Below are 110,476 nucleotides of genomic sequence, written 5' to 3' on the forward strand. Positions count from 1 at the left end.
GGCGACGGCGCCACCGCCGAGTCGGACTTCCACACCGCCCTGACCTTCGCCCACGTGTACCGCGCACCGGTGATCCTCAACGTGGTCAACAACCAGTGGGCGATCTCCACCTTCCAGGCCATCGCCGGCGGTGAAGCCACCACCTTCGCCGGACGCGGCGTGGGCTGCGGCATCGCTTCGCTGCGGGTCGACGGCAACGACTTCATCGCCGTCTACACCGCCTCGCGCTGGGCCGCCGAACGTGCCCGCCGCAACCTTGGCCCGACCCTGATCGAGTGGGTCACCTACCGCGCCGGCCCGCACTCCACCTCCGACGACCCGTCCAAGTACCGCCCGGCCGACGACTGGAGCCACTTCCCCCTGGGCGATCCGATTGCCCGCCTCAAGCAGCACCTGATCAAGATCGGCCAGTGGTCCGAAGAGGAACACGCCGCGGTCAGTGCCGAGCTGGAAGCCCAGGTCATCGCCGCCCAGAAGGAAGCCGAGCAGTACGGCACCCTCGCCGGCGGCCAGATCCCCAGCGCCGCGACCATGTTCGAGGATGTCTACAAGGACATGCCCGAGCACCTGAAACGCCAACGCCAGGAACTGGGGATCTGAGATGAACGATCACAACAACAATATCCAGCTGGACACCGCCATGACCACCACCACCATGACCATGATCCAGGCCCTGCGCTCGGCCATGGATGTGATGCTCGAGCGTGACGACAACGTCGTGGTGTTCGGCCAGGACGTGGGCTACTTCGGCGGCGTGTTCCGCTGCACCGAAGGCCTGCAGGCCAAGTACGGCACCTCGCGGGTGTTCGACGCGCCGATCTCGGAAAGCGGCATCGTCGGCGCGGCCATCGGCATGGGCGCCTACGGCCTGCGCCCGGTGGCGGAAATCCAGTTCGCCGACTACGTCTACCCGGCCTCGGACCAGATCATTTCCGAAGCCGCGCGCCTGCGCTATCGCTCCGCCGGCCAGTTCACCGCGCCCATGACCCTGCGCATGCCTTGCGGCGGCGGCATCTACGGCGGGCAGACCCACAGCCAGAGCATCGAGGCGATGTTTACCCAGGTCTGCGGCCTGCGCACCGTGATGCCGTCCAACCCCTACGACGCCAAGGGCCTGCTGATCGCCTCCATCGAGAACGATGACCCGGTGATCTTCCTCGAACCCAAGCGCCTGTATAACGGCCCGTTCGACGGCCACCACGATCGCCCGGTAACCCCCTGGTCGAAACACCCGGCGGCCCAGGTGCCGGACGGCTACTACAAGGTCCCCCTGGACGTGGCGGCCATCGCCCGCCCGGGCAAGGACGTGACCATCCTCACCTACGGCACCACCGTCTATGTGTCGCAAGTGGCGGCCGAGGAAACCGGCATCGACGCCGAGGTCATCGACCTGCGCAGCCTGTGGCCCCTGGACCTGGACACCATCGTCAAGTCGGTGAAGAAGACCGGCCGTTGCGTGGTGGTGCATGAAGCCACCCGTACCTGCGGTTTCGGCGCCGAACTGGTGTCGCTGGTGCAGGAACACTGCTTCCACCACCTGGAAGCCCCGATCGAGCGCGTCACCGGTTGGGATACGCCGTATCCCCACGCGCAGGAGTGGGCATATTTCCCAGGGCCGTCCCGAGTGGGCGCGGCGCTGCAACGGGTCATGGAGGTCTGAATGGGCACGCACGTTATCAAGATGCCGGACATCGGCGAAGGCATCGCGGAAGTTGAACTGGCGCAGTGGCACGTCAAGGTCGGCGATCAGGTAGTGGAAGATCAGGTTCTGGCAGACGTGATGACCGACAAGGCGATGGTCGACATCCCCTCCCCGGTGCACGGCAAGGTCATCTCCCTGGGCGGCGAGCCCGGTGAAGTGATGGCGGTGGGCAGCATCCTCATCAGCATCGAGGTCGAAGGCGCGGGCAACCTCAAGGAATCCGCCCAGGCAGCCGCACCGACGGCAAAAGAGCCGGCAGCTATTAATAAGCCCGTGGCCGCCGCGCCAGTGGCCCAAGCCCCCAAAGCGGAAAAACCCGTCGCCAGTCCAGCAGCAGCCTGCCGCCCAGCGCCCCAGGCACCGGTGGCCCGGGAAGCCGACGAGCGTCCGCTGGCCTCGCCGGCGGTGCGCAAGCATGCCCTGGACCTGGGCATCCAGCTGCGCCTGGTGCAAGGCAGCGGCCCGGCCGGGCGCATCCTGCACGAAGACCTGGACGCCTACCTGGCCCAGGACAGCCAGCCGCTCAAGGGTTACTCGGCGCCAGGGGCCGGCTATGCCGAGCGCCATGATGAAGAGCAGATCCAGGTCATTGGCATGCGCCGCAAGATCGCCCAGCGCATGCAGGAGTCCAAGCATCGCGCCGCGCACTTCAGCTATGTCGAGGAAGTGGACGTCACCGCCCTGGAAGAGCTGCGCATCCACCTCAATGAAAAGCACGGCGCCACCCGCGGCAAGCTGACCCTGCTGCCGTTCCTGGTGCGGGCCATGGTCGTCGCCCTGCGCGACTTCCCGCAGATCAACGCCCGCTATGACGACGAAGCCCAGGTCATCACCCGCCACGGCGCGGTGCATGTCGGGGTCGCCACCCAGAGCGACGTCGGCCTGATGGTACCGGTGGTGCGCCACGCCGAAGCCCGCAGCCTGTGGGGCAATGCCGAGGAAATTTCGCGCCTGGCCCAGGCCGCTCGCAGCGGCAAGGCCGCCCGGGATGAACTCTCCGGTTCCACCATCACCCTCACCAGCCTCGGCGCGCTGGGCGGGATCGTCAGCACGCCGGTGCTGAACCTGCCGGAAGTGGCGATTGTCGGGGTCAACCGCATCGTCGAGCGGCCCATGGTGATCAAGGGCCAGATCGTGATCCGCAAGATGATGAACCTCTCCAGCTCCTTCGATCATCGGGTGGTCGACGGCATGGACGCTGCGCAATTCATCCAGGCCATTCGCGGCCTGCTCGAACAACCCGCCACGCTGTTTGTGGAGTAAGACATGCAACAGACTCTCAATACCCAACTGCTGATCATCGGCGGCGGCCCTGGCGGTTACGTGGCGGCGATCCGTGCCGGCCAGCTGGGCATCTCCACCATTCTGGTGGAAGGCCAGTCCCTGGGCGGCACCTGCCTGAACATCGGCTGCATCCCGTCCAAGGCGCTGATCCATGTCGCCGAGCAGTTCCACCAGACCCGCCACCACAGCCAGGGCTCGGCCCTGGGCATCGAAGTGGCGGCGCCAACCCTGAACATCGGCAAGAGCGTGGAATGGAAGGACGGCATCGTCGACCGCCTGACCACCGGGGTCGCCGCGCTGCTGAAGAAAAACAAGGTCCAGGTGATCCAGGGCTGGGCCAGGGTCATCGACGGCAAGACCGTGGAAATCGAAGGCGCCGATACCCGCATCCAGTGCGAGCACCTGCTGCTGGCCACCGGTTCGAAAAGCGTCAACCTGCCGATGCTGCCCATCGGCGGGCCGATCATTTCCTCCACCGAGGCCCTGGCGCCCAAGACCCTGCCCAAGCGCCTGACCGTGGTCGGCGGCGGCTACATCGGCCTGGAACTGGGCATCGCCTACCGCAAGCTCGGGGTCGAGGTCAGCGTGGTGGAGGCCCAGGAACGCATCCTGCCCGCCTACGACGGCGAACTGACCCAGCCGGTGCTGGACTCGGTGAAGCAGTTGGGGATCAAGCTCTACCTCAAGCACAGCGTGCTGGGCTTCGATGCCGCCAGCAGCAGCCTGCAGGTACGCGAGCCCAATGGCGACACCCTGAACCTGGCCACCGACCAGGTACTGGTGGCGGTGGGCCGCAAGCCCAACACCCAGGGCTGGAACCTGGAAAGCCTGAACCTGGACATGAACGGCGCGGCCATCAAGATCGACCACCGGTGCCAGACCAGCATGCGCAACGTCTGGGCCATCGGCGACCTGAGCGGTGAGCCGATGCTCGCGCACCGGGCCATGGCCCAGGGCGAGATGGTCGCCGAGCTGATTGCCGGCAAGCACCGGGAATTCAACCCGGCAGCGATCCCCGCGGTGTGCTTCACCGACCCGGAACTGGTGGTGGTGGGCAAGACCCCGGACGAGGCCCGCGCTGCCGGCCTGGATTGCATCGTCAGCAGCTTCCCGTTCGCGGCCAATGGCCGGGCCATGACCCTGGAATCGAAAAGCGGTTTCGTGCGGGTGGTGGCCCGAAGTGACAATCACCTGATTGTCGGCTGGCAGGCAGTGGGAGTCGGAGTCTCCGAGTTGTCCACGGCGTTCGGCCAATCCCTGGAAATGGGCGCGCGCCTGGAAGACATCGGCGGCACCATCCACGCCCACCCGACCCTGGGTGAAGCGGTCCAGGAAGCGGCGCTGCGGGCACTGGGCCACGCCCTGCATCTGTAACCATTCAAGGGGCACACAGGACAGTGCCCAGGTAGGAGCGCGGCTGGCCCGCGAAAGGGCCAGCGTGGACAGCCAAGCGGCCTTCGCGAGCAAGCTCGCTCCTACAGGGGTATGGGGCTGTTAGGGGGGAAGCTTCATAAGCAGGCTAAGTTTTTTTGCGCCCCCTCCCATCGTCCGGGATGCGGCACGCCCCCGGAATGCAGTATTGTTGTGCCCATCCAAAAAAACGTCAGAAGCCTTGAGCCGTTCCGACGGTTGTTAAGCGATAGAGGGTGTCATGGGTAACGAAAGCATCAATTGGGACAAGCTGGGTTTTGACTACATCAAGACAGACAAGCGCTATCTGTCGCACTGGCGTAACGGCGAGTGGGACGCAGGCACCCTGACTGAAGACAATGTGCTGCACATCAGCGAGGGCTCCACCGCCCTGCACTATGGCCAGCAATGTTTCGAAGGCCTCAAGGCCTACCGCTGCAAGGACGGTTCGATCAACCTGTTCCGTCCGGACCAGAACGCCGCACGCATGCAGCGCAGCTGCGCCCGCCTGCTGATGCCGCAGGTCTCCACCGAACAGTTCATCGAAGCCTGCAAGGCCGTGGTCAAGGCCAACGAACGCTTCATCCCGCCCTACGGCACCGGCGGCGCGCTGTACCTGCGCCCGTTCGTGATCGGCGTCGGCGACAACATCGGCGTGCGCACCGCGCCGGAGTTCATCTTCTCGATCTTCGCCATCCCGGTCGGCGCCTACTTCAAGGGCGGCCTGACCCCGCACAACTTCCTGATCTCCAGCTACGACCGCGCGGCGCCTCAGGGCACCGGCGCGGCCAAGGTCGGTGGCAACTACGCCGCCAGCCTGATGCCCGGCGCCCAGGCCAAGAAGGCCAGCTTCGCCGACTGCATCTACCTCGACCCGCTGACCCACAGCAAGATCGAGGAAGTGGGTTCGGCCAACTTCTTCGGCATCACCCATGACGACAAATTCGTCACCCCCAACTCGCCATCGGTACTGCCGGGCATCACCCGCCTGTCGCTGATCGAGCTGGCCAAGACCCGCCTGGGCCTGGAAGTGGTCGAAGGCGACGTGTTCATCGACAAGCTGGCGGACTTCAAGGAAGCCGGTGCCTGCGGTACTGCCGCGGTGATCACGCCGATCGGCGGCATCGAGTACCAGAACAAGCTGCACGTGTTCTACAGCGAAAAAGAAGTCGGCCCGATCACCCAGAAGCTCTACAAAGAGCTGACCGGTGTGCAGACCGGCGACGTCGAAGCGCCAGCGGGCTGGATCGTCAAGGTCTGATTCCCCCCCCCCCTGCTTCAGCCGAGCCCGCCCCTGGTTGCCAGGGGCGGGCTTTTTCATGCCTGGAGCCTGCAGGATGCCAGCCGAAGGCGGGGCTCCCCCTCAGAGGCTGATACCGAACAACATCAGCACCTGTTGCGTTCCATCCACCACCAGCAGCGCGGCCTGGGATGCCATCAAGGTGTAGAAAAAGCTCGCGATCAACACGCAGAGCTCGAACCAGACGAACATCGGCCAGTTGCTGGCGCGCAGCGGCCGCTCCTGCATGAGCTGCCTCACGCCGTTGCGTGGCAGGTGATAGACGATCTCGAACACCTTGGTCTCGCGAAAATTCTTGAACACTGCATACATCACGGCAAAGCCGGTGACAGCCGCCATCCACCAGAAACCGACCAGTTCCACCCCGCTCTGCCCCTGGGACTGGAGGCTGGCGCTCTGTTGAAAAAAATGCATGCCCACCGCTGAAACCAAAGGCATCACGACCCCGAAGTAGACCACCAGCCCCAGGCTGGCCATGGCCACACCGCTGGCAAACACACTGATGCGGATCACCCAGGCGAGAAACCCGGGGGAAAACTTCGAATAGGCCCTCTGGGTCTCGATCACCAGCAAGGGGATCAGCATGGTCAGCACTCCAACCGCGATGTCCACGACCTTGAACCCGGTCTTGGGCAGCAGCAGCGCCGCCAGGAAGGTCACGCCGCGGCTGCCCACCCGCCACATCATCTTCGCGTCGTCAGTCACTCCCTTCGACCAGAATTCCTCGGTAATGCCCTTGCCGTCATCCACGCCGTCATCCATTGGCTGCCTGCCTCATTGTTCAAAGCCGCCCATTGTCAGGGAAGGCCCTGGGGCCTGCCCAGCGCTATCGCCGCGCGGCTGGCCGATCCGCTTGCCTGGCCGTGCTGCCACCTGGCTGGCCTGCCCGTCGCGCTGCTTGCCGTGGCGAGCCTGGTTGATCAGTGCCGGAATCAGCGGCCCCTCCGGCAGGTGCTTCCAGAAGCGCACCGGCAAATGCCCCTGCATCACCCGGGGGTTGAGCCGCGCCGGGTTGAAGATATGGCTGTAGTAGGCCAGCCACAGCTCGCCCCCGGGGTCTTCACCGGCCTGGGCCAGTTGCCGCCAGGCGCTGGGGCAGCGCCTGTGGTGGTGCAGTTGCGTACCGTCGAAATACACCCCGTCCCGGGGCGTGGCGATCATCCAGCGGTGGCGCCCCATGCGCCCGATGAAATGCCGGCTGGCCTGGGCCAGGATGTCGTGGGCCGGCTCGTGCCAGGCCACGTATTCAGGCTGCTCGGCCAGCTGTGAGCGGCCCGCGGGCAAGCTGACGAAGCGCACGAAGGCATGCAGGTGATGGGCCTCGCGGTCGACTTGCTTGATTCGCCGCTGCAACTCGCTGCCCAGTTGATCGCCGCTGAGCATGGCCGTGCGGTCGCCATGGCTGACCCGCCACAGCACCTCGTACAACAGGCTCCAGCGCTGCTCGCCGCGATAGCAGGCGGCCCGTTCCAGCAGCTCCAGCAGGGCCAGGGGAATCCGCGCACGAAACGGACCGGGCTGCTCAGGGCAAGCCTCATCGCTGGCGAACAGATCGGCCTCCTGCGTCCCGGACCAACTGACCCGGCTCGGGTCGATGGAATGGCTGAGCAGCCAGCGCGCCTGCTGGCGCCAGGTGTCGAACAGGTCGTCACAGTCCAGGCTGATCATCCCCAAAGCCCCATCTGCTGCGGTTGCGGGCGTTCCCGCAGTTGCTGGTAGAGCAGCGCGCTGCTGGTCTCCGCCTGCTGCGGGTGATAGTCGCTGGTGATAAAGAACGGCCTGGCCTTGCTCAGCACACAGCGCATGCGCGCCAGGTCCTCGTAGCGGATACGCCGCTCGCGGCGCAGTTCCACCAGGCGCTGGGTAGTGCGCAGGCCGATCCCCGGAATGCGCGAGATCAGCGCCGGTTCGGCACGGTTCAGGTCCAGGGGAAACACGCTGCGGTTGTCCAGGGCCCAGGCCAGCTTGGGGTCCATGTCCAGGGCCAGGTGCCCCGGCCCCTGGAACAGTTCGTTGGCGCTGAAGCCATAGCCGCGCAGCAGGAAGTCGGCCTGGTACAGGCGGTGCTCGCGCATCAGCGGTGGCGCGGCCAGGGGTACGCTTTTCGGGCTGTTGGGAATCGGGCTGAAGGCCGAGTAATAGACCCGGCGCAGGCGGAAGTTGCCGTACAGCGCCTCGGCGCTGTGGAGGATGGTGCTGTCGTCGGTGTCATCGGCGCCGACGATCATCTGGGTGCTCTGCCCGGCCGGGGCGAAGCGCGGCGCCCGGGGCTCGTTGAGCACCGTCTGCTCGCCGGTATAGATGGTGCCCATGGCCTGCTTGATCGAACCCAGGTGCTTTTCCGGGGCCAGGGCCTTGAGGCCCTGGTCGGTGGGCAGCTCGACGTTGACGCTGAGGCGGTCGGCGTAGCGCCCGGCCTGCTCGATCAGCAACGGGTCGGCGTCGGGGATGGTCTTGAGGTGGATGTAGCCACGGAACTCGTGCTCTTCGCGCAGCAGCCTGGCCACCTGCACCAGTTGCTCCATGGTGTAGTCCGCCGAGCGGATGATCCCCGAGCTGAGGAACAGCCCGCTGACGCAATTGCGCCGGTAGAAATCCAGGGTCAGGCGCACGACTTCCTCGGGGCTGAAGCGTGCCCGGGGTACGTCGCTGGAACGGCGATTGACGCAGTACTGGCAGTCGTAGAGGCAGAAATTGGTCAGCAGCACCTTGAGCAGCGAAACGCAGCGCCCGTCCGGCGTATAGCTGTGACAGATGCCCATGCCATTGCTCGAACCCAGCCCGCTCTTGCCTTCGGAACTGCGCTTGGGCGCGCCGCTGCTGGCGCAGGAAGCGTCGTACTTGGCGGCGTCGGCGAGGATGCTCAGCTTGTCGATCAGTTGCATGGCTAGGCCCATATACTGTTTTTATATACAGTACAGAGTAAAACCCCGGGACCACAAGAGAGCTGCCGGGGGGAAATTGAAAAAAAACGTCTCGCCACCCCGTCGGCAGCCTGGAGCTATTGGCGAAAATCCTTAAGATACCCTCCGCGCCCACGCCCCCTGGAAAGGACTCTGCCCCATGCATCGCCTCTACCGTTTCTGCCTGTTCGGCATGGCCTTGCTGTCGAGCATTGCCGCCAGCGCCGCGCCCACCGACCAGGAACTGATCGCTGCCCTGTACGCCAAAGTCCAGGCCCGGCAGGACTGGCAGGCCCAGGCCAGGCAATGCCCCGGCGACAACATGCCGGCCAGGGCCGCGATACGGGCCACGCAGGCCAACCGCTGCGAAATCCCGGAGCAGCTGGGGGCCTGCCTGCAGCGCTGCGAGGCCGGCGACGGCAACGATTGCTACTGGCTGGCAACCACCCTGCAACAGGCCAAAGGGCCGGCCGAAGGCTATGAACCGCTGTACCAGCGCGCTTGCAGCCTGGGCCTGGTCTCCGGCTGCACCAACCGCGCCGCCGGCATGCTCACGGCCGACGCCGACAGCCAGGGCACCCGGCACTGTGCAGTGCAGACCTTCAACAAGGCCTGTGAGCTGGATGACCCCTGGGCCTGCACCATGTACGGCTTCCACCTGAGCCGGGGCATAGGCGTGGCGCCCGACGCCGATCTGGCGCTGAAGGTGCTGGATAAATCCTGCAAGCACGGCCCCGCCGACCCTGCCTGCAGCGGTGCCCGCCAGTTGCAGGAAGACATTCGCAACGCCCTTGAGGCGGCGAAACGCTGAATCGTCCCGGGAACGGTCTCGCTGGCAGGAGCCGACTTGCCAGCGCCCGGGCGTTCAAGAACCGCGCGGCGCCACCGGGCTTTCGCGATTGCGCTTGAAACGCTGGCGCAGCCACTCGTAGCCGCTGACCATGACAATCCCCGCCAGCACCAGCAACGCGCCGAAAATGAAGTTCGGCTCCAGCGGCTCATGCAGCAGCCAGACCCCGAAACCTATGCCGAACAGCGGGGTCATGAACGACAGCACGCCCAACCGCGAGGCCGGGTAGCGGCGCAGCAGGGTGAACCAGATCAGGAAGCTGGCGAACGACACCACCAACACCTGAAAGCCCAGGCTGGCGACCACCAACGGAGTGAAATGGATGCTGGTCTGATCGGTCAGCAGCGCCGCCAGCCCGAGCCAGACAAAGGCCCCCAGCAGTTGATACTGCAGGGTCCGGGTGGTGGGGCTGGAGGCTAGCCGCGAACAACGCACCACCACGGTGGTCGCGCCCCAGGCGACCCCGCCCAGCACCCCGAGAAAATCCCCCAGCAGCACATGGCTGCCACCGCCGTGCCCGGCCGCGGCGGGGCCGCTAAAGGCCACGACTATGCCACCAAAGGCCACGCCGATACCCAGCCACTGCGCGGGTTTCAACCGCTCGGCCGGCATCAGCCAGTGCAGCCCCAGGGCGGCGAAGATCGGCGCGGTATAGAGAAAGATCGCCATGTGCGAGGCCGTGGTGTAGCGCAGCCCTTCACCCACCAGCAGAAACTCCAGGGCGAACAGCCCGCCCACCAGCAGGCCCGGGCGCCAATGGCCGTCGCCCAGCCCCAGGCGCTCGCCGCGCCAGCACATCAGCAGGCCCACCAGCAGCGCCGCGCCGCCGGAGCGCAGGGCAATCTGCAGCACCGGGGCGATGTCCGACGCAGTGGCCTTGAGCGCCACCTGCTGCAGGCCCCAGATCGCGCACAGGCCGACCATCAGGCTGCAGGCGGTGGCATCCAGGGGTTGGCGAGTGGCCATGGCAGATCCTTCATCGAGAAAAAGTGATGAAGGATTGTCCGCCTGACAGTTTTCCTAGATATAGTTTTAATCCGCCAGCCCATAGCACTTATCCGCCAACCGGTGCCCGCCGTGAACAAAGCCGCGCAACAGTTGCACCTGCCGCCTTTCAGCGAAGCCCTGCCGGCGCCGATCTTCTTTCGCGCGGCCAACCTGCCGGCCCACGCCACCTACCCGCGCCACCGCCATCCGTGGGGCGAGTTCGTCTATGCCTACAGCGGGGTGATGGAAATCGAGCTGGGCGACCACCATTACCTGGCGCCGCCGCAGTACGGCATCTGGCTGCCGCCGAATGTCGAGCACATGGGCTTCAACCGCCACGAAGCCTGCCACTGCTCGCTGTACCTGGCGCCCGAGCTGTGCGCCGCCCTGCCCGCCCGGCACTGCGCCCTGAGCCTCAGCCCGCTGGTCCTGGCGCTCCTGGACGACCTGCGCCAGGCGCCACCGGGCCTGCCCCAGAGCGACGAGCAACAGCGCCTGCTGCAGGTGCTGGTGGACAAGCTGGGGCATGCCTCCTGCGCCGGCAGCTACCTGCCCTCTTCCGACGACCCGCTGCTGGGCCCGGTGCTGCGCACCCTCAAGGCCAACCCAGGCGACCCGCGCTCGCTGCCGCAACTGGCCCATGCCGCCAACACCAGCGAACGCACGCTGATGCGGCGCAGCCAGCGCGAGCTGGGCATGTCACTGGTGGAATGGCGCCAGCGCCTGAAGGTGGTGCAGGCCCTGGCCCTGCTGGAACAGGGACGGACCGTGGAAAGCATCGGCCTGGACCTGGGCTACAGCAGCGCCTCGGCCTTTATCAGCATGTTCCGGCGGATGATGGGCACCACCCCGGATGAATACCGCCGCCAAGCCATGGGCCGCGACTGAGCCCGGCGCGCCTATTGATGCTGGACCTGCATCATGGAACTGACCTGCACCTGCGCGTGCATCTGCTCCGCCCCGCCACCGCGACGCATGCCGCGTACCGGGCAGGCGTCCAGATAATCCAGGCCCACCGCCAGTTTCAGGTGGCGCTCGGGGCGGTCCAGGCGGTTGGTCACGTCGAAGCTGTACCAGCCGTCATCCAGCCAGGCTTCGGCCCAGGCATGGCTGGCCAGGTGGCTCTGGTCCTCGGTGCACAGGTAGCCGGACACGTAGCGCGCCGGTATGCCCAGGCTGCGGGCGCAGGCCAGGAACGCATGGGTGTGGTCCTGGCAGACGCCGGCGCCGCCGGCAAAGGCTTGCGCGCCGGTGCTGCCGACCCCGGTGGCGCCAGGGCTGTAGGGCATGTGCTCGGCCAAGGCCTGCATCAGCTCGATCAGCGCGGCGCGATCGCGGCGCTCGCCACAATGCTGTCGGGCAAAGTCGCTCAGGGCCGGGTCGGCCTTGCTCAAGTGGCTGCTGCGCAGGAACGGCAGCGGCGACTGGCTGTCGCCCTCCACTTCGCGCAGCGGGTCGATCTGCACTTCGCCGAAGGCGCTGAGGACGATCGCGCCGTGGGGCTCGTCCAGGGTCATGACGTGGAGGATGTTGCCGTAGGGATCGCGCTGGGCACGCACCCGCCGCGGCAGCTCCAGGTGCCATTGGAGGATCTGCTGGCGCAGGCTGTTCTGGGGCGTCAGGCGCAGGAACTGGATGCTGGTGCAGACTTCATCGGTGTAGCTGTAGGTCGTGTCGTGACGAATGGACAGTTTCATACCACCTCCAGATAGGACTCGTGCACGGTTTGCCCCAGGTGGCGGATCTGAGCGATGCAGTCGGTCAGCCACTGGTGCAGCCCGGAGTCGAGAATCTCGTTGATCCCGGTGTAGCGCAGCCGCGCATTCAGCTCGGCGGCCAGGCGCTGTGCCGGGCGGCCGTTGTCCCCCGGCAGGGCGGCGAGGATCTGGTCCAGCTCCTCGACGCAGGCGTGCAGCGAGCGCGGCACATCGGCGCGCAGCAGCAGCATTTCGGACACCTGCTCGGCCCCCGGGGCGTTGCGGTAGATCTCGTTGAACGCCTCGAAGGAGGACAAGGCGCGAAGCAAGGCGCTCCACTGGTAGTAGCCGCGGGCCGAGTCGTCGCTGACCTCTTCGGACTCCTCGCCGAACATTTCATAGCGCGCATCCAGCAGGCGCAGGGTGTTGTCGGCGCGTTCGATAAAGGTCCCCAGGCGGATGAAGCGATAGGCATCGTTGCGCATGATGGTGCCGGCGGTAGCGCCGCGGAACAGGTGCGAACGCTCCTTGACCCACTCGCAGAACTGGCTGATGCCATAGCGCCCCAGGCCGTTGCGGGCGATGTTGCGCATCTCCAGCCAGGTGGCGTTGATGTTTTCCCACATGTCGGCGGTGATCCGCCCGCGCACCGCGTGGGCATTGCTGCGTGCCGCGCGCAGGCAGCAATAGATGCTGCCCGGGTTGCTCTCGTCGAGGGCGAAGAAATGCAGCATGCGCTCGCTGTTGAGTTCGCCGTGGCGCTGGTGGTAATCGTCCAGGGTGCCGGCGGCCAGCAGCGACATGGCCAGTTCGGCCTGGCCGTCGCCGCGCCCGGCCTGGGGCATCAGCGACAGCGAATAACTGACTTCGAGCATGCGTGCCAGGTTCTCGGCACGCTCCAGGTAGCGGGACATCCAGTACAGATCGGCTGCGGTTCTTGAAAGCATGGTTCAGTCCTCCACCACCCAGGTGTCTTTGGTGCCGCCGCCCTGGGACGAGTTGACCACCAGCGAGCCCTCGCGCAACGCAACCCGGGTCAGGCCGCCGGGCACCAGGCGGGTTTCCCGGCCCGAAAGTACGAACGGCCGCAGGTCGATATGCCGCGGCGCGATGCCGCTTTCGACAAAGGTCGGGCAGGTGGACAGCGACAGGGTCGGCTGGGCGATATAGGCCTCGGGCCGGGCCTTGATCCGCACGCGGAATTCCTCGATCTGCGCCGCCGTGGCCGCCGGCCCCACCAGCATGCCGTAGCCGCCGGAACCCTGGGTTTCCTTGACCACCAACTGCGCCAGGTTGGCCAGCACGTGGGACAGTTCGGCGGGCTTGCGGCACTGCCAGGTGGGCACGTTCTTGAGGATCGGTTCCTCGCTCAGATAGAAGCGGATCATCTCGTCCACATAGGGGTAGATCGACTTGTCGTCGGCCACCCCGGTGCCCACGGCATTGGCCAGCACCACGTTGCCGCAGCGGTAGGCGGCGATCAGCCCGGGCACCCCGAGCATGGAATCGGGGTTGAACGACAGCGGGTCCAGGTAGGCGTCATCCAGGCGTCGGTAGATCACGTCCACCGCCTGGGCACCGGCGGTGGTGCGCATGTACACCCGGTCGTCACGCACGAACAGGTCGGCGCCTTCCACCAGTTCCACGCCCATCTCCCGGGCCAGGAACGCATGTTCGAAATAGGCACTGTTGAAGCGCCCCGGGGTCAGCACCACCACGGTCGGGTTGTCCAGGGGGCTGGAGCTTTTCAGGGTGTCCAGCAGCAGGTTCGGGTAATGGTCGATGGGCGCGATGCGCTGGGCGGCGAACAGTTCGGGGAACAGGCGCATCATCATCTTGCGGTCTTCGAGCATGTAGCTGACACCGCTGGGGGTGCGCAGGTTGTCTTCGAGCACGTAGTAGCTGCCGTCGCCGTCGCGCACCAGGTCGACCCCGGCGATATGGGCATAGATGCCGCGGTGCAGGTCCAGGCCCTGCATCGCCACCTGGTAGCCCTCGTTGGCCAGCACCTGTTCGGCGGGGATGATGCCTTCCTTGAGAATCCGCTGGCCGTGATAGAGGTCGGCGAGGAACAGGTTCAGCGCCTGCACCCGCTGGATGCAGCCGCGCTCCACGGTGCGCCATTCGCTGGCCTTGATGCTGCGGGGAATGATGTCGAAGGGAATCAGGCGCTCGGTGCCCTGCTCGTCGCCGTACAGGGTGAAGGTGATACCGGCGCGGTGGAACAGCAGGTCGGCTTCGCGCCGGCGCTGGTCCAAAAGTTCCAGAGGAGTGTCCGCCAGCCAGCGGGCAAACCCCTGGTAGTGAGGCCGGCAGACGCCATCGGCAGCATACATTTCATCAAAGAAAGCGCGGGACATAGCCAACTCCTTGCCGTGACGTGAACGGCTTTTTATTTGAACCCTGTGTGTGCGTGACCCGGCTTCGAGCGTGAGGGGCCCAGCCCCCCTGAAAGAGTGATAGCAATCGCTATGCCGCAAATGCACGGTGCGTCGCCCCGGAGGTGGCCCGTGGCAAAAATGACCGCTTAGCGACAAATAGATTCAAAAAAGAGACACAAAGAAAGCTTGAGAACATCCAGCAGCAAAGCCCCAGCAACGTAGCCGGCGCCGCTCGCGGCCCTGCGCGAACAGAATCGGTGCACAAAGCCCCCGCGCTGCATGTTTTGCCCCGTTATCGGGAGTTTTCCGGCCAATGCCGCCCCACAGCGCGGCCTTGAGGCGCCATCGCGGGGCCCTGAGCACTGACCATCAGCGCACCATCAAGGTTCAAAGACTTGGCGCCGCTGCCCCCGGCAACCTCAGGCGCCCGGCAGGCACGCCAGAATCAGGGCCAGCGCCTGCTGCGGTGAGAGCTGCGCGGTGTCCAGGCGCAGCGGCGAGCTCGCCCAGGGCTGATAGTCATGCTCGAGCACCGATTGCCAGCTGGGCGGGCGCAGGCCCGGCACGTCCAACTGGCGGGTCTCGACCCGGCGCCGATGCTCCGCAAGATCGGAGCACACCACCTCGATCTCCAGCAGCCTCACCCCCTGTCTGCTGGCCAGGGCCTGCCAGGCCTGGCGGCTTTCCTGCACCGGATTGACACAGTCGGCCAGTACCCGGTTGCCCAGGGCCAGGTTGGCCTCGGCCAGTTGCAGGGCAATCTGGTAGCCGGCCTTGCCCACCTGCGCCAGGCCGGCGTCACGCAGGCCCTGTTCGATGCTGTCGATGCGCAGGTAGGTGGCCGCCAGGTGTGGCGCCAGGGTACGGGCGATGGTGGTCTTGCCGGTGCCCGGCAAGCCGCTGAAAACGATGAGCATGCAAGGCCCTGCCAACGTTGAAGGACGCACAGCTTTACCACTATTGCCGCACGCGTCCAGCCCCGGGCTTGAGGACGGGCTGCCACTAGCCCTGATCCAGGGACGCCCGACCACCGCCCGGCAGCGCACTTGCCCAAGCCTCGGCAACCCAGGAAAATGGGCCGCTTTTCTGCGCCCTCCCGTGATCTACACTAACGTCCAGCATTGACGGTAGGCCCTTGTATAGCGGGCCACACAGCCTGCCACTCCTTCTCGACTCACCCGTGTGCCGTAATTCGTTCAGGAGCCCCGATGCCTCGCTTCATCCTGCCCATGCTGATGTGGCTGACATGCCTCCCGGCGATGGCCGACCCCGCGCCCTCCTTGCAACTGCTCAACTATGAATCTCCCCACCACCAGCCACTGCCATTGAGCGGCGACGATTGGCAATGGCTGCGCCACAAGCGTGAGCTGGTTCTGGGCACCTCGCAGCAAAACCTGCCACCGCTGGAAATGGTCAACGAAGCCAAGGAATACGAAGGCATCACCGCCGACTATGCCGGCCTGCTGGGCGATGCCCTGGGCGTGAAGATCAGCGTTCGCGCCTATGACACCCGCGAGCAGGTGTTCAGCGCCCTGGCCAAGGGCGAGATCGACTTCATGGGCAGCGTCACCCAGGGCGAGGCCGAGCGACGTCAACTGTTGCGCAGCCAGATCTATCTGGCCAATCGCCCGACACTGGTCGCTCGCCTGGGGGATTCACCGTCGCTGAAAAACGGTTTGCAGGGGTACCGGCTGGCCATCTCCCTGGACAGTATCAGCCTGCCCGTGGCCCAGGCCATGTACCCCAAGGCCCGGATCGAAAGCTACGCCAGTGCCGATGCGGCCATGGCCGCGGTAGCCTTCGGTGATGCCGACATGCTGCTTGGCGACGCGGTGCTGGCGCAGTTTCTGATCTCGCGCAACTACAGCGACTACCTGCGGATCATCTACAGCGGCCCGGCCAGCAGCAGCGGCTTCACCTTTGCGGTGGCCCCGGACAACCAACGCTTGCAGCATCTGCTCGACAACGCGTTGCAAGCGGTCCACAAGGAACAGGGCACCAGCATCCGCAATCGCTGGGGCGACCGCCTGCTGCTGAGCATGGAGAAGACCAGCCTGACGGTCGAGGAACAGCGCTGGATCGAAAAAAACCCGGTGGTGCGCATTGGCATTCACCGCTACCTGCCGCCAATGTCCTACTTCGACGCCAACGGCAATTACCTGGGCATTACCGCCGACCTGCTGACCATGCTGGAGGCCAAGACCGGGCTGAGCTTCGACATCACGGCGCTGCCCAGCTTCAAGGACCTCAACGAGGCCGTGCGCAACGGCCAGGTGCAGATGGTTGCCGACCGGGTGCGCACCCCAGAGCGCGAAACCTACCTGCAATTCACCCGGCCCTATCTGGTCGGGCCCTACATGCTGGTCACCAGCGACGCCGCGGATGCGCCGAAAAGCCTCGAAGACATGGCCGGCAAGACCCTGCTGATCGGCAGCGGCCATGCCCTGGTATCGCAGCTGCACCAGCGCTATCCACAGATCCGCGTCAAAGAGGTGCAGACCAACTTCGAAGCCCTGTCGCTGCTGCGCGACCACAAGGCAGACGGCACGGTGCAGGCGGAAATCGCCGTCAGCTTCAACCTGCCGCGCATCAAGGAGGACCAGCTCAAGGTCAGGCCAGCCCTCGACCTGCCGTTGCTCAATGAATCCTTTGCCGTGCGCCGTGACCAGCTGGAGTTGTTCAGCATCATCGACAAGTCCCTGCGCAGCATCTCGCCCGACGCCATTACCGAGCTCAACAATCGCTGGCGCTCCAAGGCCGCCGTCGCCCCGCCCTCCTGGCGCGACTACCGCACCACCCTCTACCTGGCCGGGGCCGGTTCGATACTCCTGTTACTGATCTCCCTGGCCTGGGGCTACGCCATGCGACGCCAGGTTCGCCAGCGCGAAAAGGCCGAACACGCCCTCAACGATCAGTTGCGCTTCATGGACGCCCTGATCAACGGCACGCCCAACCCGATCTACGTGCGCGACCTGAAGCGGCGCCTGGTGATCTGCAACGACAGCTACCTGAAGAGCATGGGCACCGATCGCCAGAGCATGCTGGGGACCGATCTCGAACAATTGGCGGTGCCCGAAGCCGAGCAGTTCTCCAAGGACTTCCAAAGCATCTTCGACGGCGGCCCGCCCTTGCTGATCGACCGTACGGTGCATATCCGCGGCCAGGAGATGCGGATCTACCACTGGATGCTGCCCTATCGAAATGCCGAGGGCGAAATCCAGGGCATCATCGGCGGCTGGCTGGACATCAGCGAACGCCAGCAACTGCTGCAAGAGCTGACCCAGGCCAAGGATGAGGCAGACAAGGCCAACCGGGCCAAGACCACCTTCCTGGCCACCATGAGCCATGAGATCCGCACGCCCATGAGCGCGGTGCTGGGCATGCTCGAACTGGCGCTCAAGCGCGCCGATCAGGGCCAGTTCGACCGGCCCTCGATCGAGGTGGCCTACAGTTCGGCGCAAACCCTGCTGGAACTGATCGGCGATATCCTCGACATCGCCCGGATCGAGAGCGGCCACCTGAGCCTGAGCCCGGAGCGGGCCAACCTGCGGGGGCTGGTGGAGCCGGTGTTCCGGGTCTTCGACGGCCTGGCCCGGCAAAAGGGCCTGCGCCTGGAATTGGAGCTGGACAGCCACGCCGCTGACGACGTGCTGGTGGATCCACTGCGTTTCAAGCAGATCCTCTCCAACCTGATCAGCAATGCCATCAAGTTCACCCAGCAAGGCGGTGTACAGGTGCGCCTGGCAACCGGGCCCAGCGAACCGGAGTACCTAGCGTTGCTGCTGACGGTCAAGGACAGCGGTATCGGCATCGCCGCCGACGATCTGCAACAGCTGTTCAAGCCTTTCAGCCAGGTGCTCGGGCAGCATCAGGATGCCCGTTCCGGCACTGGCCTGGGGCTGGTGATCTGCCGCACCCTGTGCGAAATGATGGGCGGCACCCTGACCCTGCACAGCCAGCCCGGGCTGGGCACCGAGGTGCGGGTGCAACTGCGCCTGAGCCGCCTACCCGCCCTGCCGCAGGCCCCCACCGTGCTCCCGCCTGCCGCGCCAGCGGTCGCCGCGCGGCAGGCGCTGCATATCCTGGTGGTGGATGACAGCCAGGCCAACCGGCAGTTGCTCTGCGAGCAGTTGAAGTACCTCGGCTACTCGTTGAGCCAGGCGAGCAATGGCGCCGAGGCGTTCAAGATCTGGCGAGAGGAGCCCTTCGACCTGGTCATCACCGACTGCAACATGCCGGTCATGAGCGGCTATCAACTGGCCCGGCATATTCGTGCGAGCGAACGCGAACAGCAGAGCGCGCCCGTGCACATCCTCGGCTTTACCGCCAATGTCCAGCCCGAAGAGGAACAGCGCTGCCGCGATGCCGGAATGAACGGCTGCCTGTTCAAGCCCATCGCCCTGCCCGACCTCGATCTGCGCCTGCGCTCCCTGGCCGCCCTGCCCCGCGTGCAATCGCAGGCCCCCCGCGAGCGCTACGACATCCAGCAACTCGACTACCTCACCAATGGCAACCCCAAGGTCATCCAGCGAGTACTGCGCGGCTTGCACCAGAGCAACCAGAAAGACCTCATGGACATCCGCGAGCAGCTGGCCAGCGAGACCCACCAGGGGGTTGCCGACCTGGCCCACCGGATTCGCGGCGCGGCGCAAATCATCAAGGCACAGGTGCTGATCCAGCAATGCGAATACCTGGAGCGAGCCTGCCTGCAGGGGGCCGCCAGCACCGAGATCAAGGCCGCACTGGCTCGCCTGGAGCAGGCCATGCTGGAGCTCGATCGCGACCTGCTCGATGCCCTGCAGCCCGAATGATGCACGGCCCGGGCTCTCGAACTGGAGCTTGCAGGCTTCAGCCGCCGAGGCGTTGCAATTCAATGACGGCCGAGGACGACAGCGGCCGGGCCGGCTGGATCAGGGCCATGCCAAAACGCTTGCTGATGTAGCGTCCGCCGGTGCCGGTCAGACTCAGGGCGCGGCTGTCCAGGTCCCGGATCAGCCATTTGCGCTCCAGCAAGGCCTGCAACAGCGCCGCCCCCAGGGCGCCCCCCAGGTGCGGACGGCGCATGCTCCAATCCAGGCACGGGCAGGCAAAGCGTCGACGCAAGGCCTTGAGCCCGGCCACCTCGATCCCCAGGCTGCGGAAAAACTCTTCGCCGCTGTCGCTGACCCGGTAGGCCTCACCCTCCTCGGCCGCCAGCAGCCAGCCGGCCTCGAACATCCGGTCGTGCAACTGCACCCCCAGCGTGCCCGCCAGGTGGTCGTAGCAGGTACGAGCGAACTGCAGGCGGTCCGGGGTGCGCGGGGTGAAGCTGGGTGCGCGGCCCTGGCCGATCACCATCAGCGCCTCCAGGGCCTGGGCCACCAGCGGGTCGCCGAGGCAGTAGTAACGGTGCCGGCCCTGGACCTGCACCCGCAATAGCCCCGCCTCCTTGAGCTTGGCCAGATGGGCGCTGGCGGTAGAGGTGCTGACCTCGGCAATCGCCGCCAGCTCGGTGCTGGTGCGTGCGTGGCCGTCCATCAGCGCACAGAGCATGCGGGTGCGCGCCGGCTCGGCGATGGCCGCCGCCACTTGGGATACCCCTATGTCGTTCTGCACTACATTCATATTTCGCTCCCTGACGAATCGTGTCTTCGAAAGGGTCAGGATAGTAGCAGCCTGGATATCTGCAGAACAAAGAGATAAATCATGGACGCGATCAGCGCTGCTACTCACTCAGACCCGTACTTCTACTACACCCGCCTCCGCGCCCGGGGCGGCCTGACCTACGATTGCGCCCTCAGGCTATGGGTCGCCAGCAGCGCCGCGGCGGTGGCAGCGGTGCTCGACCACCCGGCCTGCCAGGTGCGCCCCAGTACCGAGCCGGTACCCCAGGCAATTGCCGGAAGGCCGGCCGGGCAGCTGTTCGGCCGCCTGATGCGAATGAACGATGGCCCGCGCCAGCGTTGCCCGCGTGCGGCCATCGAGCCGGCCTTGCAGGGTCTCTGTACCGCCGGGTTGGAGGCCCATCTGGCCAGGTGGCAACCGGCCCTCGTGGCTCCGGCCTGCGCCGCCGACCTGCAACACTGGCAGTTCGTACTGCCGGTGGCGTTGCTGGCCAGCCTGCTTGGCGTCCCCGCCGAACAGTGCGAAACACTCGCCCGGCGCACAGGGGAATTCGTCGCCTGCTTCTCGCCCCTGAGCGATCAGCCCCGATTGCAGGCCGCCGACCGGGCAGCACTGGAGCTGGACGCGCAGATGCAGGCCCTGGTGCAGGCCCCGCAACACAGCCCGCTGCTGCGGCAGATTCTCGACCGCAGTGGTGAGCTTGCTCCAGCGGACCTGCGGGCCAATCTGGCGGGCCTGCTGGCGCAGACCCATGACGCCTGCGCCGGCCTGGTCGGCAACAGCCTGGTCGCCCTGCTGGCTGCACCGGCCATGCAGCAGCGCCTGCGCCAGGAACCGGGCCTGCTGGGCGACTGGCTGCTGGAGCGCCAGCGCCTGGACCCGCCGGTGCAGAACACCCGGCGCTTCGTCACCGCGCCCTGCACCGTGCACGGCGTGGAACTGCAAGCCGGCGAAACCATTCTGGTGCTGCTGGCCGCGGCCAACCAGGACCCGGCGCTAGCCGCCATTACCGGCAGCAACCCGGCGCATCAGGGCTTCAGCTTCGGCGCCGGAGCCCACCGCTGCCCTGGCCGGGAGCTGGCCCTGGGCATAGTCCAATGCCTGTTGCGCGCCCTGTTGCAGGGCCCCGGCCTGGATGCACTGGCCCTGGACTGGCAGTACCTGGCCTCGGTCAACGGGCGTATTCCGCTGTTCAGCGACCGCGGGGAGGCCGAACAATGATCGCGGTGATCTTCGAAGTACTGCCAGCTTCGGGCCAGCGCGACGCCTACCTGGAGCTGGCGGCCGGGCTGAAAAACCAGCTGGGGGAGATCGACGGTTTCATCTCCATCGAACGTTTCCAGAGCCTGGCCCAGCCGGAAAAACTGCTGTCCCTGTCGTTCTGGCGTGACGAGCAGGCCGTGGCCCAGTGGCGCAACCTGGAATGCCACCGCCAGGCGCAGGCCCGGGGCCGCGGTGAGGTATTTGCCGACTACCGGCTGCGGGTGGCGACGGTGCTGCGCGACTATGGACTGCAAGAGCGTTGCCAGGCCCCTGCGGACAGCCGCCGGTTGCATGGCCGCTGAAACCGTCGGCCTTGGCCCGGCGCCCGGCTTGAGGTAAAACGTGCGCCCGCGGTGGCGGCACGCGCCACCACCTAGCCCGGAACAAGGAGCCTGCATGCTGTTTGTGGTGATGCTGGGGGGCAAGCACCCCAGAGCGAAAATCGAAGTCCATGATGTGCAGTTCGTGGTCGCCGACAGCCTTGAAGCGGCCTACCCGCAACTGCGCGAAGGCTGGTTCGGCAGCCAGGCGGGGCTGCACATCGACTCATGGATGCGGGTGGACGGTATCGACGACTACAGGCTCGAACTCAGCGCCCTGGCCCCGGCGGCGGATGCGCCGCGCCTGTACTTCATCAACCTGGGCGGCTATGAAGCAGCGACCTTCGGCGAAGCCCACCGTTACCTGCTGGTGGTGGCCCGGGACAAGGCGCAGGCCAAGGCCAAAGGCAAGCAGCAGATGCTTGCCCACTGGCACAAATCCCACACCGATGCCCTGCTGGACGTCGACGACTGCCTGCCCATCGACCTGGCGGACGGCCGCTACGTGCACCTGGTGAAGGGCCCTCACCAGGGCATCGTGCAGCACAACGACTACATCATCCTGTAGCCGCCGGCTGGCCGGCGAAGGCGGTCTTGCGGGCCCTTTCGCTGGCAAGCCAGCTCCTACAGGGGCGGTGTGATCCTGTGGCAACCGGCTGGCAGGCCAGTGAAGCGCGCGCAGGCCGGCTATGCTGGCGTTTTTCTTCAGGGAGCAGAGCCATGCCGCTATGTTTGCGCAACGCACAGCAAGCCGACACCCAGCGCCTGAGCCAGATCGCCCGCCAGACCTTTGCCCTCGCCTGCCCGCCGGACACCCCGGCAACGGAGATCGAGGCCTTTATCCAGGAAAACCTGCTGCCCGAACATTTCAGCGCACTGCTGGAAGCCCCCGGCAAACAGTTGCGGGTGCTGCTCGATGACAACCGGGTCATCGGCTACAGCCTGGTCAACCTGCACCCGCAGGACCTCGGGGTGGCCGGTGCCGACGGCATCGCCGAGCTGACCCGTTGCTACCTGGATGCCGCCCACCATGGCAGTGGCGCCGCCCAGTTCCTGCTGGCACAGACCCTGGCACAACAGCCCGGCCCCCTGCGCCTGACCGTCAACGAACACAATGCCCGGGCGATCCGTTTCTACCAGCGCAACGGCTTTGTGAGGGTCGGCGAAACCCTGTTCCCCTGCGGCGCCGACCTGCACCGCGACTGGGTCATGCTGCGCCGTTGAAGCGGCCCCGCCATCAGCCCGCGCCAGGCGTCAGGTCAGCCAGTTCAAGGTCATCGATGGATACCACTTGCTCCAGCAGAAAGGCGCGCAGGCCGTCGATCTGTTCCCGGCGCGGGCTGTCCAGCAGCCACACCAGGTAATAGCCGTCCCCCGAGGCCAGCGCACGGGGAAACGGCAGGCTGACCAGGCCCTGGCGGATGTCCTCGGCCACCAGGTACAGGTCGGCGATGGACAGCCCGTGGCCACGCATGGCCGCGCAGATCGCCTGGTCCAGGGTGTCGAAGACGTTGCCCCGGTCCAGCCGTACCTGCCCCAGCAGGCCCTGGGCCTGCAGCCAGCGCCGCCAGTCGCGGCGGTCCGCCGAAGGGTGGATCAGTGGCGCCTCCCTGAGCCGTTCCAGGGTCCAGGGCGGCGCATCCACAGCCTCCGGAGGGCCGATGGGAATCAGCCACTCATCGAACAGCTTGCAGGCCTCGACCCCGGCGCCGAACTGCCCGTTGCCCAGCAGAATCGCGCAGTCATAGGGCTCGGCATGAAAATCCACATGATCGAAATCCATCCACACGCTGGCCAGTTGCACCGCCAGCGACGGCTGCTGGTGCTTGAGCTGGTCCAGGGCCCGCAGCAGCCAACGCATGGTCAGTGTCGAAGGGGCCTTGAGGCGTAATTGGCCACTGCCGCTGCGCAGCGGCAGACAGGCGTCCTCGATGATCCGGAACCCGGCCTTGAGCTCCCGGGCCAGGCGCTGCCCGACGTCAGTGAGTACCAACCTGGGGCCGTGGCGCTCGAACAGGCGGCAGCCGAACTGGCTTTCCAGGGTGCGGATATGCCGGCTGATGGCGCTTTGGGTCAGGGACAGCTCCTCTGCGGCCCGGGTGAAGGAGCTGGAACGGGCCGCCACTTCAAAGGCGCGCAAGGCATAGAGCGGCGGCAGGGACTCGACCATCGGCAAGCACTCAGCATGATTAAAAATCATAGTAGGTCACAGCTTTTTGCGTTTTTCAACGCAGGCTCAAGCCTTCAGGCTAGGGCCTTTGCCAATGATCGAGGAGTTGCCGGGTGGATGTGAACATGTCGTTATTGCTGGCCTATACCCTGAGCGTGCTGATGCTGGTGGCGACCCCGGGGCCGGTGGTGGCGCTGATCGTCAGCACCAGCATGAACGCCGGACCGCGCCAGGCGCTGCTGACCGCCCTGGGCACCAACGCGGCGTCGTTGCTGCTGGCCCTGCTGGCGGTGCTGATGCTCTCCGGCGGGCTGGCCCTGGACCCACGGCTGATCCACTGGATCAGCGTGCTGGGCTGCTGCTTCATTGCCTGGCTGGCCGTGCAGGGGTTGCGCGAGGCGGCCGCCCAACCCGCTGCGCAAGCACCGGCCAAGCCCCTGGCCGGACGCGGCAGGGGCCTGGCCACCGGCTTTGTGGTGGGCATCGGCAACCCCAAGGACATCATCTTCTTTGTCTCGTTCTTCCCCCAGTTCATCCAGGTCGGCCGTACCTTCGAACACAGCGCCCTGCTGCTGACCCTGGTCTGGGTACTGATCGACCTGGCGGTGCTGGGGGCCTATATCCTGGTGGCACGCCAGGGCTTTTCGCTGAAGTACAAGCGCCTGGTGACGGGGGTGTCGAGCCTGGTGCTGCTGGCAGTGGCCGTGGTGGGGCTGGCCTATTCGCTGCTGGAACTGTACCGCCCGGGCGCCACCTGAGGCGCCCGGCTTCAGACGCTGCGCAATTCCAGGGTCAGGTGCGACAGCCCGGGCAGCGCGGCCAGGCGCGCACGCACGGTCTCGGCACTGAGCGAGGCCCGGGCCACCACACTGACAATCGCCGCCCGGGCCCCGGGGCCCACCTGCCACACGTGCAGGTCGACGATACTGGCATCCCCCGGCCCTTCCACCGATGCGCGGATTTGCCCGGCCACCTGCTCATCGCTGGCATCGAGCAGCACCGCGGCGCTGGACTTGATCAGGGCATAGGACCAGCGGGCAATCACCAGCGCGCCGACAATGCCCATCGCCGGGTCGAGCCAGACCCAACCCAGGTAGCGCCCGGCCAGCAGCGCGGCAATGGCCAGCACCGACGTCAGGGCATCGGCCAAAACATGCACATAGGCCGAACGCAGGTTGTTGTCGCCCCCGGCCCGGTGCGACTGGTGATGCTCGTGATGCTCGTGATGCTCGTGATGCTCGTGATGCTCGTGATGCTCGTGATGCTCGTGATCATGAGAGTGGCCGTGGGAACGGCCATGGCCATGATGGTCGTGCCCCCCGCCCAGCAGCCAGGCGCTGAGAATGTTCACCAGCAACCCCGCCACGGCGATCAGCGTGGCTTCGCCAAAGGCTACGCGAGTGGGCTGGAACAGCCGCACCAGGGATTCGCCGGCAATGCCCAGCGCCACCAGGCCGAGAATGATGGCCGAGGCAAAGCCCGCCAGGTCGCCGACCTTGCCGGTGCCGAAACTGAAACGCCGGTTGCCGGCATTGCGCCGGGCAAAACCGTAGGCCGCCGCCGCGATGCCCAGGGCCCCGGCGTGGGTGGCCATGTGCAGCCCATCAGCCAGCAGGGCCATGGAACCGGTGAGGTAACCGGCGACGATCTCCCCCGCCATCATCACCACCGTCAACAGCACCACCCACAGCGTGCGGCGGGCGTTGTCGTCGTGATCAGCACCGAGAAACTGATGATCGTGGGCCAGGTGTGCAGCCTGCTGAGACAGGTTCATGAGCGGCTCCTACTTGGAATAACGGCGGATGGCTTCAAGCAGTTCATCCACGCCCCGGGCCCGCTCGGCATCGCTGAGCTCGGGGTTGGCCACGTGCTCCAGGGCATGGGCTTCGATGATCTCGCCCATCAGGCCGCTGATGGCGCCCCGAGTGGCGGCCACCAGGTGCAGGGTCTTGCCGCAGTCGGCCCCGCTTTCCAGGGCTCGCTCCACAGCCTGGACCTGGCCGAGAATGCGCCGGACCCGCTTGAGCAACTCATCTTTCTGCGCGTGAGTGTGCGACATACCTATACCCCCTATACCTATATAGAGCGCATCTTGCTCCCCTGCCCTCGACAACGCAAGCCGGCCCGACGATGCCGAACGGTTCAAGCGCAGCCAGTATTTTGCGCGGATCGACACCTGGGACTGGGAGGTCGATACCCAGCGCCTGTACTGGTCGGAGGCGATCTACGGCATGCTCGGCTTCCAGGCGATGTACGAGGCCCGGCGCAGCGGCAACAACCACTACCGTCTCGGACAATAAACCGCTTGCCTAGGCCTCGGCGCCTTCGCCCAGCAGGCGTTGGCGCAGGAATCCCAGGGCGCCCTGGAACAGCGGGTGCCATTGCTCCGACGGCAGGCTGGCCAGGGGCTGCCAGAAAAACTCGAACCGATGGCCGCCGTCATCCGCGGCGAAATGGCTCCAGCTTTCCGGCAACGGCGCTGGCACCCGGCATTCATGGAAGGCCCACACCTGGCCGCAGAAACCCGAATGCCAGAGCCCCAGGAAACCGCTTTCCCCGGCCTGGACACCGGCCTCTTCCGCCAGCTCGCGAACGGCTGCAGTAGCCGTGGACTCCCCCGCCTCCACCGTGCCCTTGACCAGTTGCAGGCCGGCCAGCGGATGGCGGAAAGCCAGGATCTCCAGCTCGGTGGAATGGCGCAGCACCACCGGGCAGGCTTTATTGGCACGCATCGGCCCCTCGCTCCTCAAGCCTTCAATCGTCCCGGGTCAGCACTTCCAGCAACTCGATCTCGAAGATCAGGTTGGAATTGGGCGGGATGGCGCCCATGGAACGCTCGCCATAACCCAGGTGCGCCGGCACCAGCAGCTTGCGCTTGCCACCCACCTGCATGCCCATCAGGCCCTGGTCCCAGCCCTTGATCACCCGGCCGGTACCGATCACGCACTGGAACGGCTTGCCACGATCATAGGAGGAGTCGAAGCTGCTGCCGTCCTCCAGAAAGCCCCGGTACTGGGTGGTGATCAAGGCGCCCTTGACCACAGCCTTGCCGTCGCCCGGCTGGATATCGATGACCTGCAATTCGTCGCTCATGGTTCACTCCCGTTCAAGCATTGCCCCGTCACGGGACTGCGGCGCGCTTTTTCGCAGAATTGCCCCGGCTTGGCAATCACTGTGGCGCCACCTCGATCAGGGTATCGGTATCGAGAAAGATCGCCCCCAGCGCCATCGCGACCTCCTCGACGCTGGCGAGCCCCGGCTTCCAGCTGATCTCAAGGCTGGGCAAGCCCCGGCACCAGGCCTGGGAATCGCCAAAATGCAGGGTCAGGCGGCCCGGGGCCAGCAGCACCTGGCGGATGCCGCCATAGCCGGACACTGCCTGGCCGCCCAGTTCCACATGGTAAGTGTCCATGCCCAACTGCCGGTCCTGCTCGTCAAAGCATTCGGCGCGCTGCAACAGCAGGTAGTGCCCGGGCTGCTGCCCGTCGTCGGCAAAGCCCAGGATCTGCACCTCGTCTTCAGTGCAGGCACTGTAGCCAGTGGCATGAAATTTCAAACTCATCGCTCCTTGCTCCTTATTCGCGGTCACTGGCGCAACAGCCCGCTTTCATAATCCAGCCAATCCTGCTCAAAGCACTCCTGCAGGTACTCCAGCACGCTGTCCAGCGACACCGAGGCAGGCACATTGACAGCAAGGAACGCCTTGCTCATGCCCTCCCAGCTGCAGCCCAGGGCGTTGATCCGCGCCAGCACCTCGGGGGTCCGGGCCCTGCCGGCGTCAAAGAACACCAGGCGCAACGTGCTGTTGCCACTGCTGCGCCCGACCCGCCTGAACCACTTCAGGCCATCGGCCTCCACCTGGACTTCGACGTCGTCCTCGTAACAGGCATCCTGGGAGTAGAACGGAAGGTTGGCGATACGGTACAGGCCATCGGGCTGGCGTTCGGCCCAGACCCCTTCGCTGGCCACCGGCGGATAGTCGTCCACCACCGTCAACCTGAGCATGATCTTGTCCATCACCTGTCCCTGGTTCATTGAATAAAAGGCGGCGGAGCCCTTCGGTCCCCGCGCAAGCCGAGCGCTTTTTCGCAGAATTGCCGACCCTTGGCAATCATTGACGGGTCGCCGGCGAAGGTGTGTCACCGAACAGGAAGATTCCGTTACCATTGCCGCCCCCACGCCTCACTCGATAAGGACATCCCATGGCCACCGCCGATATCGTCGCCCTGGTGCTGCTCGCCGCTCTGGCGCTGTACCTGGTCAGCCTCTACAACCGCCTGACCACCCGGCGTACCCGTCTGCGCAATGCCTTCGCCCAGATCGAGGTGCAACTCAAGCGCCGCTACGACCTGATCCCCAACCTGCTGGAAACCGTCAAGGGCTACCTGCAGCACGAGCGCCAGACCCTGACCGCCCTGGCCGAGGCCCGCAACAGTGCCCGGGATAGCCTGCAAGCCGCCGCCGCGCAACCCGGCGACAGCGCACGCATCGCCCGCCTGGGCCAGGACCAGGGTGCCCTGGACCAGGTCCTCGACCGCCTGCACCTGAGCCTGGAGGCCTACCCGGAACTCAAGGCCTCGCAGAACATGGCGCAACTCAGCGAAGAACTGACCAGCACCGAGAACAAGGTCGCCTACGCACGCCAGGCCTTCAACGATGCAGTGACCGACTACAACCTGTGCAAGCAGCGGGTGCCGGCACTGTTTTTCGCCGGGCTGTTCGGCCACCGGGCCGATGCCGCCCTGCTGCAATTTGCCGACAGCGCGCGCATTCAAGACGCCAGCAAAGTCTCCTTCCAGTAACTGCACCTGCCCCCGGAAACCTGCATGAAGTTCTTTCAACACCAGGCCCGAGCCCGGCGCCACACCCTCAAGCTGGTGCTGTTGATGACCCTGGCGGTAGCCACCCTGGTCAGCCTCAGCAGCCTGGGGCTGGGCCTTGCATGGCGCGAGCTGAGCCAGGAATACAAGCAGCCCAAGGTCTTGAGCTGGACCGCAGTGGCCGTGGTGGCGCTGCTGATGCTGCTGGTGGTGCTGCTGGGCAGTTGGTACAAGAGCTGGCGCCTGCGGGCCGGCGGCAAGGTGATCGCCGAGCATCTGGGCGGGCGCCTGATCAACGACTCTCCACGAGGCAGCGAGGAACAGCGACTGCTCAATATCGTCGAGGAAATGGCCCTGGCCTCGGGCGCCACCATGCCTGCGGTGTATGTGCTGCCGGAAGACGGGATCAACGCCTTCGCCGCCGGACTGACACCGCAGCAGGCGGTGCTCGGCATCACCCGCGGAGCCCTCACCCATCTGGACCGCGACGAATTGCAGGGCATGGTGGCCCACGAGTTCAGCCACATTCACAACGGCGACATGCGCCTCAACACCCGCCTGCTGGCCGTGATCCACGGCCTGCTGGTGTTCAGCCTGGCGGGCATCGCGGTGCTGCGCCAGGCTGAAAAGCAGCACCTGGGCAGCGACCGCCACCGCTTTTTCTGGCAGATCATCTTCGCCGTGCTGGGCCTGGCCCTGCTGGTCTTCGGTTCCCTGGGCAGCCTGCTGGGCAACCTGATCAAGGCCGCCATCTGCCGTCAGCGCGAGTTTCTCGCCGATGCCTCGGCGGTGCAGTTCACCCGCAACCCCCAGGGCATTGCCGGCGCCCTGAAAAAGATCGGCGGCAGCAGCGCCGGTTCGCGCCTGCGCGCCTTCGCCGCCGCGCAGTACAGCCACCTGTATTTTCACCAGGGGGTGAAACTGCGCCTGGGCCGCCTGATGGCCACCCACCCACCGCTGGCTGCGCGCATCCAGCGCCTGGACCCGCAGTGGGATGGGCGCTTTGCCCCCCTGTAGGAATCCCACGTGCCTGACGATCCACGCCTGAATCCCGCCGCACAACCCGAGCACCTCCAGGCCGCCGCCAGTCTGCTGGGCCGGCGCCTGCAGGCACTGACCCACGCCCAGTATCTGTACAACGGGCAGGTGCTGACCGATGGCTGTGGCGCCCTGCAACTGGATGGCCAGGACGGCAGCCAGGTCAGCCTGTTCCTGCTCGCTGACGGGGAAAGCGTCGGCGCCGCACAAAGGCCCATGCGCCTGCCTGAGGGCTTTGAACTCGAGGCCGGCGTGCGCTGTGCGTGGGAGGCCCGCGACCTCTTTCCCAGGCTGGCGGCCAGCCACCTGCAGGGCGCATTGATCGTCCGGGTGCAGGGGCTGTTCGACAACTGGCCAGAACTGGGACGCACCTTTCTCTGCGGTTTCCGGATCGACTTCGACAGCGGCGACTTTGTGGTTTTCTACAACCAGGGCGATGACGCCACTGCCCTGCTCAACCAATTGCCATCTGACACCCAGGGGGCCCACAGCCTTTGGCGCGACCTGCTCTGAAGGACCGCAAACCCGGCCACGGCCTTTGTCCTGCATTCATTTTTTTGCGCCGATCATCGCGGCGATCAACCGCCGCTGAAAGCGTCACCGATGGCTGTCTATCATCAGCCATGGAACCTTCCGCGCAGCGTTTTACCTGGAGTCCTGCCCATGCCCCAAGAAGGCAACCTGCTACAAGCCGCCGTCGTGTTCCTCTGCGCCGCCGTGCTCATCGTGCCCCTGGCCAAGCGCCTGCAACTGGGGGCCGTGCTCGGCTACCTGCTGGCCGGGGTGCTGATCGGCCCCTCGGTGCTGGGCCTGGTGGGCAACCCCCAGAGCGTCAGCCATATCTCCGAACTGGGGGTGGTGCTGCTGTTGTTCATCATCGGCCTGGAGCTGTCGCCCAAGCGCCTGTGGGTGATGCGCAAGGCGGTGTTCGGCGTCGGCCTGGCCCAGGTGCTGCTGACCGGGATGCTGATCGGCGTGGTGGCGCTGTTTCTGTTCGGCCAGTCGCTCAACAGTGCCATTGTCCTGGGCCTGGGCCTGGCCCTGTCGTCCACCGCCCTGGGCCTGCAAAGCCTGGCCGAACGCAAGGAGCTGAACAGCCCTCATGGGCGCATGGCCTTCGCCATCCTGCTGTTCCAGGACATCGCCGCCATTCCACTGATCGCCATGGTCCCGGTGCTGGCCGGTGGCGATCACCACACCAGCAGCGCCGAGGACCTGCGCCACGGCCTGCAAGTGCTGGGCAGCATCGCCGTGGTGGTGGTGGGCGGGCGCTACCTGCTGCGCCCGGTGTTTCGCATCGTGGCCAAGACCCGCTTGCCGGAAGTCTCCACCGCCACTGCCCTGCTGGTGGTGATCGGCACCGCCTGGCTGATGGACCTGGTGGGCGTGTCCATGGCCCTGGGCGCCTTCCTCGCCGGCCTGCTGCTGGCAGACTCGGAATACCGCCACGAGCTGGAAGCACAGATCGAACCCTTCAAGGGCCTGCTGCTGGGGCTGTTCTTCATCAGCGTCGGCATGGGCGCCAATATCAGCCTGCTGCTCAGCGCGCCCATCGCGGTGCTGGGCCTGACCCTGCTGCTGATCGCCCTCAAGCTGCCGCTGCTGTTCGTGGTCGGGCGCCTGGCCGGTGGCCTGGGACGCGAGAGTGCGGTGCGCCTCGGGGTGGTGCTGGCGGCGGGCGGCGAGTTCGCTTTCGTGGTGTTCAAGATCGGCCGCGACCAGGGCCTGTTCGAGCCCCGCCTGTATGACCTGCTGGTGCTGACCATCACCCTGTCCATGGCCCTCACCCCACTGCTGTTGCTGGCCTGCACCCGCTGGCTGAAACCCAAGGCCAAGCCGGTGGAAATGCCCGCCGAGTACCGCCGGATCGATTCCGACGGGCCGCGGGTGGTGATTGCCGGCATGGGCCGCATGGGGCAGATCGTGGCGCGGATCCTGCGGGCACAGAAAGTGCCCTTCGTGGCCCTGGACACTTCGGTGGAAACCATCGAACTGATCCGCAGTTTCGGCGGCATGCCGGTGTTCTACGGCGACCCGTTGCGCCCGGAGATCCTCAGCGCGGCCAAGGTCGGCGAAGCGGAGTACTTCGTCATTGCCACCGACGACCCGGAAACCAATATCAAGACCGCCGAGCAGGTCAGCCGGCTCTACCCGCACCTGAAGATCATCGCCCGGGCGCGCAACCGCCAGCACGTGCACCGGCTGGTGGACCTGGGGGCCCAGGCGGTGCGGGAGACCTACTATTCCAGCCTGGAAATGAGCCGCCGCACCCTGGTGGGGCTGGGCTTGAGCCAGGCCCAGGCCGATTCGCGGATCCAGCGTTTCACCCAGCACGACGAACAACTGCTGGCGGCCCAGCATGCCGTCTACGACGACGCCGCCAAGGTCCTGCAAAGCGCCCAGGAAGCCCGCGCCGAACTGGCCCGGCTGTTCGAAGCCGACGAACAGGACGAACAGATCGAAAGCCCGCTGCCGCCGATGCGCTGAGGCGCCAGGCCCTGCGCCACCTCGCAGGAGTCGGCTTGCCGGTGAAGGCGGTCTCAAGGACGCCGGGGAATGATCTGAGGGCCGTGGTGTACCCTTCGCTGGCAAGCCAGCTCCTACAGGCCCGGCACGACACACCGTAGGAGCCGGCTTGCCGGCGAAGGCGGCCTCAGCAACACCGCAAAACGATCTGCATGACGCAACACGCCCTCCGGCGGCTACCGACAGATTCTGTCAGCAGAGGGCGTGTAGAGTGGACGCCGCCCCGGCTTTGAATGGATACGCCCCATGAGTTCTACCCAAGAGCAGGCCCCCGCCCTCAAGGAAATCTTCAACCAGCAGCGCCTGATGCATATCGCCGACGCCATGCACGCGGTGCATCCGGCCTTCGACCGCCAGGGGTTCCTGCAACGGGCCGGCCACGGCCTCGCCGAGCTGTCGCTGATGCAGCGCCTGGCCCGGGTCAGCGAGAGCCTGCACCAGGTACTGGGCCTGGACTACCCCAGCAGCCTGGAGCTGCTGCAAGCCCTGGCGCCGCGCCTAAACAGCCGCTTCGTGTGCATCTTCCTGCCCCACTACGTGGCCAGCTACGGCCTGCATGACTTCGAGCTGTCCATGGCGGCGCTGAAGTACTTCACCGGCTTCGGCTCATCAGAGTTCGCCGTGCGCCACTTCTTGCGCCAGGACTGCCAGCGCACGCTGGCCGTGATGCACGAGTGGGCCACGGACAGCGATGAACACGTACGCCGCCTGGCCAGCGAAGGCAGCCGCCCGCGCCTGCCCTGGTCGTTCCGCCTGGAGCAGTTGCAGGCCGACCCGCAACTGGCGGCGCCGATCCTCGAACACCTGCGCAATGACCCCAGCCTGTACGTGCGCAAGTCGGTGGCCAACCACCTCAACGACATCACCAAAGAGCACCCGCAGTGGGTCCTGGAACGTCTTGAAGGCTGGCCCCTGGAGCAGCCGCACAGTGCCTGGATCGCCCGTCATGCCTTGCGCAGCCTGATCAAGCAGGGCGACCGCCGGGCCCTGGCGCTGATCGGCGCCGGGGCCCGGGCCGAGGTCCAGGTTTGCCGCTTCCAGGTGGCCCCCGGGCAATTGCGCCTGGGGGACAGCCTCAACCTGTCCCTGACCCTGGTCTCCACCTGCTCGCACGAACAGCGCCTGGTGGTGGATTACGCCATCGACTACGTCAAGGCCTCCGGCGCCACCGCGAGCAAGGTGTTCAAGCTCAAGACCTTCACCCTGCAAGGCCTGGCCCAGGTGGAGCTTGGCCGCAGCCAGCAGATCCGCGAACTGACCACCCGCCGCCACTATCCGGGGCGCCACGGCGTGCGATTGCTGGTCAACGGCGAACCCCTGGCCACAGGCCATTTCGACTTGCTCGTCCCCTGATCCCCAAGGAAGCCCCATGGCAATCATCAGCAAATGGGCGAAATCCATCGCCCGGGTCCTGGAAAGCAGCTTCAGCGTCAGCAGCACCATCGCCAGCCACTCCGGCGTCCTCGGTGACGCCCGGGAGAGTTTCATCCGTGACGTCCTCAAGCGCTTTCTGCCGAGCAACATCAGCATCGGTGCCGGGCAGATCATCGACTCCGAAGGGAGCATCTCCAAGCAGATCGACCTGATCATCTACCGCAACGACTTCCCCACGCTGCGTACCTTCGGCTCGGCGGACGTGTACCTGATCGAAGGGGTGATCGCCACCGTGGAGGTCAAGTCCCAACTCAACGAGAAGAGCCTGTTCGAGGCGCTGGAGAACGGCAAGTCGGTGCGCAACCTCAAGCCCTCGGTGCTGCGCCACTCCCTGGACGAGTACAGCGCCCGCATCTATGGACGCGACTATCAGAACCTGACGGTGTCGCAGATGAATTCGGTCATGGGCCTGGTGCTGCCGCCAGCCTATGTGTACGGGTATCGAGGTTACCCCGGCAGCAGCCTGGAGCTTTTACGCAACAGCCTGAACGCCTGGCACAACATCCCCGACCGTGCCGGTGAACTGGACGTGACCCTGATGCCCGAGGTCATTGCCACCCAGGGCTGTGTGACCCTGAAGAACCTCAACAACCACCTGGCCCTGCCCCGGCCCGGCGCCGCCGACCTGGAGGCCTGTCGCCAGAGCTACAACACGGCCATGTCCAGCAGCATGAGCAAGCAGGAATTCTTCGGTTGCTTTCGCGAAAGCAACGCTGAGAGCTTCGACTACGGTATCGCCATCAAGGCCTACGAAACGCCGCTGCAATACCTGATTTCCAGCTTGCTGGAGGCGGTGACCTCACGCATCGGCTACCAGCAACTGGGGGGGACGGCGATCCAGTACAACCTGTTGAAATACCACCTGACTGAAGAGATGGAGGGCGGCTGGTCCGGCGCCGCGATCAACCTGACCCGGGTGCGTGATCCCAAGCTGGATCTGGCGGGCAAGTTCGGCTTGTGGAAGGCCGGGGCCTGAAGCGATCGACAGGGCCCGCAAACCGCGACTGGGCGCTCAGCCCGCCGTGGCCTTCGTGGGCAGCGCGATCAAGTGCTCGCTGCAGCCGAAGCCACCCACTGCGTCGTCGTACCAGAACACTTCCACCACCGCGATGCAGCCGTCATAGGACTGCCCTACCAGCGTGCCGTCGGCCTTGAACACCCGCAGGTAGCCGCCAACGCTGTAGCGCGAGCTGTCGCCATCGCCGGGCATGGTCATGGTGGGAATCCAGGTGCGCCAGCTGAACAAGCGGTACTTCTGGTAGTAGAAGGCCTGGTCGGCGCTGTAGTCGCGGCCCTGATACGGCGTGCCGTAGTAGAACGAGCCATAGGCCTGGTACGCCAGGTACAGCGCCAGCGCGGCGCCGAGAATGAGGTTGATCTTTTTCATTGCAGGGTCGTTCCTTTTACCCGTGGAAACATCAAGAAGGAGGCAGGCCCAGCATGCGCAGGCACGCCTGGACAATGGCCTCGGCCAGGGCCCGGCCATCGTCCTCGCCGGCGGCGATCACATCGTCGGTGGCGCCATGCACCCCGGCGTAGATCAGCGAAGCGATCACCCCTGGCTGGGCCAGGGACCAGCAGCCGGCGCGCTGGCCGCCTTCGAGAAGGCCCAGCAACTGCTCGAGGATCGCGTTCTTTTCCGGGTTGCCGCGGTCGTGATGATGGTGGTTGGGGTAGACGATGTCGTGCAGGCGGTAGGTGTCGAGGTAGGCCTGCACGCTGGTGCGGATCCAGCTGCTGAGCTGCGCCACCCAGTCGTCCTCGGGGCAGGCCGCCACCGCCTGCTCCAGGCGCTGCAGGTAGTGCTGGGTATAGCGTTGCCCCAGGGCCACCAGCATGTCGTTCTTGGATTGGAAGTAGTGATAGAAGGTGCCCTTGGCCACCTCGGCGCGCTCGACGATCTCGCTGATGGTGGTGGCTTCCACGCCCTGGCTGAGGAACAGGTCTTGGGCGGCGGCCATCAGCTCTTCCAGGCGTACTTCGGCCGGTTTGGTGCGCGGCCGCGGCTGGGCAGCGCGCTTGGCAACCGGGGAGGTTTTGACACTCATGAACGAATCCGGGCTGTTCGACAAAGGTCGCCATTCTAGGGGATTTGTGGGGGAAAAGAGAGTTGAGAATCTTTTTCATTCCCCATTGACCGACGGTCAGTCGAAATACTATGCTCGCCCTGCAAGCCCATTCCAGACCTTGCGGGAGATACATCATGCAGCGCTATCGTCGCCCGGCCCTGGTCGCCGCCGCCTACCTCGGGACCTTCCTGGCGTCCCTCGACATCAGCATCGTCAACGTCGCCCTGCCAACCTTGCAGCAGGCCCTGGCCACCGACCTGGGCGGCCTGCAATGGGTGGTCAATGCCTACGCCATCTGCCTCTCGGCGTTCATGCTCTCGGCAGGCCCCCTGGGGGATCGCTTTGGTCACAAACGCTGCTGGCTGATCGGTGTGCTGCTGTTCTGCCTCGGCTCGGCGCTGTGCGCGCTGGCCCAGGAGCTTTCGCTGCTGCTGGCCGGGCGCGCAGTGCAGGGGCTGGCCGGGGCCCTGCTGATTCCCGGGGCGATGCCGATCCTCAGCCACGCCTTTCCCGAGCCTCGGCAACGGGCCCACGTGATCGGCGGCTGGTCGGCCTTCAGCGCCCTGGCCCTGATCCTCGGCCCGCTGCTGGGTGGCCTGTTGCTGGAGCACCTGGGCTGGCAGAGCATTTTCCTGATCAACCTGCCCATCGGCCTGCTGGCCCTGGCCCTGGGCGGCTGGGGCATCAGCGAGCGCAAGTACCCCCAGCACGCCGCGCTCGCCCCCCTGGGCCAGATCCTCAGCGTGCTCTGCCTCGGGGCCCTGACCTACGGCCTGATCGTCGCGGGCGAGGACGGTTTCGGCAGCCGCGAGGCGCTCACCTCATTGCTGCTGGCGACGCTGGCGCTGCTGGCCCTGATCCAGGTCGAGCGTCGAGTGCAGCGGCCCCTGGTACCCGTCACCCTGTTTCGCCAGCGGCCCTTTGCGGTGGCCAACCTGGCCTCGTTCATCCTCGGGTTTTCCTGCTACAGCAGCCTGTTCTTCTTCTCGATCTTCCTGCAGCAGATCCAGGGCTGGTCCGCCGCCGACACCGGCCTGCGCATGCTTCCGCAGTTCGTGGTCACAGGCGTTGTATCGATGCTCTTTGGCCGCTTGCACCGGCGCATCCCCCTGCCCTGGCTGATGGTCGGCGGCTATGGCCTGGTAGGCCTGGCCATGAGCGCCATGGCCGGCTTCGATGCCCACACGCCCTACTGGCGGGTGGGTTCGCTGTTCGGTCTGCTGGGGCTGGGCATGGGCCTGGCGGTGCCGGCCACCGGGCTGGTGGTGATGGCCTGCGCACCGGCAGAGCGCGCCGGCATCGCCTCGGCCAGCATGAACGCCCTGCGCCAGACCGGCATGAGCGTCGGCATCGCCCTGCTCGGCAGCCTGATGAGCACCCGGGCAGTGCAAGTGCTCAGCGAATCCGGCGCCGCGGCCGGGTTCGACGGCGCCGCCGAACTGGCCCGGCAAGCGGTGACCGAACACCGCCTGCCGCTGCACGACCCGCTGTTCGCCGACCTCTATGGCGCCGCCATGACCAGCGGATTTGGCCTGGCCATGGCCCTGGCCGGTTGCGCCAGCCTGCTGGCCATGGGGCTGTTGCTGGGAACTCGCCAGCAAGCGGTCCGCGAGCCTGCCGGCAGCCCCGGCACCAGGCCGGCTCGTTGACAAGCGCCGTGGTGGCACCGTCCCTCCAGGCCCGGGACCGCTACATCCGGCCTGACGACTAAGGCGCCGTCCTCCCTGCCCGATGTCGCAAAGGCGTTGCTCAAGGTCGAATCCAGCCTGCCGCCCCGGCGCGCACTGTCCATACTCAAGGGCCTTGTCCCCTGGTAATGGAATACCCCCGTGAACCTGCCACCGGTCCTGCCTGACACCGCCCCTGCCCTGGTCAACCCGCTACGCCTGGACCAGGACGATCTACGGCATTTCAAGGAGCGTGGCTTCATCAAGCTGCGGGGGTTGTTGACGCCTGCGGCCATCCTGCAACTGCGCGAGCTGGCCAACAGCCAACTGCGCCCGACCTCCTCGGGCAACTCGGCCCATGGCGACGGTTTCAGTCGCCTGACCCACCGGGTGACCCAGGTCGGCATCCTCGAACGCCTCTACCGGCAACCGGCCTTCGCCCAGGTGCTGACCCGCCTCAGCGGCTGCCGCCTGATCATGAGCGAGGCCCAGAGTTTCGAGCTGGGGGTGGGACGCTCGGGCTTTGCCTGGCACTACGACTCGCTGAACTTTCGCTACATCCGCCCCCAGGACCCGGCCTTCAGCCTGTGGATGCCGCTGCAGCCGATCCGCCCCGAAGTGCAAGGTGGCGGCATGGCCTGGGTGCCCCTGTCGCAATTCTCGGCCCAGGAGAATTTTCAGTTCTCGCGCCTGCTGGCAGGCAAACTGGCACGGGGCGAGTCGGTGGCCGAATTTTCCGCGCACCTGCACCAGACCTACTGCACGCCCGGGATGCTCACCGACAGCTTCGAAGCACAGCGCATCGAAGACTCGTTCGAACCCGGCGACGCCCTGCTGTTCAGCAAGTACCTGTGGCACCGCTCCAGCCCCTTGCTGGCCGGCGACCTGGAACGCCGCCAGGCTGTGACCCTGCGCCTGCTGGACTGGCGCGCATGCCTTGATCCACTGATGCAGGAAGGCGAAACCCGCAGCGCCGGTGGCCTGGGCATGGGCCTGGACGGCGGCCCGCTGAACCCAGTGTCCTACGGCTCGCGCTTCGTCGATATCACGCCCGGGGCACCGATCCGCAGCTCGGTCCATTGCGGGCCGATCCTCTGATCCAGGCTAGATCTCAGGCCCTAGCAACACCTGCTGCTGCGCCGCACACTGCTCCACCAGGTAATCCCAGACCACCCGCAGCCGCACCGATTTGTGCAGTTCGCGGCGGGTGCTGATCCAGTAGGCGCGCTGGATGCTTTCCGCCGGCAGCAGCGGCACCAGTTGCGGGTCGGCGGCGGCCATGTAGCACGGCAGCACGGCGATCCCCAAGCCGGAACGGGCCGCTTCCTGCTGGGCAATGACACTGGTGCTGTGGAACACCACCTGGGGGTTGCGGCAGAAGCTGTTGAGGAACATCAGCTCCTGGCTGAACAAGAGATCATCGACGTAGCCGATCCAGGCATGCCGGCCCAGGTCCTCGCGGCTGCGCAAGGGCGGCGCGCGGTCCAGGTAGGCCTGGCTGGCGTACAGCGCCAGGCGGTAGTCGGTGAGCTTGCGGGTCACCAGCATGTCGGCGCTGGGGCGCTCCAGGTGGATGCTGATCTCCGCCTCACGGTTGAGAATGCTGACAAAGCGCGGCACCGCCACCAGTTCCACTTCCAGCCCTGGATACCGCTCGAACAGCCCAACCATGCGGCTGGCGAGAAACTTCACCCCCAGGCCCTCGGTGACCCCGACACGGATCTTGCCCAAAGGCGCGCTGGACTGGGTGATCTCTTCCTGCACCAGCAAGGCGACGTTTTCCATGGCCTCGGCGTGCTTGAGCAGCGCTTCGCCGGCCGGGGTCAGTTCGTAGCCCTGGGCGTGCTGGACGAACAGTGCGGTGCCCAGGGCCTTCTCCACCGCCTCGATGTGCCGGGCCACCGTGGCGTGGGTGGTGTTCAGCCGTCGCGCGGCGGTCAGCAGGCGGCCGCTGCGTTGCAGCTCAAGAAAGAAGCGCAGGTCATTCCAGTCGAACATGGGGTTTCCTTGCCGGAGTCGAAGGCCAACGCTGTTAGAAAACGCACAGCGGGTGGGTAAAAACTAACATTCTTTTAACGAAAGCTAACAACTAGGATGGCTCCCAATAAGAACGAAAAACGAGGTTAAGGATGCTCCCTGCCTTTGACGCCTACGACTACATCGTGGTCGGCGCCGGCCCCGCCGGCTGTCTTCTGGCCAATCGCCTGTCGGCCAATCCCCAGCACCGTGTGCTGCTGCTGGAAGCCGGTGGCCGCGACAACTATCCCTGGATCCACATCCCCGTGGGCTACCTGTTCTGCATCGGCAACCCGCGCACCGACTGGTGCTTCAAGACCGAGGCCGAGCCCGGCCTGCAGGGCCGCAGCCTGAGCTACCCGCGGGGCAAGGTGCTGGGAGGCTGCTCGTCGATCAACGGCATGATCTACATGCGTGGCCAGGCTGCCGACTACGACAGCTGGGCCGCTGAAGGCAACCCGGGCTGGGGCTGGGACCAGGTGCTGCCGCTGTTCAAGAAAAGCGAGAACCACTTTGCCGGTGGCAGCGAACTGCACGGCGCCGCCGGTGAATGGCGGGTCGAGCGCCAGCGCCTGTCGTGGCCGATCCTCGATGCCTTTCGCAGCGCTGCCGAGCAGAGCGGCATTCGCAACATCGACGACTTCAACGGCGGCGACAACGAAGGCTGCGGCTACTTCCAGGTCAACCAGAAGGCCGGGGTGCGCTGGAATGCCGCCAAGGCCTTTCTCAAACCCATCGCCCAGCGCCCGAACCTGGTGGTGCTGACCGGCATCGAAGTGCAGCGGCTGATCCTCGAGGACGGCCGCGCCACAGCGGTGCGGGCCAGCTGCCAGGGGCGCCTGGAGAACTTCAAGGCGCGCCGCGAGATCATCCTCTGCGCCGGCTCCGTCGGCTCGCCGAGCATCCTGCAGCGCTCGGGGATCGGCCCGGCGCCGCTCCTGCAACGCTTGGGGATCGGCGTCAGCCATGCCCTGCCCGGGGTGGGCGGCAACCTGCAGGACCACCTGCAACTGCGCCTGATCTACAAGCTGGAGAACGCCCGCACCCTGAACCAGATCGCGGGCAGCCTGTGGGGCAAGATGGGCATGGGCCTGCGCTACCTGTATGACCGCAGCGGCCCGCTGTCCATGGCCCCCAGCCAGCTTGGCGCCTTTGCCCGCTCGGGCCCGGAACAGACCCGGGCCAACCTGGAGTACCACGTGCAGCCGCTGTCCCTGGAGCGTTTCGGCGAACCGCTGCACGCCTTCCCGGCCTTTACCGCCTCGGTCTGCGACCTGCGCCCGCAGAGCCGTGGCCGGGTCGAGATCCGTTCCGTGGAGGCCGGCGATGCGCCGCTGATCCAGCCCAACTACCTGAGCCACCCCGAGGACCTGCGGGTCGCCGCCGACGCCATCCGCCTGACCCGACGCATCGTCAGCGCCCCGGCCCTGCAACCCTTCAAGCCCAGCGAATACCTGCCCGGCCCCGAGCTGCAAAGCACCGAGCAACTGCGCGAGGCCGCGGCCCGCATCGGCACCACCATCTTCCATCCGGTGGGCACCTGCCGCATGGGCAGCGATGCCCAGGCGGTGGTGGACGCACAACTGCGGGTGCACGGCATTGCGGGGCTGCGCATCGCCGATGCCTCGATCATGCCGCGCATCACCTCGGGCAATACCTGCTCACCGACCTTGATGATCGCTGAAAAGGCCGCTGAACTGATCCTTGCCAGCGTCCCCAGGAGCACCGTCCAACACAAGGAGCCCGCCACCCCGGCATGAGCGCAGGAGCCGGCTTGCCGGCGAAGGAACCCCCAAGGCCGGCGCCCGGCTCACGGGCCTCTTCGCTGGCAAGCCAGCTCCTACGGATGAGGGAAACGAGGGTTCATCGTGCGGTCGCGGTGAATCTGCAACAGCGGCGCTGGAAACGGCGTCGGCAGTGGAACAACAACAATAATCACTGTAAGGAAGCCCCCTATGTCAGAACACGCACAGCCCCTGAACGCGCCCCTGCAGGACTCCACTGCCAAGGGCAGCCAGAAGGTCATCTTCGCGTCGTCCCTCGGCACGGTGTTCGAGTGGTACGACTTTTTCCTCTACGGCGCCCTGGCGGCGGTGATCAGCAAGCAGTTCTTCGCCGGGGTCAACGACACCACGGCCTTCATCTTCGCCCTGATGGCCTTTGCCGCCGGCTTCGTGGTGCGCCCCTTCGGCGCCCTGGTGTTCGGCCGCCTGGGGGACATGATCGGGCGCAAGTACACCTTCCTTGCCACCATCATCCTCATGGGCGTTGCGACCTTCGCCGTGGGCCTGTTGCCCAACTACGCCAGCATCGGCATCGCCGCACCGATCATCCTGGTGGCCCTGCGCATGCTCCAGGGCCTGGCCCTGGGCGGCGAGTACGGCGGCGCCGCCACCTACGTGGCCGAGCACGCGCCCCAGGGCAAGCGCGGCCTGCACACCAGCTGGATCCAGTCCACCGCGACCCTGGGCCTGCTGCTGTCGCTGCTGGTGGTGCTGGCCTGCCGTTACTTCACCGGCGACCAGTTCGAGGTCTGGGGCTGGCGCCTGCCGTTCCTGCTGTCCATCGTGCTGCTGGGCATCTCCACCTGGATCCGCATGAGCCTGCACGAGTCGCCGGCCTTCCTGAAAATGAAAGAGGAAGGCCGCGCCAGCAAGGCGCCGATCCGCGAATCCTTCGGCAAGTGGGAAAACCTCAAGGTGGTGCTGATCGCCCTGTTCAGCATCAATGCCGGGCAGGCGGTGACCTTCTATGCCGCGCAGTTCTACGTTTTGTTCTTTCTCACCCAGTTCCTCAAGATGGACCCGGCCCTGGCCAACAGTCTGCTGATCATCAGCGTGGTGATCGGCGCGCCGATGTTCATCTTCTTTGGCTGGCTCTCGGACAAGATCGGCCGCAAGCCGGTGCTGATGCTCGGCCTGCTGCTGGCCACGCTGCTGTACTTCCCGATCTTCAAGGCCCTGGCCCACTACGCCAACCCGGCCATCGACCAGGCCAGCCGCCAGGCGCCCATCAGCGTCACCGCCGACCCGGCCACCTGCACCTTCCAGTTCGACCCGGTGGGCAAGGCGCGCTTCGACAGCCCCTGCGACAAGGTCAAGACCTTCCTGGTGAAGCAGGGCCTGCCCTACAGCAGCATCGCCGCCCCCGCCGGCAGCCCGGTGCAGGTCAGCGTCGGTGATGTGAAGATCAACGGCTTCGACGAGGCCGCCCTGCGCGGCGCAGTGACCCTGGCCGGTTATCCGCAGCAGGCCGACAGCCAGAACGTCAACAAGACCATGGTGGTGGTGCTGATCGTCGCGCTGATCCTGATTGCCGCCATGTGCTACGGCCCGCTGGCGGCGCTGATGGTGGAGCTGTTCCCGACCCGTATCCGCTACACCTCCATGTCCCTGCCCTACCACATCGGCAACGGCTGGTTCGGCGGTTTCCTGCCGACCGTGTCCTTTGCCCTGGTGGTCTACACCGGCGATATCTTCTATGGCCTGTGGTACCCGGTGCTGATTACCGGGGTCAGCCTGGTGGTGGGGTTGTTGTGCCTGCGGGAAACCCGGGACGTCGACATCAACCACAACTGAGCAGCGTGCTCGGGCTTGCCGACGGGGGCGGTCTTGCGGGCCTCTTCGCTGGCAAGCCAGCTCCTACGGTGGCCGGTGATAGTGCGGGGGCCGTAGGAGCCGGCTTGCCGGCGAAGGCGGCCTGGCGGGCCTCAGGTGTTGTTGCAGCCCTTGGCGATGGAGTCTTCGTTGGAGGTGTAGGGCCGTGAAGGCTCCAGGTTCCACTCCGGCTTGTTGCGCGCAATATTGAAGTGGCAGACCAGTTGCCGGCGCATGCTGCCCACGCTGCTGTCGCGGTTGTCCGGGTTGTTCTTCCACTGGGCGTCCAGGTAGTGGTCGCTGGCCAGTTCGTTGAAGAAGTTGTTGGTCTGGTTGTCCTTGACGTTGCGCCCGCAATCGGTGGGCGTGACTTCCAGGGTCATGACTTTCTTGCCGAAGCCCGGGTCATCACGTTCGATCCACACCGCACTCTGCACATAGCGATCGCAGCTGTTCTTCTCGGTGATCGGGTAGATCACCTGCTTCTTGTTGTCGTAGACGAAACTCGCGTCCTGCTGGGGCGTCTGCGGCAGCTTCATGTTGATCACCGGCAGGTACTGCTGCACGGCCTTGTACCACTGGATCTGGTTCAGCCGTGCACCTTCCAGGCCGCCATCCTCGGTGTAGAACAGGGCCAGGATCGAGGGCGATTGCGGCGGTTTTTCCTCCCACTTGGCCAGGCGCAGCTCATTCTGAGTGCCGAAGGATTCTGCGGCGATCTGCGCCATGGAACGGATGCTCTGGTAGAACGCCGGGCCGGCGGCGCTGTTGCGTTCGTCACGTACATCGAAGGAACACTGGCGCGAGTGGTCGCCACGGTTCTGTCGGTAGTTGGCGCCCCATTGCTCGGCGGTGGTCACACCGATCTCGTGGCAGTACTTCTCGACATTGCCCGGGGTGCGCCGCGAGTCGGTGCAGCCCTGCTGCCCGCGGTCGTCGGTGGCGGCGTCGATGGGGAAGGAACAGAGCACCGCATAGTCCTGGTGATCCTTGGGGTTGCCGAAGATGGTGTCGAAGATGAAGCCGCTCTGCAGTCCGTAGGCCAGCTTGCGGAACTTCGAATCCTTGCGCAGGTAGGACGCCGATACGCCGCCGCTGGCCTGGCTTTTCGGGCTGATGCTGTAGAACTGGTAGTCGGTGGACGGCCAGGTGGCGCGAAACAGCACCCCGGAACACAGGAATGCCGGTTTCGACGGGCCGCCGCAATCCTGGCGGGTGTCGTTGTACAACTGGTTGAGGCGGGCCACCGTGTCGCTGCCCTGGTCGGCCTGCACCGTGGGCAACAGGCACAGGCCGGCAAGGCCGATGGCAACGGCAATGGGGGTTCTGCGTGCTTTCATGGGGTGACTTCCGTGTGGTGTGTAAACCCTGGCCAGCCAAGTCGTGGTCTGGCAATAAGCAGAAGATAGAAGTGCTGGTTGGCCCTGACGGACTTTTCCCGGCCTGTGTCCCCGATCCCCACCACCAGCGGCAGGCGCACGGCGATGGCTTGAATAAAACGCCGCATTGCGCCACTGTCTCGGCACTTTTTCCGGCGGAGACCGAACATGCTGTTGATCTTGCCCGCAGTGGTGGCCCTGGCCCTGATCCTGGTGTTCTGGCGCCGTCAGAAAGCCCTCACGGCCTTGCGTCGGGAAGCCCACATCCGCAACTTCACCCTGCCGCCGCGCTTGTTCGAGCCCCTGCGCACCCAGCACCCGCACCTGAACCTCAAGGACTGCCAGCTGGTGGCCCAGGGCTTGCGCCAGTTCTTTCTCGCCTACCTCAAGAGCGGCCAGCGCTACGTGTCGATGCCGTCCCAGGTGGTGGACGACCTGTGGCACGAATTCATCTTGCATACCCGGGACTACCAGCAGTTCTGCAACCAGGCCTTCGGCCAGTTCCTCCACCACACCCCGGCGGCGGTGCTCGGCCAGAACGCCGCGCAACAAAGCGACAACGGCCTGCGCCGGGTCTGGCGCCAGGCCTGCCTGGAAGAAAACATCAACCCGGCCCAGCCCAGCCGCCTGCCACTGCTGTTCGCCCTGGACACCAAGCTGAAGATTGCCGGGGGCTTTCACTACGTCGCCGACTGCCAGTCCCTGCGCCGCCTGACCGACAACGGCGGCAGCGCCACCTTGGTGCACTGCGGCAGCGAGCTGCACAGCAGCTCCCTGGACAGCGACTCTTCCGGCAGCAGCAGCGACAGCGACAGCTCGCGTTTCGGCGGTGATGGCGACAGTGGCGGCAGCGATGGTGGCGGGGGCGACAGCAGTGGCTGCGGGGGCGGAGGTTGTGGCGGCGGGGGCGGTGACTGAAATTCGCCAAAGAGCGGCACCTTGAGGCGCCGCTCCCGTTACCCAGGGTCGATCAGGCGATGATGTCGGTGACCGCCGCCTGGCCCACGGTACCCACGGCGAAGTCCACCGCGCCATGACCGGTCAGGTCGATCATCAGGCTGGTCTGGTTGGTTTCGGCGTAGTAGGTGAGGATCGCGTCGCCGGCATGCCCGGTGAAGCCGCTGACGAAGTTCAGGGTGGCGCCACCGGAGGCGAATTGCGGGATCCCGGTGAGGTCGATCTTGTCCTCGCCGCTGACGAAATCCATGATCCAGTCCGGGGCGTCGAAGGTCGAATCCGCAGCCGCGCCGTAGACGAAGGTATCAGCCCCTGCCCCACCCCACAGGGTGTCGCCACCGCCACCGCCATAGATGATGTCGTTGCCGGCACCGCCTTCGAGGATGTTCGCCGCAGCGTTGCCGATCAGCAGGTCATTGCCCGAGCCGCCGATGGCGTTTTCCACAGTCACGCCATGGGCGATGGACACGTTGCCCACCAGGCCGCCGACATCGGAGAAGCCCCCTTCATTGAGATTGATCTTCTGGTTCTGGGTGAAACCCGAGAAATCCAGGGTATCGTTGCCGCCGCCGTCCCAGACCGCGAACACCAGCTTGTCCGAAGCGCTGTGGGCGCTGTAGAAGTCCCGACCGGTGTTGGAGTTGAAGCCGTAGACAGTGTCGTCGGCACGGGTTTCCAGGTTGGCGCCATAGAGCTTCTGCACCGCGACGATATCGTCCAGCAACGGCGCCGAGGCGTAGGCACCGCCGCCGTCCTTGCTGAAGTCCTGCCCGGTGTTGCTCTCACTCCAGTAGCTCATCAGGCTGTAGCCGCGGGTGTCCTGGGCGTAGGTCACGTCGTTGTAGGTCGGGCTGCCGCTGCCGGCGTTGTACACGCCCGGGTGGGACAGGCCCAGGCTGTGGCCGATTTCGTGGGTCAGGGTCTGACGGCCGTAGTTGCCGTTGCCCGGGGTTTCGTTGACCCGGTACTGGTCGTTGATCAGGTACCAGGACTGGCCGTCGTAGCTGCTGCCGGACGGCAGGTAGGCAAAGGCCGCGCCGCCGGTGCTGACGTTGTAGTTGCCGAAGCTCATGTGGCCGTCGCCACCCTTGGCCGCTTCAGTGAAGGTCACGTTGGCCACGTCCGCCCAGGATTGCAGAGCCAACAGCGCCTGGGCTTTTTGCAGTGCGCTGAACTCGCTGAAGCTGCCCAGGGCCGGGTTGTAGTTGGCCGGTTTTTCGGTGAGGAAGCTGTAGCTCAGGTCGATCTTGCCGTCGCCGTTCTGGTCGTGCCAGGACAGGCCTTTGCGCAGGATCGAATCCGCCGCCTGGTCCGCGGTGAAGGATGGCTTGCCGTTCACCAGCTCGCTGCCGCCACGGTCATACAGGTGGCTGAAGGCCAGAACTTGCTGGTAGGCATGGCTGGCCTGAGCGGCCGAATCGATGCCGTTGCCGACTGCTTCCGAGAGTGCTTTTGACATTGCTACGTCCTTGTTCCAGACAAAAAATCCGATAGGACAGCTGCGACCCCGCCTGCGAGATCGTCCTATCACTCGCCCATTGAGGCGCTGGAAACCTGACATATCCGTCAGCCGTGAGTCCACGGTTTTTTTTGTCCTACAAAGCTCCCGGAACGCTCTGGCACGGGGTAAATTTTCCACTCGCACGAGGGGGCGCCAAGGGATAGGCTAGACACCGCACCGGGGCCCCGCGGCCCTCTTTGGATAGGAGTCTGTGATGCGCAAAATCCTGTTTCTGGGCACCTTGATGATCCTTGCCGGCTCGGCCCACGCCGAAGGCATTCCACTGTTCAACGTCTCCTGCCCGGGCAATCTGGCAGTCAGCGCCGACCAGGGCGGCCCGGTTTACATCAACGGCAAAGCAGTCAAGAACAGTGCCGTGGATGACCGGCATTTCCAGGTCAAGACGGCAGAAATCAGCCTGTCCATCAGCGTCGAGGACGACGAATCGGTGACCGTCAAGTACACCGACAAGCATGGCGCCAGTGGTCTCTGCGAAGCCGTGGACGACTGAGCCCTCTCCCCTTTTGCCTCACAACCTCAAGAGCCGTGCATGCACATCAGCGCAATTCCCTTCGCCACCACCGACTGGTCGAACATCGAACCCACCGAGCATCGCGGCGAAACCGGCAGCGCCTTCTGGCGCACCCGGCAGTTCGGTGAAATTCGCGTGCGCATGGTGGAATACAGCCCCGGCTACCTGGCCGACCACTGGTGCTCCAAGGGCCACATCCTGTTGTGCCTGGAAGGCGAGCTGCACACCGAACTGGAGGACGGCCGGCGGTTCGTCCTGACCCCGGGCATGAGCTACCAGGTGGCGGACAACGCCGAGCCGCACCGCTCCTTCACCGCCGTGGGGGCCAAGCTGTTCGTGGTGGATTGAAGCGCTTCAGAACAGGCCCATCTGCCCACCCACCAGGGTGCTGAAATCGTCCTGCACGAACGGCAGGATGGCGTCCGCCACCGGTTGCAACTGGCGGGTCAGGTAGTGCTCGTAGTCGATGGCCGCGCGGCGGTTTTCCAGGGGCTCGGGGCCGGCCAGGGTGATGACGTAGCTGATCCAGCCGCCGTTCTGGTACTGCAGCGGGCGGCCCTGCTCGCGGTTGTATTCGTCCGCCAGGCGCGCTGCGCGGACATGGGGCGGCACGTTGCGCTCGTAGTCGTCCAGGGGCCGGCGCAGGCGCTTGCGGTAGATCAACAGGTCATCCAGTTGCCCGGCCAGGGTGCGTTGCACGTAGTCGCGCACATAGTCCTGGTAGGGCTGGCGGTGGAAGATGCGCTGGTACAGCTCCTGCTGGAATTCCCGGGCCAGGGGCGACCAGTCGGTGCGCACCGTCTCCAGGCCCTTGTAGACCATCTCCTGGCTGCCATCGGCGCGCTGCACCAGGCCGGCGTAGCGCTTCTTGCTGCCCTCCTCGGCGCCACGGATGGTGGGCATCAGAAAGCGTTTGTAGTGGGTTTCGAACTGCAACTCCAGGGCGCTTTCCAGGCCGTATTGCTGCTGCAGGTGATCACGCCACCACTGGTTGACGTGGGCCACCAGGGCACGGCCGATCAGGCCTGCCTGTTCCTCGTCATGCAGGCCGCCGAGCCAGACGAAGGTGGAATCGGTGTCGCCGTAGATCACCTGATGCCCCTGGGCCTCGATCAGTTGCCGGGTGCGGGCCATGATCTCGTGGCCACGCAGGGTGATGGAGGACGCCAGGCGCGGGTCGAAGAAGCGACAACCGCTGGAACCCAGCACGCCGTAGAAGGCGTTCATGATGATCTTCAACGCCTGGGACAGCGGCGCATTGTGCTCGCGCTTGGCCACTTCGCGGCCCTCGGCGACCCGGGTCACGATCGATGGCAGGCAATGCCGGGTGCGGGAGAAACGCGCGCCGCGAAAGCCCGCTACCGAATGCTGCTCGTCCGGTTGGCGCAGGCCTTCCACCAGCCCCACAGGGTCGATCAGGAAACTGCGGATGATCGACGGGTACAGGCTCTTGTAGTCCAGCACCAGCACCGACTCGTAGAGCCCGGGCCGCGAATCCATGACGAAACCGCCGGGGCTGGCCTGGGGCGGCAGCTCGCCCAGGTTGGGCGCGACAAAGCCCTGGCGATGCATCAGCGGCATGTACAGGTGGGTAAAGGCCGCCACCGAACCGCCGCTGCGGTCGGCGGGCAGGCCGGTGACCGTGGCCCGTTCCAGAAGAAAGGTCAGCAGCTCGGTCTTGGCGAAGATCCGCGTCACCAGCTCGCAGTCCTTGAGGTTGTAGCGGGCCAGGGCCGGCTTGTCCTCGGCGAACATGCGGTTGATCTCGTCCATGCGCTGGTAGGGGTTGTCGATCGACTTGCCCTCCCCCAGCAGGGTCTGGGCGACGTTTTCCAGGCTGAAGGAAGGGAAGCTCCAGGTCGCCGAACGCAATGCCTCGATGCCATCGATGATCAAGCGGCCGGCGGCCGAGGCGAAATAGTGGGTACGGCTGCCGTGCTCGCGCCACTGCATTTCCTCGCCACCACGCCCCAGGCGCAGCGGCACCGCCAGGCGCCGGGCGTGTTCGTGGAGTACGCGCAGGTCGAACTGCACCAGGTTCCAGCCGATGATCGCGTCGGGGTCATGCTCGGCCAGCCACTGGTTGAGCCTCTCCAGCAACTGCTCGCGGCTGCCGCAGAACTCCAGGTCGAAATCCACCGCACTGTCGTCGTCCCGGGCCTTGCCGAGCATGTACACCTGGCGCTGGCCGCAACCTTCCAGGGCAATGGAATACAACTCGCCGCGCTCGCTGGTCTCGATGTCCAGGGACACCAGCTTGAGGCTCGGCCGGTAGTTTGGCGCCGGCTTCATCTGCGCCTCCAGCAACAAGCCATCGGGGCCGGGCTGGCCGCCGAAGGACACCGGCGCGGTGATGAAGCGCTCCATCAGGTAGCGCTCGGGCGGTCGTACATCGGCTTCGAACACCTCGACCCCGGCGCGCCGCAGGGTCTTCTCCAGGCGCATCAGCTGATTGTGCTGCGGGCAGTACAGGCCCAGCACCGGGCGCTGGTGGAAGTCACGCAACTGCAATGGGCGCAGTTGCACATCCGGGTCGTCGGTCAGCAAGCGCTCGGCCTGGGCCCGCTGCGCCGCCGGGATAAAGGCCACGGAAGTCTGCAACGGCAGGCGGATCTGGCGCGGCCCCTGGTCGGTGGCCAGCCAGAAATCGACTTGCGTGCCCGCCGGCGTATCGCGCCAGTGCCGGGTCAGGACGAAGCCTTGTTGTACATCCACCGCTGCAACCTCAGAACATTTCAAGGCGCCGATTCTACCTGCCCAGCCTCGCGTTGGGGGGGCCGGATGATGGCTTTTCGGCTTTTGTCAGACAATATGTAGTGCCTGAAAATTTTCACTACAAAACCGTTGACGAGAGGATTTCGGCCTTGCATGATGCAGACGTCTCCCCGATCGGGGGACGAGGCAAAGGTGTTATGAGCAAGCTCGTCTGACCGCCGAGCTGTGACCCGGATGTGTACTGCCCACAAGGCAGATTGATGAAACTGACCTGGCATTGACCGTCCAGTACCACGACGGGAAGCCGGCGAAAACTCTTCAAGATGCTTGTGGCCGATGGTGGGAATGTCGGCAGCTTCATCCAGGTTTACGCTGCTTCTCTTCGTTGTGACGCTATTGCGTAGCAGTTAATCAAGGCAACTACACGCATCAGGCTCTGGGCCTTATCTGTATCCGACAGACACCCTCTGTCGCCCTGTTTCCGGTATCAGGGTTCAACTTACCGACGTAGCAAGATGAATTAGCGAATCAACTTAGATAGATCGATAAATGGTCAAGGGGGCTACAAATGAATCTTAATAACCAACCCACTATTGATGAATTGGCACGCATGTTCGCCGCACAGAAAGACAGCCACGACAGCCACATCCTGTGGATCGCCAAGTCGGGCCAAGTGCATATCGACTGCCTGTCGCCCCATAGCCATGAAGCAGAGTTCGACCAGAACAACCGGGACCTCGCGGCCCGCCTGAAGATGTACCGCCGCGGCCAGGGCTACGTCGGCAAGAAAGCCGCCGCCGACAAGGACTTCATCGGCCGGGTCCTGGAGACCCTGAAAGCCGAATGGCAATCGCTGCGGGATAAGTCGGAAGTTCGGGTTATTGATCGGTTTTGCTGAGACAAGTTAACACTGGGTATAAGCCAACAAGGGGCGCTGAACTTTCAGCGCCCCTTTTTATTGTCTGCAACGAACTTGAATTGCCTTTTCCGGATACCGAAACCACTTCAAGAGCACCATCTGCTAACGGTTGGACACAATAATGGCCAATTAGTATCATTCGTCCACTCAAGCCGACCTGGAGGTTGGAATACGGACTTTCAGGATCATGCTGAGACTCAGTACAACCATCAGGAGGTCTACTCGATAGCTAAGCCAAATCTGGGAAAAGGATTTTTTGTGACTGATCGCTGCGGTGTTTTGCGTTACATCATTGAACAGTATTACTCGGGAGACATAGAAACTGCCTGTTCCCATACCGGGTACAGCAGCAAGCAGATCGCGGACTGGTGTTCTGGCCAATGCCAGCCACAGCACCTCACAGTTGAGCACTTCATACACTGTGCTTTTACGCCTGAATTCCAGTCAGTGGTGGAGTTCGCCGAGTTCAAGCAGGACCAGCCGGTGATGGCTCAGTTGAAAACCCTGTTCAAGGGCCACGAAGAGCGGGCAGGCATCTATGCCTTTTATGACTCGATGGCCAACCTCATCTACCTAGGCAAAGCCACCAACCTGTTGAAAGAAACCTACTCGGCCATTCGCCGGGACGTAGACATCCAGTTCCCGGCAGGGATCAAGAAGAAGCCCGATAAACGCTACGAAATCGTTCGCTACATCTCAGCCTACGACGTCGGCAGCTCCGATTGGTTGGATTTCCCAAAACACGTTGAGTCACTGATCCTCAGAATTTCCAAGCCTATCTTGAACAAGAACATCGGCCATATCGAACAGGCGTATACGCCTCCTGGCATCGACTGACACGCATCCTACCCCTCCTGCAGCCGGGAGATTTTCCCAAATAGCAGGCGACAGGACGGTCTACCGCCCTGCCGCCTTTTACGGGTTTGCTTCAGAACGCAAAACACGAACACCCAAACGCTCCCCAGAACCCCTGGAAGTCACTCACCGGTACATTGGACATGCGCGCTTTCTGGTGCCCGTGGGCATGCACCGCGCACGGTCCGCTGCACTGGTGCACCTGGCTCTGCAACGGTGCATTGGGCTTCCAATGCCCAGGCACCTTGGCCACCGGCGACCAGTCCGGGGTCACCGGCAGGCTCGGTGGGGCGAGTTGGTCGAAGTCACCGGCGGCATGCACCACCTTGCCATCCACTACGGTGAGCAGGGACTCGATCCACTTGATCGCCTCTTCCTCGACGCTGAAGTAGTCCGCCGACAGGGCCACCAGGTCCGCCAGTTGCCCGACCTTGATCTGGCCCTTCTTGCCCTGTTCCGAGGAAAACCAGGCGCTGCCGTGGGTGTAGAGCTCCAGCGCGGTATCGCGGCTCAAGCCCTGGGGGTACAGCTCCAGCCCGCCGACAGTCCGGCCGCTGACCATCCAGTACAGCGAGGTCCAGGGGTTGTAGCTGGAGACTCGGGTGGCGTCGGTGCCGGCGCCCACCGGGACGCCTTCGGCGAGCATGCGCTGGATCGGCGGGGTCATCTCAGCGGCCTTGGCGCCGTAGCGCTCGACGAAGTACTCGCCCTGGAAGGCCATGCGGTCCTGGATCGCGATGCCGCCGCCCAGGGCCCTCACCCGTTCGATGTTCTTCGGGCTGATGGTTTCCGCATGATCGAAGAACCACGGCAGGCCGTTGAAGGGAATGTCGCGGTCGACCTTTTCGAACACATCGAGCATCCGCGAGATGGATTCATCGTAGGTGGCGTGCAGGCGGAACGGCCAGCGCTGCTCCACCAGGTGGCGCACCACCGGTTCCAGCTCCTGCTCCATGCTCTGCGGCAGGTCGGGACGCGGTTCGAGGAAGTCCTCGAAATCCGCAGCGGAAAACACCAGCATCTCCCCTGCCCCGTTGTGCCGCAGGAAGTCGTCGCCCTGGCCGTAGGTGACGCTGGAGGTCCAGTGCTTGAAGTCCGCCAGTTCCTCCTTGGGCTTCTGGGTGAACAGGTTGTAGGCGATGCGCACGGTCAGTTGCTGCTGGGCCGCCAACTGGTTGATCACCTGATAGTCGTCGGGGTAGTTCTGGAAGCCGCCGCCGGCATCGATGGCACTGGTGACCCCCAGGCGGTTGAGTTCGCGCATGAACTGGCGGGTCGAGTTGACCTGGTACTCCAACGGCAGCTTGGGCCCCTTGGCCAGGGTCGCGTACAGAATCATCGCGTTGGGCCGGGCGATCAGCATGCCCGTGGGGTTGCCGTTGCCATCGCGGACGATCTCGCCCCCCGGCGGGTTTGGCGTGTTGCGGTCGTAGCCCACCACCCGCAGCGCGGCGCGGTTGAGCAAGGCGCGGTCATACAGGTGCAGGACGAACACCGGGGTATCCGGCGCCGCCTGGTTCAGTTCTTCCAGGGTCGGCATGCGTTTCTCGGCAAACTGGAATTCGTTCCAGCCGCCCACCACCCGTACCCACTGCGGCGCCGGGGTGCGCAGGGCCTGTTCCTTGAGCAGGCGCAGGGCATCGGCCAGGGACGGCACGCCCTCCCAGCGCAGTTCCAGGTTGTAGTTCAGGCCGCCGCGGATCAGGTGCAGGTGCGAGTCATTGAGCCCGGGGATCACCGTGCGCCCCATGAGGTCGATGACCTGGGTGCCGGCGCCGCGCAGGGCCATGGCCTGGGCATCATTGCCCACGGCGATGAAGCGCCCGTCCTTGATCGCTACCGCGCTGGCCCGGGGTTTGGCCCGGTCCACGGTGTGCAGGCGGCCGTTGAACAGAATCAGGTCGGCAATTGCATCGGGTTTCATGGCATTGCTCCAAACGAAGGTCGGGAAGGAATCAGGCCGCACTGCGTGGCTGCAGCCAACGGCTGAACAGGCGCGTGACCCGGGGCATGAAGACGTAGACCACCAGCAGCACGATGCTCAGGGTGATCAGCACCGTGGCCGGCACATAGCCGCCAAGCCAGGGCAGTTGGGCGAACAGCGGCTTCCACAATTGCGGCACCAGGAAGCTCAGCGGCAGGATCACCAGGAAGGTCACACACGCCTGTTTCCAGCGCGGTGGCGGGGTCGGTGCGCCGCCGTCCTGGGGGGTAAACCAGAATTCGCGATCGGCGTTGATTTCGGTCTGGTCACCGTCGGCCAGCAGGTGCTGGGCCTGTTGCACCAGCTCGCGGCGGTCGGCGGAATCCAGCCAGTGCTGCAACTGTTCGGTGCTGGCAAAGCGCAGCACGCTGGTGAACAACCCGAGGCCGCCGCTGTGGCCACGCACCACGTCGATGCCCAGGTGCCCCGGATAGCTGCGAGCCTTGGCGATGATCTGCCGCAGCCAGGTTTCATAGGCCTGATCCTGGCCCTGCTTGATCCGGTGACGGACCAGCAGGGTCACGACACCGTCGGTGAGTTCGATGTTCATCAGAAGGCTCCAGGGTCTGCGAGGAGATGCATTTGCGCATCACAGTTAAGGCCCGTAAGCGCTGGCTTGCCAGCGAAGCGGTCGGTGCGATCGCATTCGCCGGCCAGGCGGCGCCTACAGCTGACGTTGCGGGGCCTTGTGCACCATGCTGTAGGCGTAGTCCACGCCCATGCCGTAGGCACCGCTGTGTTCCAGTACCAGGCCCATGACCGCGTCGTAGCTGTCCTTGTGCGCCCAGTCGCGCTGGTACTCCAGCAGCACCTGCTGCCAGGTCACCGGTACCGCGCCGGCCTGGATCATCCGCTGCACGGCCATGTCGTGGGCCTCCTGGCTGGTGCCGCCGGAGGCGTCGGTGACGATGTACACCTCGTAACCTTCGGCCATGGCCTCCAGCGCCGGGAAGGTCAGGCAGACCTCGGTCCACAGCGCCGCCATCACCAGTTTCTTGCGCCCGGTGGCCTTCACCGCGTCCACCAGCTTGCGGTCTTCCCAGGAGTTCATCGACGTGCGCTCGATGGGCTGCTGGCCGGGAAACACCGCCAGCAGTTCCGGCCAGATGTAGCCGCTGAAGCTTTCGGTCTCCACCGAGGTGAGGATGCTCGGCACGTTGAAGATCCTGGCCGCCTTGGCCAGGGCCACGGTGTTGTTCTTCAGGGTCTGGCGATCGATCGATTGCACGCCGAAGGCCATCTGCGGCTGGTGGTCGATGAGGATCAGGGCGGAGTTGGTCGGGTTGAGCAATTCACGAATGGACATGGCGCGTTCCTTTTGCAGTCAGAGAGTGAGGGTCGAACATGACCGGCTGATGGCGCTGCTTGCGCCCCGTGGCGTCCGGCTTGGTGGCTAATCTAGGGCCTGGCCGAAAAAGGAACAATTACCTAAAATCGAGAATCATTGATTCTAAAACAGGGACAATCATGGACCGTATCGAATGCATGCGCGCCTTCGTCGTCACCGTCGACGAAAACGGCTTTGCCGCAGCCGCCCGCGCCATGGACGTGCCCCGCTCCAAGGTCAGCAAACAGATCCAGGCACTGGAAGAAGCCATCGGCGTGCAACTGCTGCAACGCACCACCCGTAGCCTGCGCCTGACCGAAGCCGGCGCCGAGTACTACGAAAGCGTTCGGGAAGTACTGGCCACGGTGGACGAGGCCGAACAGCGCGCGCGCGATGGCATCGCCGAGTTGCGCGGAGTGCTGCGAGTCAATGCACCGATGTCCTTCGGTCTGCGTCGGCTCGGGCCGCTGGTGCCGCTGTTCCACGAACAGCATCCGCTGATCGAGTTGCAACTGGTGCTCAGCGACCAGCAGGTGGACCCGCTGCGCGGCGGCTTCGATGTCACCCTGCGCATTGCCAGCCTGCCGGACTCGTCCATGGTGGCCCGCCAGCTGGCACCGGCACCGCGGATCATGGTGGCCTCTCCCACCTACCTGGCCCGGGCCGGCGTCCCGCGCCAGCCCAAGGACCTGAGCAGCCACCAGTGCCTGAACTACGGCTACCTGCAAAGCGGCGTCAGCCTGCAATTGAGCAACGGCAGTGACGTGCAGCGGGTGCATGTCACCGGGCCGCTGCACGCCAACAACGGCGACCTGCTGGCCCAGGCCGCCGAGGCCGGCATGGGCATCGCCCTGCTGCCGGATTTCATCGTCGAGGACGCCCTGGCGGCCGGGCGCCTGGTGCCGGTGCTCTGCGAATGGCAGGCGCCGCCCATCAGCATCAACGTGGTCTACCCCTCGGCGCGGCGGGTGCCGCAGAAGACCCGGGCCTTCATCGACTTTCTGGCGGGGCACCTGACGGAAAAAATCTCAGCTTGATCATCCCCGTCAGGAACTGTTGATTTTTATCTTCACGTTCGGCCCATAGCGGCCGAAATCGATGGAAGCGATTTCTATCTCAACTAATTGGCTGCAAACACGTTTTTCACGATATCTGGTTCAACATCAAAGCAAGGAAGACGCGAATGGCAATTATCAACGGGACAAACGGTGCTGACACGCTGACAGGTACCGATGGGTATGACGAAATCAACGCTCTGGGCGGGAATGATGTCATCAAGGGGAGTCCCGGAGCAGACAAGATCGATGGTGGCGCCGGTTTCGACACGATTGATTACTCGGCTTCCTCTGCCGGGGTAAACGTGGAAGTACGCTTCGGTACAGGACCGGCTGGCAAGGGCGGAGATGCCGAGGGTACTACTCTGACCAGCATCGAAAACGTCATCGGTTCGGCATTCAATGACGTCCTGACCTCCGGCCCCGATCACACCGCAACCGCCATCCGCCTGGAAGGTGGTGCGGGCGATGATATCTACTACATCAGCACCGGCGTCACGCCGACCATCGTCGAACAGGCCGATGGTGGCAATGATGAAGTGCGAGTGTCCGTAATCAACCCAAGCGGCACAATCCTGGCTGCGAACGTCGAACGTCTGACCTACACCGGCAGCCAGAACTTCATCGGTTACGGCAACGACAGCGACAACATCATCACCGGTGGCTCAGGTAACGACACGCTTTACGGTGGCGCGGGAGCCGACCAATTCTTCGGCGGTGCGGGCCTAGACATCGCTGGATACACCGACAGCAAGGCCGGCGTGACGATCAATCTGAAAACCGGCGTGAACACCGGCATTGCCGCAGGCGATACCTACACCGACATCGAGACGATCAAGGGTTCGAACTACAACGACACGTTCGTCGGCAACGGCCAGGGCATGGCCTTCGACGGAGGAGCTGGCGTGGACACCGTCGACTACTCGACCTCGTCCGCCGGGGTGAAGGTTGAAGTGCGTTTCGGCACTGGCGCGGCCGGCAAGGGCGGAGATGCCGAGGGTACTACTCTGACCAGCATCGAAAACGTCATCGGTTCGGCATTCAATGACATCCTCACCTCCGGCCCAGATCACACCGCCACCGCCATTCGCCTGGAAGGCGGCGCGGGCGATGATATCTACTACATCAACACCGGTGTCACGCCGACCATCGTCGAACAGGCCGGTGGTGGCAATGATGAAGTGCGAGTGTCCGTAATCAACCCAAGCGGCACAATCCTGGCTGCGAACGTCGAACGTCTGACCTACACCGGCAGCCAGAACTTCATCGGTTACGGCAACGACAGCGACAACATCATCACCGGTGGCTCAGGTAACGACACGCTTTACGGTGGCGCGGGAGCCGACCAATTCTTCGGCGGTGCGGGCCTAGACATCGCTGGATACACCGACAGCAAGGCCGGCGTGACGATCAATCTGAAAACCGGCGTGAACACCGGCATTGCCGCAGGCGATACCTACACCGACATCGAGACGATCAAGGGTTCGAACTACAACGACACGTTCGTCGGCAACGGCCAGGGCATGGCCTTCGATGGTGGCGCTGGCGTGGATACCGTCGACTACTCGACCTCGTCCGCCGGGGTGAACGTTGAAGTGCGTTTCGGCACTGGCGCGGCCGGCAAGGGCGGAGATGCCGAGGGTACTACCCTGACCAGCATCGAAAACGTCATCGGCTCGGCATTCAATGACATCCTCACCTCCGGCCCAGATCACACCGCCACCGCCATTCGCCTGGAGGGCGGCGCGGGCGATGATATCTATTACATCAACACCGGTGTCACGCCGACCATCGTCGAACAGGCCGGTGGTGGCAATGATGAAGTGCGAGTGTCCGTAATCAACCCAAGCGGCACAATCCTGGCTGCGAACGTCGAACGTCTGACCTACACCGGCAGCCAGAACTTCATCGGTTACGGCAACGACAGCGACAACATCATCACCGGTGGCTCAGGTAACGACACGCTGTACGGTGGCGCGGGAGCCGACCAATTCTTCGGCGGTGCGGGCCTAGACATCGCTGGATACACCGACAGCAAGGCCGGCGTGACGGTCAATCTGAAAACCGGCGTGAACACCGGCATTGCCGCAGGCGATACCTACACCGACATCGAGACGATCAAAGGCTCGAGCTACAACGACACGTTTGTCGGCAACGGCCAGGGCATGGCCTTCGATGGTGGCGCTGGCGTGGACACCGTCGACTACTCGACCTCGTCCGCCGGAGTGAAGGTTGAAGTGCGTTTCGGTACCGGCGCGGCCGGCAAGGGCGGAGATGCCGAGGGCGCTACTCTGACCAGCATCGAAAACGTCATCGGTTCGGCATTCAATGACGTCCTGACCTCCGGCCCCGATCACACCGCAACCGCCATTCGCCTGGAAGGCGGCGCGGGCGATGATATCTACTACATCAACACCGGTGTCACGCCGACCATCGTCGAACAGGCCGGTGGTGGCAATGATGAGATACGCGTGACAGTGATCAATCCAAGTCATACCTACATGGCAGCCAATATTGAGCGTCTGACCTTTATCGGCAATGGCGCCTTCACCGGCTGGGGCAATGACCTCGACAACATCATCACCGGTGGCTCAGGTAACGACACGCTGTACGGTGGCGCGGGAGCCGACCAATTCTTCGGCGGCGCAGGTTACGACACGGTGGGGTACCTCGATAGCAAAGTGAGCATGACCCTCAACCTCAGGACTGGCGTGCATTCCGGCATCGCGGCAGGTGACACCTACACCGACATCGAAGCAATCAGGGGCTCCAACCTGAATGACATCTTCTATGGTGGAACTTCCGCCATGGGACTGGATGGTGCTGCCGGACAAGACCTGGTCAGCTACGAGCTGTCGGACAGTGCCGTGACTATCGATCTGTCTAGCGGAGTCAACACCGGAGACGCGCAGGGTGACACCTACACCAACATCGAAATCTTCCAGGGCAGCAACTTCAACGACACGCTTTCGGGCTCGCGCTTAAGTGACATTTTGATTGGCGGTAAGGGTGCGGATCTGATTGATGGTCGTGAGGGCCAGGACAGTGTCTGGTATGTCACCAGTACGACAGGCGTCACGATCAATCTGCAGACCAACGTGAACCAGGGTGGCGATGCCGAGGGTGATGTGCTGCGCAACATCGAACGTGTAGTGGGCAGTCACTTCAACGACAGCCTGACAGGTGATGCAAGCGTTAATTATCTGGAAGGCGGGCTGGGCGATGACGTCCTTTACGGTGGTGACGGCAACGATTATCTGTACGGCGGACTGATTTCGCAGATAGGGCCTTTCAGCCTCGATGGCCTGACCAGCGGGCCGCAGGCCGATACGCTGTATGGCGGTAATGGGAACGACACTATTGTCACTGCAAACAACGATCAGGGCAGTCGGGCCTACGGTGAGGCCGGGGGCGATGTCATCACCGTTGTACATGGCATGGCCGATGGTGGTGAAGGTAATGACCTGCTGACGGGCACCGGGCTGGGCTTTTCGCTACTTGGCGGGGCTGGTGATGACAAGCTGATCTTGCGGGCCAGTGGTTGGGCCAATGGCGGCGAGGGTGACGATACCTACATGATCGACACGCGGGCATTGGTCACCATTCAGGACGACGGTGTCAGCCGCGGCGACAAGTTGGTGCTGTCAAATATTAACAGCACCAACTTGCTGATGGACCGCATCGGCGATGACCTCTACCTGCACCAGTCGAGCTTTGCTACTGGCCAGACTCCACAGGAAGGTGTGTGTCTGAAGGGCTGGTTCGCCGGCTACGACACCATCGAGCAAATCCAGACATCTAATGGACAGTTCATCAATCTTCCGGCCAACAGTGATGCATTTGCCTTGTTCGGTTGAGCATCTGACCTCGTCACCCGTTGAGCTAGTCGGCTAAAAGGGATGAGTTCAGTAATGGACTCATCCCTTTTTCATGCCTGATGGAAAGTCCGACTCAGGGTAGTTATATCAACCGGCCCGCAAGTGACTCCTACACTCTGTAGATACTTTTGATATCAGGGTGGGCCCCCATGAATATATCTCCCCAACTGGCCGTTTCCAGCATCCTCGGTGCCCTCGCCTACCTGGGCCTGGCGATCTGGGGCATGGGCGGTTTCTCCGCCTTCTTCGGCCATCCACAGTTGACCCTGATCGCCATCGCCACCCTGCTGATGGTGGTCGCCGCGCTGTACAGCGAAGTCAACCTGAGCAGCGGCGAGCAGGAAGACCAGGGCAACCGCTGGGTGCTGCCGGTGTTCGGGGTGATCGGCCTGTTGAGCGGCTTCGTCCCGGCCTACAGCGACCGCATCGATTTCTGCACCTTCGGCGGCGAAGGCTTGCGCTGGCTCGGGGCCTTGCTGTTCATCCTCGGCGGCGGGCTGCGGCTGTGGCCGGTGTTCATCCTCGGCCGGCGCTTCAGCGGGCTGGTGGCGATCCAACCCAACCACCGCCTGGTGGTGGATGGCCTCTACCGCCACCTGCGCAACCCCAGCTACCTGGGCCTGCTGGTGAATGCCCTGGGTTGGGCCCTGGCGTTTCGCTCGGGGCTGGGGTTGTTGCTGGCAGCACTGACCCTGGTCCCGCTGATCGCGCGGATTCATGCCGAGGAGGCCTTGTTGCTCAAGCATTTCGGCAAGGAATACGAGGCCTATTGCGCCCGCAGCTGGCGCCTGCTGCCGGGCCTCTACTAAGGCTCTGTAAAAAAATCAGACACGCCTGGCAGCCGGGACGCGCCGCTCTAGCACGCGGCTTTCATCATGAAGGCATGCCTCTCGCCAAGGGGCTTGCGCCCTTTACCCCCCTTACATTGGCCTGCGCTTTCTTGCAGTATTGATCCGCCCTGGAGGCTCGCCACAGCAGTTCGCACCCTCCAGCGCCCGGTGTAAACCAAGAATAATCACCCCGAACTCGACAGCGAGATCACCCGGCAGATGCATCCCCAGAGCCCGTTCCACGGATTGGCCTGCACCCGCTCCACGGCCCCGCGCCTTGGCGGTGGTACGCTTGTCGACGCTCGTATCGCACTGCCCTGCCACTCCCCGCTGCACCCTGCCCAACGCCCTCGTGAGGTGCATGAGGTGCGCGCTGGCGTCATCGGTTTTCTCTTCCTGGACAGGCCCTGCCCATGAAGCTTCTGGTCAACCTGCCCATGGCCCTGTGCCGTTCCCGCCTGCGCCATTCCTCACGCCCTCCGGATCACTCGCCGCTGGCCTGATCGCGCTCCTGCGTGGTCCCTCCCAGACCTGATTTCTGCCCTTGCAACCGGCCCGTGCGCGGCGTCGTTGCAGGACCTGAAAACCTGCGCGCCCCACGGGCGCCAAGCGAGCACAAACATGAATTTTGCAGCCCTAGACGAAGCACGGAGTTTCCTCGCCGCCAACCCCGATATCGACATGATCGAGCTGTTCATTCTCGACGCCAACGGCGTGCCCCGGGGCAAGCTGTTGCACCGCGAAGAACTGCTGGCGGTGTACGAAAGCGGCCGGCCCCTGCCCAGCACCATCCTTGGCCTGACCCTCAACGGCGATGACGTGGAGAACTCCGGCCTGGTCTGGGATGTGGGCGATATCGACTGCCGTGCCTACCCCCTGGCCGGCAGCCTGGTACGCCTGCCCTGGCGGCAGATCCCTACCGCCGCGGTGCAGGTCAGCATGCACCCCCAGGAGGGCCTGCCCGCCAGCATCGCCGACCCGCGCCACCTGCTGATCAAGGTGATCGACGGGCTCAAGGCCGAGGGTTACCACCCGGTGATGGCCTGCGAGCTGGAGTTCTACCTGCTGGACGCCAAGCGCGACGGCAATGGCCGGCCGCAACCGGCGCTGGACGCCGATGGCGGTCGCCCGCGCAGCACCCAGGTCTACGGCCTGCGCGAGCTGGAGCAGATCGAACCGTTCCTCGCCGACCTCTACGCCGCCTGCAAGCTGCAAGGCATTCCGGCGCGCACGGCGATCTCCGAATACGCCCCCGGGCAAGTGGAGATCACCCTGGAACACGGCGACGCCCTGGAAGCCATGGACCAGGCCGTGCGCTACAAGCGCCTGGTCAAGGCCGTGGCCCACAAGCACGGGATGCAGGCCACCTTCATGGCCAAGCCTTTCGATCACCTGGCCGGCACCGGCATGCACATGCACGTGAGCATCGCCGACGCCGCGGGCCGCAACCTGTTCGCCAGCCAAGACCCGGCCGGCACCCCGCTGTTGCGCCAGGCGGTGGGTGGCATGCTCGCGTCCCTGCTGGAGTCGCTGCTGTTGTTCTGCCCCAACGCCAACTCCTACCGGCGTTTCCAGAGCCACAGCTACGCGCCCCTGGCCCCCACCTGGGGCGTCGACAACCGCACCGTGAGCCTGCGGGTGCCCGGCGGCCCGGCCAATAGCCGGCACATCGAGCACCGCATCTGCGGTGCCGACGCCAACCCCTACCTGGCAGCGGCGGCGATTCTCGCCGGCATCCATCGCGGCCTGCGGGAAAACCTCGACCCCGGCGAGCCGGTACAGGGCAATGGCTACGCCCAGGCCACCGAACTGCTGCCCACCGACTGGCTGACCTCGCTGGTGGCCCTGGAGCAATCGGCCTGGGCACGGGATGCCCTGGGCTCCGAATTCCTCGGTGTGTACCTGGCGGTCAAGCGTGCCGAGTACCGCCAGTTCATGGCCGAAGTCGGCGAGCAGGACTGGCGCTGGTACCTGACCCAGGCCTGAGGTCCGTTGCCGCTCTGCCGCGCAGGGCTCGGGCGCATCCATTGCGTGCCGAACCCGCCGGCCCATCGACCGATTTCAAAGCCCTGGCCGCTGCCTGCCCGCAGCGGCCCGGCTCACTTTTTTGCGAGGTTCTACCCATGACAGCCGCCTTCGATCCGCGGACCCCGGCAGCCGAGCGCTGCCCCAGCTACTACAGCGCCACCCTGAACCAGGAAACCCACTACCCGACCCTGCAAGGCACTCATCAAGTGGATGTGGTGATCATCGGCGGCGGCTTCACCGGCGTCGCCAGCGCGGTGGAACTGGCCGAGCGCGGCCTGAAAGTCGCCATCGTCGAAAGCCACAAGATCGGCTGGGGCGCCACCGGGCGCAATGGCGGCCAGGTCACCGGCAGCCTCTCCGGCGATGAAGCCATGCGCAAGCAGATGCGCCGCCACCTGGGCGAGGAAGTGGACGACTTCATCTGGCACCTGCGCTGGCGCGGGCACCAGATCATCCAGCAGCGAGTGGAAAAATACGCCATTGCCTGCGACCTCAAGCACGGCCACCTGCACGCGGCCTACAAGCCCAGCCACCTGCCGGGCCTGCGCGCCGACTACGAAGAAGCGGTGCGCCGCGGCATGGGCGACGAGGTCAGCCTGCTGGACCGGGCCCAGGTCCGCGGGCTGCTGGAAAGCGAGCTCTACCACGGCGCCATCAAGAACACCCGCAACCTGCACCTGCATCCGTTGAACCTGTGCATCGGCGAAGCCCGGGCCGCCGAAAGCCTGGGGGCGCTGATTTTCGAACACAGCGAAGTGCTGGAGATCATCCACGGTGAGCGCCCGGCGGTGGTCACTGCCCAGGGCCGCATCGATGCCCGGCAAGTGCTGCTGGCGGGCGATGTGTACCACAAGCTGGAACCGAAGAAACTCAAGGGCAAGATCTTCCCCGCCATGGGCGGCATCGTCACCACCGAGCCCTTGGGCGACCTGGCCAAGCGCCTCAACCCCGAGGACCTGGCGGTCTACGACTGCCGCTTCGTGCTCGATTACTACCGCATGACCGCCGACGGCCGCCTGCTGTTCGGCGGCGGCGCCAACTACAGCGGCAAGGACTCGCGGGACATCGCCGGCGAACTGCGCCCGTGCATCGAACGCACCTTCCCCGCGCTCAAGGGCGTAGGCATCGATTTCCAGTGGAGCTGCGCCATGGGCATCGTGATCAACCGCATCCCGCAACTGGGCAAGCTCTCGGACAACGTCTGGTACTGCCAGGGCTACTCCGGGCACGGCGTGGCCACCACCCACATCATGGGCGAGATCATGGCCCAGGCCCTGACTGGCCACCTCGGCCACTACGACACCTTCGCCGCCTGCCAGCACATCCGCGTTCCCTTCGGCGACCAGTTGGGCAACCCGATGCTGGCGGCGGGCATGTGGTACTACCAGATGCTGGAGAAACTGCGCTGAGGGCCGGGCAAGCATCCGCGGGCCGCTGAACCGGCTTGCTGAACCGCCCCCTGTTCAGTAGGCTGCCCGCCCCTCGAAGGCATGGACCGCCCCGAACCCGCGGGCGGTCCCTGTGCTTCGTCTTGTAAAGACCCGCCCAAGCCTGAGGCTTGGGCCCAGCGAGACCGCCGTTATCCGAGTCCTCGACCAGGAAAGAATCAACCGCATCAATCAAGACCTGACCCGCGCCTGGAAAGCTGATGTTGAAACCACCTGCGTCCTCTCGGGCATCCTGCTGCTCCCCTGCCTCATCCTCATCTGCCTGCTGGATGGCCCGCTGTTCGCCAAGGTCATCCTGTGCACCTTCCTCTGCCTGATGGTCGGTGGCTGGTGCATCGCCAAATGGCTCAACGCCCAGGCGCAACCCAGGACCGACATCACGGGCGTGAAAGTGGAGCAACTGGAAGGCTACTTCGACCGCCGCTGGGTTCGGAACGGCGGCAAGCCCTATATCGAATACAGCTTTGGCAAGCATTGGTTGCACATCCAGACCTCGGCCTGCAGCTTCTTCAGTGGCGACACCCAGTTGAAGCTCAACCGCCGCTATCGCGTCGACGCCCTGTACCTCACCGGCCATTCCAGCGCCTACACCGGCTATTACCTTCTGGAAGAAACCTTCAAGGAAATCTTCGATGACAGCGACCTCAGCGCTACGGAGAAAATCCAGATCGCCGAGCGTGAGAAGCGGATCAACCAGGACCTAGAGGAACAACACAAACGCCTCTACCGCCTCTATCGCAACCCCCAGGGCGAACTGGAAGCCGTGGCCATCGGCTTCAATTTTGCCGCCAGCTTTCTCACCGTACTCTGGTCGTACTGCGTCAGCCTGTACTGGGTGACCGGCCTCACCCTGGCTGCCCTGGGCCTGATCCTGCTGATCCCTGATACAGGCGCCGGCCACCACGGGTTCGCCCTGGGCTGGCTGCTCAGCGCCGGGGTATTCGGCGCGTGCGGCAACCTGTGGCGAGAAAGGCAGGTGCTGTCCAAGGGTTTTGTCCAGGTCGATGCCCTGCTGTCCTGCAACCCCGACCAGGCCAAGGTGCAGTACAAAAGAAAGGTCGAAGAGGCAGCGCCGGGGTTCGGTCAGTAGCGCCGCCGGGCAGGTCATTCCGGGTAACGCGCTACACAAAGCCCTAAGGTTCTCGTACCATCGCGCCGCTCACGAGCGGCGCCAGGGAAGGCCATGTACAGACACTCATGCCTCCCTGCCTGCGCCTTGTCCAAAGTCACTTTCAGGGTTCCCCATGTTCCGCGTAATCAAGGCTTCGTCCTTGCTGCTGGCCACCAGCATAGTTTCTGGCTGCATCAGCCAACCCGCCGCCATCGTCAGCGCCCCTCTGCAACCCGCAGCCAACGAACCCACGACCTATCTGGTGGGCGCTATTGGCCCGCAGTACCTGGGCGGCGGCGGTGCCGCCACCAACCTGCGCCTGCTGATTCGCAAGCGCGGCTCAATCAATGGCGCCGCGGCACTCTGGGAGGGCGACCCACGACCAACGCCTGAGGACATCCATGAACCCCGCGCCGCCGGCAGTGTATTTGTCATGCCGCTCAAACCGGGTGATTACGAGTTCTACAACTTCCAGTTCTGGTCCATGGTCTACACCCCGGGGCTCGGCTCACGCCTGCAATCCCAGGAAGCGCGCGAAGAGTTCGTACTGCCGCTGCGCTTGGAGGCGGGCAAGGCGTATTACATCGGCGAGTTTCGCTCAGTCTGCAGCCAAGTGACCCAGTGCTTCTTTGCCTGGAGCAATCAAATGCCCCGTGACGCCGTGATTGCCCAGCGCCAGGTGCCGGGGCTGCCGGACCTGCAATGGATGCCGCTGGATCGGACAAGGCCAAGCCCTTCATCCTTCCCGTCGACAAGCAAACCAGCCCAGCCAACGCCACTGCGGAGAATCATCCATGAAATCCTGCTTGACCCTTTGCGCCCTTCTGCTGCTCGCGGGCTGCACGGCAACCGACACCTTGCCGGACCGTCCGCTGCCGGATGGCCAAGCCTATTTGATGCCCCTGCATGTGATGGTCGATGACCCATTGCGCGCCGCTGAGTTACGTAACGCCTTGCGTGCCACCGGGGTGTTCGAAGATGTCCAGACCGGCGCCGGACAAGCTGGCGACTACAGCGCCCGCATTCAATTCAAGTCCGAGCGGGACATGCCGCCAATGCCGTTGATCTTCCTCAGTGCCGCCACTCTGTTCCTGATGCCGCTCTCCAATGGCATCGACACCCACACCGACATCAGCCTGCTGTACGAGGGCAAGCTCCTCAAGCGCTACAGCTATCGCAACCTGACGCATAAATACACCTGGCTGCTGGATCAGGGCGGTGAAATGCAAGAGCAGAATATCCAGCGCATCGCCCGCGCCTTTGCTGGCGATCTGCGTCAGGATCAACTGTTGCCAGCCGCGAGTCAGGCCCAATGAACACCATAGGTTTGACCACCCTGCTGTGCAGCGCACTGATCATCACCGGTTGTGGCACCCGAATGGCGCCGCTGGACTACCGCAGTCAACATCCCTATGTACCGCTGACCCTGGACCTGGGCCCGGTGAAAAGTCGCTTCGACGAACAGGAGCAACGGGAAACCATCGCCGCCCTGCGTCAAACCGGAGCCTTCTCCTTTCTCGATGGTGGCTACAGTCGCAGCGGCTACAGCCTCCTGATCAGCGAGCCTGGAGGCAAGAGTGCGGGACTGCTTGGCGCGTTGAATGCCATCACCCTGCTGACCTTCCCCATGCCCTACTCCTACCAGAGCAACTTGCGCGGCAGCCTGCTCAAGGACGGCCAACTGCTCAAGACCTACAACTACCGTCGTGAAGGCTATAGTGTGGCGGCCTGGTATGTACCGCCGGTGCAGATCGAAAGCCGCAGAGAGATGCTCGATGAACTGCTGCGCGATTTGGAAAAGGACCGTTTGATTCCTCAGGAGAACCCACGCTGATGACTGCCAGCCTGTACCAGGGCGGCTGCCTGTGCGGGCAGATTCGCTTCGAGGCCCAGGGGCCTGCCGCCAATCCCCATACCTGCTCGTGCAAACTGTGCCAGCGCCACAGCGGCGCGCTGACGCTGGCGTGGGTCGAATTCCCCCGAGAACGGGTGACCTGGACCGGCCCTGGCGGCGCTCCGGCGACCTTCAGGTCGTCGGACTCTTCGAGCCGGGCCTTTTGCCGGGCTTGCGGCAGCTCCCTGGGGGCCATCGATGATCAGCCGACCATTGCCTTGCTGCTGGGCTGCTTCGATGACAACCGCGAGCCGGCGCTGATGCCGCACAGCCATTCGTTCAGCGACCGCTGGCCCGAGGGCTGGCAGCCCGCACCGACAACGCAGGATAAAGGCGGACAGCATGAGTGAAGCACCGTCGCGCTGCAGCTCCCCCCTCGCCTCGAACGTCTGGACCTGGTACGGCCAGGACGAATACCGAAGGATCATCCTGTTGGGAGAACTGGGCCTGGCCCTGGAATTTCTCGCCCTGGACGCCAAGCGACAACGGGTGGAGGTCGGTTGCTGTGCCGAGTGCAATCTGTGGTCTGGCTATCTGGACTATCTCGCTGGTTTTGTGAAGCAGTTTCCGCTGCATCTGGCGCCGCACTTGCTGCCGCGCTTGCAAGCACTGTTAAGCGGCTGTGAAGCACTGTGCCGGGAGGCTTACGGCCTGACCCTGGAAGACAACGGCTTCGAACACCCGCAATGGCGACCGCTGCGAGAAGGCGCCCGCGAGACGCTGGAGATATTGGGTTGGTCGCAGGTACGGGAGCATATGCCGGAGCTGACCGAGGATTGCCGTGAGGCGTTGCGCAGATGGCCGGATTGAACGCTCAAAGGGTGGCGGTGCTGCTCCGGGCCCCTTCGCCAGCAAGCTGGCTCCTACGGTATTGGGTGCAGCGCTGCCTGTAGGAGCCGGCTTGCCGGCGAAGGCGATTCGGCGGACAACACAAGTCCGTTGCTACAGGCCAGCTATCGCCGGGGTGTGGGGCAAGGCGCGTTTGTGGGCAGTGCGCAGGTAGGCACGCTCGATCAACTGGCGCACCGCGTCGGTAACGGGCTCGCCCATCAGGTAAGCGTCAATTTCTGCGTAGCTGCAACCATAAGCTGTTTCATCCAGCTTGCCCGGCGCCAGTTCCTCCAGGTCCGCGGTGGGCGCCTTGTACACCAGATGCCCTGGCGCGCCGAGGGCCCCGGCCAGCAGCCGCACCTGGGTCTTGGTCAGCCCCGACAGCGGGGCCAGGTCGCAGGCGCCGTCGCCGTACTTGGTGAAGAAACCCATCAGGGCCTCGGCGCCGTGGTCGGTGCCCACCACCAGGCCGTTGCTGAAGTTGGCCACCGCGTACTGGGCCAGCATCCGCGCCCGGGCCTTGACGTTGCCCTTGACGAAGTCCGTGAGGGCCGGCGAAGGCTGCAGGCCGTCGATCCGCACCTGGTTCATCAGGCCCTCGACGCTGTCGGCAATGTTGCAAGTGCTCACCGCGTCGGGGCCTATGAAGTCCAGGCAAGCCTGGGCATCACTTTCATCCGCCTGTTGCCGATAAGGCAGGCGCATGGCGATGAAACGGGCCTCCTGCCCCGCGGCGCGCATCTGCTCCACCGCCAACTGGCACAGGCGGCCGGCGGTCAGGGAATCCACCCCGCCACTGATGCCCAGTACCAGGGTGCTGCAGCCGGACTCGCGCAGTACCTGCTGGATAAAGGCCACACGCCGGGCGATCTCGGCGGCCTCGCCACCGCGAACCAGTTGCCGGTCAATGCCCAGTTCCCGGGCGATGCGTGCTTGGGTTGAATTGCTCATGTCAGGCCTCCAGGGGCGAGTGGGCAAGATCGACGTTGAACACCTGGGCCGCGTACCGGAGGAACGACGGGTCTTCGCAGACGTTCTTGATCGGGTCGTCGGAGAACTTCACCACCGGTTCGCCATGCACCCGCACCAGCTTCATCACGATGCTCAGCGGCTCCACGCCCTCCACATCGCAGGCCAGGCTGGTGCCCATGCCGAAACCGAAGCGGGCCTGGCCACGCACGTGGCGCAGGATCGGCAGGCATTTCTCGAAGTTCAGGCCATCGGAAAACATCAGGTCCTTGGTCCGCGGGTCGATGCCCAGTTCCCGGTAGCGGGCCAGGACCTTGTCGGCCCAGAGGATCGGGTCCCCGGAATCCTGGCGCAGGCCGTCGTAGAGCTTGGCGAAGTACAGGTCGAAGTCCTTGAGGAAGAAATCGGTGCTGATGCAGTCGGTCAGGGCAATGCCCAGGCGCCCGCGGTACTCGTGCACCCAGTTCTCCAGGGCCGCGTTCTGGCTCTCGCGCAGCCGCCCCAGTTGCTGGTGCACCATCAGCCATTGGTGGGCCATGGTGCCGATCAGTGGCAGGTCGAACTCGTAAGCCAGGTGCGCATTGCTGGTGCCGACGAAGACCCCGGGGAAATCGCTGCGCATGATCTTCACCACTTCGCGCTGGGCCTTGAACGACAGGCGCCGGCGGGTAGAGAAATCCGAGACGCGGAACTCGGCAAGCTCGTCGCGGCTGGCGTTTTTCTCCAGCCATTCGAACTTCTGGTAGAGCCGGCGAGTGACATCCTCAAGCTCCACCTCGGGGTACTTATCGCGGTTGCGCAACTCGCTGACCATGGCCAGCACCGGCTGCTCGAACATGATGCAGTGCAGCATCGGGCCGCGGACGCGGATGCTCAGTTGGCCGTCGACCGCCGCCACGTGGATGTAGCGCAGGTTGAAGCGGAACAGGCCGAGGAACTGTTCGAAGTCAGGGGTCAGGTATTCACGAAAGCGCTTGTTGAACAAAAAGCGCTGTTCGCCTTCGCGCATCTGCAGGCCGGCAAGCTTTTCCAGTTCCTGGCGGATCTCGGGGATCAGGTGCACCAGGGACTCTCTGGAACGAACGATGAACTGGTATTCCACGTCCACATTGGGGTGCTGGTGCAACACCGCCTGCATCATGGTGAAGGTGTAGTAGTCGGTATCCAGCAGGCTCTGGATCACGCCGTTGTTGCGGTCAAATGCACTTTCCATGGTGACTCCTCAAACCTTGGCGAATCTGGCGGTTTCTTCGCGGGTCGCGGCAACCGTGATGCCCGCTTGTTGCATGTCGGCGATGGCCTGGGTAGCGCCCTCGGCGCTGATGGCCCGGCACGCCGGCAGGTGAATGAGCACCTTGAAACCGGCAGCGGCCAGTTGCAGGGCAGTGGTCTTGACGCAGAAATCCAACGCCAGGCCGCCGACTATGACTTGCTGTACGCCCTGGCCCTTGAGGTACTCGATGACCCCGGTCGACAGCTTGCCGTGCAGGTCGTGGTAGCAGGCGCCGTAGGGGTGCAGGTCCGGCTCCACGCCCTTCCACACGAAGTAGTCGTAGTCATAGGGCGCAGGCAGTTCGTCCAAAAGGGTGAAGCCTTCAGTGCCCGGAACGCAGTGGCTGACCCAGGTCAGATCGGCATGTTCAAGGCCCGTGGGCTGGAGCATCTGGTCGTGCCCGGTCACCACCCAGGGAGCCTGGGGGCTGTGGGCGTCCTTGCTGCCGATACGCAGGCTGGCGAGGGTCGCCATGAAATTCAGCTCGCCGCCGATGCGATCGCCTTCGGTCACGGGCAACTCGTCCGGGCACAGCGGGGTAAAGCTCTTTTGTGCATCGACATCGAAGGAAGCGGTCTTCATCGTTTGGCTGTTCATGCTGGGTCTCTCCTCTGCATGGAGCACAAAGTACATGTCATGTACTTTCATGGCAAGCCCTCCTTGGATTTTATTTTTCTCAATCGGACTTCAATCAAACCGAACAAATAAGCTGAAAAAGAATATTCTCCGCCGACAAAAGCGATGCTAAGGTACATGTCATGTACCTAAAAAGGAAAAGCAGATGTTTGAACTGGCCCTCTATGGCGGCGCCTTCAACCCGCCCCACGCCGGGCACGCCCAGGTGATGCTCGAAGCCGCCCGCCATGCCCGCCGGGTACTGGTAGTGCCCAGCTTCCGCCACCCGGACGGCAAGCGCATGGCCGACTTCGAGCAGCGCGCCAGCTGGTTGCAGGCAATCACCGCGCACCTGCAGCCAGAGTGCGACGCCGAGCTGGCGGTCAGCCGCCTGGAACGGCAACTGGCCCTGGCCGACCCGGGCCCGGTCTACAGCTTCACCCTGTTGCAACGCCTGGCCGACGACCTGGCCCTGGACGGCAAACGCATCGCCCTGGTGGTGGGCGAAGACGTGGCGCGCCAGTTGCCCAGGTTCCATCGCGGCGAGGAACTGCTGCGGCGCTTTTCCATCCTCTGCATCGAAGAGCAGCCCGGGGTGCGCAGCAGCGTGTTGCGCCAATGCCTGGCCCGTGGCGAAACGCCGCCCAGGCAATGGCTGGCCCCGGGAATGAATCCGCTAAACTACGGCCTCTACGCCGTCCACGGAAGTTGATATGCACGACCGCACCACCCTCCCCAGCGCCTACCTGCACACCATCGACCTGTGCCTGCTGCGCTATCACCGCGAACGCGGCGAGCTGCAGATCCTCCTCCATCAACGGGATGCCGAGCCCTTCGCCGGGCACTGGGCGCTGCCGGGCATCGTGGTCAACGGCGACGTCGAAGACCGCAGCCTGAATGACGCGGTGGAGCGCCTGCGCCGTTCGAACAAGGTCGACATGCCCCTTGCCTGGCTGGAACAGGTGGGCACCGTGGGCGACGCCTTTCGCGACCCGCGCTGCTGGTCGTCCTCGACCTTCTACCTGGGGATCCTCAGCGAGCCGGTGGAGCCCGCCGCGCAACAGGGCTTCTTCGCCCTCGGCGAGGTGGCCAGCGGTGCCTTCAAGCTGCCCTTCGACCACAACGCCCTGGTAGCCCAGGTGCACGAGCGGCTGTTTTCCAAATCCCTGTACAGCAGCCTGCCGCTGATGTTTCTCGGCAACGAGTTCAGCGCCCCCGAGGCGGTGAGCATCTTCTCCCTGGTGCTGCAGCGTCCGGTGCTCAAGACCAGCATCCGCCAGCGCCTGCTGAAGATGAGCGAGGCCGGCTACCTGCGCGACACCGGGCGCAAGAAGAGCGGCGACGGCGGCCGGCCCCAGGCCACCGTGGAGCAGCTCAAGCCCGCCGAGCTGTATTTGTTCGATCGTTGTTTCCTGGAGTGATAGCCCCCATGAGTTCCACCCCCGACACCCAGTGCCTGCTGGAAACCCCGTACTTCAAGGTGGTCCGTGAGAACGGCTACTTCATCATCAAGGAAGCCCAGGCGGTGAACGGCGTCGTGGCCGTGCCGACCCTGGCCGATGGCCGACTGATGCTGGTCAACCTGCGGCGCCGGGCCATCGGCGGCCAGTCCATCGAGTTTCCACGGGGCGCCATCGATGTCGGGGAAAGCGCCTGCGACGCGGCGGCCCGGGAACTGCTGGAGGAAACCGGCTGGCAAGCCTCAGAGGTACGCCAGCTGGGGCTGCTGCACAGCAACACGTCGCTGATCGCCAGCGCCGTGGCGGTGTGCCAGGTGCAGATCGCCGAGCAGCAGGCCGCCGCCACCGATGGCGAAGTGGACCATGTGCTGTGGGCCAGCCGCCAGGAGTTGCTGGCAATGATCGCCGCCGGCCAGATCACCGATGGTCACACGCTGTCGGCAGCGATGATGCTGCTGGCCAGCGAGTCGGCCTGACGCCCCCATTTCTCCAGGGCAAAGTCGACAAAGCTGCGCAGCTTGGGCAGGCGATAGCGGTCCTGGGCATAGAGCAGGTGCATCGTCCGAAAGGGCAACTGATAGTCCTGCAGCACCGGTACCAGCCGGCCCTGCTGCAGGTCTTCCTCCACCAGCGCATCGGGCATCATCACCAGCCCCAGGCCACCCCGCGCCGCACGATGCAGGCCGGACGAGGTGTTGGCCAGCAATGACCCCGACACCGGAATCTGCACATCGCCTTCAGGCCCGCGCAACGGCCACAGGGTGGCGGTGGCGCTCCACTCATCACCGGCCGGGTAGGCAAATGCCAGACAGTTGTGCCGCTGCAGGTCCTCGGGGACCTGGGGCGTGCCGCAGCGCTCCAGATACTCCGGCGCAGCGCAGATCGTCAGGGTGTAGTCCTGCAGGCGCCGGGCAATCAGCGAAGCGTTGTCCAGGTTGCCCAGGCGCACCGCCACATCGAAGGTGCCATCGGTCAGGTCGAAGCGCTGGTTGGCCAGGGTCAGCTCGACCTTGACCTGGGGGCAGCGCTGGCGGAACTCGTCCAGCGCTGGCGCCAGGCGTTCGGTGCCGAAGGTCAGGGGTGCGGTGATGCGCAAGGTGCCGGTGGGTTCGCCCTGGACCTGCTCCGCCAGGCGCTCGGAATCCGCCACCAGCCCCAGCACCGCCAGGCAGCGCTGGTAGTAATCACGGCCAAAATCGGTAAGCCGCTGGCGCCGTGTCGTGCGGTTGAGCAGACGCACCCCGAGGCGCTGCTCCAGGGCCCGCAGGTGATTGCCCACCATGGTGGTGGACATGCCGCACTCCCGGGCCGCGGCGGTCATGTTCCCCGCCTCCACCACCTTGACGTACACCGACATTGCCTGGAACAGATCCATTATCAACCCTGACTTCAAGATGATTAAAGAAATAGCGAGTTTATCTAGCCTGGGTGGCTAACGATACTGATAGCACACCCCCAAGATGGAGCTACCCGCCATGACCGCCGCCTGCCTGATGAGCACCTACCAACCCCTCGCGCTGAGCTTCTGCAAAGGCCTGGGCAGCCGTCTCTGGGACCAGGCCGGGCGAGAATACCTGGACGCCATCGCCGGGGTCGCGGTGACCGGCATCGGCCACAGCCACCCACGGCTGGTCGGCGCCATCAGCGAACAGGCCGGCCTGCTGCTGCACAGCTCCAACCTCTACGACATCCACTGGCAGCAGCAACTGGCCGCCAAGCTGACCCGATTGAGCGGCATGGACCGGGCGTTCTTCAACAATTCCGGGGCCGAGGCCAACGAGACCGCCCTCAAGCTGGCACGCCTGCACGCCTGGCACAAAGGCATCGAGCAGCCCCTGGTGGTGGTCATGGAAAACGCCTTTCATGGCCGGACCCTGGCCACCCTGGCCGCCAGCGACGGCCCGGCAGTGCGCCTGGGCTACGGCCAGTTGCCAGGCGGTTTTCTCAAGGTGCGCTTCGGCGATCTGGCCGCCCTGGAATCGGCCGTCGCCGAGCATGCTCCACGCATCTGTGCCGTATTGATGGAGCCGATCCAGGGGGAAAGCGGCATCCAGCTGGCCCCACCCGGCTACCTCAAGGCCGTGCGCGAGCTGTGCACCCGGCGCAACTGGCTGTTGATGCTCGACGAGATCCAGAGCGGCATCGGCCGCACCGGGCGCTGGTTTGCCTGCCAGCACGAAGACGTGGTGCCGGATGTGATGACCCTGGCCAAGGGCCTGGGCAACGGCATTCCCATCGGCGCCTGCCTGGCCCGGGGCAAGGCTGCCCAGCTGTTTACCCCGGGCAGCCACGGCAGCACTTTCGGCGGCAACCCCCTGGCCTGCCGCGCGGCCTGCACCGTACTGGACGTCATCGAGGACCAGCAGTTGCTGGCCAACGCCGAACAGCGCGGTGCCCAACTGCTGCGGCGGCTGCGCGAGGAACTGGCGGTGCATCCGGCGGTGCGGGAGATTCGCGGACTGGGGCTGATGGTGGGTATCGAACTGCGACAGCCGGCCCGAGAGCTGGTGCAGGTCGCCGCCCGTGACCACGGGCTGCTGATCAATGTCACCCGGGGCACCACCATCCGCCTGCTGCCACCCTTGGTGATCGATGGGCAGGAAGTGGAGATGATCGTCGATGGGCTGCGTCAGACCCTGGAGGCGCTCTAGACTGGGCGAGGCGGGGCAATGCAGTCGGCAGGCACCGGGGCGGTCAGCGCCTGCCCCGGCCTCCGCCCATGGGCTTCAGTCGTCCAGCGCCTTGGGCGCTGCGGCGGGCTTGGCCGCCTTGCCGGCCTTGGCATTGGCCGGCTTGGCCTCCGGCTCGGGGGCCGGAGCCGGCGCTGCGGCCTGTTTCTCCGCCGCCGGCAACTGGTCGACGGCACTGAAGACTTCCTTGAGCTCGATGGCCCCGGAGTGCTCCAGCTTCTTCTCGCCGTCCTTGCCCACCAGGATCACCTTGGTCTGCGCCCCGGCGCCCAGCTTGAGGCTGCGGATCAGGGCCATGGTGGATTGCGGGTCGATGTCCTTGCCATCGCGCTGGCCGATGGTGTTGATCACCGTGTACAGGACCATGTTGCGTTCGTTGAAGGCTTGACGGGTGGCCGGCTCTTCCAGGGACTTCTTCAGGCTCACCAGGGTCGGGTCCACGGTGCTGGGGGCAATCACGATCAGTGGCCGTGACTTGCCCAGGTCCTGGGTCAATGGGCCGTCGTTGTCGGCCGCCAGGACAGGGCCGGCAACAGCGAGCAGAGTAGCGAAGGTCAATGACCGAATGAACATGCGTCTCTCCTTATGTTTTCCACGCACTAATGATTGCGCATTGCGGGAAAAGGTCCAGGCCGGGACTCAAAATCTGACATTTTTTTGCCCACGGCGCCGCGCTGGTTATCGGCTTGCCACAGGCCGCGCACGACCGGGGCTGGCGCCCTTCGAGCGGTCGGCACAACCAGGTTCGCGGTAAGGTTTTGTTGCACATGCGGCAGGAGCGCAGCCGACAACTACGCTCCTGCCGCACTCGTTCCAACAGCCTTGCGCCCACTCTTTAATATTCGAATCAATACAACAGCGGCCCTGGGTTGTTTATAAGAACCGCTGCACGACACATTCAACCCACACAACTCCAGCGCTCTTAACAACCATTGAAACGAACCACTCGCAGAACCTACGGCAACAATCAACAAGAAGATTCCGAAAGTTTGAAACTTATGCCTCAAGTGTCATTTTTCAAACGTCAGAAAACAGGCGCGAATCCCCTACCCCGATAGAAAAATCTGTCTATATCAAGGCTTACAGAGGCCTCTCAGATTTTTTGCCACAGCCCACGCCACGGGCCGCCGCGGCCTTTTAACTGCTGCCCTGCAACAACTCTAAGTTACATGCCCAGGCCTGCTTGAATTGCAGCAGACAATGATCTGGAGCAAATAACCGAAGCCATCACTACTTGTTCTTTTATTGCCGAGGGAACTATAGTGCGGCGCGGCACGGACAGCCCGATACGGCACAACTATAAAGCGGCAACTCGCCCTATTACCGAACACTATCCCTTACGGGTTTTTTCGAATGAGCGTCCGATACCGATGATCCCCCTCCTCATCTGCGATGACTCGAGCATGGCCCGCAAGCAGGTGCTGCGGACCTTGCCCAGCGAGTGGCGGGTGTCCGTGACCCAGGCCTGCAACGGGCGCGAAGGCCTGGAAGCCCTGCGCCGCGGGCTGGGCAAGGTGGCGCTGCTGGACCTGACCATGCCCGTGATGGACGGCTACCAGGTCTTGAGTGCGGTGCAGGAAGAAGGCATCGAGGCGCAGATCATTGTCATCTCTGGCGACATTCAAGAAGAAGCCGTGCGCCGCACCCGCGAGCTGGGCGCCCGGGCCTTCCTCAAGAAGCCCTTCGACCCGCAGCAACTGCGCGCCCTGCTCAACGAACTGCAACTGCTGGACAGCACGGACACCAAGCCACTGGCAGCCCCTTCGCCAGCACCGGTGGTGACCTTTCGCGACGCCTTCCGGGAAACCGTCAACGTTTCCATGGGCTACGCCGCGGCACTGATCGCCAAGGTCCTGGATGTCTTCGTGCACCTGCCGATTCCCCACGTCAATGTGCTGGAAGCCGGCGAGTTGCAGATGCTGCTGGCCGATGCCAACCGCGCCCGGCAACTGACCGCCATCTGCCAGAGCTACATCGGCAGCGGCATCGCCGGCGAAGCCTTGCTGATGTTCTACGACTCCGAAGTGGCCGACATCGCCCAGTTGATAGAGCAAGGCACCGACCCCTACCAGGAAATGGAAGTGCTGATCGACCTCTCCAGCGTGCTGATCGGCGCCTGCCTGAGCAGCATCGCCGACCAGCTGGACGTGTTCTTTTCCGTGGGCCATCCCCAGGTACTGGGGGAACACACCACCATCGACGAGCTGATCGTGCTCAACCAGCAGCGCTGGAAAAAGACCCAGGCGGTGGAGATCAGCTACAGCCTGGAAGAACAGAACATCCACTTCGACCTGTTGCTGTTGTTCACCGAAGGCTCCATGGCCTTGCTGGAACAGAAGCTCGCCTACCTGATGAGTTGAGCCATGCCCAAGAGAATGGATTTCAGTGAATTGCACTGGTTGCTGGCGGTGGTCCAGAGCATCGACGTGGGTATCGTCGTGCTCGACCTGGAGTGCCGGGTCCAGGTGTGGAACAGCTTCATGGAGAACCGCTCCGGAGTGCCCTCCAAGCAGGCCATCGACCAGTCGTTCTTCGAGCTGTTCCCCGAGGTCGAGCGCCCCTGGTTCACCCGCAAGGTGGGGCGCGTGGTGGCCCTCGGCACGCCGGCCTTCACCATCTGGAAGCAGCGGCCGTACCTGGTGCATTTCAACAACTACCAGCCGATCACCGGCCAGGGCGAGTTCATGTACCAGAACACCACCCTGCTGCCGCTGCGTTCCTCCAACAGCGAGATCCACCACGTCTGCCTGGTGATCTACGACCTGACCGACGTGGCAATCAACAGCCTGGCCTTGCAGAAGGCCAACCAGCAGTTGCAGCACCTGTCGCGCACCGACCACCTGACCCAGCTCTACAACCGCGGCCACTGGGAACAGCGCCTGCAGTTCGAATACAGCCGCCACGGCAGCAGCATCGCCCTGCTGATGCTGGACATCGATCACTTCAAGTCGATCAACGACCGCCATGGGCACCAGGCCGGCGATGCAGTGATCAAGCGCGTCTCCGAGCTGATCCACCAGCATGTGCGCGACAGCGACGTGGCCGGGCGCTATGGCGGCGAGGAGTTCGCCATTCTCCTGCCCCACACCGACCTTGCCGGGGCCCGCACCCTGGCCGAGCGCTTGCGCCAGTCGGTAGAAGAGCAGGAGGTGATCCACAACGGCCAGGCCATCGCCTTCACCATCAGCCTGGGCATCGCCTGCCTCGACCGTCCGGCCCGGGATCATCGCTGCCTGATCGAGTGGGCCGACCAGGCGCTGTACGCCTCCAAGCGCGCCGGGCGCAACCGGGTCAGTACCTACGCGCCTTGAACGGCAGCCCTGGAAAAACCTGAAAAAACTCGCTCCCGAGGGATAAACTGCGCGCTTTTCCGGTCCATCCCCCGGTCTGCTACGCCTTTCCCAGCGCCACAAGGAGTCCTGCGCGCATGTCCCAGTCGAATTCGAACCACTCCCCGCAAGAGCAATGGCAGCAAGCCGTGCTGACCTATGCCCGCGACATCAATCGCTATGTCGAGACCGGCAACCGCGACGGCTGGAAGGGCTTGAAGGAACCGCACTTGCCCGATACCGAGCACCTGCTGCCAGACTGGCAGGCGGCCCTGGAAGCGAGCAACCAGGAGCCCTACGACGCAGCCCGGCGCCAGGCATTCCGCCAGGACTGGCCGCCGGCGCACTTCCCATTGTCGCCACGCCTGGAAAGCCAGGGACGGATGATTCCGACCCTGGCCCTGTTGCCGGACGGCAGCCTGCTGGCGCGCATCGGCGCACCTTACGAGGCTGGCGAGGTGGTGCATATCGACGACGCAAGGATCCAGACCCTGGAGCAGGTGGAAGGCTTCGGCATGTGCCCCCAGCGGCGCTATTTCGCTTGGGCCCGGGCTGACGGCATCCAGCTCACCGACGGCTGGAACGGGCCAGAGGTGGCAAGTTTTGCCTGGCCCGATCCCCACGCGAACCTGCCGGCGGGGGTGGCGCTTGAAGACACCGGGCGCCCTCGCCCCAGCAGCCTGATTCCCTTCCCCGACGGGCGCCGGGTACTGCTGGTGAGTTCCGACGGCATCTTCGTCCTGCAGGCCGAGGGCGCCACGCGCCTGCTGCCGAGCCTGGAAGACCTGCAGCAAGAACTGGCCGACGGCGTCGCCCCCGAGGACCTGGGCATCGGCCTGAGCATGGAGCATGGCGCGGTGTCGCCCGATGGCCAGTGGATCGCCGTGGGCGAGCAAAGCAGCTCGCACCTGGTGTTCGATGCAAGGTTGCAACGGGTAGCGCAGATCGGCCCCGCCAGCGAGTACCCGCATTTCGCCCATTTCAACCAGCGCGGCGATCGCCTGCTGCTCAACGCCTGCCACTTCTATGGCGGCGCCAGCGTGGGAGTGGCGGTGGCCGACCTGCCAGGGCTGAGCACCGACTTCTACAGTGACGATGCGCGCACCCCGGTGCTGCAGGAAGGCGCCCGGGTGTATGCCGCGGCATCACGGGGCGACGAATTCATCATCGGCGACGCCTACGGCTATCTGCGGGCCTTCAGCGAAAACGGCGAGGAACGCTGGCAGCACTATATCGGCTCGACCCTCACCGCCATGGACATCAGCCCCGATGGCAAGACCCTGGTGGCCGCCACCTATGCCGGGATCATCGTCAAGCTTGACCTGGACGCCGGACGCCCGGATTGGCAGATCGGCACCGGCGAGCACCTTGAAGTGCAGCGCTGGCTGTTCTGGAAAGACTTCGCCAAGCCGCTGCTGTGGTGACCGGGGGTTAAACCGGCGGGCGCGAGAAACTCACTTGCAGTTGCAGGTGATCCGGATCGTCGATCGCCCGCAGGTACTCCTCCACGCTGACCTCGCCGGCACTGGACCGGGCCCCCGGGGCCGGCACGTGGCCGGCGAGCAGCTTGTGCACCACCGCCACCGCCGCGCAGCTGGGAATCTCCGGCCCGTGGTCATGGGTTGCGGTGAGCTGCACGCTCATCGACAGTGGCTGGCCGTCCTGGCCCAGGCCGTACACGTCGATGTACAGGGCACTGAGCCCATCTCCGAAACCTTCGAACCAGGTGCCGCAGCGATGCAGGCGCGCCGCCCAGGGCGCCGGGTCGCGCACCAGGCCGAGCTTCACCGCCTGGGCCAGCAGCGCATTGGCCAGCCCGGCGATCTTCAGCCCGGCGCCGGCCTGGAAGCTCAGGGTATGGGCACCGTAGCGCTCGGCGAACAGATCCAGGTCCGGCACATCGACATTGGCCACCAGCCGCGTGCCCAGCCTGGGCAGCTTGCGCAGGGTCAGGCCCTGCCAGCCGATCACCGGGTGCGGCCGGCCGTCCTTGAGTTGCAGGATGGGTCTGCCGGCATAGGCCAGCACGCCCTGGATGGTGGACAGGCCGGGCATCTTCGCCGAGGAGGAAATGCCGTGCTCGATGCGCTCGATGCGGGAAAAACGCTCACGGTGTTCATCGATCATCGCCGCCGACAGGGTCGGCACCGAGCTGCAGCCGCTGAGCAGCGTCACCCCGGCGGCCCGGGCGGCCTCATCCAGCGTGCCAATGCCGCGCACGAACTGGCGACAGTCGGCCAGGTCGCAGTAGTTGACCCCGGCCTCGATGCAGCCCCGGGCCACCGCGTAGGACTGGCCCTGGAACGGCCCGCCGGTATGGATCACCCAGTGCACCTTAAGGGCCTTGAGCGCCGGCGCCCATTGCGGCCCCATGGCATCGCCGCACCAGCCTTCGCAGGGCTGCCCGCCTTCAGCCTGCAAGGCCTGAACCTTGGCCGCGAGCTTGTGCGGGTCGCGCCCCGAAATCAGCAGATGCACCCCAGGGGTATGGATCAGATAGCGGCAGACGATGCTGCCGAAATTGCCATAACCACCCACCACCAACACCCTGAGCGCCATTGCCTGCATCCTTGAACTAAGCCGTTGCGCAGCATGAACGCTGCCATTCGAGGCGCGGCAGCTTGGTGGATTTGCCAGCGCTCGACAAGCCCCCGCCAACCTTCGACATGCCCCCGAAACGCCCCTGGCAAGTGCTTGTAATATTCAGTTAGAAAAAAAATGCCAATGCCGGTCCGGCATAATGCTATGCAAAATCCTCATCATCTACGGCCCTGGAGCGTGATAGCCTCGTCCTGCTATGTCGGCCTCGCATAATAAACCCGTCGGTTCGCGCAACCGAACGGGATAAAGACGCCTTGCTACCCACCTTGTTTCATCTTCATCTGCCCAACTAACGTTTCGCTGTGAGCCGCTCTTTCCCCGGCTCGCCAAGGGAACTGATTGCAAAATTTGACTCGACCTCAAGGTCGATCTCTCGATCCTATCTCGGAGCTGTTATGTCCAGGCTTTCCCATCAAGATTTGCGCCGCGGTTTCCGTGAACTGATCGCTTCCAACTCCTGCTACCACACCGCTTCCGTATTCGACCCGATGTCTGCCCGTATCGCCGCCGACCTGGGTTTCGAAGTGGGCATCCTCGGCGGCTCCGTGGCTTCGCTGCAAGTGCTGGCGGCCCCCGACTTCGCCCTGATCACCCTCAGTGAATTCGCCGAACAGGCCACCCGCATCGGCCGCGTGGCGCAGTTGCCGGTCATCGCCGACGCCGACCACGGCTATGGCAACGCGCTGAACGTGATGCGCACCGTGGTCGAACTGGAACGCGCCGGCATTGCCGCGCTGACCATCGAAGACACCCTGCTGCCGGCCCAGTTCGGGCGCAAATCCACCGATCTCATCTCGGTGGCCGAAGGCGTCGGCAAGATCCGCGCCGCCCTGGAAGCCCGGGTTGATCCGGAACTGGCGATCATCGCCCGGACCAACGCCGGCATCCTTCCGGTGCAGGAAATCATCAGCCGTACCCAGCAGTACGAGCGTGCCGGCGCCGACGCCATCTGCATGGTGGGCATCCGTGATTTCGAACAGCTGGAACAAATCTCCGAGCACCTGAGCGTGCCGCTGATGCTGGTGACCTACGGCAACCCGGCGCTACGGGACGATGCGCGCCTGGCCGAGCTGGGCGTGAAGATCGCCGTGGACGGTCATGCCGCCTACTTCGCCGCGATCAAGGCCACCTACGACTGCCTGCGCGAGCAGCGGCAGATCTTCACCCAGGCGTCGGACCTGAGCGCCACCGAACTGGCCCACACCTACACCCAGCCCGAGGAGTACATCGTCTGGGCCAAGGAGTTCATGAGCGTCAAGGAGTAACACCGGCGATTGGCCGGGGTGAGGCGCCACGCCTCAACCCTGGGCCGATTTCAGCGCGCCTTCCACGCAGTCGAGGATCTGCCCGATGGTCCAGGGCTTGCGGATGAAGGACACCGGATAACGCACCCCGGAACTCTCGGGGGTCTCGAAACCCGACATGACCACGATCGGCAACTGCGGCCAGCGCTCGCCGCACAAATTGCTCAGGCTCGCGCCATTGAGGGTGCCGGGCATGGTGATATCGGTCAGCAGCAGGGCCACGTCCGCGGCCTGTTCCTGCAGGAATTCCCAGGCCCGATCCGCGCTGTCCATCGCCTGGGTGGCAAACCCTTCGTCCTGCAGGATCTCGCAGAGAAACTCCAGCACCGTCGGCTCATCCTCCACCACCAGGATCAAACGGGATTGGGCGCCGGGATTGACTGGCGTGGCTGGGTTCATGAGGGTGACACTCCCTGACGGATTGAGGCGGCTACACACAGGACCGCTGACAAGAGTTATGAGCGGCGCCTTGACGATAAATTCATTTACGCTGCAAGGCCGGCGCGTTTTTAGTACCGGTCCGATCCGCACGCGGAAGCGGGCGCCCCGTTCTTTCACCCACGGCAGGAACATCTTCAACCATGCAGTTCGATCCCAAGCGCCTGGCCCAGGCCCGGCATGTGGTGGTATTCAGCGGTGCCGGGGTCTCGGCGGAAAGCGGCATCCCGACCTTTCGTGACGCCCTGACCGGCCTGTGGGAACACTTCGACCCGGCGCGCCTGGCCACCGTGCAAGCCTTTCGCGAAGACCCGGCGCTGGTCTGGGGCTGGTATGAATGGCGACGCCAGAAAGTGCTCCAGGCCCAGCCCAATCCAGCCCATCTGGCCCTGGCCGAACTGGCCCGGCGGGTGCCGCGCCTGACCCTGATCACCCAGAACGTCGACGACCTGCACGAACGCGCCGGCAGCCCCTCGGTGCTGCACTTGCACGGCAGCCTGCACACCCCCAAGTGCTTTGCCTGCAACCGCCCGTTCAAGGGCCAACTGCCCTTGCCGGACTTGCCGGAACAGGGCACCAGCCTGGAGCCGCCGCGCTGCACCGGTTGCAACGGCAAGATCCGCCCCGGGGTGGTGTGGTTCGGCGAACCCCTGCCCCAGGCAACCCTCAAGGCCGCCTTCAACGCCGCCGAAGAATGCGACCTGCTGCTGTCGGTGGGCACCTCCGGGCTGGTCCAGCCGGCGGCGCGAATTCCCCAACTGGCGCTGCAGCACGGCGCCTGCGTGGTGCATATCAACCCCCAGCCCCAGGCTTGCACCGGCGTCGAGGAATACAGCCTGGAGGGCAAGGCCGGGCAGTTGCTGCCGGAACTATTGCGCCAGGCCTTTGCCTGATTCCCTGGCGGCTCCAGCCGGGCCGCCGCTTCTGTTCAAGGACGCTTTCACATGCCGCAATCCCCCGACTCTTCATGGCTCGAAGCCGCCTGGGCGCAACGTGAAGAACAGATCTACCCGGCGCTGTTCGGCGCACTGGGCCCGGGCATCTATCCCCTGGACATGGCGCTGTTCAGCCAGGTCTTTGGCCAGCACGACGTCGATCCGCGCTGGCTCACCCACGGGGTCTTCGAATCACCGCCCAATGCCAGGCGCAGCAGTTGGCTGTACGTCACTTCGGGCCTGTCCAATGCCTGGGAAGATGCCCGGCCCGATGCCGATGGCGAATCCGGCATGGGCCACGAACTGCTGCTGGAAACCCGCGAACAGTCACCCTGGGCCCTGCGCCTGTTACGCAATTTCTGCGCCTACCAATTGCTGCTGGCCGCCGGCCGTTTTGGCGAGCAGCCGCCGTTGGGCGAATGGGACCGCATGCGTACCGGCGAGCCGATCAATGGCGGCGACAGCCTGTTGCAGGCACTGCTGTTCATCCCCGCGCCGGGTTTTGCCGGCCCCCGGCAACTGCTGAGCGGGCGCTTCGGATTTCTGCAGATCATCGGCCTGACCCTGGCCGAACACGCCTGGGGCCAGGCCGAGGGCTACCCGGCCCTGATGGAGCGCCTGGCCCTGGCCGGGGCAGCGCCGGTGCTGGACCCGACCCGAGCCAGCCTGTGCTGAAGGCCGGTGAAAAATCCGCCACGACCAGGGCGGATCGTCATTTTTCCCGCCACGCCGGGCCCGCATGAGGTAGATTCAAGCAGCGAACAATCTCGCGACGACGTTTGCTTTCTTGCCCTGCCGCTGGAAACCAAGCCCCGTACCGGTGGCTCTGTTCACTGCCCCGCTATTTTTTCGCCACTGGCCGCGCATGGTGCGGTGGCGACGCTTTCAGGAAATGGATGAATGCCGCAAAGACAAGTGATCAATGCTTCGGTGAGCCCGAAAGGCAGCCTGGAGACCCTCTCGCAACGTGAAGTGCAACAGCTCAGCGCCGCCGGTTCCGGCAGCATCTATACCCTGTTCCGCCAGTGCGCCCTGGCCATCCTCAATACTGGCGCCCACGTCGACAACGCCAAGACCATCCTCGACGCCTACCACGATTTCGAAGTGCGCATTCACCAGCAGGATCGCGGCGTGCGCCTGGAACTGCTGAACGCGCCGGCCGATGCCTTCGTTGATGGCGAGATGATCGCCAGCACCCGGGAAATGCTCTTCAGCGCCCTGCGCGACATCGTCTACACCGAGAACGAACTGGACAGCCAGCGCATTGACCTGGACAGCTCCCAGGGCATCACCGACTACGTCTTCCACCTGCTGCGCAACGCCCGCACCCTGCGCCCCGGCGTGGAGCCCAAGATGGTGGTGTGCTGGGGCGGCCACTCGATCAATACCGAAGAATACAAATACACCAAGAAGGTCGGCCACGAGCTGGGCCTGCGCAAGCTGGACATCTGCACCGGCTGCGGCCCGGGCGTGATGAAGGGCCCGATGAAGGGCGCCACCATCGCCCACGCCAAACAGCGCATGAGCGGCGGCCGCTACCTGGGCCTGACCGAGCCGGGGATCATCGCCGCCGAGGCGCCGAACCCCATCGTCAACGAGCTGGTGATCCTGCCGGACATCGAGAAGCGCCTGGAAGCCTTCGTGCGCGTCGGCCACGGCATCATCATCTTCCCCGGCGGCGCCGGCACCGCGGAGGAGTTCCTCTACCTGCTGGGCATCCTGATGCACCCGGACAACCGCGACCTGCCCTTCCCGGTGATCCTCACCGGCCCCAAGAGCGCGGCGCCCTACCTAGAGCAGCTCAACGCCTTCGTCCTGGCAACCCTGGGCGAAGCGGCGCGCCAGCACTACCAGATCATCATCGACAACCCGCCGGAAGTGGCGCGGCAGATGACCGAGGGGCTCAAGACCGTCAAGCAGTTCCGCCGCGAACGCAACGACGCCTTCCACTTCAACTGGCTGCTGAAGATCGACGAGAGCCTGCAACGTCCCTTCGATCCGACCCACGAGAACATGGCCAACCTGCAACTGAGCCATGCCCTGGCGCCCCACGAACTGGCGGCCAACCTGCGTCGTGCGTTCTCCGGCATCGTCGCCGGCAACGTCAAGGACCAGGGCATTCGCCTGATCGAGCAGAAAGGCCCGTACAGCATCCACGGCGACCCGGCGATCATGCAGCCCCTGGACCAGTTGCTCAAAGCCTTCGTCGAGCAGCACCGCATGAAGCTGCCCGGCGGCGCCGCCTACGTACCGTGCTACCGCGTGGTCAACTGAGCCCTGCCCTGCCGCCTTGAACAACGCCGCGTTCGCTGCCTGGGAACGCGGCGTTTTTTTGCCCGGCATCCACCCGCAGCGCAAGCGCCTCTGTGCAGCGGCCTTGCGTCCTTGAGCAGCACAAAGAGGCCTGCTGGCCACTCTGACTTTCCCACCTGAGCGATATCGCCTTCCTGCCCTTCCGGCAGCCCCTCCTGAAGGTGCCCCCGTAGCTAAAAGCACCTTCTGCTCCCCTGCACCAATGAGCCTACCTGGTCCTCCTCGCGGTTTGACAGCTTCCCAGGCAGTATGAAATAGTTTTTCAAATTAATGGAACTTGATTCCATTTTTATCATAATTCAAAAAAAGGCCCTGTCATTGTGAGCGACGTTCCCGCTGCAACCCTCCTGCCCCTGGATTGTGATTTGCTGGTGATCGGCTCCGGCGCCGCCGGCCTGGCCTGTGCGGTGACCGCCGCGTGGCATGGCCTGAAGGTGATAGTTGTGGAAAAGGATTCCACTTTCGGCGGTGCCAGCGCCTGGTCCGGCGGCTGGATGTGGGTGCCGGGCAATCCCCTGGCACGTCGCGCCGGCATCCATGAAAACCCGCAGCAACCGCGCACCTACCTCAAGCATGAGCTGGGGGAGCGCTACGATGCCGCACGCATCGACGCCTTTCTGGATAACGGGCCGCAGATGGTGGCCTTCTTCGAACAGCACACGGCCCTGCAATTCGTCGACGGCAATGGCATCCCGGATATCCACGGCCAGGTGCCCGGGGCCGGGATCGAGGGCCATCAGGTGATCGCCGCGCCGTATGACGCCCGGGCCATCGGCCCACTGCTCAAACGGCTGCGCAAGACCCTGCGGGAAACCTCGTTCCTGGGCATGCCGATCATGGCCGGGGCCGACCTGGGGGCCTTTCTCAGCATGACCCGTTCCTTCAGGTCGCTGCTGCATGTGGCCGGGCGCTTTGCCCGCCACCTGCGGGACCTGGCGCTACACGGCCGGGCCATGCACCTGGTCAACGGCGTGGCGCTGATCGGCCGGCTGGGCAAGTCCGCCGAGGACCTGGGGGTCAACCTGCTGGAGTCCACCCCGGCCCGCTCGCTGCTGCGCGATAGCCAGGGGGTGCAGGGCGCCCTGGTGGACACGCCTGAGGGGCCGCGGGAAATCCGCGCCCGACGTGGAGTGCTGCTGGCCGCCGGCGGCTTCGCCAATGACCTGCCCCGCCGCCAGGCGTTGTTTCCCCGCGCCCCGGGGCCGGACGAGCACCTGGCCCTGCCGCCGCGCAGTTGCTGCGGCGACGGCATCCGCCTCGGCGAACAGGCCGGTGCCGTGCTGGCCACGGACCTTGCCAGCCCGGTGGCCTGGGCCCCCGTCTCTCGGGTGCGGCATGCCGACGGCAGCATCGGCCACTTTCCCCACATCATCGACCGGGCCAAACCCGGGCTGATCGGCGTGCTGGCCAACGGCAAGCGTTTCGTCAACGAGGCGGACGGCTACTACGACTACACCGCGGCCATGCTGGAGGCGGTTCCCGCGGGCGAGGAAGTGGCGTCCTGGCTGATCTGCGACCACCGCTTCCAGCGCCGTTACGGCCTGGGTTATGCCCGGCCCTTCCCCCTGCCGGTGGGGCCGCTGGTGCGCAGCGGCTACCTGGTACGGGCCGACTCCATCCAGGCCCTGGCCAGCCAGTGCGGCATCGACCCCCAGGGCCTTGCGGCCACGGTGCAGGCATTCAACCAGCATGCCCGCAACGGCCAGGACCCCGAGTTCGGCCGCGGCTCGACGCCCTACAATCGCAAGCAGGGCGACGCCCTGTATCCCGGGCCCAACCCCTGCGTGGCGCCCATCGAACAGGGGCCGTTCTATGCGGTGAAAGTGCTGCCCGGCAGCTTCGGCACCTTTGCCGGGCTCAAGACCAATGCCCAGGCCCAGGTGCTGGATTCGCACGGCACGGCGATCCCCGGGCTGTATGCCGCAGGCACCGACATGGCCAGCGTGATGGGCGGCTTTTATCCCTCCGGCGGTATCAACCTGGGGCCGGCCATGACCTTCGGCTACATCGCCGGGCGCCATGCGGCCGGGGTAAGTGACTACGAAGTGCCGCTGGATCCTGGTGCCGAGGCCACCCGCGGCTGAACCGCCGGGACGGGCTCAGGGGCCCCGGCCATCGCCGGCGTCCTCATTGACCAGCGGCGCCTGCAACTGGCGTTCGAGCTGCTGGCCGAGGTAATACACCCCGGCCATGACCCCATGCTCGGGGTCATGCAACTGCCTGGCCCAGGCCTGATCGAAGGCCGCGCCCAGGTCCCGTCGGGTCTGGGCCTGCAGGTCTTCCCGGTCATGGTCCTGGACCAGAGCCCGGACCCCGGCCACTCCCACCGAAATCAGCGCGCCGGCCACCCGCCCCACCGCCGCCGCCACCGCACCGGCCACACTGCGGCTGGCGAACTGGGCCTGGAGCTTGTCACTGGTCACCTGCGCCACCTGGGACACCCCCGGGGCCGGCGCTCCCTGTTCGCCGGTCGGGGAGCCATGGATCTGCTGCAGCAAAGGCCCATAGGCGGGCAAGCGGGCAATGGGCTCGGCCCGTATCAACTGGTTCAAGGAGGCGCGCTGCTCGGGGGCCGGCCCCAGGTCGATGGCCAGCAGCTGGTCCAGATGGAGTTCCAGTTGCGGTGCCGGCAGTGGGTAACGGCTGCGGATCTGCGCCAGTTGCTGGCGCAGCAACTGAACATAGAACTCCATGGCCTCGCCGGTGATCGCATCGGCATCGACTTCCAGCGCCACCGGTGCCAGCACCCGTTCCTGGTACTGCTCCTGCAAGTAGGCCGCCAGGCGCCGGGAAGCTTGCCCGGCGTCGCCTTTATCGTTCAGGGAATACCAGCCGACCTTGAGCGACAGCCATTCCTGGGTCCAGTAGCCGCTGAACCAGGGAATGAAGTTTTCCTCGGTCTGCTGGTAGACCCGGGTCCGCCAGTGCTCCATGGAGCCCTGGGCATAGACCTCGGCCTGTTCAGTGGCGCTGCGGGAGGCTTCCAGCAGTTCATGGTTGACCTGGCGCCAGGTGGCCGGGCTGACCGGCATCGCGGCCACCGGCTCGGGAACCCGATGGGCGCAGCCGGCGAGCACCAGCATCAGCACCAGGACCCCGTGGCGGCAGCAGAGCATCGTTGGCCGCAAGGCATGTACCTCCCGCAAAGGCCGCGCCAGGCTCGACAGGTCGCCCTGGCGTTCCAGCAGTATAGGTAGCGCAAAGGCGGGCCCGATCGATTGCGAGCCGGGCTTTTTTCCTGCACCACGAAGAAACACTGCCACCGCCTACCGGCCCTCGGTATATTGCGCCCCGGCGCCTGCGCCACGGATCTGCCCCCTACAAGGAACCCCCATGCTCTACCGTATTGCCGCCGACAGCCTGGTGCTGTTTCACCTGTCCTTTATCGTCTTCGTGCTGCTGGGCGGCCTGCTGGTGCTGCGCCACCCGCGGCTGATGCTGCTGCACCTGCCCGCTGCGGCCTGGGGCGTGGCAGTGGAAGTGCTGCACCTGGAGTGCCCGCTGACCCGCTGGGAAAACCTGCTGCGCCACGCCGCCGGCCAGGACGGCTACGGCGCCGGCTTCATCGAGCATTACCTGATCCCGCTGATCTACCCCGCCGGGCTGACCCCGGGCATTCAGCTGTGGCTGGGCAGCCTGGTGCTGCTGATCAACCTCTGGGTCTATGGCTACCTGGCACGACGCTGGCTGCGCAAGCGCCGCGCCTGAGCCTGCCGCCAGCCGGAACGGCGCACCGTTCCAGCCTTGCCTCCTCTGTTCGCCCCTCTATGAAACAGCCGAGACAGCAGCGCCGACGCCTGAGGCAGGTGTTTCGCTATATACTTTTGTATATTGCGATTTCACACCCCCGAGATTTGCCCATGCACTGCCCCTCATCCACCCCGTTTTGCCTGCCCTCGCAGGCGCTTGAGGCCGACTCGGCAGCGCCCCGGGTGCCAGCGCCAGCCCGCCAGGAACGCCGCTCGCGCCTGCGGCATCGGCAACTGATCCTCGATGCCGCCCGCAACGAGTTCGCCGCCAAGGGCTTCAGTGCCTGCCAGACCCTGGATATCGCGCTGCGCGCCGGGGTGCCCAAGGCCAACCTGTACTACTACTTCCACACCAAGGAAAACCTCTACGCCGAAGTCCTGCAGCCCCTGCTGGAACCCTTGCACCAGGCGTCGCGGCTGCTGCGCCCGGAGGCCGATCCGGCGCAGGCGTTGCAGGCCTACATCGAGGCGCGGATGCAGATCGTCGAGGATTTCCCCCTGCGTTCGAAGATTCTCTGCAGCGAGTTGCTGCACGGCGCGCAGCAGTTGCCAGAGGCCTGGCGTGAAAGCCTGGAGGCGCAGAACCGCAGTGAAATCGCTTGCCTGCGCAATTGGGCCGAACGTGGCCTGATCCGCGCCATTACCCCGGAGCACCTGCTGCTGTTCATAGGAGCGGCGACCCAGACCTACCCCACCCTGGGCTGGCAGATCGCCCTGATGAGCGGCGTAGCCCAGCCCTCCAGCAGGGACTTCCAGAGCGTCGCGGCCACCCTGACCCGCATGGTGCTCGCCGGGGCACTGCCGGCGCTGGCGAGCGCCCAGGGGCTGCCGGCCCGGGCCCTGGCGATCTAACCCGGTTCGAGTTCGCCCACGCGTTCGCAAGCCAGGGTCAGGGCCTGCCAGGTCGGCTCGTCAGCGGGAATCAGGTGTTCGATGCGCAGCGACGCCACGGTAATGTCCTGGGGCATGCCGAAGGTGGTGAAGGTGGACAGAAAACGCAGCTCGCCCCCGGGCCCGCGCACCCGGGTCAGCAGCAACGGCTCGGCCGGGCTCGGGGTCGCCGGCGACTCTCCGGGGAACGGCAGGCCGGCCAGTAGCGCCGCCAAGCCGGGATCGCCCATGGCCTCCCGGGAGGCCCGCTGCCAGGCCACCTGGCGCACCTCCTCGGCATTGATCAGGCAGTCACCGAAACCACCGGGCTCCAGCAGGGCCGTCAACAGGTTGAAGCCCTGTTCCATGGCGTGTTGCGACAACCCCAGCAGTTGGAACAGCGCCGCGGTAGCCTGATTGGCCGCCAGCACTTGCCAGCCACTGTCGATGACGATCGCTGGCGCCGGGTTGTTGGCCTTGAGCAGGTGCATCAGCGCTGCGCGCACCGGCGCCAGGCCGGGGTCGGCCAGGGGCAAGGCGGCGTAGCGCGGCGCATAGCCCGCGGCGAGGAACACCCGGTTGCGCTGGGGCAAGGGGGTGTCCAGGGTGGTCAGCAGCGCATCCAGCAAGGCCGGGCTGGGCTGGGCGCGACCGGTCTCGACGCAGCTCAGGTGGCGCTGGGAAATCCCCGCCTGCAACGCCAGGTCCAACTGGCTCAAGCGCGCCTGGCGCCGTAACTGGCGCAACTGTGCGCCCACCGGCAAGGGCCCGGCGCGGGGAGCTTCAAGGGTGCAGGGCATGGCGGCGCGACCGCTGTCGGGCACAGGCATCCCGGCTCAGCCCACACGCTTACAGAAGATCAGCTCGGGGTCCTGCTCGTCGAGGTTCTCGATCACCCCACTGGGCTGGAAACCGGCCTTGGCAATCAGGCCCCGGGCCGACAGGTTCGACTGGTTGGTGGAGATGAACAGCCGGGGCGTGCGACAGGCCTGCTCGGCGGCGTCGAGCAAGCGCCGGGCCACGCCCTGGCGTTGCTGCCCCGGAGCCACCACCACCAGGGACACGAAGCCATGGTCGAAGAAGTCATGGTTCAGCAGCAGGTAGCCGGCGACCCGGCCGGCCGCCACCTCCACCCAACCCTGGCCACGGCCCACCGCCACGCGTACGGCATCGCCCCGGCTGGCGTGGGCCTGGGCATAGGTGTCGCACTCGAGCATGGCCGGCACATCATCGGGCCCGGCCACGCGGATCACCCGGCCTGCGCCGGGAGCCTGCTGGTTGGAAGTCATCGCTGTTCAATCCTTGAAAGTGAAAGTCGCACCGCCCCAGCTGACAGCCTGAAGCGCCCCGCTGTCTATGACCTGGGGGGTCATTGAGTGACAACAGGCTTGCCACTTAGCCTGTTCATTCCCGCTTGTTCAAGGATTTTCACCGTGAAAAACACACTCTGGCGACTCTGCATCGGGCTGTTCGCCGGCCATGAGCTGGATGCCGTGGCGCAGCGTGAATGGCGCCTGCTGTATGGCCTGCGCAACCTCGACCCCATGCTCGGGCAGCACCTGTTCATTGCCCTACACGTCCCCCTGTGTGCCGGGCTGGTCCAGCTGTGCGGCCATCGGCGCCGTCGCGTGCGCGAGCTTGCCCGCCAGTGGCTGGCGGCGCTCGCCCTGGTGCATGCCGGGTTGCATCAACGCCTGCGCGACGACCCGCTGTACCTGTTCGACTCCCTGCTGTCGCAAAGCCTGATCTTTGGCTGTGGCGCAGCCGGCCTGCTGTATCTGCTGCTGGGCCTGGCCACCCGCAACCGCCGCGCCGTACACCCTGCCCATCCCTGATCGAGGACTGCGCCATGCGCCACCCTTACCCCGCCCTGCTGGCTCTACTGGGCTTCAGTGCCTACACCCTGTACTGCCTGTTCCAGGCCGAACAGTCGCTGCTGCAATTCGGCCTGCAACTGCTGTCGCGCCCGGACACCGCACAAGTGGTGATCGACCTGTACCTGATGGCGCTGCTGGCAGCTGCGTGGATGCTGGGAGACGCCCGCGCCCGTGGGCGCTCCTGGCGTTCGGTGCTGCCCTATCTGCTGCTGACGGCGGTCTTCGTCTCCATCGGGCCCTTGCTGTACCTGGTGGTTCGCGACCTGCGCCCGCCCCGGCAGCCACTGGCCGGCGGCGCTTGAGCGCGGGCCTCAGATCAGGCGCTGGATCTCCTTGTGGCGCCACACCAGCTTGAAGTAGCAGACCTGCAGCACCAGCATGGTCAGGTAGGCCACCGGGAACGCCATCCACACCCCTTGCAGGCCGAAATGTGCGTCCAGCACATAGGCCGCCGGCACCTGCACCCCGAGGATGCAGAAGATCGAGATCGCCACCGGCACCAGCACCGTGCCGCTGGCGCGCATGATGCCGCCGACCACCGCCTGGAAACCGAACACCAGGATGCTCCAGAGCATGATGTGCAGCAGGTGCTGGGCCTGCACCAGGGCTGCCGGGTCGATGATGAACAGGCCCAGCAGCCAGTGGGAAATCAGGTAGCCGAGCAGCACCAGGGCGCCGGTGAGGCACAGGTTGATCGCAAGCCCGGTACGCAGGATCGGGGTGATGCGCTCCAGGCGCCCGGCGCCGATGGCCTGGGCGCCGAGGATCGAAGCGGTGATAGCGATCGACAGCGCCGGGAACTGCACGTAGTTGACGATCTGGGTCACCGCGCCATAGGCCGCCGTGGCCTGGGAACCGTGGCGGTTGACCAGGGCCAGGATCACCAGCTCGGAGAGCGAGATGACCACCATCTGCACCCCGGTGGGCAGGCCGATGCGCAGCACCTTGCCGAGTATCGCCCGGTTCAGCCGCAGCGCCGCTAACAGCGCCCCGTCCGGGGCCAGGGGGTGGTCGCGGCCACTCAGGCGCCAGACCAGAAACCCCATGGCCAGGATATTTCCCGCCAGCCCGGCGAAGGCCGCACTCTGGATACCCATGGGCGGCAGGCCCAGCCAGCCACGGATCAACGCCGGGGTCAGCAGCAGCCCCGCCAGGGTCGAGACCATCAAGGCCAGCAGGGGCGACAGGGTATCGCTGACACCCCGCAGCAACTGGGTGTAGAGCACGAACACCAGCAGCAGCGGCATGATCAGCATCATCACCCGGGCATAGCCCACTGCGTCGTCCAGTACATCCGCCGGTGTGCCCAGGCCCTGCAGGGCCGGGCGGGCGAACAGCATGCCCAGCACCGCCCCCAGCAGGCCGATCAAGGCCCCCAGCATCAGGGTACTGCCGGCCACCGACTTCACCGCATCCAGCTCCCGGGCACCCCAGGCCTGGCCGATCAGCACCGAGGCACCGGCCCCCAGGCCGATCACCAGGGCAATGAAGAAGAACACGATGGGGAACATCCCCGACACCGCCGCCAACGCCTGGGTGCCCAGCAACTGGCCAATGTAGATACCGTTGAGGGTGCCGGAAAACGACTGCAGGAAATTCGACAGCACCATGGGCAGCAGGAAGACCAGGTACACCTGCCAGAGGGGGCGCTGAGGGGAAATGGACATGAAACAGGCAACCTCGGATCAAGAGGACGAAGGGCCGCGAAGAAGCCCCGTGGCACGGGGCTCGCGTCGGACCTGAAACATGCAGCAACCCAGGCCGCGCACGGCGTTCCAACAGTGCGGCCCGGGGTTTATATCAGTGGTTGACGTCGACCACCACCCGCCCGCGAACCTTGCCTTCAAGCAACTCGTGGGCGACGGTCAGGGCCTCTTCCAGGCCCACTTCGCGGGTGATCCGCTGCAGGTGCTGCTGGTCCACCTCGGCGGCCAGGCGTTCCCAGGCATGCACCCGCTCGTGATAGGGACGGGTCACGCTGTTGATCCCCAAGAGGCTCACCCCACGCAGGATGAAGGGCGCCACCGAGGCCGGGAAATCCATGCCCTGGGCCAACCCGCAGGCGGCCACCAGGCCATCGGCGGCGGTGCCGGCACAGACGTTGGCCAGCGTATGGCTGCCCACCGAGTCGATGGCCGCCGCCCAGCGTTCCTTGGCCAGCGGACGCCCCGGCTGGGACAGCTCGGCGCGCTCGATGATGCGGCTGGCGCCCAGCGCCTTGAGGTAGTCGGCCTCCTCCGGACGCCCGGTGGCGGCGATCACCGAGTAGCCCAGGCGCGACAGCAGGCTAATGGCAAAACTGCCGACCCCGCCGCTGGCACCGGTGACCAGCACCTCGCCGTGTTCGGGGGTCAGGCCGCTGCGCTCCAGGGCGATCAGGCAGAGCATGGCGGTGTAGCCGGCGGTGCCGATGGCCATGGCCTGGCGCGCGCTGAAGGCTTCAGGCAGGTGGATCAGCCAGTCGCCCTGCAACCGGGCCTTCTGCGCCAGCCCGCCCCAGTGGCTCTCGCCCACGCCCCAGCCATTGAGCAGCACCTGCTCACCCGGGCGAAAGCGCGGATGGCTGCTGGCTTCGACGGTGCCTGCCAAGTCGATACCGGGGACCATGGGAAACTGCCGCACCACCGGGCTCTTGCCGGTGATTGCCAGGCCGTCCTTGTAGTTCAGGGTGCTGTAGGCCACCCGCACCGTGACATCGCCCTCAGGCAGTTGCGCCTCCTCCAGCTCGCGCAGATGGGCGCGATAACCTGCAGTGTCTTTGTCGATCACAATGGCCTTGAACATCATGGACTCCTGTTGGCAAGGGAGGCTGCAGCGCTGGCTGCAACGGCGTAGAGCGCGAACGCGCCATCCTACGCAAGCCTCTGCAAGGCGTCCATGAGCCTCCCCTCCCCACCCGCGACGCTCGAAACAGCCCACTGCCCACGCCGGCGTCGCGTATCGCAGTACAGCCCGGCGCGCCCGGCCTGCCGGAACCGGGGCGTGGAGTAGCCCGGGCGTGGCAGAACCTGGCCCCAGAGCGCTACCATGCGGCGGCATCTGCCCCCTGACCGAACGGATTTCCGACCTTGTCCCATCTCCTGGAAAAAGCCGCCGCGCGCGGCGACCTTGCTGCTCTCGAGCGCCTGCTGGATGCGGGTGCGGACCTTGAATGGCAGCACAAGGGCACCGGCCGCACGGCCTTGCTGGCCGCCACTATCGCCGGGCACCGGCCGGCCGTGGCGCTGCTGCTGGCGCGCGGCGCGAATGTTCTGCAGCCGTGCAAGGCCCTGGGCTACAGCCCCCTGGCCTGGGCCGCCAGCCACGGCGACACCGCCCTGGCCGAGTTGCTGATCGCCCATGGCGCAGCGCTCGAACAGGCCAGCCCCGAACTGCAACGCACCGCCTTGATGAACGCCGCCCAGGCTGGCCACGAGGCAATGGTGGCCTTGCTGCTCGAGGCCGGCGCCAACCCCTCGCCCGTGGATTTCCAGCAACGCAACGCCTGGTCCCTGGCCGAAGAAAATGGCCATGCCCAGGTCATGCAACAGCTGGAGCAGGCCGGTACCGGGGCACCGCCAGCGCCTGCACCGGCCCCCTCCCTGCCCTGGCCGCCGCTGGCGCCTGGCACTGACAGCAGCGCAGATCCGGTCACCCAGGTGCGGGCCTATACCCTGGCTTTGTACGCCTGGGAACAGCGCGGCAATGCCCTGGGCCACGACGCGCTCGACGCCGCCTTCTGGGCCGAACCGCAACAGTTGCTCGAACGTTTTTGTACCCTGCGACCGCGGGCCTATCCGCGAGCCTCCTATGGTTACCCCACGACCCACGCCGAGGCCGACGAGCTACTGGGCTGCCAGTTGCTCAAGCCCGCCCAGGCCGAAGTGCTGGTGCGCGACCCGGCGTCCCGGGCCCTTTGCTACGAGCATCGCTTCGTGGTCAAGCGGGTTGCCGGCCAATGGCGCATCGACAGCGTCAAGCGCCGCCTGGCCGGCACCCAGAAATGGGCAAACGCCATTCTCTAGCGGGGGCAAGGGGCAAGAGCGAACGGGCGCAGCCTGCTCGACGTGCGGCACGGTTCGAGCCCGTCGCCCTTGGCGTGCAGTCGCCCGCCATCACCACCGCTGTCCAGATCCGCGTTGAAACACGTGCCGACAAGCCCCTGGCCCGACAGCAGGCGGCCGCCAGCCAGCAGCAATTGCTGGTTGGCGGGCGGGCTGCTGCCCGTGGTTAAATGCCGCCCCGAAAAAATGACCGGCCCCGCTGATGACCCCTCTCGCCCTCGCCACCCTCAACCAGCACCTGTTGACCGCCCTGGCCGCCGCGCCCGGCGAAACCCGGCGCCTGTTCCATGGCCGCGGCCGCTGCTGGCCGGGGCTGGAACAGCTGACCGTGGACTGGCTGCAGGGGGTAGTGCTGGTGTCCTTGTTCAAGGAACCCGAAGCCGGGCAACTCGAAGCCCTGCAGCAGTTGCTGGCGGACCTGGGCTCGACCCCGCAATGGGTGGCCAGCGGCGCCCGCAGCCTGATGCTGCAACACCGCTACCTGCCCGACAGCCGTGGCGAGTGGCTGCTGGGCGAGGCCATCGACAGTTGCACCATCACCGAGGAAGGCCTGCGCTACCAGGTGGACCTGGGCAGCAAGCAGAACAACGGGCTGTTCCTCGACATGCGCTACGGGCGCAACTGGGTGCGGGCCAATGCCCGGGGCAAGAATGTCCTGAACCTGTTTGCCTATACCTGCGGCTTCTCGGTGGCGGCGATTGCCGGCGGCGCCGAGCGGGTGGTCAACCTCGACATGTCCCGGGCGGCCTTGAGCCGCGGCCGTGACAACCACCGGCTCAACGGCCACGACACCAGCCGGGTGAGCTTCCTCGGCCATGACTTGTTCAAGTCCTGGAGCAAGGTCAAGCAGGGCGGGCCCTATGACCTGGTGATCATCGACCCGCCGTCGTTCCAGAAAGGCAGCTTTGTCCTCGGCAAGGACTATGCGCGGGTGCTGCGGCGCCTGCCGGAGTTGCTCACGGCCGATGGTTGCGTACTGGCGTGCATGAATGATCCGGCGTTTAGCGTGGATTTTCTTCTGGAGGGGATGGCCGAAGCGGCGCCGGGGTTGCGCTTTGAACAGCGGCTGGAGAACCCGCCGGAGTTTCCGGATGCGGATCCGCAGTGCGGGCTCAAGGCACTGGTATTTCGGCATGGGGCATAGGCCTTGATCCTGGCTGGATAGCCGTTGCTGCAGCAACGGCTATCCAGCCAGGCCCTTACAACTCCATCCGATACTCGATCACCCCCGGCTTGTGCGCCACCCAGTCATACAACCGTTGCGCCCGCTTGTTGCTCTCCTGGGTATGCCAGTACAAACGAGCGCACTGGTGTTGCCGGGCAAAGGCCTGCACCCACTCGATCAACAGTTTCCCCGCCCCGCTGCCGCGAATCGACGGGGCCACGTACAGGTCTTCCAGATAGCAGAAGTCGCCGACGGCCCAGGTCGAACGGTGCAACACCAGGTTGACGAAGCCGATGACTTCATCGTCCTGCACCGCCACCGCCGAATACATCGGTTCCCGCGAATCGAGGAAACGCTCGAACGTGCGGTGACTGACCTCTTCGCTCAGCGTCACCTGATAGAAATCCTGATAGGCCAGCCACAGCGGCAGCCATTGCTGGTAATCCCCAGGCTGAATCGCCCGTACCGTCACCGCGGGTTGTTGATCGCTCATTACGCGCTCCTCTTGATCATCCACACCGGGATCAGCCCCGGTTATTGAAGAGTGCGCAGGTTAGTGCGTGAGTGGCGGATTTTATCAGGCCAATTCTGCCATCTGTAACAGACCACTTTTCCCAACCCCTCACAGCCCGGGCTGCTGATGGGTCACGCAGTGAATGCCGCCGCCCCCTGCGGCGATAGCGTCGATATCCAGCTGGATCACCTGCCGCCCGGGATACAGGCTGGCCAGCAGGCTATGGGCCTTGGCGTCGGCCTGCCGGTCACCGAACTGCGGTGAGATCACCGCCCCATTGATCACGAAATAGTTGATGTAGCCGGCGGCGAAGTCCGGGTTGCCCCGGCTGAAGCGGTTCTGCCGGGGATTCATCGGCGGCGACAGGGTATGCACCTGCAGCTTGCGACCATCGGCGTCACTGGCGGCTCGCAGGATCTCCAGGTGCTCGAGGGTTACCGAGTGATCATAGGAGTCGGGATCGTTGTCGAGGTTGGCCACCACCACCCCCGGCCTGACGAAACGCGCATAGAAGTCGACATGGGCATCGGTGATGTCCCGGCCCTTGATCCCCGGTAGCCAGATGATCTTGCGCAGGCCGAGGCAAGCCTTGAGTTCCTCTTCGACCTCGGCCTGGCTCCAGCCCGGGTTGCGGTTGCCGTTGATCCAGCTGCTTTGGGTCATGATCCCGGTGCCGTGGCCGTCCACCTCGATGCCGCCGCCCTCGCCCACCAGTTCGCTGCGCAGATAACGGGCGCCTGCAGCGTCGGCCATCTGCCGCGCCAGCCGGGCGTCCCTGGCGTGGCGCTGTTTGTTGCCCCAGCCATTGAAGTTGAAGTCCACCGCGCCCAATCCGCCTTCCCCATCGACGACAAAGTTGGCACCGATGTCGCGCATCCAGATGTCGTCCAGTTCGGTGCTGACAAAAGTGATGTTGTGCGAACCGCACAACTGCTCGGCCAGGCCGCGCTCCTCTGCCCGGCAGAACAGGGTCAGGGGTTGATAGGCGGCAATTGCCCGGGCGATCCGCCCCTGGGCCTGTTGCACGTCGCCGGTAAAGTCTTCCCAGATGGCCTCCTGGGCACCAAAGGCCATGAAGGCCCGCTGCTGGTGGTCGCCTTCATCGGGCAGGTACCAGTGGCCCTGCTCCCCGGCCCGGGCACTGCGCGGCCCCAGGCCGAGGGCCGGCATGGCGGCGACAGCGGCCAGCAACGAGGCCTGTTTGATCAGTTGACGTCGGGTGGGCATTGGACGGTTCTCTTGTCGAAGGTATTGCATGAAAAGGTTCGGGGGTGCGGCGCGGGCCCTCGCCGACACGCCGGTTCCTACCCGGGAGTGTAGGAGCCGGTTTGCCGGCGAACCGTATGGCGCCCGGTCAGTGGCGGGCAGCGGTGGCCGTCTTGAACTGGGTCCAGGTGCGCATTCGAGCCCGCATATCGGCCTGGGGAATGTCACGGCCGGGAATCAAGCGTTCGAAGGTGGCGGCATCCGGGTAGATATCCGGGTTGTTGCCCATCTGCGGGTCGACACTTGGCCGCGCCCGGGCATTGGCCGTGGGGTAGCCGGTGAAGTTGCTGATGGCCGCCATGTTCTCTGGTCGGGTCACGAAGTTGATGAAGGCATAGGCATATTCCGGGTGCCGCGCATCCTTGGGGATCGCCATGGTGTCCATCCACACCGTGGTGCCTTCCCGGGGAATGCGGTACTGGAACTCGACCGCTTTGCCTGCGGCGTCGGCGGCGCGCTGGGCCTGGGTCATGTCACCGCTGTAGCCCAGGGACAGGCACAGGTTGCCATTGACCAGGTCGGTCACCGGCTGCGACTGGAACTTGCGGATATAGGGCCGCAGCTTGCCCAGCAGCTCGCCGGCGGCCCGCAGATCCTCGGGCCGGGCGCTGCGCGGGTCGCGCCCCAGGTAGTGGAGCGCCACCGCCAGCACCTCATCCGGCGAGTCGATCAGGGAAATTCCGCAATCGGCGAAGCGCGCCGCCAGCTCCGGCTTGAACAACAGGTCCAGGCTGTTGACCGGGGCGTCGGGCAGGCGCTCGGCAATCTGCCGGGCGTTATAGGTCAGGCCGATGGTGCCCCAGGTGTAGGGCACCGTGGCCTGGCGGGCCCCGGGGTACTGGGCGCGCAGCTTCTGCAGGCCGGGCTCGATGTCGTCCTGGCCGATCAGCCGGGCCGGATCCAGGGTCTGCAGGCTGCCGGCGCGCATCAGGCGCTCGGCCACGGTGTCACCGGGAAAGATCAGGTCGTAGCCGCTGCCGCCGGTCATCAGCTTGGCTTCCAGCACTTCGCTGCCCTCCATCACGTCGTAGATCACCCTGATCCCGGTTTCGGCGGTGAAGCGCGCCAGGGTATCGGCGGCGAAGTAGTCGGCCCAGTTGTACAGGCGCAGGGTCTTGTCCTCGGGTTCGGCCTGGGCCTGGAGCACTACCAGGGTCAGGGCCAGCATGCCCGCGCAGCGGCGTTTCCAGCGTTTGCCTGTGGTCTGCATGTCATGCCTCCCGGGGGTTCCAGCGTGGGTGAAGGTGTTGGCCGTCCAGGCTCAGCAGCGGCCCGTACATCTCCGGGCGACGGTCGCGGAAGATGCCCCAGGTGCGACGCTCCTCGGCCATGGCGGCCAGGTCCAGGCGCTGCAGCAAGACCCCTGTGCTGTCACGATCGGCCTCGGCCAGCAGCCGGCCCTTGTGGTCGCAGATGAACGATGAGCCGTAGAAATCCATGTGCAACGCCGGGTCACCGGTAGCCACTTCACGGCCGACCCGGTTGGCCGCCACTACCGGCAGCAGGTTGGCCGCCGCGTGCCCGCGCATGGTCATCTGCCAGTGATCCCGGGAATCCAGCCCGGCGCTGCCCGGTTCGCTGCCGATGGCGGTGGGAAACAGCAAGACCTCGGCGCCTTGCAGCGCCAGGCAGCGGGCGGTCTCGGGGAACCACTGGTCCCAGCAGATGCCGATGCCCAGGCGGCCGAAAGCGCTGTCCCAGACCTTGAAACCGGTATCGCCGGGGCTGAAGTACTCCTTCTCCTGATAACCCACGGCGTTGGGAATGTGGGTCTTGCGGTACACCCCCAGCAAGCAGCCGTCGGCATCGGCGACGCTCAGGGAATTGAAATAGGCCGTACCGGCCCTTTCGAACCAGCTCAGGGGCAGCACCACACCCAGCTCCCGGGCCAGGGCGGCGAAACGCTGGAGCACCCGGCTCGCGGGGTACTCCTCGGCCAGGGCCAGGTGCCGGTGCTGCTGTTCGATGCAGAAGTACGGGGTGGCGAACAGCTCTTGCAGGAGGATCACCTGGGCGCCCCGGGCTGCCGCTTCGCGCACCAGCTGTTCGGCGCGCTCGAGGTTGCCCGGCAGGTCCCAGGTGCAGGGCATCTGGGTGGTCGCGACGGTCAATGGGTTCATGCCTGGGCCCTCGTTGGCCATTGGGGTTGCTGCTGGGTGATGCAATGCACGCCACCGCCGCCGTGGGCCAGATGGTTGATCCGCACCGGCACCACCTGCCGGTCGGGGAAGGCCCGGGCCAGCACCTGGGCCGCTTGCTGGTCGGCGGCGATGCCGTAGGCCGGCATGATCACCGCGCCATTGGCCAGGTAGAAGTTGGTGTAGGAGGCGCAGAACACCTCGGCCCGGTGGTCCACCGCGGCGCTGGCCTCGAACAGCTCGATCAGCTCGAAGGCGCGCCCGCGGGCATCCCGCGCCAGCTCCAGGGCACGACGGTTCTCGCGCACCACTTCGGCGTACACCGAGCCCCGGTCATGGGTGGCATCCACCAGCAGCACCCCGGGGCGGGCAAAGGCGCAGATCCCGTCGACATGGCCATCGGTCATGTCCCCGGTCACGTGGTCCGGGTCCCCCGGCAGCCAGATGATCTTCTGCACACCCAGTAGGCGCTGGAAGATCGCCTCGACCTCGGCCTTGCCCAGGCCCGGATTGCGGTTGGGGTTGAGCAGCACCGATTCGGTGGTGATCAGGGTGCCTTCGCCGTCCACATGGATGGCCCCGCCTTCGTTGGCCAGGGGCGTGCCGAAGCAAGGCAGCCCCAGCTGGTCCAGCAGGCGCCGGGCCAGGCTGCGGTCCAGGCTGTGCTCGGACTTGCCGCCCCAGGCGTTGAAGCGCCAGCTGACCCCGGCCAGCCCCTGCTGCGGATGGCAGATGAAACTCGGGCCGGAATCCCGGCACCAGCTGTCGTCCACCGCCTGGGGGACCAGCTCGACATTGGCGCCACACAGGCGTCGGGCACTGTCCAGGGCAGAGGGGTCGACCACCAGTTTCACCGGTTCGAAACCGGCGATGGCATTGGCCACCCGGGCGAAGTCTGCCTGCACCTCGGCCAGGGTCACGCCCCATACCGATTCCCACACCCCCCGGTTGTGGGGCCAGACCATCCAGGTCGCCGCGTGGGGCGCCCACTCGGCGGGCATCCGCCAGCCACTGTCCTGCCTGTCATTGCCTTGCATGGGCCCTGCACCTCTCAAGTAAGGTTTTGTTATCAATCAACCAACAAGGTTGAAACACAGCGCCCATGCTATGGCTTTGAAAAACCGCCAACAAACGATAGATTTAGCGCACATCTGATTAGCCAGGCTTATCAATCATGCTCAAACACTGGCCACCCCTGAATGCCCTGCGAGGCTTCGAAGCCGCCGCTCGCCTGGGCAGTTTTCACCAGGCGGCGCAAGAACTGCACCTCACCCAATCGGCCATCAGCCAGCAGATCCGCAGCCTGGAAACCTTCCTCGAACAGCCGCTGTTCCATCGCAACGGCCGCAGCGTGACCCTCACCGACGCCGGGCACGATCTGCGCAGCACCACCCAGTCGCTATTGCAGCAACTGGCGGTGGGCATCCGCCGCCTGGAGCAGTACCGCAAGCCCAACCAGCTGGTGGTCAATACCAGCCCGGCCTTTGCCCGCCACTGGCTGTTGCCGCGGCTGGGGGAATTCCATCGCCTGCACCCGGAGGTGGACCTGTGGCTGTTCACCAGCTTCGAGCCACCGGACATGAGCACCCAGACCATCGACCTGACCTTGCGCGACGACCTCAGCGCCCAGGCCGAATGCAGCTACCTGGAGCTGTACAGCGACCGCCTCTACCCTGCCTGCCACCCCAGCGTGCTGGCGCAACCCGAAGCACTGCGCACCACCTTGCATGGCGAGCGGGAAATGGACTGGAGCCACTGGCTGGTGGAAGGCGGCAGCGACATTGGTCAACGCAGCAACGGCCTGAACTTTTCCGACCCGGGCCTGCTGCTGGACGCCGCCTGTGCCGGCCACGGCATTGCCCTGGTCAGCCAGCTGCTGAGCCAGCAGGCCCGGAGCCAGGGCTTGCTGAGCCCTTTGTGCGAACAGAGCGTGCGCGGCCCGACCTGGGCCTGGCTGATTCACCGCGACAGTGAAAGCAGCCCGCTGACCCGCAGTTTCTCGCAGTGGCTACAGGGTGCGCTGCAGGCTTCGGCCGAAGCTTGAGGCGCCCGCCCGGCAAGGACTGGAGCGATGCAAAACCGCTTTCCATTCCTGCCCCTAACCCCACGCGTGGCGGCGCCTTAAGCTGGCGCCAGTGCAATCCGCACTGCCTTCCAGGAGCCGCCCGTGCCCCCGATCCACGACATCAACTGGCCGCTGTGGCTGTCCACCATGCTGCCCATGGCCCTGAGCGCCGGCCCCGGCAACCTGATGGTGGCCAGCTCCGGCGCCCGCAGCGGCGTGCGGCGTTCCCTGCGCTTCATCTGCGGGCTGGACCTGACCTACCTGCTCCTGGCGCTACTGGTTGGGCTGGGGCTGTATCACAGCCTGGCGGCGTATCCAGGGTTGCTCTGGGGCCTGCGGGTAGCGGGCAGCCTGTACATTTTCTGGCTGGGCCTGCGCCTGCTGCTGCGGCCATTGCGCAAGCCTGGCGAGCAGAGTGAAGCCCTGCAGTTTCGTGATGGCGTGATGCTGCAACTGGGCAACGTGCAGGGTCTGGTGATGCTGCTGGTCATGTTCTCCACCTTCAGCCCGGGCGCCGATGCGGGCACTGCCGTGGTGCTGGCGCTCAGCGCCGCGCTGATCGCGGTGAACCTGTTCGGCCACCTGCTGTGGGCCAGCCTGGGCTCAAGCCTGCAGCGGCTGATGCGCGACCGCCCGCGCCTGCTGCTGGCGCAGAATGCGCTGTTCGGCTTGCTGCTGATGGCGGTGGCCGGGTGGCTATTGCTGCGTGGCGCCTAGCGCGTCAGCCGGCCTTGCCATCACTCTGCAAGCCCTGGCGCGCCAGCAGATCGCAGAGAAATTCCGCCACCCGCTCGACTCGCTCCTGGCCCTGGGTCGCCAGGTTGCGCAGCAGCCAGATATCCGCGCGGTGGGCCGGAGCCTGGGGCAAGACCCGGTGCAGGCCCAGGGGTTCTGCGATATAGGCCGGCAAGGCGGCAATCCCCAGGCCCGCCTGCACCGCCTTGAGCTGCGCCTCCAGGTTGCCGGTGCGCATCCACAACGGCTGATCACCGCTGAGCTGGTCCAGCCAGCGGGCCAGGGGCATGTGGGCCAGGGTCTGGTTCCAGCCGATCAGCGAATGCTGGCGCAGCTGCGAAGGCTTCTCGGGGCAGCCATGGGCTGCGGCATAACCTGGGGAACAGAACAGCGCCTGGGTCAACTCGCCGACCCGGCGCAGGGTGAAGTTGCCGGCTTCCGGCCGTTGCAGGCGCAGCAGCAGGTCGCTGTGGCTCTGGGTGAGCTTGACCGAGCGCGCCGCATTGACGAAATCGAAGCTGATCTGCGGGTGCTGCAAGCGAAACTGCGCCAGTGCGGGAATGATCAGGTGGCTGCCCATCAACTCCGGGCATTCGATGCGCACCACCCCGGCCATGCGCGCGCCTGGCCGGGACAACTGACGTTCCATCAGGCGCAAGCGCTCCTCGATCTCCAGGGCCATGGGCAGCAGGGCCTGGCCGGCTTCGGTGAGGAAATAGCCCTGGGTGGTCTTGAGGAACAGCACGCTGCTCAAGGCCTGCTCCAGCACCAGGATCTTGCGCGAGACCGTCGAGGCCGACACTTTCAGCGCCTGCCCGGCGTCGGTGATGTTGCTGGCATTGGCGACGGCAATGAAAAACCGCAGATCGTCCCAGTTCACGCTTACCTGCCCTATCCCTGAAAACCCAGGCCCGGGATCTTATGCGAAATAAGCAGCGCAGCGGTCAGACTTTTCTCCTGTAAAGTGCCCAAAATCTTTCCTGCCCACGGATCGGGAGCCCCCATGCTGGAACTGCACACCCCTCGCCTGAACCTGCGCCCCCTGAACGCCCATGACTGGGAGCTGTTCCTGGCCCTGCACAGCGACCCGGAAAACCTGCGCTATGTCTGCGATCCGCTCTCCCGGATGCAGATCGAGGAGCGTTTCACCTCGCGCCTGCCCCATTGGGACATGGATTGCGACCACTGGCTGTGCCTGGTGATCCGCGATCGCCACAGCGGCGAGGAGCTGGGCTTCACCGGCCTGCGAGTCAGCGACCGGCCCAGCGCCGAAGCCGAGGTCGGCTACCTGCTGGCCCCCGGTCATCAAGGCAAGGGCCTGGCCACGGAATCCCTGCGCACGCTGATGCAGTACGCCCGCCACAGCCTGGGGATCAAGCGTCTGGTGGCCACGGTCACCGACGGCAATGCTGCGTCCTGCCAGGTTCTGGAGCGATGCGGTTTCGTCTTCCAGCAACGTGACGAAGGGGCCTTCCGCAGGGGTGGCGAAGACTTCGACGACCTGATTTTCAGCTGCCCCCTGACGGCCTGAGTGCGGCTTTGCGGGACCCCGCCTACGCCTGCCTGGCGTGGGTTTTTCTTGACAGCGAAAATTCCCAACGGCTATTGTCTGACAACCTGACTACCAAGGTTTTACCCACCCATGCTTGAACTCCAGCGACCCGACTCTCTCGTTGTGCGCGTGGTCAATGCGATCCGCACCGAGATCGACTCCGGCCGCCTGGCCCCCGAATCGCGCCTGCCGACCGAGCAGCAACTGGCCGAGCAGTTGAACGTCAGCCGCTCGGTGATTCGCGAGGCCATCGCCCAGCTCAAGGCCGACGGCGTACTGATCGCCCGGCGTGGCCTGGGTTCGTATATTTCCAAGACCCCCGCCGGCACCGTGTTCCGTTTCCCCCAGGGCGATGGCCGCCTGCCGGACCTGGCGCAGATGTTCGAGATGCGTTTGTGGATCGAAACCCAGGCCGCGTCGATCGCCGCCCAGCGCCGCGATGCCGCCGACCTGCAACGGATGCAGGGCGCGTTGCAGGAAATGCACGACAAGCGCAGTGATTTCGAAGCCGCGGGGCTGGCCGACGTGGAGTTCCACCGGGCCATCGCCGAGGCCAGCAAGAACGACTATTTCGTGGCCTTCCATGATTTCCTGCGCAGCCAGCTGACCAGCGCCCGCAAGGCCGCCTGGGAGAACTCGGCGCTGCGCATGGTGGGCGGTTCCGCCGATGCCACCCAGGAACACCAGGCGCTGTACCAGGCGATTGCCGCTGGCGACCGCCAGGCCGCCGCCGGTTGCGCCGACGCCCACTTGCGGGCTTCGGCCAAGCGCCTGGGCCTGGAGCTGCCGACTATCGATTGACCCCAGCTTCACGCTTCGAGCCGCATGCCACGGCCTGCGGTTTTTTGTCGGATTAGTTAGTCTGACAACCTGATAACCAGACCGAAACGCATTGGATCCAAGGTACCCAAGAACAATGATTTACGACTTTTGCATCATCGGCGGCGGCATCGTCGGCCTGGCTACGGCGATGGAGATCCTCAAGCGCCAGCCCGGCGCTTCGCTGGTCATCCTGGAAAAGGAAAACGTCCTGGCCAAGCACCAGACCGGGCACAACAGCGGGGTGATCCACGCCGGCATCTACTACGCTCCGGGCAGCCTCAAGGCCGACCTGTGCAAGCGTGGCGCCGAGGCCACCAAGCAGTTCTGCAGCGAGCACGGGATCAAGTTCGAGGTCTGCGGCAAGGTGCTGGTGGCGTCCAACGCCCTGGAAGTGCAGCGCATGGAGGCCCTGTACCAGCGCTCGCAACAGAACGGCCTGAAGGTGGAGCGCCTGGACGCCGAGCAACTGCGCCAGCGCGAACCGAATATCGTCGGCCTTGGCGGGCTGTTCCTCGACGCCACCGGCATCGTCGACTACCGCGAAGTCTGCGACACCATGGCCCGGGTGATCCGCCGCGAGGGCGGCGAGATCTGCCTGAGCCAGACCGTCACCGCGATCCAGGAAAGCGCCGACAGCGTCACCGTCAGCAGCCACGGCGGCAGCTGGCAGGCGAAGAAGCTGGTGGCCTGCGCCGGCCTGCAATCGGATCGCCTGGCGGTGATGGCCGGGGTGAAGATCGACCACCAGATCATCCCCTTTCGCGGCGAATACTTCCGCCTGCCGGCGTCGAAGAACAACATCGTCAATCACTTGATCTACCCGATCCCCGATCCGGAGCTGCCGTTCCTCGGGGTGCACCTGACCCGCATGATCGACGGCAGCGTTACCGTCGGCCCCAACGCGGTACTGGGCCTGGGCCGGGAAAACTACAGGAAGTTCTCCATCAACTGGCGCGACGTGGCGCAGTACGCCAGCTTCCCCGGTTTCTGGAAAACCATCTGGCAGAACCTCGGCTCCGGCACCACCGAGATGAAGAACTCGCTGTTCAAGTCCGGCTACCTGGAGCAGTGCCGCAAGTACTGCCCTTCCCTGCAAGTGGAAGACCTGCTGCCTTATGAGGCGGGGATCCGCGCCCAGGCGGTGATGCGCGACGGCAGCCTGGTGCACGATTTCCTGTTCGCCGAAACCCCGCGCATGTTGCACGTGTGCAACGCGCCCTCGCCCGCCGCCACCTCGGCGATTCCCATTGGCTCGATGATTGCCGACCGGATTTTCCAGGCCGCCTGAAACACCCCGCGCCATCACCTTGCAGCGCAGTGCCCCGGCACTGCCAAGCGGGCCGCGTGTCGCCGCAATACCCCTTGGCCGCCCCTTAGGGCGCGTCGCGCAAGGCTCGCGTCAACTCGACAATAACTACAATGATTCATGAGGATGTACGGATATGACCGCAGTTGAAACCAGCAGTACTGCAGCGGAAACCCCACAGCAAACCAAGAAACGCCTGCGCAAGGTCGCGGCGGCCACCATCTTCGGCTCGATGCTGGAGTGGTATGACTTCTACCTCTACGCCACCATGGCGGCCATCGTCTTCTCGAAGATCTTCTTCGATAACAGCAACCCGAAAAGCGCCACCCTGATGGCCTTCTCGACCTTTGCCATCGGCTTTATCGCCCGCCCCTTCGGCGGCATTCTGTTCGGCTACCTGGGGGACAAGTTCGGCCGCAAGCAGGTACTGGTGCTGACCTTCTGCCTGATGGGCGTGTGCACCGCGCTGATCGGCCTGATCCCCAGCTACGCATCGATCGGCATCTGGGCGCCGATCCTGCTGGTGGCAATCCGCATCATCCAGGGCCTGGGCGCCGGCGCCGAACTGTCCGGCGCGGCGGTCACCTCCTATGAGCATGCCAGCGAGGGCAAGCGCGGCAGCCAGGGCGCCTGGCCGGCGCTGGGGCTGAACCTGGGCCTGCTGCTGTCGTCGCTGACCATCTACCTGCTGACCATCAACGGCAACGACTTCCTGCTGGCCGGCGGCTGGCGCATTCCGTTCGTCTGCAGCATCGTCCTGGTGGCCGTCGGCCTGTGGGTGCGCAACAGCATTCCGGAAACCCCGGAGTTCAAGGAACTGAGCAAGGAAAGCCAGAAAGCCAAGGCCTCGCCACTCAAGGCGCTGTTCAAGAACGACCTCAAGGGCCTGGCCGTGGTGTTCTTCGTGGCGGTGGGCTACAACGCCCTGAGCTACATCTTCAAGACCTTCTCGCTGGCCTACCTGACCCAGTACAAGAACGTCGATGTGCACGTCACTTCGCTGTCAGTGACCATCGCCAGCCTGATCGCCATCGTCGCCGTGCCGTTCTTCGGCTGGCTCTGCGACAAGTGGAGCAGCAAGACCGTGCTGATCCTCGGCGGGCTGTTCTCGGTGCTGTTCGCCTACCCCTTCCTGGCCCTGCTGAACACCGGTGAGAGCCTGATGATCTACATCGCCATCGGCGTCGGCACCGGCATTCTGGCGCCGATGATGTTCGCCCCACAGGGCTCCTTCCTCAGCCGCCAGTTCCCCACCGCGACCCGCTCTTCGGGCTTCGGCACCGGGCGCGAGATCGGCACCGCCATCGCTGGTGGCCTGGCGCCGCTGGGCGCTCTGTCCCTGGTGACGGCCTCGGCCACCCACTCCACCGACGGCGTGGTGATCATTCTCGCCGTCGCCGCGGTGCTGGTGGTGGTGTTCGCCTTCCTTGACCAGGGCCGCAAGCACTCGGCCTTCAAGAACTGAGGCTGGACCCAACCCTGCCCGGGCCGCTCCAACGGCCCGGGCAGACTTTGCTAAGGTGGCCGCTGAACCCGCATTACAGGCCACCCCATGTCACCCGATAGCGCATTCGGCGTCGATGCCGACGGCTTGATCGCCCTTCCTGCCGAACCACCCCTGCAGCCCGAGTACCGAGCCCTGCTCGACGAGCTGTGCGCCGCCCTCACCACTCCCGCCAGCCCGCCGCTGCATAGCCTGTACCTGTACGGCAGCGTCGCCCGTGGCGCCGCCCGGCCTGGAGCTTCCGACCTGGACCTGTGCCTGATCCTGCGAGATCCCGCCGCCCCGGCCGCGTGCCTGCATCTGGAAAACCTGCGCCAGGCCCTGCAAGCGCGCCACCCGCTGGTGTCGAAGATCGATTTCGATATCGGCGACCTCAACCAGGTGCTGGAAACGCGGAACCTCGACAGCTGGGGCTATTGGCTCAAGCACCATTGCCGCTGCCTCTGGGGCGAAGACCTGCGCTCGCGCTTTGCACCTTTCAGGCCCAGCCGGGAGATTGCCCTGGCGGTGAACGGTGACTTTCTCGCAGTGCTGGACGACTACGCCGAGCGCATCGACCGCGAACAGATGCCCGCCGAAGTCCTCCGGCTGCAACGGCAGGCCTCGCGCAAACTCGTTCGCGCCACCAACCTGCTGCGCCAGGAGCAGGAGCCGAGCTGGTC

General features: G+C 65.1%; 107 protein-coding genes and 1 pseudogene (2 of these 108 running past the window's edge). 65 read left to right on the plus strand and 43 right to left on the minus strand.

Features of this window, described 5'->3' with window-relative positions; translation table 11 throughout:
• From AC1RCO_RS25790 to AC1RCO_RS25810, 5 genes are all read left to right on the plus strand, one after another.
• Window positions 1-600 carry the 3' portion of a 3-methyl-2-oxobutanoate dehydrogenase (2-methylpropanoyl-transferring) subunit alpha gene (locus AC1RCO_RS25790; RefSeq protein ID WP_065363800.1) on the plus strand. It extends 636 nt beyond the left edge of the window, so 600 of the gene's 1,236 nt are visible here — the last part of the coding sequence; its start codon lies beyond the left edge, outside the window; the stop codon is at window positions 598-600.
• Between the two features lies 1 nt (window position 601).
• A complete protein-coding gene (locus AC1RCO_RS25795) occupies window positions 602-1,660 on the plus strand; it encodes an alpha-ketoacid dehydrogenase subunit beta (protein ID WP_011060829.1) in 1,059 nt (352 codons plus the stop codon).
• Window positions 1,661-2,965, plus strand: coding sequence for a dihydrolipoamide acetyltransferase family protein (locus tag AC1RCO_RS25800; protein WP_492618167.1), 1,305 nt, complete (start codon window positions 1,661-1,663; stop codon window positions 2,963-2,965).
• Window positions 2,966-2,968: 3 nt separating this feature from the next.
• Complete coding sequence (lpdA, locus tag AC1RCO_RS25805; RefSeq protein WP_041117646.1) at window positions 2,969-4,360, plus strand: dihydrolipoyl dehydrogenase; 1,392 nt, start codon at window positions 2,969-2,971, stop codon at window positions 4,358-4,360.
• Between the two features lie 277 nt (window positions 4,361-4,637).
• A complete protein-coding gene (locus AC1RCO_RS25810) occupies window positions 4,638-5,657 on the plus strand; it encodes a branched-chain amino acid aminotransferase (protein ID WP_011060826.1) in 1,020 nt (339 codons plus the stop codon).
• Window positions 5,658-5,759: 102 nt separating this feature from the next.
• On the opposite strand, the gene AC1RCO_RS25815 is transcribed toward AC1RCO_RS25810, so the two are convergent.
• The 3 genes from AC1RCO_RS25815 to AC1RCO_RS25825 are packed head-to-tail and all read right to left on the minus strand — an operon-like array spanning window position 5,760 to window position 8,581.
• Complete coding sequence (locus AC1RCO_RS25815; RefSeq protein WP_065363798.1) at window positions 5,760-6,458, minus strand: hypothetical protein; 699 nt, start codon at window positions 6,456-6,458, stop codon at window positions 5,760-5,762.
• A 12-nt stretch (window positions 6,459-6,470) separates the two neighbouring features.
• Window positions 6,471-7,364 (minus strand): TIGR03915 family putative DNA repair protein, encoded by an 894-nt coding sequence (locus tag AC1RCO_RS25820; RefSeq protein WP_492618168.1) that lies wholly within the window; start codon window positions 7,362-7,364, stop codon window positions 6,471-6,473.
• A complete protein-coding gene (locus AC1RCO_RS25825; protein ID WP_015635263.1) occupies window positions 7,361-8,581 on the minus strand; it encodes a putative DNA modification/repair radical SAM protein in 1,221 nt (406 codons plus the stop codon). The genes AC1RCO_RS25820 and AC1RCO_RS25825 overlap by 4 nt, the downstream gene beginning before the upstream one ends.
• Window positions 8,582-8,759: 178 nt before the next feature.
• Here AC1RCO_RS25825 and AC1RCO_RS25830 point away from each other — a divergent pair, with 178 nt between their 5' ends.
• Entirely contained in the window at window positions 8,760-9,410 is a 651-nt protein-coding gene (locus tag AC1RCO_RS25830) for an SEL1-like repeat protein (RefSeq protein WP_492618169.1), read from the plus strand.
• A gap of 54 nt (window positions 9,411-9,464) precedes the next feature.
• Here the strand turns inward: AC1RCO_RS25830 and AC1RCO_RS25835 are convergent, their stop codons facing one another.
• Complete coding sequence (locus AC1RCO_RS25835) at window positions 9,465-10,415, minus strand: DMT family transporter (protein WP_401019625.1); 951 nt, start codon at window positions 10,413-10,415, stop codon at window positions 9,465-9,467.
• A gap of 111 nt (window positions 10,416-10,526) precedes the next feature.
• Here AC1RCO_RS25835 and AC1RCO_RS25840 point away from each other — a divergent pair, with 111 nt between their 5' ends.
• Entirely contained in the window at window positions 10,527-11,324 is a 798-nt protein-coding gene (locus AC1RCO_RS25840) for an AraC family transcriptional regulator (protein WP_015635259.1), read from the plus strand.
• Window positions 11,325-11,335: 11 nt separating this feature from the next.
• On the opposite strand, the gene AC1RCO_RS25845 is transcribed toward AC1RCO_RS25840, so the two are convergent.
• The 4 genes from AC1RCO_RS25845 to AC1RCO_RS25860 form a co-directional block, all read right to left on the minus strand.
• On the minus strand, window positions 11,336-12,133 hold the full coding sequence (locus tag AC1RCO_RS25845; protein WP_011060817.1) for a transglutaminase family protein: 798 nt from the start codon (window positions 12,131-12,133) through the stop codon (window positions 11,336-11,338).
• On the minus strand, window positions 12,130-13,080 hold the full coding sequence (locus AC1RCO_RS25850) for an alpha-E domain-containing protein (protein WP_011060816.1): 951 nt from the start codon (window positions 13,078-13,080) through the stop codon (window positions 12,130-12,132). The genes AC1RCO_RS25845 and AC1RCO_RS25850 overlap by 4 nt, the downstream gene beginning before the upstream one ends.
• Window positions 13,081-13,083: 3 nt before the next feature.
• A complete protein-coding gene (locus tag AC1RCO_RS25855) occupies window positions 13,084-14,493 on the minus strand; it encodes a circularly permuted type 2 ATP-grasp protein (protein WP_011060815.1) in 1,410 nt (469 codons plus the stop codon).
• A 440-nt stretch (window positions 14,494-14,933) separates the two neighbouring features.
• Window positions 14,934-15,431, minus strand: a complete 498-nt coding sequence (locus tag AC1RCO_RS25860; RefSeq protein WP_047336485.1) for a P-loop nucleotide/nucleoside kinase family protein — start codon at window positions 15,429-15,431, stop codon at window positions 14,934-14,936.
• A gap of 291 nt (window positions 15,432-15,722) precedes the next feature.
• Here AC1RCO_RS25860 and AC1RCO_RS25865 point away from each other — a divergent pair, with 291 nt between their 5' ends.
• On the plus strand, window positions 15,723-19,325 hold the full coding sequence (locus tag AC1RCO_RS25865) for a transporter substrate-binding domain-containing protein (RefSeq protein WP_492618170.1): 3,603 nt from the start codon (window positions 15,723-15,725) through the stop codon (window positions 19,323-19,325).
• 37 nt (window positions 19,326-19,362) lie between these two features.
• On the opposite strand, the gene AC1RCO_RS25870 is transcribed toward AC1RCO_RS25865, so the two are convergent.
• Window positions 19,363-20,118 carry an ArsR/SmtB family transcription factor gene (locus AC1RCO_RS25870; protein WP_072452299.1) on the minus strand — a complete coding sequence of 252 codons (756 nt, stop codon included), beginning with the start codon at window positions 20,116-20,118 and terminating at the stop codon, window positions 19,363-19,365.
• A gap of 81 nt (window positions 20,119-20,199) precedes the next feature.
• Here AC1RCO_RS25870 and AC1RCO_RS25875 point away from each other — a divergent pair, with 81 nt between their 5' ends.
• The 4 genes from AC1RCO_RS25875 (at window position 20,200) to AC1RCO_RS25890 (ending at window position 22,925) form a co-directional block, all read left to right on the plus strand.
• A complete protein-coding gene (locus tag AC1RCO_RS25875) occupies window positions 20,200-21,339 on the plus strand; it encodes a cytochrome P450 family protein (RefSeq protein ID WP_065363790.1) in 1,140 nt (379 codons plus the stop codon).
• Window positions 21,336-21,683 carry an antibiotic biosynthesis monooxygenase family protein gene (locus AC1RCO_RS25880; protein ID WP_047286049.1) on the plus strand — a complete coding sequence of 116 codons (348 nt, stop codon included), beginning with the start codon at window positions 21,336-21,338 and terminating at the stop codon, window positions 21,681-21,683. Before AC1RCO_RS25875 ends, AC1RCO_RS25880 begins: the two co-directional genes overlap by 4 nt.
• Window positions 21,684-21,777: 94 nt before the next feature.
• On the plus strand, window positions 21,778-22,269 hold the full coding sequence (locus AC1RCO_RS25885; RefSeq protein WP_065363789.1) for a DUF1543 domain-containing protein: 492 nt from the start codon (window positions 21,778-21,780) through the stop codon (window positions 22,267-22,269).
• 152 nt (window positions 22,270-22,421) lie between these two features.
• A complete protein-coding gene (locus AC1RCO_RS25890; protein WP_019094386.1) occupies window positions 22,422-22,925 on the plus strand; it encodes a GNAT family N-acetyltransferase in 504 nt (167 codons plus the stop codon).
• 13 nt (window positions 22,926-22,938) lie between these two features.
• Here the strand turns inward: AC1RCO_RS25890 and AC1RCO_RS25895 are convergent, their stop codons facing one another.
• On the minus strand, window positions 22,939-23,871 hold the full coding sequence (locus AC1RCO_RS25895) for a LysR substrate-binding domain-containing protein (RefSeq protein WP_065363788.1): 933 nt from the start codon (window positions 23,869-23,871) through the stop codon (window positions 22,939-22,941).
• A 119-nt stretch (window positions 23,872-23,990) separates the two neighbouring features.
• Between AC1RCO_RS25895 and AC1RCO_RS25900 the strand changes: the two genes are divergently transcribed.
• On the plus strand, window positions 23,991-24,629 hold the full coding sequence (locus AC1RCO_RS25900) for a LysE family translocator (protein ID WP_041752745.1): 639 nt from the start codon (window positions 23,991-23,993) through the stop codon (window positions 24,627-24,629).
• Window positions 24,630-24,640: 11 nt separating this feature from the next.
• Here AC1RCO_RS25900 and dmeF read toward each other — a convergent pair whose 3' ends face one another.
• Together dmeF and AC1RCO_RS25910 are read right to left on the minus strand one after the other, a co-directional pair.
• Window positions 24,641-25,645, minus strand: a complete 1,005-nt coding sequence (gene dmeF, locus AC1RCO_RS25905; protein WP_492618171.1) for a CDF family Co(II)/Ni(II) efflux transporter DmeF — start codon at window positions 25,643-25,645, stop codon at window positions 24,641-24,643.
• A 9-nt stretch (window positions 25,646-25,654) separates the two neighbouring features.
• Window positions 25,655-25,930, minus strand: coding sequence for a metal/formaldehyde-sensitive transcriptional repressor (locus AC1RCO_RS25910; RefSeq protein WP_011060804.1), 276 nt, complete (start codon window positions 25,928-25,930; stop codon window positions 25,655-25,657).
• Between the two features lie 67 nt (window positions 25,931-25,997).
• Here AC1RCO_RS25910 and AC1RCO_RS25915 point away from each other — a divergent pair.
• Window positions 25,998-26,117 (plus strand): annotated as a pseudogene (locus AC1RCO_RS25915) (sensor domain-containing diguanylate cyclase); the annotation flags it as partial.
• Between the two features lie 63 nt (window positions 26,118-26,180).
• On the opposite strand, the gene AC1RCO_RS25920 reads toward AC1RCO_RS25915, so the two are convergent.
• From AC1RCO_RS25920 to AC1RCO_RS25935, 4 genes are all read right to left on the minus strand, one after another.
• The gene (locus AC1RCO_RS25920; RefSeq protein ID WP_065363786.1) at window positions 26,181-26,603 is read right to left on the minus strand and encodes an NUDIX hydrolase; all 423 of its coding nucleotides are present in this window, start codon (window positions 26,601-26,603) and stop codon (window positions 26,181-26,183) included.
• 22 nt (window positions 26,604-26,625) lie between these two features.
• Window positions 26,626-26,964 carry an FKBP-type peptidyl-prolyl cis-trans isomerase gene (locus AC1RCO_RS25925; protein WP_011060802.1) on the minus strand — a complete coding sequence of 113 codons (339 nt, stop codon included), beginning with the start codon at window positions 26,962-26,964 and terminating at the stop codon, window positions 26,626-26,628.
• Between the two features lie 76 nt (window positions 26,965-27,040).
• Window positions 27,041-27,433: an Imm10 family immunity protein gene (locus AC1RCO_RS25930; protein WP_015635243.1), complete on the minus strand. Its 393-nt coding sequence runs from the start codon at window positions 27,431-27,433 to the stop codon at window positions 27,041-27,043.
• A gap of 23 nt (window positions 27,434-27,456) precedes the next feature.
• Window positions 27,457-27,888 (minus strand): DUF4265 domain-containing protein, encoded by a 432-nt coding sequence (locus tag AC1RCO_RS25935; RefSeq protein WP_019094391.1) that lies wholly within the window; start codon window positions 27,886-27,888, stop codon window positions 27,457-27,459.
• Between the two features lie 185 nt (window positions 27,889-28,073).
• Between AC1RCO_RS25935 and AC1RCO_RS25940 the strand changes: the two genes are divergently transcribed.
• The 6 genes from AC1RCO_RS25940 (at window position 28,074) to AC1RCO_RS25965 (ending at window position 34,665) form a co-directional block, all read left to right on the plus strand.
• A complete protein-coding gene (locus tag AC1RCO_RS25940) occupies window positions 28,074-28,673 on the plus strand; it encodes a LemA family protein (RefSeq protein WP_072452305.1) in 600 nt (199 codons plus the stop codon).
• Between the two features lie 24 nt (window positions 28,674-28,697).
• Window positions 28,698-29,708: a M48 family metallopeptidase gene (locus AC1RCO_RS25945; protein ID WP_492618172.1), complete on the plus strand. Its 1,011-nt coding sequence runs from the start codon at window positions 28,698-28,700 to the stop codon at window positions 29,706-29,708.
• Window positions 29,709-29,717: 9 nt separating this feature from the next.
• Window positions 29,718-30,242, plus strand: a complete 525-nt coding sequence (locus AC1RCO_RS25950) for a hypothetical protein (protein WP_492618173.1) — start codon at window positions 29,718-29,720, stop codon at window positions 30,240-30,242.
• 150 nt (window positions 30,243-30,392) lie between these two features.
• Window positions 30,393-32,216: a monovalent cation:proton antiporter-2 (CPA2) family protein gene (locus AC1RCO_RS25955; protein ID WP_492618174.1), complete on the plus strand. Its 1,824-nt coding sequence runs from the start codon at window positions 30,393-30,395 to the stop codon at window positions 32,214-32,216.
• 285 nt (window positions 32,217-32,501) lie between these two features.
• The gene (locus tag AC1RCO_RS25960; protein ID WP_065363781.1) at window positions 32,502-33,608 is read left to right on the plus strand and encodes a DNA alkylation repair protein; all 1,107 of its coding nucleotides are present in this window, start codon (window positions 32,502-32,504) and stop codon (window positions 33,606-33,608) included.
• Between the two features lie 16 nt (window positions 33,609-33,624).
• Window positions 33,625-34,665: a DUF6602 domain-containing protein gene (locus tag AC1RCO_RS25965; RefSeq protein WP_011060790.1), complete on the plus strand. Its 1,041-nt coding sequence runs from the start codon at window positions 33,625-33,627 to the stop codon at window positions 34,663-34,665.
• A 36-nt stretch (window positions 34,666-34,701) separates the two neighbouring features.
• Here AC1RCO_RS25965 and AC1RCO_RS25970 read toward each other — a convergent pair whose 3' ends face one another.
• Window positions 34,702-35,076 carry a hypothetical protein gene (locus AC1RCO_RS25970; RefSeq protein WP_011060789.1) on the minus strand — a complete coding sequence of 125 codons (375 nt, stop codon included), beginning with the start codon at window positions 35,074-35,076 and terminating at the stop codon, window positions 34,702-34,704.
• A 31-nt stretch (window positions 35,077-35,107) separates the two neighbouring features.
• Window positions 35,108-35,737 (minus strand): TetR/AcrR family transcriptional regulator, encoded by a 630-nt coding sequence (locus tag AC1RCO_RS25975; RefSeq protein WP_015635232.1) that lies wholly within the window; start codon window positions 35,735-35,737, stop codon window positions 35,108-35,110.
• Window positions 35,738-35,892: 155 nt separating this feature from the next.
• Between AC1RCO_RS25975 and AC1RCO_RS25980 the strand changes: the two genes are divergently transcribed.
• The gene (locus AC1RCO_RS25980; protein WP_492618175.1) at window positions 35,893-37,407 is read left to right on the plus strand and encodes an MFS transporter; all 1,515 of its coding nucleotides are present in this window, start codon (window positions 35,893-35,895) and stop codon (window positions 37,405-37,407) included.
• Between the two features lie 180 nt (window positions 37,408-37,587).
• Window positions 37,588-38,523 (plus strand): phytanoyl-CoA dioxygenase family protein, encoded by a 936-nt coding sequence (locus AC1RCO_RS25985; RefSeq protein ID WP_342403587.1) that lies wholly within the window; start codon window positions 37,588-37,590, stop codon window positions 38,521-38,523.
• 6 nt (window positions 38,524-38,529) lie between these two features.
• Here AC1RCO_RS25985 and AC1RCO_RS25990 read toward each other — a convergent pair whose 3' ends face one another.
• Window positions 38,530-39,423 carry a LysR family transcriptional regulator gene (locus AC1RCO_RS25990; protein WP_011060785.1) on the minus strand — a complete coding sequence of 298 codons (894 nt, stop codon included), beginning with the start codon at window positions 39,421-39,423 and terminating at the stop codon, window positions 38,530-38,532.
• A 131-nt stretch (window positions 39,424-39,554) separates the two neighbouring features.
• On the opposite strand from AC1RCO_RS25990, the gene AC1RCO_RS25995 reads away from it, so the two are divergent.
• Together AC1RCO_RS25995 and AC1RCO_RS26000 are read left to right on the plus strand one after the other, a co-directional pair.
• Entirely contained in the window at window positions 39,555-41,201 is a 1,647-nt protein-coding gene (locus tag AC1RCO_RS25995) for a GMC family oxidoreductase (protein WP_492618176.1), read from the plus strand.
• A 195-nt stretch (window positions 41,202-41,396) separates the two neighbouring features.
• Window positions 41,397-43,019, plus strand: coding sequence for an MFS transporter (locus AC1RCO_RS26000; protein ID WP_011060783.1), 1,623 nt, complete (start codon window positions 41,397-41,399; stop codon window positions 43,017-43,019).
• 131 nt (window positions 43,020-43,150) lie between these two features.
• Here the strand turns inward: AC1RCO_RS26000 and AC1RCO_RS26005 are convergent, their stop codons facing one another.
• The gene (locus AC1RCO_RS26005; RefSeq protein ID WP_053157830.1) at window positions 43,151-44,377 is read right to left on the minus strand and encodes a DUF2599 domain-containing protein; all 1,227 of its coding nucleotides are present in this window, start codon (window positions 44,375-44,377) and stop codon (window positions 43,151-43,153) included.
• A gap of 207 nt (window positions 44,378-44,584) precedes the next feature.
• Between AC1RCO_RS26005 and AC1RCO_RS26010 the strand changes: the two genes are divergently transcribed.
• Window positions 44,585-45,334 (plus strand): glycine-rich domain-containing protein, encoded by a 750-nt coding sequence (locus AC1RCO_RS26010; RefSeq protein ID WP_123430968.1) that lies wholly within the window; start codon window positions 44,585-44,587, stop codon window positions 45,332-45,334.
• A 52-nt stretch (window positions 45,335-45,386) separates the two neighbouring features.
• On the opposite strand, the gene AC1RCO_RS26015 is transcribed toward AC1RCO_RS26010, so the two are convergent.
• Complete coding sequence (locus tag AC1RCO_RS26015; RefSeq protein ID WP_015635227.1) at window positions 45,387-46,832, minus strand: serralysin family metalloprotease; 1,446 nt, start codon at window positions 46,830-46,832, stop codon at window positions 45,387-45,389.
• A gap of 256 nt (window positions 46,833-47,088) precedes the next feature.
• Here AC1RCO_RS26015 and AC1RCO_RS26020 point away from each other — a divergent pair, with 256 nt between their 5' ends.
• Complete coding sequence (locus AC1RCO_RS26020; protein ID WP_011060779.1) at window positions 47,089-47,385, plus strand: hypothetical protein; 297 nt, start codon at window positions 47,089-47,091, stop codon at window positions 47,383-47,385.
• 39 nt (window positions 47,386-47,424) lie between these two features.
• Window positions 47,425-47,754, plus strand: a complete 330-nt coding sequence (locus tag AC1RCO_RS26025; RefSeq protein WP_011060778.1) for a DHCW motif cupin fold protein — start codon at window positions 47,425-47,427, stop codon at window positions 47,752-47,754.
• A 6-nt stretch (window positions 47,755-47,760) separates the two neighbouring features.
• Here the strand turns inward: AC1RCO_RS26025 and AC1RCO_RS26030 are convergent, their stop codons facing one another.
• Window positions 47,761-50,121, minus strand: a complete 2,361-nt coding sequence (locus AC1RCO_RS26030; protein WP_492618177.1) for a DNA polymerase II — start codon at window positions 50,119-50,121, stop codon at window positions 47,761-47,763.
• Between the two features lie 568 nt (window positions 50,122-50,689).
• Here AC1RCO_RS26030 and AC1RCO_RS26035 point away from each other — a divergent pair.
• Both AC1RCO_RS26035 and AC1RCO_RS26040 read left to right on the plus strand, forming a co-directional pair.
• Window positions 50,690-51,019, plus strand: coding sequence for a hypothetical protein (locus AC1RCO_RS26035; RefSeq protein WP_011060776.1), 330 nt, complete (start codon window positions 50,690-50,692; stop codon window positions 51,017-51,019).
• A 279-nt stretch (window positions 51,020-51,298) separates the two neighbouring features.
• The gene (locus AC1RCO_RS26040) at window positions 51,299-51,877 is read left to right on the plus strand and encodes a GIY-YIG nuclease family protein (RefSeq protein WP_342403592.1); all 579 of its coding nucleotides are present in this window, start codon (window positions 51,299-51,301) and stop codon (window positions 51,875-51,877) included.
• A 91-nt stretch (window positions 51,878-51,968) separates the two neighbouring features.
• Here the strand turns inward: AC1RCO_RS26040 and AC1RCO_RS26045 are convergent, their stop codons facing one another.
• From AC1RCO_RS26045 to AC1RCO_RS26055, 3 genes are all read right to left on the minus strand, one after another.
• On the minus strand, window positions 51,969-53,819 hold the full coding sequence (locus tag AC1RCO_RS26045) for an amidohydrolase (protein WP_342403593.1): 1,851 nt from the start codon (window positions 53,817-53,819) through the stop codon (window positions 51,969-51,971).
• 31 nt (window positions 53,820-53,850) lie between these two features.
• Entirely contained in the window at window positions 53,851-54,429 is a 579-nt protein-coding gene (locus tag AC1RCO_RS26050) for an antibiotic biosynthesis monooxygenase (protein WP_011060774.1), read from the minus strand.
• Window positions 54,430-54,543: 114 nt separating this feature from the next.
• A complete protein-coding gene (locus AC1RCO_RS26055) occupies window positions 54,544-55,185 on the minus strand; it encodes a hydrolase (protein WP_015635223.1) in 642 nt (213 codons plus the stop codon).
• A 161-nt stretch (window positions 55,186-55,346) separates the two neighbouring features.
• Here AC1RCO_RS26055 and AC1RCO_RS26060 point away from each other — a divergent pair, with 161 nt between their 5' ends.
• The 11 genes from AC1RCO_RS26060 to AC1RCO_RS26110 all read left to right on the plus strand — a co-directional run bounded on the left by AC1RCO_RS26060 (window position 55,347) and on the right by AC1RCO_RS26110 (window position 68,260).
• Window positions 55,347-56,243 (plus strand): LysR family transcriptional regulator, encoded by an 897-nt coding sequence (locus tag AC1RCO_RS26060; protein WP_492618178.1) that lies wholly within the window; start codon window positions 55,347-55,349, stop codon window positions 56,241-56,243.
• Window positions 56,244-56,389: 146 nt separating this feature from the next.
• On the plus strand, window positions 56,390-60,118 hold the full coding sequence (locus AC1RCO_RS26065) for a beta strand repeat-containing protein (RefSeq protein ID WP_492618179.1): 3,729 nt from the start codon (window positions 56,390-56,392) through the stop codon (window positions 60,116-60,118).
• 170 nt (window positions 60,119-60,288) lie between these two features.
• Window positions 60,289-60,948 carry a methyltransferase family protein gene (locus tag AC1RCO_RS26070; protein ID WP_065363771.1) on the plus strand — a complete coding sequence of 220 codons (660 nt, stop codon included), beginning with the start codon at window positions 60,289-60,291 and terminating at the stop codon, window positions 60,946-60,948.
• A gap of 642 nt (window positions 60,949-61,590) precedes the next feature.
• Window positions 61,591-62,955 carry a glutamine synthetase family protein gene (locus AC1RCO_RS26075; RefSeq protein ID WP_492618180.1) on the plus strand — a complete coding sequence of 455 codons (1,365 nt, stop codon included), beginning with the start codon at window positions 61,591-61,593 and terminating at the stop codon, window positions 62,953-62,955.
• Window positions 62,956-63,092: 137 nt separating this feature from the next.
• Window positions 63,093-64,406, plus strand: coding sequence for an NAD(P)/FAD-dependent oxidoreductase (locus AC1RCO_RS26080; RefSeq protein WP_011060769.1), 1,314 nt, complete (start codon window positions 63,093-63,095; stop codon window positions 64,404-64,406).
• 112 nt (window positions 64,407-64,518) lie between these two features.
• A complete protein-coding gene (locus AC1RCO_RS26085; RefSeq protein WP_492618181.1) occupies window positions 64,519-65,535 on the plus strand; it encodes a DUF2628 domain-containing protein in 1,017 nt (338 codons plus the stop codon).
• Between the two features lie 181 nt (window positions 65,536-65,716).
• The gene (locus AC1RCO_RS26090; protein WP_492618182.1) at window positions 65,717-66,478 is read left to right on the plus strand and encodes a hypothetical protein; all 762 of its coding nucleotides are present in this window, start codon (window positions 65,717-65,719) and stop codon (window positions 66,476-66,478) included.
• Window positions 66,453-66,872, plus strand: coding sequence for a hypothetical protein (locus tag AC1RCO_RS26095; RefSeq protein ID WP_492618183.1), 420 nt, complete (start codon window positions 66,453-66,455; stop codon window positions 66,870-66,872). Before AC1RCO_RS26090 ends, AC1RCO_RS26095 begins: the two co-directional genes overlap by 26 nt.
• Entirely contained in the window at window positions 66,869-67,390 is a 522-nt protein-coding gene (locus AC1RCO_RS26100; protein ID WP_210456883.1) for a hypothetical protein, read from the plus strand. The genes AC1RCO_RS26095 and AC1RCO_RS26100 overlap by 4 nt, the downstream gene beginning before the upstream one ends.
• Complete coding sequence (locus tag AC1RCO_RS26105; protein WP_492618184.1) at window positions 67,390-67,800, plus strand: GFA family protein; 411 nt, start codon at window positions 67,390-67,392, stop codon at window positions 67,798-67,800. The genes AC1RCO_RS26100 and AC1RCO_RS26105 overlap by 1 nt, the downstream gene beginning before the upstream one ends.
• Entirely contained in the window at window positions 67,793-68,260 is a 468-nt protein-coding gene (locus AC1RCO_RS26110; RefSeq protein ID WP_065363762.1) for a hypothetical protein, read from the plus strand. The genes AC1RCO_RS26105 and AC1RCO_RS26110 overlap by 8 nt, the downstream gene beginning before the upstream one ends.
• A gap of 132 nt (window positions 68,261-68,392) precedes the next feature.
• Here AC1RCO_RS26110 and nadE read toward each other — a convergent pair whose 3' ends face one another.
• The 3 genes from nadE to AC1RCO_RS26125 are packed head-to-tail and all read right to left on the minus strand — an operon-like array spanning window position 68,393 to window position 71,120.
• Entirely contained in the window at window positions 68,393-69,232 is an 840-nt protein-coding gene (nadE, locus tag AC1RCO_RS26115; protein ID WP_492618185.1) for an NAD(+) synthase, read from the minus strand.
• 1 nt (window position 69,233) lies between these two features.
• The gene (gene pncB, locus AC1RCO_RS26120) at window positions 69,234-70,463 is read right to left on the minus strand and encodes a nicotinate phosphoribosyltransferase (protein WP_011060764.1); all 1,230 of its coding nucleotides are present in this window, start codon (window positions 70,461-70,463) and stop codon (window positions 69,234-69,236) included.
• Window positions 70,464-70,472: 9 nt separating this feature from the next.
• Window positions 70,473-71,120 carry a nicotinamidase gene (locus tag AC1RCO_RS26125; protein WP_065363760.1) on the minus strand — a complete coding sequence of 216 codons (648 nt, stop codon included), beginning with the start codon at window positions 71,118-71,120 and terminating at the stop codon, window positions 70,473-70,475.
• Window positions 71,121-71,304: 184 nt separating this feature from the next.
• Here AC1RCO_RS26125 and AC1RCO_RS26130 point away from each other — a divergent pair, with 184 nt between their 5' ends.
• The 3 genes from AC1RCO_RS26130 to AC1RCO_RS26140 are packed head-to-tail and all read left to right on the plus strand — an operon-like array spanning window position 71,305 to window position 73,074.
• Complete coding sequence (locus tag AC1RCO_RS26130) at window positions 71,305-71,850, plus strand: adenylyltransferase/cytidyltransferase family protein (RefSeq protein ID WP_072452328.1); 546 nt, start codon at window positions 71,305-71,307, stop codon at window positions 71,848-71,850.
• A gap of 1 nt (window position 71,851) precedes the next feature.
• Window positions 71,852-72,559: an NUDIX hydrolase gene (locus tag AC1RCO_RS26135; RefSeq protein ID WP_492618186.1), complete on the plus strand. Its 708-nt coding sequence runs from the start codon at window positions 71,852-71,854 to the stop codon at window positions 72,557-72,559.
• Between the two features lie 8 nt (window positions 72,560-72,567).
• Window positions 72,568-73,074, plus strand: coding sequence for an NUDIX hydrolase (locus tag AC1RCO_RS26140; protein WP_019094419.1), 507 nt, complete (start codon window positions 72,568-72,570; stop codon window positions 73,072-73,074).
• On the opposite strand, the gene AC1RCO_RS26145 is transcribed toward AC1RCO_RS26140, so the two are convergent.
• Window positions 73,026-73,973, minus strand: coding sequence for a LysR family transcriptional regulator (locus AC1RCO_RS26145; protein ID WP_125063766.1), 948 nt, complete (start codon window positions 73,971-73,973; stop codon window positions 73,026-73,028). The two genes, AC1RCO_RS26140 and AC1RCO_RS26145, sit on opposite strands and share 49 nt — an antisense overlap.
• Window positions 73,974-74,073: 100 nt before the next feature.
• Here AC1RCO_RS26145 and AC1RCO_RS26150 point away from each other — a divergent pair, with 100 nt between their 5' ends.
• Window positions 74,074-75,249 (plus strand): aspartate aminotransferase family protein, encoded by a 1,176-nt coding sequence (locus tag AC1RCO_RS26150; protein WP_207239077.1) that lies wholly within the window; start codon window positions 74,074-74,076, stop codon window positions 75,247-75,249.
• 75 nt (window positions 75,250-75,324) lie between these two features.
• Here the strand turns inward: AC1RCO_RS26150 and AC1RCO_RS26155 are convergent, their stop codons facing one another.
• Window positions 75,325-75,861: a DUF4174 domain-containing protein gene (locus AC1RCO_RS26155; RefSeq protein ID WP_011060757.1), complete on the minus strand. Its 537-nt coding sequence runs from the start codon at window positions 75,859-75,861 to the stop codon at window positions 75,325-75,327.
• 797 nt (window positions 75,862-76,658) lie between these two features.
• On the opposite strand from AC1RCO_RS26155, the gene AC1RCO_RS26160 reads away from it, so the two are divergent.
• From AC1RCO_RS26160 to AC1RCO_RS26170, 3 genes are all read left to right on the plus strand, one after another.
• Window positions 76,659-77,648 (plus strand): response regulator, encoded by a 990-nt coding sequence (locus tag AC1RCO_RS26160; RefSeq protein WP_072442325.1) that lies wholly within the window; start codon window positions 76,659-76,661, stop codon window positions 77,646-77,648.
• A gap of 3 nt (window positions 77,649-77,651) precedes the next feature.
• Window positions 77,652-78,599 (plus strand): sensor domain-containing diguanylate cyclase, encoded by a 948-nt coding sequence (locus tag AC1RCO_RS26165; protein WP_011060755.1) that lies wholly within the window; start codon window positions 77,652-77,654, stop codon window positions 78,597-78,599.
• A gap of 116 nt (window positions 78,600-78,715) precedes the next feature.
• Window positions 78,716-80,041: a YncE family protein gene (locus AC1RCO_RS26170; protein WP_103408011.1), complete on the plus strand. Its 1,326-nt coding sequence runs from the start codon at window positions 78,716-78,718 to the stop codon at window positions 80,039-80,041.
• A gap of 7 nt (window positions 80,042-80,048) precedes the next feature.
• Here the strand turns inward: AC1RCO_RS26170 and AC1RCO_RS26175 are convergent, their stop codons facing one another.
• On the minus strand, window positions 80,049-81,176 hold the full coding sequence (locus AC1RCO_RS26175) for a saccharopine dehydrogenase family protein (protein ID WP_492618187.1): 1,128 nt from the start codon (window positions 81,174-81,176) through the stop codon (window positions 80,049-80,051).
• Between the two features lie 437 nt (window positions 81,177-81,613).
• On the opposite strand from AC1RCO_RS26175, the gene AC1RCO_RS26180 reads away from it, so the two are divergent.
• Entirely contained in the window at window positions 81,614-82,483 is an 870-nt protein-coding gene (locus AC1RCO_RS26180; RefSeq protein ID WP_011060752.1) for an isocitrate lyase/PEP mutase family protein, read from the plus strand.
• A 33-nt stretch (window positions 82,484-82,516) separates the two neighbouring features.
• Here AC1RCO_RS26180 and AC1RCO_RS26185 read toward each other — a convergent pair whose 3' ends face one another.
• Window positions 82,517-82,921, minus strand: coding sequence for a response regulator (locus AC1RCO_RS26185; RefSeq protein ID WP_011060751.1), 405 nt, complete (start codon window positions 82,919-82,921; stop codon window positions 82,517-82,519).
• Window positions 82,922-83,103: 182 nt separating this feature from the next.
• Between AC1RCO_RS26185 and AC1RCO_RS26190 the strand changes: the two genes are divergently transcribed.
• The 4 genes from AC1RCO_RS26190 to AC1RCO_RS26205 all read left to right on the plus strand — a co-directional run bounded on the left by AC1RCO_RS26190 (window position 83,104) and on the right by AC1RCO_RS26205 (window position 88,292).
• A complete protein-coding gene (locus tag AC1RCO_RS26190) occupies window positions 83,104-83,853 on the plus strand; it encodes an SIR2 family NAD-dependent protein deacylase (RefSeq protein ID WP_065363753.1) in 750 nt (249 codons plus the stop codon).
• 51 nt (window positions 83,854-83,904) lie between these two features.
• Window positions 83,905-84,570: a suppressor of fused domain protein gene (locus AC1RCO_RS26195; protein ID WP_065363752.1), complete on the plus strand. Its 666-nt coding sequence runs from the start codon at window positions 83,905-83,907 to the stop codon at window positions 84,568-84,570.
• Between the two features lie 225 nt (window positions 84,571-84,795).
• A complete protein-coding gene (ppnN, locus tag AC1RCO_RS26200) occupies window positions 84,796-86,169 on the plus strand; it encodes a nucleotide 5'-monophosphate nucleosidase PpnN (RefSeq protein WP_011060748.1) in 1,374 nt (457 codons plus the stop codon).
• 359 nt (window positions 86,170-86,528) lie between these two features.
• Window positions 86,529-88,292, plus strand: a complete 1,764-nt coding sequence (locus tag AC1RCO_RS26205; protein ID WP_015635200.1) for an FAD-dependent oxidoreductase — start codon at window positions 86,529-86,531, stop codon at window positions 88,290-88,292.
• A 15-nt stretch (window positions 88,293-88,307) separates the two neighbouring features.
• Here AC1RCO_RS26205 and AC1RCO_RS26210 read toward each other — a convergent pair whose 3' ends face one another.
• Window positions 88,308-89,324, minus strand: coding sequence for a hypothetical protein (locus tag AC1RCO_RS26210; RefSeq protein WP_492618188.1), 1,017 nt, complete (start codon window positions 89,322-89,324; stop codon window positions 88,308-88,310).
• A gap of 217 nt (window positions 89,325-89,541) precedes the next feature.
• Here AC1RCO_RS26210 and AC1RCO_RS26215 point away from each other — a divergent pair, with 217 nt between their 5' ends.
• Both AC1RCO_RS26215 and AC1RCO_RS26220 read left to right on the plus strand, forming a co-directional pair.
• The gene (locus AC1RCO_RS26215; RefSeq protein ID WP_011060745.1) at window positions 89,542-89,916 is read left to right on the plus strand and encodes a DUF2784 domain-containing protein; all 375 of its coding nucleotides are present in this window, start codon (window positions 89,542-89,544) and stop codon (window positions 89,914-89,916) included.
• Between the two features lie 152 nt (window positions 89,917-90,068).
• Complete coding sequence (locus AC1RCO_RS26220; protein WP_492618189.1) at window positions 90,069-90,809, plus strand: TetR/AcrR family transcriptional regulator; 741 nt, start codon at window positions 90,069-90,071, stop codon at window positions 90,807-90,809.
• Here the strand turns inward: AC1RCO_RS26220 and AC1RCO_RS26225 are convergent.
• Entirely contained in the window at window positions 90,806-91,627 is an 822-nt protein-coding gene (locus AC1RCO_RS26225; protein ID WP_445496236.1) for a helix-turn-helix domain-containing protein, read from the minus strand. The genes AC1RCO_RS26220 and AC1RCO_RS26225 overlap by 4 nt on opposite strands.
• Before the next feature lie 36 nt (window positions 91,628-91,663).
• Window positions 91,664-92,116, minus strand: a complete 453-nt coding sequence (locus AC1RCO_RS26230; protein WP_492618190.1) for a GNAT family N-acetyltransferase — start codon at window positions 92,114-92,116, stop codon at window positions 91,664-91,666.
• A gap of 144 nt (window positions 92,117-92,260) precedes the next feature.
• Here AC1RCO_RS26230 and AC1RCO_RS26235 point away from each other — a divergent pair, with 144 nt between their 5' ends.
• Window positions 92,261-92,662, plus strand: a complete 402-nt coding sequence (locus AC1RCO_RS26235; protein WP_410919032.1) for a DUF6713 family protein — start codon at window positions 92,261-92,263, stop codon at window positions 92,660-92,662.
• A gap of 14 nt (window positions 92,663-92,676) precedes the next feature.
• Window positions 92,677-93,006, plus strand: a complete 330-nt coding sequence (locus AC1RCO_RS26240) for a DUF2834 domain-containing protein (RefSeq protein ID WP_011060740.1) — start codon at window positions 92,677-92,679, stop codon at window positions 93,004-93,006.
• Window positions 93,007-93,015: 9 nt separating this feature from the next.
• On the opposite strand, the gene AC1RCO_RS26245 is transcribed toward AC1RCO_RS26240, so the two are convergent.
• Window positions 93,016-94,371: an MATE family efflux transporter gene (locus tag AC1RCO_RS26245; RefSeq protein WP_492618191.1), complete on the minus strand. Its 1,356-nt coding sequence runs from the start codon at window positions 94,369-94,371 to the stop codon at window positions 93,016-93,018.
• A gap of 133 nt (window positions 94,372-94,504) precedes the next feature.
• Window positions 94,505-95,488: an acrylyl-CoA reductase (NADPH) gene (gene acuI / locus AC1RCO_RS26250; RefSeq protein WP_011060738.1), complete on the minus strand. Its 984-nt coding sequence runs from the start codon at window positions 95,486-95,488 to the stop codon at window positions 94,505-94,507.
• A gap of 284 nt (window positions 95,489-95,772) precedes the next feature.
• On the opposite strand from acuI, the gene AC1RCO_RS26255 reads away from it, so the two are divergent.
• Together AC1RCO_RS26255 and AC1RCO_RS26260 are read left to right on the plus strand one after the other, a co-directional pair.
• On the plus strand, window positions 95,773-96,708 hold the full coding sequence (locus AC1RCO_RS26255; RefSeq protein WP_492618192.1) for an ankyrin repeat domain-containing protein: 936 nt from the start codon (window positions 95,773-95,775) through the stop codon (window positions 96,706-96,708).
• 241 nt (window positions 96,709-96,949) lie between these two features.
• Window positions 96,950-97,891, plus strand: coding sequence for a class I SAM-dependent methyltransferase (locus AC1RCO_RS26260; protein WP_011060737.1), 942 nt, complete (start codon window positions 96,950-96,952; stop codon window positions 97,889-97,891).
• 55 nt (window positions 97,892-97,946) lie between these two features.
• On the opposite strand, the gene AC1RCO_RS26265 is transcribed toward AC1RCO_RS26260, so the two are convergent.
• The 5 genes from AC1RCO_RS26265 to AC1RCO_RS26285 form a co-directional block, all read right to left on the minus strand.
• On the minus strand, window positions 97,947-98,405 hold the full coding sequence (locus AC1RCO_RS26265) for a GNAT family N-acetyltransferase (protein ID WP_342403610.1): 459 nt from the start codon (window positions 98,403-98,405) through the stop codon (window positions 97,947-97,949).
• Between the two features lie 129 nt (window positions 98,406-98,534).
• Complete coding sequence (locus AC1RCO_RS26270) at window positions 98,535-99,653, minus strand: agmatine deiminase family protein (RefSeq protein ID WP_065363742.1); 1,119 nt, start codon at window positions 99,651-99,653, stop codon at window positions 98,535-98,537.
• A gap of 127 nt (window positions 99,654-99,780) precedes the next feature.
• Window positions 99,781-100,860, minus strand: a complete 1,080-nt coding sequence (locus AC1RCO_RS26275) for an extracellular solute-binding protein (protein ID WP_401155012.1) — start codon at window positions 100,858-100,860, stop codon at window positions 99,781-99,783.
• 43 nt (window positions 100,861-100,903) lie between these two features.
• Window positions 100,904-101,812, minus strand: coding sequence for an N-carbamoylputrescine amidase (aguB, locus tag AC1RCO_RS26280; RefSeq protein ID WP_041120618.1), 909 nt, complete (start codon window positions 101,810-101,812; stop codon window positions 100,904-100,906).
• Window positions 101,809-102,867, minus strand: coding sequence for an agmatine deiminase family protein (locus tag AC1RCO_RS26285; protein ID WP_065363741.1), 1,059 nt, complete (start codon window positions 102,865-102,867; stop codon window positions 101,809-101,811). The genes aguB and AC1RCO_RS26285 overlap by 4 nt, the downstream gene beginning before the upstream one ends.
• Before the next feature lie 137 nt (window positions 102,868-103,004).
• Between AC1RCO_RS26285 and AC1RCO_RS26290 the strand changes: the two genes are divergently transcribed.
• Together AC1RCO_RS26290 and AC1RCO_RS26295 are read left to right on the plus strand one after the other, a co-directional pair.
• Entirely contained in the window at window positions 103,005-103,874 is an 870-nt protein-coding gene (locus AC1RCO_RS26290; RefSeq protein ID WP_492618193.1) for a LysR family transcriptional regulator, read from the plus strand.
• A gap of 123 nt (window positions 103,875-103,997) precedes the next feature.
• Window positions 103,998-104,612 carry a LysE family translocator gene (locus tag AC1RCO_RS26295; RefSeq protein ID WP_183000451.1) on the plus strand — a complete coding sequence of 205 codons (615 nt, stop codon included), beginning with the start codon at window positions 103,998-104,000 and terminating at the stop codon, window positions 104,610-104,612.
• Between the two features lie 4 nt (window positions 104,613-104,616).
• Here AC1RCO_RS26295 and AC1RCO_RS26300 read toward each other — a convergent pair whose 3' ends face one another.
• Window positions 104,617-105,510 (minus strand): LysR family transcriptional regulator, encoded by an 894-nt coding sequence (locus AC1RCO_RS26300; protein WP_492618194.1) that lies wholly within the window; start codon window positions 105,508-105,510, stop codon window positions 104,617-104,619.
• Window positions 105,511-105,633: 123 nt separating this feature from the next.
• Between AC1RCO_RS26300 and AC1RCO_RS26305 the strand changes: the two genes are divergently transcribed.
• From AC1RCO_RS26305 to AC1RCO_RS26325, 5 genes are all read left to right on the plus strand, one after another.
• Window positions 105,634-106,161 (plus strand): GNAT family N-acetyltransferase, encoded by a 528-nt coding sequence (locus tag AC1RCO_RS26305; protein ID WP_011060732.1) that lies wholly within the window; start codon window positions 105,634-105,636, stop codon window positions 106,159-106,161.
• Window positions 106,162-106,272: 111 nt separating this feature from the next.
• The gene (locus AC1RCO_RS26310) at window positions 106,273-106,983 is read left to right on the plus strand and encodes a FadR/GntR family transcriptional regulator (protein ID WP_011060731.1); all 711 of its coding nucleotides are present in this window, start codon (window positions 106,273-106,275) and stop codon (window positions 106,981-106,983) included.
• Between the two features lie 115 nt (window positions 106,984-107,098).
• Complete coding sequence (lhgO, locus tag AC1RCO_RS26315) at window positions 107,099-108,292, plus strand: L-2-hydroxyglutarate oxidase (RefSeq protein WP_065363738.1); 1,194 nt, start codon at window positions 107,099-107,101, stop codon at window positions 108,290-108,292.
• A 154-nt stretch (window positions 108,293-108,446) separates the two neighbouring features.
• Window positions 108,447-109,775 carry an MFS transporter gene (locus AC1RCO_RS26320; protein WP_015635186.1) on the plus strand — a complete coding sequence of 443 codons (1,329 nt, stop codon included), beginning with the start codon at window positions 108,447-108,449 and terminating at the stop codon, window positions 109,773-109,775.
• Between the two features lie 87 nt (window positions 109,776-109,862).
• Window positions 109,863-110,476, plus strand: the 5' portion of a protein-coding gene (locus AC1RCO_RS26325; protein ID WP_492618195.1) for a nucleotidyltransferase domain-containing protein. Its footprint extends 181 nt past the window's final position; 614 of the gene's 795 nt are visible here — the first part of the coding sequence; the start codon lies at window positions 109,863-109,865; the stop codon falls past the right edge of the window.

Source organism: Pseudomonas sp. GW823-FHT03E05, assembly GCF_058796855.1.

What these genes read in the sequence shown, in the direction of transcription:
- AC1RCO_RS25990 (WP_011060785.1), bottom strand. Translation starts at nt 39,423, where the DNA reads ATGTTCGACTGGAATGACCTGCGCTTCTTTCTTGAGCTGCAACGCAGC.
- AC1RCO_RS26010 (WP_123430968.1), top strand. Translation starts at nt 44,585, where the DNA reads ATGCTGTTGATCTTGCCCGCAGTGGTGGCCCTGGCCCTGATCCTGGTG.
- AC1RCO_RS26290 (WP_492618193.1), top strand. Translation starts at nt 103,005, where the DNA reads ATGCTCAAACACTGGCCACCCCTGAATGCCCTGCGAGGCTTCGAAGCC.
- AC1RCO_RS25870 (WP_072452299.1), bottom strand. Translation starts at nt 20,118, where the DNA reads ATGAATGTAGTGCAGAACGACATAGGGGTATCCCAAGTGGCGGCGGCC.
- AC1RCO_RS25995 (WP_492618176.1), top strand. Translation starts at nt 39,555, where the DNA reads ATGCTCCCTGCCTTTGACGCCTACGACTACATCGTGGTCGGCGCCGGC.
- AC1RCO_RS26110 (WP_065363762.1), top strand. Translation starts at nt 67,793, where the DNA reads ATGAGTGAAGCACCGTCGCGCTGCAGCTCCCCCCTCGCCTCGAACGTC.
- AC1RCO_RS26095 (WP_492618183.1), top strand. Translation starts at nt 66,453, where the DNA reads ATGCCCCTGCATGTGATGGTCGATGACCCATTGCGCGCCGCTGAGTTA.
- AC1RCO_RS26215 (WP_011060745.1), top strand. Translation starts at nt 89,542, where the DNA reads ATGCTCTACCGTATTGCCGCCGACAGCCTGGTGCTGTTTCACCTGTCC.
- AC1RCO_RS25945 (WP_492618172.1), top strand. Translation starts at nt 28,698, where the DNA reads ATGAAGTTCTTTCAACACCAGGCCCGAGCCCGGCGCCACACCCTCAAG.
- AC1RCO_RS26105 (WP_492618184.1), top strand. Translation starts at nt 67,390, where the DNA reads ATGACTGCCAGCCTGTACCAGGGCGGCTGCCTGTGCGGGCAGATTCGC.
- AC1RCO_RS26070 (WP_065363771.1), top strand. Translation starts at nt 60,289, where the DNA reads ATGAATATATCTCCCCAACTGGCCGTTTCCAGCATCCTCGGTGCCCTC.
- lhgO (WP_065363738.1), top strand. Translation starts at nt 107,099, where the DNA reads ATGATTTACGACTTTTGCATCATCGGCGGCGGCATCGTCGGCCTGGCT.
- AC1RCO_RS25825 (WP_015635263.1), bottom strand. Translation starts at nt 8,581, where the DNA reads ATGCAACTGATCGACAAGCTGAGCATCCTCGCCGACGCCGCCAAGTAC.
- AC1RCO_RS26155 (WP_011060757.1), bottom strand. Translation starts at nt 75,861, where the DNA reads ATGTTCATTCGGTCATTGACCTTCGCTACTCTGCTCGCTGTTGCCGGC.
- AC1RCO_RS26015 (WP_015635227.1), bottom strand. Translation starts at nt 46,832, where the DNA reads ATGTCAAAAGCACTCTCGGAAGCAGTCGGCAACGGCATCGATTCGGCC.
- AC1RCO_RS26245 (WP_492618191.1), bottom strand. Translation starts at nt 94,371, where the DNA reads ATGTCCATTTCCCCTCAGCGCCCCCTCTGGCAGGTGTACCTGGTCTTC.
- lpdA (WP_041117646.1), top strand. Translation starts at nt 2,969, where the DNA reads ATGCAACAGACTCTCAATACCCAACTGCTGATCATCGGCGGCGGCCCT.
- AC1RCO_RS26310 (WP_011060731.1), top strand. Translation starts at nt 106,273, where the DNA reads ATGCTTGAACTCCAGCGACCCGACTCTCTCGTTGTGCGCGTGGTCAAT.
- AC1RCO_RS26180 (WP_011060752.1), top strand. Translation starts at nt 81,614, where the DNA reads ATGTCCAGGCTTTCCCATCAAGATTTGCGCCGCGGTTTCCGTGAACTG.
- AC1RCO_RS25980 (WP_492618175.1), top strand. Translation starts at nt 35,893, where the DNA reads ATGCAGCGCTATCGTCGCCCGGCCCTGGTCGCCGCCGCCTACCTCGGG.
- AC1RCO_RS26175 (WP_492618187.1), bottom strand. Translation starts at nt 81,176, where the DNA reads ATGGCGCTCAGGGTGTTGGTGGTGGGTGGTTATGGCAATTTCGGCAGC.
- AC1RCO_RS25975 (WP_015635232.1), bottom strand. Translation starts at nt 35,737, where the DNA reads ATGAGTGTCAAAACCTCCCCGGTTGCCAAGCGCGCTGCCCAGCCGCGG.
- AC1RCO_RS26135 (WP_492618186.1), top strand. Translation starts at nt 71,852, where the DNA reads ATGCACGACCGCACCACCCTCCCCAGCGCCTACCTGCACACCATCGAC.
- AC1RCO_RS26045 (WP_342403593.1), bottom strand. Translation starts at nt 53,819, where the DNA reads ATGAAACCCGATGCAATTGCCGACCTGATTCTGTTCAACGGCCGCCTG.
- AC1RCO_RS26035 (WP_011060776.1), top strand. Translation starts at nt 50,690, where the DNA reads ATGAATCTTAATAACCAACCCACTATTGATGAATTGGCACGCATGTTC.
- AC1RCO_RS25865 (WP_492618170.1), top strand. Translation starts at nt 15,723, where the DNA reads ATGCCTCGCTTCATCCTGCCCATGCTGATGTGGCTGACATGCCTCCCG.
- aguB (WP_041120618.1), bottom strand. Translation starts at nt 101,812, where the DNA reads ATGAACCCATTGACCGTCGCGACCACCCAGATGCCCTGCACCTGGGAC.
- AC1RCO_RS25855 (WP_011060815.1), bottom strand. Translation starts at nt 14,493, where the DNA reads ATGTCCCGCGCTTTCTTTGATGAAATGTATGCTGCCGATGGCGTCTGC.
- AC1RCO_RS25820 (WP_492618168.1), bottom strand. Translation starts at nt 7,364, where the DNA reads ATGATCAGCCTGGACTGTGACGACCTGTTCGACACCTGGCGCCAGCAG.
- AC1RCO_RS26225 (WP_445496236.1), bottom strand. Translation starts at nt 91,627, where the DNA reads ATGCCCTGCACCCTTGAAGCTCCCCGCGCCGGGCCCTTGCCGGTGGGC.
- AC1RCO_RS26165 (WP_011060755.1), top strand. Translation starts at nt 77,652, where the DNA reads ATGCCCAAGAGAATGGATTTCAGTGAATTGCACTGGTTGCTGGCGGTG.
- AC1RCO_RS25925 (WP_011060802.1), bottom strand. Translation starts at nt 26,964, where the DNA reads ATGAGCGACGAATTGCAGGTCATCGATATCCAGCCGGGCGACGGCAAG.
- AC1RCO_RS26190 (WP_065363753.1), top strand. Translation starts at nt 83,104, where the DNA reads ATGCAGTTCGATCCCAAGCGCCTGGCCCAGGCCCGGCATGTGGTGGTA.
- AC1RCO_RS26195 (WP_065363752.1), top strand. Translation starts at nt 83,905, where the DNA reads ATGCCGCAATCCCCCGACTCTTCATGGCTCGAAGCCGCCTGGGCGCAA.
- AC1RCO_RS26145 (WP_125063766.1), bottom strand. Translation starts at nt 73,973, where the DNA reads ATGGATCTGTTCCAGGCAATGTCGGTGTACGTCAAGGTGGTGGAGGCG.
- AC1RCO_RS26170 (WP_103408011.1), top strand. Translation starts at nt 78,716, where the DNA reads ATGTCCCAGTCGAATTCGAACCACTCCCCGCAAGAGCAATGGCAGCAA.
- AC1RCO_RS25860 (WP_047336485.1), bottom strand. Translation starts at nt 15,431, where the DNA reads ATGCTCATCGTTTTCAGCGGCTTGCCGGGCACCGGCAAGACCACCATC.
- AC1RCO_RS26025 (WP_011060778.1), top strand. Translation starts at nt 47,425, where the DNA reads ATGCACATCAGCGCAATTCCCTTCGCCACCACCGACTGGTCGAACATC.
- AC1RCO_RS26130 (WP_072452328.1), top strand. Translation starts at nt 71,305, where the DNA reads ATGTTTGAACTGGCCCTCTATGGCGGCGCCTTCAACCCGCCCCACGCC.
- AC1RCO_RS26210 (WP_492618188.1), bottom strand. Translation starts at nt 89,324, where the DNA reads ATGCTCTGCTGCCGCCACGGGGTCCTGGTGCTGATGCTGGTGCTCGCC.
- AC1RCO_RS26275 (WP_401155012.1), bottom strand. Translation starts at nt 100,860, where the DNA reads ATGCTGGCCCTGACCCTGGTAGTGCTCCAGGCCCAGGCCGAACCCGAG.
- AC1RCO_RS26260 (WP_011060737.1), top strand. Translation starts at nt 96,950, where the DNA reads ATGACCCCTCTCGCCCTCGCCACCCTCAACCAGCACCTGTTGACCGCC.
- AC1RCO_RS25835 (WP_401019625.1), bottom strand. Translation starts at nt 10,415, where the DNA reads ATGGCCACTCGCCAACCCCTGGATGCCACCGCCTGCAGCCTGATGGTC.
- AC1RCO_RS26220 (WP_492618189.1), top strand. Translation starts at nt 90,069, where the DNA reads ATGCACTGCCCCTCATCCACCCCGTTTTGCCTGCCCTCGCAGGCGCTT.
- AC1RCO_RS26270 (WP_065363742.1), bottom strand. Translation starts at nt 99,653, where the DNA reads ATGCCCACCCGACGTCAACTGATCAAACAGGCCTCGTTGCTGGCCGCT.
- AC1RCO_RS25910 (WP_011060804.1), bottom strand. Translation starts at nt 25,930, where the DNA reads ATGTCGCACACTCACGCGCAGAAAGATGAGTTGCTCAAGCGGGTCCGG.
- AC1RCO_RS25895 (WP_065363788.1), bottom strand. Translation starts at nt 23,871, where the DNA reads ATGGTCGAGTCCCTGCCGCCGCTCTATGCCTTGCGCGCCTTTGAAGTG.
- AC1RCO_RS25885 (WP_065363789.1), top strand. Translation starts at nt 21,778, where the DNA reads ATGCTGTTTGTGGTGATGCTGGGGGGCAAGCACCCCAGAGCGAAAATC.
- AC1RCO_RS25940 (WP_072452305.1), top strand. Translation starts at nt 28,074, where the DNA reads ATGGCCACCGCCGATATCGTCGCCCTGGTGCTGCTCGCCGCTCTGGCG.
- acuI (WP_011060738.1), bottom strand. Translation starts at nt 95,488, where the DNA reads ATGTTCAAGGCCATTGTGATCGACAAAGACACTGCAGGTTATCGCGCC.
- AC1RCO_RS26080 (WP_011060769.1), top strand. Translation starts at nt 63,093, where the DNA reads ATGACAGCCGCCTTCGATCCGCGGACCCCGGCAGCCGAGCGCTGCCCC.
- AC1RCO_RS26125 (WP_065363760.1), bottom strand. Translation starts at nt 71,120, where the DNA reads ATGAACAGCCAAACGATGAAGACCGCTTCCTTCGATGTCGATGCACAA.
- AC1RCO_RS25880 (WP_047286049.1), top strand. Translation starts at nt 21,336, where the DNA reads ATGATCGCGGTGATCTTCGAAGTACTGCCAGCTTCGGGCCAGCGCGAC.
- AC1RCO_RS26005 (WP_053157830.1), bottom strand. Translation starts at nt 44,377, where the DNA reads ATGAAAGCACGCAGAACCCCCATTGCCGTTGCCATCGGCCTTGCCGGC.
- AC1RCO_RS25890 (WP_019094386.1), top strand. Translation starts at nt 22,422, where the DNA reads ATGCCGCTATGTTTGCGCAACGCACAGCAAGCCGACACCCAGCGCCTG.
- AC1RCO_RS26240 (WP_011060740.1), top strand. Translation starts at nt 92,677, where the DNA reads ATGCGCCACCCTTACCCCGCCCTGCTGGCTCTACTGGGCTTCAGTGCC.
- AC1RCO_RS25970 (WP_011060789.1), bottom strand. Translation starts at nt 35,076, where the DNA reads ATGAAAAAGATCAACCTCATTCTCGGCGCCGCGCTGGCGCTGTACCTG.
- AC1RCO_RS25965 (WP_011060790.1), top strand. Translation starts at nt 33,625, where the DNA reads ATGGCAATCATCAGCAAATGGGCGAAATCCATCGCCCGGGTCCTGGAA.
- dmeF (WP_492618171.1), bottom strand. Translation starts at nt 25,645, where the DNA reads ATGAACCTGTCTCAGCAGGCTGCACACCTGGCCCACGATCATCAGTTT.
- AC1RCO_RS26230 (WP_492618190.1), bottom strand. Translation starts at nt 92,116, where the DNA reads ATGACTTCCAACCAGCAGGCTCCCGGCGCAGGCCGGGTGATCCGCGTG.
- AC1RCO_RS25850 (WP_011060816.1), bottom strand. Translation starts at nt 13,080, where the DNA reads ATGCTTTCAAGAACCGCAGCCGATCTGTACTGGATGTCCCGCTACCTG.
- AC1RCO_RS25830 (WP_492618169.1), top strand. Translation starts at nt 8,760, where the DNA reads ATGCATCGCCTCTACCGTTTCTGCCTGTTCGGCATGGCCTTGCTGTCG.
- AC1RCO_RS25845 (WP_011060817.1), bottom strand. Translation starts at nt 12,133, where the DNA reads ATGAAACTGTCCATTCGTCACGACACGACCTACAGCTACACCGATGAA.
- AC1RCO_RS26100 (WP_210456883.1), top strand. Translation starts at nt 66,869, where the DNA reads ATGAACACCATAGGTTTGACCACCCTGCTGTGCAGCGCACTGATCATC.
- AC1RCO_RS26065 (WP_492618179.1), top strand. Translation starts at nt 56,390, where the DNA reads ATGGCAATTATCAACGGGACAAACGGTGCTGACACGCTGACAGGTACC.
- AC1RCO_RS26265 (WP_342403610.1), bottom strand. Translation starts at nt 98,405, where the DNA reads ATGAGCGATCAACAACCCGCGGTGACGGTACGGGCGATTCAGCCTGGG.
- AC1RCO_RS25935 (WP_019094391.1), bottom strand. Translation starts at nt 27,888, where the DNA reads ATGGACAAGATCATGCTCAGGTTGACGGTGGTGGACGACTATCCGCCG.
- AC1RCO_RS25795 (WP_011060829.1), top strand. Translation starts at nt 602, where the DNA reads ATGAACGATCACAACAACAATATCCAGCTGGACACCGCCATGACCACC.
- nadE (WP_492618185.1), bottom strand. Translation starts at nt 69,232, where the DNA reads ATGAGCAATTCAACCCAAGCACGCATCGCCCGGGAACTGGGCATTGAC.
- AC1RCO_RS26020 (WP_011060779.1), top strand. Translation starts at nt 47,089, where the DNA reads ATGCGCAAAATCCTGTTTCTGGGCACCTTGATGATCCTTGCCGGCTCG.
- AC1RCO_RS25815 (WP_065363798.1), bottom strand. Translation starts at nt 6,458, where the DNA reads ATGGATGACGGCGTGGATGACGGCAAGGGCATTACCGAGGAATTCTGG.
- AC1RCO_RS25930 (WP_015635243.1), bottom strand. Translation starts at nt 27,433, where the DNA reads ATGAGTTTGAAATTTCATGCCACTGGCTACAGTGCCTGCACTGAAGAC.
- AC1RCO_RS26305 (WP_011060732.1), top strand. Translation starts at nt 105,634, where the DNA reads ATGCTGGAACTGCACACCCCTCGCCTGAACCTGCGCCCCCTGAACGCC.
- AC1RCO_RS26320 (WP_015635186.1), top strand. Translation starts at nt 108,447, where the DNA reads ATGACCGCAGTTGAAACCAGCAGTACTGCAGCGGAAACCCCACAGCAA.
- AC1RCO_RS25960 (WP_065363781.1), top strand. Translation starts at nt 32,502, where the DNA reads ATGAGTTCTACCCAAGAGCAGGCCCCCGCCCTCAAGGAAATCTTCAAC.
- AC1RCO_RS26050 (WP_011060774.1), bottom strand. Translation starts at nt 54,429, where the DNA reads ATGAACATCGAACTCACCGACGGTGTCGTGACCCTGCTGGTCCGTCAC.
- AC1RCO_RS26060 (WP_492618178.1), top strand. Translation starts at nt 55,347, where the DNA reads ATGGACCGTATCGAATGCATGCGCGCCTTCGTCGTCACCGTCGACGAA.
- AC1RCO_RS25810 (WP_011060826.1), top strand. Translation starts at nt 4,638, where the DNA reads ATGGGTAACGAAAGCATCAATTGGGACAAGCTGGGTTTTGACTACATC.
- AC1RCO_RS25875 (WP_065363790.1), top strand. Translation starts at nt 20,200, where the DNA reads ATGGACGCGATCAGCGCTGCTACTCACTCAGACCCGTACTTCTACTAC.
- AC1RCO_RS26285 (WP_065363741.1), bottom strand. Translation starts at nt 102,867, where the DNA reads ATGCAAGGCAATGACAGGCAGGACAGTGGCTGGCGGATGCCCGCCGAG.
- AC1RCO_RS26000 (WP_011060783.1), top strand. Translation starts at nt 41,397, where the DNA reads ATGTCAGAACACGCACAGCCCCTGAACGCGCCCCTGCAGGACTCCACT.
- AC1RCO_RS26140 (WP_019094419.1), top strand. Translation starts at nt 72,568, where the DNA reads ATGAGTTCCACCCCCGACACCCAGTGCCTGCTGGAAACCCCGTACTTC.
- AC1RCO_RS26160 (WP_072442325.1), top strand. Translation starts at nt 76,659, where the DNA reads ATGATCCCCCTCCTCATCTGCGATGACTCGAGCATGGCCCGCAAGCAG.
- AC1RCO_RS25920 (WP_065363786.1), bottom strand. Translation starts at nt 26,603, where the DNA reads ATGCGTGCCAATAAAGCCTGCCCGGTGGTGCTGCGCCATTCCACCGAG.
- pncB (WP_011060764.1), bottom strand. Translation starts at nt 70,463, where the DNA reads ATGGAAAGTGCATTTGACCGCAACAACGGCGTGATCCAGAGCCTGCTG.
- AC1RCO_RS26055 (WP_015635223.1), bottom strand. Translation starts at nt 55,185, where the DNA reads ATGTCCATTCGTGAATTGCTCAACCCGACCAACTCCGCCCTGATCCTC.
- AC1RCO_RS26075 (WP_492618180.1), top strand. Translation starts at nt 61,591, where the DNA reads ATGAATTTTGCAGCCCTAGACGAAGCACGGAGTTTCCTCGCCGCCAAC.
- ppnN (WP_011060748.1), top strand. Translation starts at nt 84,796, where the DNA reads ATGCCGCAAAGACAAGTGATCAATGCTTCGGTGAGCCCGAAAGGCAGC.
- AC1RCO_RS26185 (WP_011060751.1), bottom strand. Translation starts at nt 82,921, where the DNA reads ATGAACCCAGCCACGCCAGTCAATCCCGGCGCCCAATCCCGTTTGATC.
- AC1RCO_RS25955 (WP_492618174.1), top strand. Translation starts at nt 30,393, where the DNA reads ATGCCCCAAGAAGGCAACCTGCTACAAGCCGCCGTCGTGTTCCTCTGC.
- AC1RCO_RS26150 (WP_207239077.1), top strand. Translation starts at nt 74,074, where the DNA reads ATGACCGCCGCCTGCCTGATGAGCACCTACCAACCCCTCGCGCTGAGC.
- AC1RCO_RS25800 (WP_492618167.1), top strand. Translation starts at nt 1,661, where the DNA reads ATGGGCACGCACGTTATCAAGATGCCGGACATCGGCGAAGGCATCGCG.